Consider the following 113310-nt stretch of genomic DNA (forward strand, 5'->3'; position numbering starts at 1 on the left):
CGATGTCGTCGACGCCGGGCGCGAAACCGCCCACGCTGCGCGCCCAGTTCCGCGTGGTCTCGAAGCGCGGCGCGAATCCCGGCGTGCCGTGGGCTGCCCACATGCCGCGTGCCACTTGCATCAGTTGCGCATAAGGGACGAGCACCACGGTGCGCGCGGCGTGGAGTCGTCGCTCGGACAGGACTTGGGCAATGCGCCTGACAATGCCATGGGCCGGGTCGCACCAAAGCGCGTGCGCCGGATGGCGCTCAGATGAATGCATGGGGTGTAGTTGGGGGGCTTTGGCTATCGGGGCCATAGCTTGCGCGTCGGCCACGCCGACACTTGGTTTCTGTCACAATGACCCGCACTTTAGCTGCACCGAAACTCTCCGCGCAGAAGGACACATCCATGGCCAGCGACCTCATCAAACACATCTCCGACTCTTCTTTCGAAGCCGACGTGCTCCAGTCCGGCAAGCCTGTCCTGGTGGACTACTGGGCCGAATGGTGCGGTCCTTGCAAGATGATCGCCCCGATCCTCGACGAGGTCTCCAACACCTACGAAGGCAAGCTGCAGATCGCCAAGATGAACGTCGACGAGAACCGCGACATCCCCGCCAAGTTCGGTATCCGGGGCATCCCGACCTTGATGCTGTTCAAGGACGGCCAACTGGCCGCCACCAAGGTCGGTGCGATGAGCAAGGCTCAGCTCACCGCCTTCATCGACCAGCAGCTCGCCTGAGCACCCCCTTGCTGCCTGCGCGCAACGCGCCGGCAGCTTTTCCCTTTTTCCTGTCATAATTCCCCGCAGATCACCGGCCCATTCAGGTACCCGGTTCGAGTTCCCCGGTTTGTGAGGCATCTCTCGCCTCTTCCCAAACCTCCCCCTCCTGGTTTTTCGACAGATTTCCCCGCAAGGGGTCATTCCATGCACTTAAACGAACTCAAGGCACTCCACGTGTCCGAAGTCCTCAAGCAGGCCGAAGCCCTTGAGATCGAAAACGTCGGCCGCATGCGCAAGCAGGAGCTGATGTTCGCGATCATCAAGAAGCGCGCAAAGGCCGGTGAACAGGTTTTCGCCGACGGCGTGCTCGAGATCCTGCCGGACGGCTTCGGCTTCCTGCGCAGCCCCGACACCAGCTTCACGGCGAGCACGGACGACATCTACATCTCGCCGAGCCAGGTGCGCCGCTTCAACCTGCACACCGGCGACATGATCGAAGGCGAAGTGCGAACGCCCAAGGATGGCGAGCGCTACTTCGCGCTGACCAAGCTCGACAAGGTCAACGACGGCCTGCCCGAAGCGAACAAGCACAAGGTGATGTTCGAGAACCTGACGCCGCTGTTCCCCAAGGAACTGATGCGTCTGGAGCGCGACAACTTCAAGGGCGACGAGAACATCACCGGCCGCATCATCGACATCATCGCGCCGATCGGCAAAGGCCAGCGAGCCCTGCTGGTGGCCCCGCCCAAGAGCGGCAAGACGGTGATGATGCAGCACATCGCCCACGCGATCAGCGCCAACTACCCCGAAGTGCACATGATGGTGCTGCTGGTGGACGAGCGGCCCGAAGAAGTGACCGAAATGCAGCGCACGGTGAAGGGCGAGGTCATCGCATCGACCTTCGACGAACCCGCCGCGCGCCACGTGCATGTCGCCGAAATGGTGATCGAGCGCGCCAAGCGCCTGGTCGAGCTCAAGAAGGACGTGGTGATCCTGCTGGACTCGATCACCCGCCTCGCCCGCGCCTACAACAACGTCGTGCCTTCGTCGGGCAAGGTGCTGACCGGCGGCGTGGACTCCAACGCCCTGCAGCGCCCCAAGCGCTTCCTCGGCGCCGCGCGCAATGTGGAAGAAGGCGGCTCGCTCACCATCATCGGCACCGCGCTGATCGACACCGGCAGCCGCATGGACGAAGTGATCTTCGAAGAGTTCAAGGGCACCGGCAACTCCGAAATCCACCTCGACCGCCGCCTCTACGAGAAGCGCGTGTTCCCCTCGATCCAGCTCAACCGCAGCGGCACGCGCCGCGAAGAACTGCTGTTGCCGCCCGAGATCCTGCAGAAGACCCGCATCCTTCGCCAGCTCATGTACAACATGGACGAGATCGAGGCGATGGAGCTCATGCTCAAGAACATGAAGGCGACCAAGACCAATGTCGAGTTCTTCGACATGATGCGTCGCGGAGGCTGATCGCCTCCTTGCGCTGGCGTGAAGTCAGCGCACCGCCAGGGCCCGGCCTTCGGTCGCGCTCTGGCGTCCCAGGTCGAGCAATTCCATCAGTTCGACCGCCTGGTCCGGCGTCACCGGATTCGGCCCTTCTCCGTGGATCGCATCGCGAATCGCCGCGTAGTAGCCAACGTAGTTGCCTGCCAGGGTGGGCACGCCCCGCACCTGGACCCGGCCATCGTCGCGCATGATCGTGAGCTCGCCTTCGATCGGATCGACACCCCACCCCGCATCGCCTGGTCGGCCTCCTGCACGCAGCGCGTCCTCCTGTGGATCCACTCCCCGCTTGATATAGCTCCCGCGTGTGCCATGCACGATGTAGCGCGGCGCCGCGTACGCGGCCAGCGTCGTCGCGTGCAACACCACGCGCAGGGGTGCATGGGTGCCCTTGTCGTAGCGGAGCACGGCGTGGAAATAGTCTTCGACCAAGGCCCCGTCGCGCAGCGCGGCCGTGTCGAGCTGCAACGTGTCGGGCCGGCCGAACAATTGAACGGCCTGGTCGACCAGGTGGCGTTCGCGCACCTGCGGCCGGTAGCGGTCGAAATGCGACTCCAGATACACCGGCCGCCCCAAATCGCTACTGGCCAGCAGATTCCGCAGCGTCTGGAAATCCGAGTCGAAGCGGCGGTTCTGGTACACGGACAGCAGCCGGCCCTTCTGCTGGGCCAGGTCGGACAACTCGCGCGCCTGCACGGCGTCCAGCGTGAAGGGTTTGTCGACGATCACGTGCTTGCCGGCGGCGAGCGCAGCCTTGGCCAACGGGTGGTGCTGGGCGTTCGGCGCGGCGATCACGACGAGGTCGATGTCGGTTCGGCGCAACAATGCCTCGACGTCCGGGACCACATCAACGCCGGGCCAGTCCGTGTGGACCCTGTGCGGCTGCGAACTCGCCACGGCCCCCAGTTCCAGGCCCTCGACGGCCGACAGCACGGGGGCATGGAAGGTCTGGCCCGCGAATCCGTAGCCGACGAGGCCCGCGCGCAAGGTGCGCAAGGTGCGAAAAGGCATGATGAGGAGGCCTCTGGCGCTGAAAAGGCCCAGTATGCGATAATTGCGGGCTTAGCGAAAAGTGCAACACGGCGCCGTGCCGTGTCATCCCCACCAGGAGACTCCGGCCAACACCATGGCTTTCGGGATTCGTGGCGGGTTTGTGGCTCTCGCATCGACCAAAGGAAAGACCATGAAAGAAGGCATTCACCCGAACTACCGCGAAGTTCTGTTCGTCGACCTGTCGAACGGCTTCAAGTTCGTGACCCGTTCGTGCGCGAACACCAAGGAAATGGGCAAGACCGACGACGGTCGTGAACTGCCTCTGTACAAGCTCGATACCTCGAGCGAATCCCACCCGTTCTACACCGGCACGCAGAAGTCGGTCGACAACATGGGCGGTCGCGTCGAGAAGTTCCGCAACCGTTTCGGCAAGACCACCGGCGCTGCCTCCAAGTAAGGAAGGCGCTTCCGAGTCGAGGGCAGCCCGGTTTACCGCGCTGCCCTTTTTCTTTCCGACCTGACCACACGACCCTCTTCCGTTGAACCAGCCGACGCCCGCAATCGTTGCCCAGAGCGCCGTGCGCCGCCTGCCGCGCATCGCATTGCTGCTGCTGTGCGCGGCCTACCTCATGCCCGGACTGCTGGGTCGAGGGCCCTGGAAGAGCGCTGACATCGCAGCGTTCGGCTACATGGCCGAACTCGCAAAGGGCACCGGCGGCATCGCGCGATGGCTCGATCCGATGCTGTTCGGGCTACGGCCCGAGACACCAGCGCTCATCCCCTACTGGATCGGCGCCTGGGCGATCAAGATCGCGCCCGCATGGATCAACCCCGATCTCGCGGTTCGAATCGCCTTCGCGCTGCTGTTGTGGGGCACCTTCACCGCCACGTGGTACGCCGTGTACTACCTGGCCCGCACCCCTCGCGCACAGCCTGTGGCCTTCGCCTTCGGCGGCGAGGCGCGGCCTACCGACTACGCGCGTGCCATCGCCGATGGCGCACTGTTGGCGCTCATCGCCTGCCTTGGCCTGGCGCAGCTAGGCCACGAGACGACCCCGGCGCTCGCACAACTGTTCTTTACATCCCAATTGTTCTTCGGCGTCGCCGCGCTGCCCTATCGGCGCACCGGCGCGTTCATTGCATTGGCGATCGGCGCCATCGGACTCGCGCTGAGCGGCGGGCCGACCGTCGCGCTGATGCTCGGCTTCGGCTGCGTGGCGATCCTGTTCGCGGAACTCCGGCGCGCCGGCACCGAGGACACGTCGGAGACCGAGCCGACCTACGGCAAGGGCGCCATTGCGGCAGTCCTGGGCATCACAGTGCTGGCCGGCGCCTTGGCCATCGGGCTCGGCCTCCTGCAGTGGAAGATCGAACTGCCGGGCAGCCGTCCCGGCATCCGGCTGATCTCCGATCTGCGCAGCCAGGCCAAATTGCTGCTGTGGTTCACCTGGCCGGCCTGGCCGCTCACGGTGTGGACGATCTGGCGCTGGCGACGCCAGCTCACGGCACGGCACGTCGCGCTGCCGCTGTGGTTCGCGCTCGTCCCGCTGTTCGCCACCTGGACCACCAGCTTCTCCGAGCGTTCGTTGCTGCTCGCGCTCCCAGCGTTCGCGACGATGGCCGCCTTTGCGCTACCGACCTTGCGGCGCAGCGTCTCCGCGCTGATCGACTGGTTCACGCTGCTGTTCTTCACCAGTACCGCGGTGATGATCTGGGGCTACTGGATCGCCCTGCAGACCGGCTTTCCGCCCAAGATGGCCACCAGCGTCACCCGCCTGGTGCCGGGCTTCGTGCCTTCGTTCTCCTGGCTCACGCTGACCTTCGCAGTCGCCGCGACGATTGCCTGGGGCTGGCTCGTGCGCTGGCGGACCGGTCGCCACCGGGCCGCACTCTGGAAAACGCTGGTGTTGCCGGCCGGCGGCGCCGCGTTGTGCTGGTTGCTCGGCACCACGCTCTGGCTGCCGGCGCTGGACCACGCGCTGAGCTACGCGCCGCAAGTCCGCGTCATTTCCGAGCGCGTGGGCCAGCCCTCCTGCCTTTCGACGCTCGCGCTCAGCCGGCCGCACATCGCGGCGCTGCGGCACCATGGGCATTTCAACCTGCAGCACTTGTCGGCGGAGGGCGCCAACTGTCCCTGGCTGGTCGTCGGCCCCGACGGCGTCGGCTACCTGCACAAGATCGTGAACCTCGAAGGCTGGCGCCTCATCGGCACCTTCCGCCGCCCGACCAGCGCGAGCGACGACCTGCTGCTCTTCCAACGGACTGCACCGGCCGGTGGCTAGCGAAAGGCGTGTGATCGCGCGCCACGCCGCGACGGTGCTCGTCGGCCAGTTGGCCGTGATGGCCTTTGGCGTCACCGACACGATCGTGGCGGGGCGCTATGCCGAAGGCGCGCTGGCCGCGCTTTCGGTCGGCTCGGCGATCTTCATCAGCGTCTTTGTGTCCCTGATGGGCGTCCTGCAGGCGCTGCTGCCCGTGTGGGCCGAGCTCCATGGCGCCGACCGCACGTCAGAGGTTGGCCGATCGGTACGGCAATCGCTCTATCTGTGCGGCATCACGATCGTGCTCGGCATGGCGGTGCTGCTCTTTCCGGCGCCGATGCTGGGATGGACCGAGGTGCCGCAGAGCATGCGGGCCGACGTCGAAGCCTACCTGCGCGTCCTCGCCTTCGCGCTGCCGGCCGCGCTGCTGTTCCGATTGTTCAGCACGCTCAACCAGAGCCTCGGCAAGCCGCAACTCGTGACCTGGCTGCAGCTGGCCTCGCTCGGCGTGAAGCTGCCGCTGTCGATCTGGCTCACCTTCGGCGGCGCGGGCGTGCCGGCGATGGGGCTGGTGGGCTGCGCGTGGGCGACGCTGGTCGTCAACTACTCGATGCTCGCGGCCGCGATCTGGCTCTTGCGCGCGGAGCCCTTCTATCGCGAGTACCGCTTCTGGCGGCGCATCGAGGCGCCCGATTGGGGCCAGATCCGGCAGTTCGCCCGGCTGGGCGTTCCCGCCGGCCTCGCGGTGCTGGTGGAGGTCACGTCGTTCACGCTGATGGCCCTCTTCATCGCGCGCCTGGGCACCGCCGCCTCGGCAGCGCACCAGATCGCGTCGAACCTCACAGCGGTGGCCTACATGATGCCGTTGTCGCTGGCCATCGCCACCAGCGCGCGGGTCAGCTTCTGGCTCGGCGCCGGCGAAGATGTCCACGCACGCCTGGCCTGCCGGCGCGGCTTCGAGCTGACGATCTTCTTCGCCCTGCTCTTCGCGGCCTTGATGGCCCTGCTTCGCTGGCAGCTCGCAGGCATCTACTCCGGCAATTCGACGGTGATCGCCCTGGGCGCGACGCTGTTGCTGGCAACCGCCCTCTATCACCTCGCAGACGCCGTGCAGACGCTGTGCGTCTTCGTCCTGCGCTGCTACCGCGTCACGGTGATGCCCCTGATCCTCTATTGCACCCTGCTCTGGGGCGTGGGACTGGGAGGAAGCTACCTGCTGGCCTATCGCGGCCTCGGCCCCTGGCCGGCGATGCAATCGCCACTCGCGTTCTGGCTCATGAGCGCCCTGGCACTGGCGACCACGGCCGCCCTGTTCCTCGCGCTGCTGGTGTCGACCGTCAGGCGACGGCGCTGAGCGCGGACGCCTGCCGCAGCCGTGTGAGCGGGAACACCAGCGCGAAGCGCGAGCCCTTGCCCACCGTGCTCACGATGCGAAGCTCGCCTCCATGCCGCTGCGCGATGTGCTTCACGATCGCCAGCCCCAGCCCCGTGCCTCCCGTTTCGCGTGAGCGGCTTCGATCGATGCGATAGAAGCGCTCCGTCAGCCGCGGAATGTGCTCGGCGGCAATGCCCGGGCCGCTGTCCTGCACCGCAAACTCGCCGCGGCCGTCGGGCAGCAGACGCCAGGTCACCGCGACCTCGCCGCCACCGGGCGTGTAGCGAATGGCGTTGCTCACGAGGTTGGACATCGCACTCTGCAATTCGGTCGGTGCGCCGGCGATTTCCGAATCGCCCTCCATCGAGAAAGAAAGTCGATGGCCTTGCGTCGACAGCCGGTTCGACAAGCCCCGGCCTTCGTCCTCGCACTGCGCCATGAGCGCGCGCATGCGCGTCCACCGGTTCGGTGGCGGCGCGGCGCTGCCCTCCAGCCGCGAGAGGGTCAGCAGGTCGTTGACCAGCGTCTCCATGCGGTGCGACTGCTGCGCCATGAGAGCGAGATAGCGCGAACGCTCCTCCGCGTCGAGAGGCAAGTTCTGCAGGGTCTCGACAAAGCCCGCGAGCACCGTGAGCGGCGTGCGAATCTCGTGCGAGACGTTCGCGACGAAATCCCGCCGCATCGCTTCGGCCTGCTCCAGCGACGTGATGTCGCGCGTCAGGAGCATGCGCCGGTTGCCCGCATACGGATGCACCTGGACCGACAGCCTCGCCGGGTGGCTGCGATGGCCCTGCGCCTGTGAAGGCGCATCGATCACCACGTCGCGGCTGTAGTTCCATGAGGCGAGGTAGGCCACGAAGGCCGGATCGCGCACCAGGTTGGCGAGATGCTGAAGCAGGTCGCGCTCTGCATCGATGCCGAATTGGCCGGCGGCCGTCTGGTTGCACCATTCGATGCGGCCCTGCTCGTCGAGCAGGACCACGCCGTTGGGCGATGCCTGGATGGCCGCCAGGAACTCCTGCAGCCTGTCTTCGGCTTGCCGGGCCTGCTGCTCCCTCGCGCGCAGCAGCTTGCGGATGCGCTCAGCGAGTTCGCCCCACACGCCGGGTCCGCGTGACGGCAGCCCCGCGGCATCGACGCGCAGCACCTCCAGCAGCCGCCGTGCGCGCCACGCGTCGAGCAGGAGCCACGCCACGGCGCCCAGCCATGCACCGAGCCATGCGAAACGCCAGCCGGCAATCGCCGCGGCGCAGGCGCCTCCGAGGAAGGAGGCCATCAGGAAAGTTGCGATACGAAACGGCATGCCGGACCATTATCCCGCCCGGTCTTCTCAGCCGGTGCGGTCTCTCAAACCGTGGCCTGGGCCGTCAGCCGGTAGCCGGCACCGCGCACCGTCTCCACCATCGCCGCGGCGGGGCCGAGCGATTCGCGCAGGCGCTTGACGTGCACATCGACCGTGCGTTCCTCGATGTAGACGTGGTCGCCCCAGACCTTGTCCAGCAGTTGCGCACGGCTGTGCACGCGCTCGGCATGCTGCATCAGGAAGCCCAGCAGCTTGAACTCGGTCGGTCCGACCTTGAGCGGGGCACCATGCCAGGTGACGCGGTGCGTCGCCGTATCGAGCGCCAGTTCGCCGATCTCGACGCGCTCGGTCACAGCCTCCGGCGCACGCCGGCGCAATACCGCCCGGATGCGCGCCAGCATTTCCTGCGTGGAGAACGGCTTCGTGATGTAGTCGTCGGCACCGGCGTCGAGGCCCGCCACCTTGTCTGGCTCGTCGCCACGGGCCGTCAACATCAGGATCGGCATCGCCTTGGTGCGCGAATCCTTGCGCCACTGGCGCGCCAGCTGCAGGCCACTCTGCCCCGGGAGCATCCAGTCCAGCAACACCAGGTCGGGCAGGAAGGCATCGATCTCGCGTTGCGCGGCGGCGCCATCTTCGGCCCAGATCGGCTCGAACCCGTTGTGGCGAAGATTGACGGCGATCAGCTCGGCGATCGAGGACTCGTCTTCAACGATCAGGATGCGGGGTTTCTTCATGAATTTTCAGATTCTCATTCGATTCCGTTGTCGGCGCACAGCCTGGGGTCGCGTCACTGGAGCTGCGCTTCGATGTCATTCATCGAAGCGTGCCGCACGTCCGCACCCTTGACGATGTAGATGATGAACTCGGCGATGTTCTTCGCGTGGTCGCCGATGCGCTCGATGGCCTTCGCCAGGAACAGCAGGTCGAGGCTGGCGGAGATCGTGCGCGGGTCTTCCATCATGTAGGTGACCAGCTTGCGCACGAAACCATCGAACTCCTTGTCGATCAGGTCGTCGTCCTTCAGGATCGACAGCGCCGCCGCCGTGTCCAGCCGCGCGAACGCATCGAGTGCCTTGCGCAGCAGGCCCGAGGCCAGGTCGGCGGCAATGCGCAGTTCCATCGAAGGGAGCGCACGGGCCGAACCGCTCTCGATGATCGACTTGACCATGCGCGCGATCTTGTTGGCCTCGTCGCCCACGCGCTCCAGGTTGGCGGTGGTCTTGGAGATGGCGATCAGCAGGCGCAGGTCACGGGCCGTCGGTTGTCGGCGCGCGATGATCGACGACAGCTCTCGGTCGATCTCGATCTCCATCGCGTTGACGCGGTTCTCGGTTTCCATCACGCGCTCGGCGGCTTCGGAGTCGAACTGCTGGAGGGCGTACACGGCCTGGTGGATCTGGGCCTCGACCATGCCGCCGAGTTCCATCACCCGCGACGAGACGGTGTTGAGTTCGCTGTCGAACTGGCTGGAAAGATGTTTTTCGGTCACTGTATTTGCTCCTTGGGTCAGCGCGCGTCTTTTCCGGAAACACCGGAGATCCGGCTTCGCCGGGCCGCTGGTGTTGCCCCCTCGCAGGGGGTTGGCGTAGCGACACGAAGTGCGCGAGGCCTGGGGGTGATCAACCGAACCTCCCCGTGATGTAGTCCTCGGTCTCTTTGCGCTTCGGCTTGAAGAAGAGTTCTTCGGTGGCACCGAATTCGATCAGGTCGCCCAGGTACATGTAGGCCGTGTAGTCGCTGCAGCGTGCCGCTTGCTGCATGTTGTGGGTCACGATGACCACGGTGTACTCGCTTTTCAGCTCCGCGATCAGCTCTTCGATCTTGGCCGTGGAGATCGGGTCCAGCGCCGAGCAAGGTTCGTCCAGCAGAAGCACTTCAGGCTTGATCGCGATGCCGCGTGCAATGCACAGGCGCTGCTGCTGGCCGCCGGAAAGGCCCGAGCCGCTCTGCTGCAGCTTGTCGCGCACTTCGGTCCAGAGGGCGGCTTTCTTGAGCGCCCATTCGACGCGGTCGTCCATCTCCGAAGCACTGAGGTTCTCGAACAGCTTCACGCCGAAGGCGATGTTGTCGTAGATCGACATCGGGAACGGCGTCGGCTTCTGGAACACCATGCCGACCTTGGCGCGGATCAGCGCCACGTCCTGCTTCGAGGTCAGCAGGTTCTCGCCGTCCAGGGCGATGGTGCCTTCGGCGCGCTGCTCGGGATACAACTCGAACATGCGGTTGAAGGTGCGCAGCAGGGTCGACTTGCCGCAACCCGACGGACCGATGAAGGCCGTCACCTTGTTCTCGGGGATCTCGAGATTGATGCCCTTGAGCGCGTGGAACTTGCCGTAGTAGAAGTTCAGGTCCTTGACCGAGATCTTCGAGCGCGTCGGCTGAGCGAGTGTGGTTGCCATGTTGTTCAGAGTTTGTTGCGCGTGAGGACCCGCGCGAGGATGTTGAGCGCCAGCACCGCGACGGTGATCAGGAACACGCCGGCCCAGGCCAGCTGCTGCCAGTTCTCGTACGGGCTCATCGCGAACTTGAAGATCGTCACCGGCAGGCTGGCCATCGGCTGCGACATGTCCGAGGTCCAGAACTGGTTGCTGAGCGCGGTGAAGAGCAGCGGCGCGGTCTCGCCGGCGATGCGCGCCACGGCCAGCAGCACACCGGTGACCACCCCTGCACGCGCGGCGCGCAGCGTGATGCTCAGGATGACCTTCCACTTCGGCGTGCCCAGGGCATAGGCCGCTTCGCGCAGGCCGGCGGGCACCAGTTGCAGCATGTTCTCGGTCGTGCGGATCACGACCGGGATCACGATCAGCGCCAGCGCCATCGCACCAGCCAGGCCCGAGAAAGACTTGAAGTACGCCACCACCACCGCGTAGACGAACAGGCCGATCACGATCGACGGTGCAGACAGCAGGATGTCGTTGACGAAGCGGACGATGTTCGAGAGCCAGCCCTTGGGGTTGTACTCGGCCAGGTAGATGCCGGCCATGATGCCGATCGGCGTGCCGACGAAGGTGGCGAGCAGCACCATCGCCAGCGAGCCGAAGATCGCATTCGCGATGCCTCCGGCCTCGTTCGGCGGCGGCGTCATTTCGGTGAGCGTGGCGATCGTCAGGCCGCCGATGCCCAGGCGCAGCGTTTCCCACAGGATCCAGATCAGCCAGAACACGCCGAAGGCCATCGCGGCCATCGACAGCGTCAGGGCAATGATGTTGAGGCGCTTGCGCCCCGCGAACTTGGATGCGCGGGTCTCGTCGAGCGCCTTGGCGTTCAGGAGTCGTTCGGCGGTGCTCACGATTTCGTCCCTTCGCTCTTGCGCATCTGCATCAGCAGCACCTTCGACAGCGACAGCACCACGAAGGTGATGAAGAACAGCACGAGGCCCAGGTACATCAGCGAGGCCTGGTGCAGCCCCGCCCCGGCTTCGGCGAACTCGTTGGCCAGCACCGAGGTGATGCTGTTGGCCGCCTCGAAAACCGAGAGTGAATTGAGCTGGTTGGTGTTGCCGATCACGAAGGTGACGGCCATCGTCTCGCCCAGTGCGCGGCCGAGGCCGAGCATGATGCCGCCGATCACGCCGGCCTTGGTGTAGGGCAGCACGACCTTCGAGACCACTTCCCAGGTGGTGGAGCCGAGCCCGTAGGCCGATTCCTTGAGCAACGGCGGAGTCACCTCGAACACGTCGCGCATCACCGAGGCGATGAACGGAATGATCATGATCGCGAGGATGATGCCCGCCGACAGGATGCCGATGCCCACGGGAGGCCCCGACACCAGCGCACCCAGGTAAGGCACGCCGGCAAACAGTTTCTGCAGCGGCTGCTGCACGTAGGTGGACAGGATCGGCCCGAACACCAGCAAGCCCCACATGCCGTAGACGATGGACGGCACGGCCGCCAGCAGTTCGATCGCCGTGCCGAGCGGGCGCTTGAGCCATGCCGGCGACATCTCGGTGAGGAAGAGCGCGATGCCGAAGCTCACCGGCACGGCGATCACCAGTGCGATGAGCGAGGTGGCCAGAGTGCCGTAGATCATCACCAGGCCGCCGTACTCGTTCTGCACCGGATCCCACACGCTGCTGGTGAGGAAGCCGAGGCCGAACTTCGAGATGGCGGGCCAGGCGCCGACCAGCAGGGACAGGAGGATGCCGATGAGCATCGCCAGCGTCAGCAACGCCGCGCCCTTGGCGGCCCAGCCGAAGAGGCGGTCGGTGGTGGCGCCGGTGCGCGGCCGCTTGGCCGGCGGCGGGCTCGCGGTGGCGCGGGCGCGCTCGGCAGCGAGGTCGAGCGGATTGGCACTTGCAGGGAAAGTGGATGACACAGGTCGCTCCGAAAGCGGCGCGCGATCAAGCGGAGTGCTCATGGCCGCGCGCCGTTCTTGTTGGCTTACTTGAGCGCGGCGACGGGCTTGCCCGACGCGTCCTTGATATCGCCCCAGGCGACGACGATCACGCTCTTGACCTTGTCGGGCATCGGCACGTAGTCGAGCTCGGCGGCGGTCTTGTCGCCGTTCTTGTAGGCCCAGTCGAAGAAGCGGAGCGTCGTGGCGGCTTGCGCGGGCTTGTCCTGCGCCTTGTGCATCAGGATGAAGGTCGCGCCGGTGATGGGCCACGAATCCTTGCCCGGCTGGTCGGTCAGCACCTGATAGAAGGTCTTCGACCAGTCGGCACCTGCAGCGGCGGCCTTGAAGGCCGAGTCGTCCGGAGACACGAAGCTGCCGTCCTTGTTCTGCATTTGCGCGTACGTCATCTTGTTCTGCTTGACGTAGGCGTATTCGACGTAGCCGATCGAGTTCGGCAGGCGGTTCACGAAGGCCGCGACGCCTTCATTGCCCTTGCCGCCGGCGCCGTTGGGCCAGTTGACGGCCGTGCCGTCCCCGACCTTGGTCTTCCACTCCGGATTGGCCTTGCTCAGGTAGTTCGTGAACAGGAAGGTGGTGCCCGAACCATCGGCGCGACGCACCGTGGCGATGGCGGCGTCGGGAAGCGCGAGCGAGGCGTTGAGGGCCTTGATCGCAGGGTCGTTCCACTTCGTGATCTTGCCCAGGTAGATGTCGCCGAGAACCGCGCCGCTCAACTTCAGCTCGCCGGGCTTGATGCCCTGGATGTTGACCACGGGAACCACGCCGCCGATGACAGTGGGAAACTGCATCAGGCCCTTGGTTTTCAGCTCATCGTCGGTCAGGGGCATGTCGGAAGCGCCGAAATCGACCGTCTTCGCGTCGATCTGCTTGATGCCTGCGCCGGAACCGACGGACTGGTAGTTGATCTTGGCGCCAGTGGCCTTGTTGAAGTCGGAGGCCCACTTCGAGTAGAGCGGCGCCGGGAAGCTGGCACCGGCGCCGGTGGCTGCATCCTGGGCAAAGGCCGGAGCGTGGGCGAAAGCCATGGCCAGGAGGCCGGCGGCTGCGAATTTGAACGTCGTTTTCATGATGCTTCCTTTGAACTGCACAAGGTCCCCCTGCGGGGCTTGGCACGGACTCTAGAAAGCTTGTGTGACAGCCCGATGACACTCGCCCACAGAGGGAAAACCAACGTTTTCCGTGCACTCCCCCGTGACGCTGTCACACAACCGTCATGCGCCGCCTCTAGCCTTGTCTCCCTGCCGGGATACCGGTTGACGCAGGCGCCCGCGGCCAGGGCGCTACGATCAGGCCCCGCCCTTCCCACTTCAACATGCAAAACGGAACCCGTCTCGCCGCGGTCGATCTCGGCTCGAACAGCTATCGCCTGGAGATCGGCCAGGTCGACCATGGCCAGATCCACCGCACCGAGTACCTCAAGGAGACCGTTCGCCAAGGCAATGGCCTCGACGAAGCACGCAACCTGACCCCCGAAGCCATGCAGCGCGGCTGGGACGCGCTCGCCCGCTTCGGCGAGCGGCTTGCCGGTTTCAAGCGCTCCCAGGTCCGCGCCGTGGCGACCCAGACCTTGCGCGAGGCCCGCAACCGCGATGAATTCCTGTTGCGCGCGCGCACCATTCTGGGTTTCGGCATCGACGTCATCACCGGCCGCGAGGAAGCCCGCCTGATCTACCAGGGCGTCGCGCACACCCTGCCCCAGACCGATGCCTCCAACCGCGAGCGCAGGCTGGTGGTCGACATCGGCGGACGTTCCACCGAATTGATCATCGGCCGGGCGCTCGAAGCCGAGGCGATGGAGTCCTACCGGGTCGGCAGCGTCGCCTGGTCGATGAAGCACTTTCCGCAGGGCATGTTCACGACCTCGGCGTTCCGCGCGGCCGAAGTCGCCGCCAAGGCGGTGCTCGACGATGCGCTCGGTACCTATGTGCCCGATCGCTGGGACGTGGTCTACGGCGCCTCGGGCACCATCGGCGCCGTGGGCGATGTGCTGACGCTGGCCGGCGGCGAGCCGGGACTGATCACCCGCGACGGGCTGGACTGGCTGGTCGACCGCCTGCTCAAGGCCGGCAGCGCCGACCGCCTGCGCATCGAAGGCATGCGCGAGGACCGCAAAGCGGTGATCGGCGGCGGCGTGAGCGTGCTGCGCGCCGTGTTCGACCTGCTCGAGATCGAAGAGATGAAGGTCGCTCAGGGCGCGCTTCGCCACGGTGTGCTGTACGAGTTGCTGGAGCGCGACGACATCGTCGCCGACCTGCGCACCACGACCGTGGCGCGCCTCGCCAACCGCTTCGCCGTCGACGCCGCACAGGCCAAGCGGGTCGGCGAAACGGCGGCCGCGCTGTTTGTGCAGCTCGACCCTGCCGCGCGTGGCGGCAGCACGACCAGCCGGGCCGGACGATCCCTGCGCAAGCTCGGCTGGTCCGCGCAACTGCATGAGATCGGCGCGCAGATCTCTCACAGCGAGTATCACAAGCACGGCGCCTACATCCTGGACAACGCGGACGCGCCGGGTTTCGCGGTGAACGAGATGCACCTGCTGAGCCAGCTGGTGCTGGGCCACCGGGGCAAACTTCGAAAGCTGGAGACCTCGCTGGACGACGAGGCCTTCGTCTCGCAACTGCTGGCGTTGCGGCTCGCCGTGCTGCTGTGCCATGCACGGCGCGATCCCGACCTGGAAGGCCTGCGGCTTGCACGGCCGGGCGGCGGCAGGGTCTTCACCGTGGCCTGCCGGCCGGGATGGTCCGACCTGTACCCCCAATCGGCCCACCTCCTGCGCGAAGAAGTGCTGGCCTGGCAGAAGACCAGCTGGCGCGTCGGCCTCTCGGGCTGCTGAGCGCAGCCGGCTCCTACAGCAGTTCCGGCGCCTGCACCGTGACGACCACGGTCTGCACGTCGCCATCGCGCTCGCGGGTGCGAATCCACCAGACCGCGCCCTTGCGCACCGGGCAACTGTCCTGCTGAAGGCCCAGCAGCAGCGAGATGGCCTGGCCGAGCGATGGCTGGTGGCCGATCATGAGCACCACCGACTTGCCGTTCGGCCAACCCGCCGCACCGAGCAATGCATCCGGCGTGGTGTCGGGCGCGAGTTCGCCGCGCAGCTTGTACTTGCGGCCGAGCGCCAGGGCGGTCTGCTCGCAACGGCGGGCCGGGCTGCAGATGATCCGCGTGCCATCAGGCAGTTGGCGATCGAGCCACGCCGCCATCCGCTTGGCCTGCTTTTCGCCGCGCGATGTCAGCGAACGCTGCATGTCGTCGCAGCCTTCGGTCCAGTCCTCGGCCTCGGCGTGGCGCCAGAAAATCAAATCCATGTGAGTCAATCCCGTGATGCGGCGCGGCGAAGCCCGCGCGACGCGTAGCGGTTCATGAGGGCGGTCTGCGCGCCGTGGGCTTCGATGGCGCGCGAAGCGCCCTCCTCCCCTGCGTGCGTGTCCTGGTAGACGCGGTGGTAGGCGCCATCCGGCCCGAGGTCCCATGCGTCGCGCCCGTCGTGCAGATAGGCCACCAGGCATTCGTCGATGAGCCTCTGGCGCAGCACCGGATCGGTCACCGGCCAGGCCAGCTCGATGCGCCGCATCATGTTGCGGTTCATCCAGTCGGCGCTGGAAAGATAGAGCGATTCGTCCTGCGCCTGGCGGAAATAGAAGACGCGCGAATGCTCGAGGAAGCGGCCGATCACCGAACGAACCCGGATGTTGTCCGTGAGACCCGGCACGCGGGCGGGCAGAGTACAGGCACCGCGCACGATCAGGTCGATCTTCACGCCCTTCTGACCTGCCCTGACCAACGCGGCGATCAGGTCCTCGTCGGTGAGGGCGTTCATCTTCGCGACGATGCGCGCAGGCTCGCCGGCTGCCGCCGCCGCGCCGAGCGCGTCGATGCGGGCCAAGAGGTTGCGGTGCAGGTCGAAAGGCGCGAGCCACATGCGATTCAGCTTGGGCAGCCGGCTCTGTCCCGCCATGTGAACGAACACGGCCTCCATGTCGGACGTGAGCAGTGGATCGGCCGTCAGATGGCTGATGTCGGTGTAGAGCGCCGCCGTGCGCGGGTTGTAGTTGCCGGTGGACAGGTGCCCGTACCGCCGCATCTGCTTGCCCTCGCGGCGCGTGACGAGCAGCATCTTCGCGTGCGTCTTCAGGCCCACCACGCCGTAGACGACCTGCGCGCCGATCGATTCGAGCATCTCGGCCCAGTTGATGTTGGCCTCTTCGTCGAAACGCGCCTTCAGCTCCACCACCACCGTCACTTCCTTGCCGCGGCGCACGGCCTCGCGAAGCAGGTCCATCATCTCGGAGTCGGTGCCGGTGCGGTAGATGGTCTGCTTGATCGCCAGCACATCCGGGTCTTGCACCGCTTCCCGCAGAAAGGCCAGCACGCCTTCGAAGCTTTCGAAGGGCTGGTGGATCAGTGCGTCGCCCCGCTGCAGCCTGTCGAAGAAGGACTGGCCTGGCGACAGGGTGACCGGATAGGAAGCCTGGTACGGCGGAAAACGAAGCTGCGGCTCGTCGAGCAGGTCGATCAGTTGCGTCAGGCGGGCCAGGTTGACCGGCCCGTGCACCCGATACAGCGCCTGTGGCGGCAGGTTGAACTGCGCCAGCAGGAAGTTCGACAGCGACTCGGCGCAACTCGCCGAGACCTCCAGCCGCACGGCCTGCCCGTAGTGGCGGTGCTGCAGGCCCTGCCGAAGCGCCGTGCGCAGGTTCTTCACGTCTTCCTCATCCACCGCCAGGTCGGAATGCCGCGTCACCCGGAACTGCGAGAACTCGCCCACCTCGCGCCCCGGGAACATGCTCGACAGGTGCGCCCGCACGATGCTCGACAGTGCGATGAACAGGGTCTTGCCGCCCGACACCTTGGCCGGCATGCGGATCACCCGCGGCAGCACGCGCGGCACCTTCACGATGGCGATGGGGTTCTCGCGGCCGAAGGCGTCCTTGCCGCTGAGGCGCACGATGAAATTGAGCGACTTGTTGGCAACCTGCGGAAAGGGGTGCGCCGGGTCCAGTCCGACCGGAATCAGCAATGGCCGCACTTCACGCTCGAAATACTCATGCACCCACTTGCGCTGCGCCGGATTGCGCTCGCCGTGCGAGATGACCTGGATGCCCTTGCTCGCAAAGGTCGGGATGAGTTCGTCGTTGTAGAGCGCGTATTGCCGCGCCACCAGCGAATGCGCCGCTTCGGCCAGCCGCTCGAAGGATTCGACCGTGTAGTTGCCCTTGCGGTCGCCCGCCACGCTCGCACCCAGGTGCGGGGCGGCGCGAACCTCGAAGAACTCGTCCAGGTTCGACGAGACGATGCACAGATAGCGCAGCCGCTCGATCAGGGGCACTTCCGGCCGGTACGCCCAGTCGAGCACGCGCTCGTTGAACGCGAGGATGCTGTGATCGCGGTCGAGCAGCGTCACGACCGGCTCGACGGCAACAGTCAACCTGTCGCTGATGGCAGGCGGCATGGAAAAGAATTCTGGGTCAGCCGGCACGGAAACACTCAAAAACCAAAGCATGACAGTGTCTGCCGCCGATGTGACATTTACATGACAAAAGCGTGACGGCTTTCCGGCACTGTCTCAATGGCCGAGGAAGTGCTTCCGGTAGCGCGCCGGCAGGTCTTCGATGCGCATGAGCATCGGCAGGTCGGCGCTGTTGAAGTCCGGGTCCCAGGCCGGCGGCCCCAGCACCTTGGCGCCCAGGCGCAGGTAGCCCTTGATGAGCGCGGGCGGCTCCACGTCGAGTTCGTTGTCCAGGCGATGCACCGGCAGGGGCAGGCGCGGCTGCACGTGGTATTGAATAGGCGCCATGTGCGTGGCCGAAAGCTGCCGCCAGATGCTGGCTGCCGCATCGCCGCTGGTCACGCCGTTGTGCGACATCGGGATGCTGGCGCAGCCGATCATCGTGTCGAGCTTGTTGCGGTTCATGAAACCGGCCAGCGCACCCCAGAGGGCCAGGATCACCCCACCCTGGCGGTGGTCGACGTGCACGCAGCTCCGGCCGAGTTCGACCATGCGCTCGCGCAGGTCGCGCAGGCGCGTCAGGTCGAATTCGGTGTCGCTGTAGGTGCTGCCGACGCGCCGGGCCTGCGCCGGCGTCAGCACGCGATAGGTGCCGATGACCCGCTGCGTGGACACTTCGCGGACCAGCAGGTGTTCGCAGAAGTCGTCGAACAGGTCGATGTCGTGGCCTTCCACCGGCGTCGCCAGGCGCGCACCCATCTCGTCTGCGAACACTTCGTAACGCAAACGTTGCGCGGCGCGGACGTCATCCTGATGACGCGCCCAACTCACGCTGATGCCGCCGGTGGTGTCGCCGGCCGGCTCCGCCGCTTGAGGCACGGGTATTGCTGAAGGGTCCTGCACCGGATGAGGCGCAGGCCACAAGGCAGCGCGCAGGCCCAATTGCGAAAACGGAAACGTGGGCGTGGGTAGTTCTTTCATGCGAGACCCTTTCTGCCGACGGAGTCTCGGGACCTGCGGTGAAACAAGCGTGTCGTTTCGATGGCAAATGGATGACGCGCACGAACCGGCGCCGCATCAGCTTTAATTCCGGAGATTCGTCCACTGGAGTTTTCTTGATGGCTACCGAAAGAATCGAGGTCGAGACCCGCCGCCACCAGATGTTCCCGGTGCTGAGCGCCGCCGACATCGGCCGGATCCGGCGCTTTGGCACCGTGCGGCGCTACAGCCGCGGCGACTGCCTCTTCACGGCCGGCGAGCCCGGCCCCGGGATGTTCGTCGTGCTGCAAGGCACCGTGACAATCACGCAGCGCGACGGGCTCGGCCATGTGGTTCCCATCGAACAGCAGGGGCCGGGCCATTTCCTCGCCGAGATCGCGCAGCTTTCAGGGCGTCCCGCGCTGGTCGACGGCCATGCGGAGGACGACGTCGAGACGCTTCTGGTGCCGCCCGACCAGTTGCGCGCCCTGATCATCGCGGAAGCCGACCTCGGCGAGCGCCTGGTCCGCGCCATGATCCTGCGGCGCGTGGCGCTGATCGAATCCGGCGCCAGCGGCCCGGTGCTGATCGGTCCGCCGCAATCGGCCGCGGTGCTGCGGCTGGAGAATTTCCTCGGACGCAATGGCTACCCCTATCACGTGGTCGACGCCACGCAGGACAGCGACGCCGCTGCCCTGCTCGAGCAATACGGCGAATCCGAGCTGCTGGCGGTATGCCCCGACGGCTCGGTCATGCCCAACCCGACCGAGCATGCGCTGGCACGCTGCCTCGGCATGGTCGACAGCATCGAGCACGAAGACCTGTTCGACGTGCTCGTGGTCGGCGCCGGCCCCGCCGGGCTGGCAACTGCCGTGTATGCGGCCTCGGAAGGCTTGCGCGTCATCGTGGTCGACTGCCGCTCCTTCGGCGGACAGGCCGGCGCCAGCGCGCGGATCGAGAACTACCTCGGCTTCCCCACCGGCATTTCCGGAGGCGCCCTGGCTGGCCGGGCCTATGTGCAGGCGCAGAAGTTCGGCGTCGAGATGCTGATCCCGGCACAGGTCTTGTCGCTGGACTGCAGCCTTGCCGAATCGCAGGGCGAAGTCTCGGTCCAGCTCGTCGATGGACGGAAGCTCCGTTCGAAGACCCTCGTGATCGCCAGCGGCGCACGCTACCGCCGCCCCGAGGTGCCGCGCCTCGCGGAGTTCGAAGGCCGCGGCATCTGGTACTGGGCCTCCGCGCTGGAAGCCAAGCTGTGCACGCAGCAGGAGGTTGCCCTGGTCGGCGGCGGCAACTCGGCCGGGCAGGCGGCGGTGTTCCTGTCGCAGCACGCCGCCAAGGTCAACGTGCTGGTGCGCGGGCCTTCGCTGGCGGCGACGATGTCGCGCTACCTCATCGACCGCATCGAGGCCACGCCCAACATCTCGCTGCGCCCGCACACCGAACTCGTTCACCTGCACGGCGAACCGACCAGCGGGCTGAACGGCGCCACCTGGCGCGACCGCCTCAGCGGCAGCGAGGAGGATTGCCCTGCCCGCAACATCTTTCTCTTCATCGGCGCCGTCCCTGAAACGGACTGGCTCGAAGGCTGCGGCGTCGCCCTCGACAAGCATGGCTTCGTGCTCACGGGCCAGGAGGCCCGCGGCGGATTTCCGGCGAAAACCGCCGCCGCGCTCGAATCCAGCGTGCCCGGCGTCTTCGCGGTCGGCGACGTGCGCTCCGGGTCGGTCAAGCGCGTCGGCGGCGCCATCGGCGAAGGCGCCGCAGTGGTTGCGCTCATTCACCAGCACCTGGCATCGGCGGCGACCACGGCCTGATCCGCTTCACGAAGTCACCAAGGAGTCTCCATGCCCGTGTACCCCTGCTCCCACGTACCGAACGTGATCGTCCCGCCGACCTCGGCCGGCTGCGAGGAATGCCTGGCCGCTGGCGACGAGTGGGTGCACCTGCGCCTGTGCGTCCATTGCGGCCACGTGGGCTGCTGCGACTCGTCGAAGAACAGGCATGCCAGCCGGCACTATGCAGCCACGGGACACGCCGTCATCGCATCCCTGGAACGGGACGAGGACTGGATGTGGTGCTTCGCGCACAGGAGCCAGGTCGGTTAGTCCGTCCCCTGCACGGAAGACCCGCGAGGGCTATGCTGGCCGGCCTTGTCATCACCCATGGATCCAGACACATGCCCCAAGCACCCATCGACGTCTACTCCTGGCCCACGCCCAACGGCCACAAGATTCACATCATGCTGGAGGAATGCGGCCTCCCCTATCGCGCTCACCCGGTCAACATCGGCAAGGGCGACCAGTTCGAGCCGGCCTTCCTGGAGATCAGCCCCAACAACAAGATTCCCGCCATCACCGACCCCGAGGGGCCGGACGGCAAGCCGATCTCGCTCTTCGAGTCCGGCGCGATCCTCGTGTACCTGGCCGGCAAGACCGGCAAGTTCCTCCCGGCCGGCGACAGGGCACGCTACGAAGTCCTTCAGTGGCTCATGTTCCAGATGGGCGGCGTCGGCCCGATGCTTGGCCAGACCCATCATTTCCGCAACTACGCGCCCGAGAAGATCGCCTACGCGATCGACCGCTATTCGAACGAGGCCAAGCGCCTCTACGGCGTGATCGACAAGCAGCTTTCGACCCACAAGTTCATCGCCGGCAAGACCTATTCGATCGCCGACATCGCCATCTTTCCCTGGCTGCGAAGCCACGAGAACCAGGGCATCGTTCTCGCGGACTATCCGTACCTGAAGCAGTGGTTCGACGGCATCGCCGCGCGCCCCGCGGTGCAACGCGGCGTCAAGGTACTGGCCGAGCTGCGCACACCGATCACCGGCGATAAGGAACGCGAAATCCTGTTCGGCAAGACGCAATATCAGCGTCGCTGAGCAGTCGGTCGGAAAAGGGCTCGCCAAAAAGGTTAGAATCGAAGGCTCGTCGGGGTGTAGCGCAGCCTGGTAGCGCATCTGGTTTGGGACCAGAGGGTCGAAGGTTCGAATCCTTTCGCCCCGACCATCAGTTGATAAAGAGGCCGTCAGGATGAATTTCCTGGCGGCCTTTTTCATTGGGGAATCAACCCCCGCACAAGCGCTTTCGCGGCTTGGCACGTACGTGCATTACGTGACCGCCCGGATTGCGGGCTCGGACGCCTTGTTTCGACAATCCCTGGCACGTGGCCGCCGTGGCGGAGTCTCGACAGTACCCGTCCAGTCCCGGTGACACCCGATGCGTCGGAATTCGGGCCGCGCGTTCTCGATCAGCTTTCACGTCATTTTCCGTCTTTCAAGATCGGATCAGAAGCATGAAAAAGATCCTCGTCGTTGCAGGCGTGCTCGTTGCGGCAGGCGCGGCCATCGCAGGGCTGCTCTACGTCAAGTTTCCGGTGCAGATGACGACCTACGGCGGCATGGGACTCAACGCGCTCAAGACGCTGTCCACGCCGGCAGGCGCACTGACCATCGAACAGAACCCCGCCTACAAGGCACCCGCGGCGGCGGGGTCCTCCCCGCCTCTCGCCGACGCGGCGTGGCCCAACGCGGCGGCTGGGGACTGGCCAAGCTACAACAGGACTCCGACGTCGCAGCGCTACTCGCCGCTCGACCAGATCAACGCGAAGAACGTTGCAAACCTGAAGGTCCAGTGCACCTACGACCTCGGCATGTTCACCGCCTTCGAATCCGGCCTGATCATGGTGAACAACGCACTGATCGGCACCGCCGAGTTCGATATCTTTTCCATCAACCCCGCCACGTGCGCCGAGAACTGGCGCACCCACCTCGACTATCCCGGCGCGCTCCTTCCTGCCAACCGCGGCGCGGCCTACATGGACGGCCTGCTGTTTCGCGGCACCCAGGACTGTCGGGTGCTGGCCTTCGATTTCAAGACCGGCACGCAAGTGTGGGAGACGACGATCTGCGATCGCCAACGCGGCGAGTCGGTCCCGTCGGCGCCGATCGCATGGGATGGCCTCGTCTTCGTCGGCAATGCCGGCGGCGACTACAAGGGCGGCAGAGGCAAGGTCTACGCACTCGATGGAAAGACCGGCAAGGTCGTCTGGCAGTTCTTCCTCGTGCCTCAGGTCGAGGGCGACGTCGTCCGTGGTCCCGTGGGCAAGTCGCCGCTCGACACGACGACCTGGAACAACGCGCCAGGCATCCCCATCAGCGGCGGCGGGACGTGGACCTCGTACACGCTGGACATCAAGAACGGCTTGCTGTACGTCCCCGGAGGCAATCCGGCCCCCGACTTCGCCTCGGGCGCACGCGAAGGCACGAATCTCTTCACCGACTCGGTCGTGGTGCTAGACGCCAAGACGGGCGACTTCAAGAACAACTTCAAGGTCGTGAAAAAAGACTGGCACGACTGGGACGTGTCCGCTCCGCCCATCCTGCATCAGACCATGGGCGGAAAACAGCTCATGACGGTCGCGCCGAAGGACGGGCACCTCTATGGCTACGACCTCGCCACCAACAACCTGCTCTACCGCGTGCCGGTCACCACGGTCGAGAATGTGGAGGGCGCGTTCGCCGTCGGCCAGAAGGTTCATTTCTGTCCGGGGCCGGTGGGAGGCACCGAATGGAACACCCCGGGATTCGACCCCACCACGAACCTCGTGATCACCGGTACCGTCGATTGGTGCGACACGGTGACGATCAAGACCGACGAGAAACTGCGCTCCGCGCCCGCAGGGCAGCCCTGGACCGGCATGGCGACGTACAACCCGATCAACATGTTCGGCAAGGAGGACCCCACCGACGGACACTGGGCCGGGTGGATCTATGCCAGCGACGCCGACACCGGGGTCTGGAAATGGCGCGTCAAGTCCAACTATCCGATCGTTGCCGCCATCACGCCGACGGCCGGCGGAATCGTGTTCTTCGCTGATCTCGGTGGCAACTTCTACGCGCTGGACTCCTCCACCGGCCAGAAACTCTGGGGCGGGCCGCTCGAAACAGGCGGCGGTATCGCAGGCGGCGTGATCACATACGCCGTGGATGGCGTCCAGAAGGTGGCCGTGGCCGATGGCTTCACGATGGTCGCCTGGCCGACGAAGCCCAGGCGCGCGAAGGTGGTCATCCTGGGCCTCGACAGCGCCGCGGCAAAGAAGTGAAACGGGACATCGCCCATGGACCTCGACCCGGTGATGCTGTCGCGAATCCAGTTCGGGTTCGTCATCAGCTTTCACATCATCTTCCCCGCGTTCACGATCGGGCTCGCAGCGTGGCTGGCCACGATCGAGGGGGCGAGGTTGGCGACGGGCAACGCCCTCTACCGAAGGGTTTTCGATTTCTGGCTGCCGATCTTCGCGGTCTCCTTCGGCATGGGCGTGGTCACGGGCATCGTGATGGCCTTCCAGTTCGGCACCAACTGGGGCGTGCTGGCCGTGAAGACAGGGCCGATACAGGGCCCCCTGCTCGGCTACGAAGCCTTTACCGCCTTCATGCTGGAGGCGACCTTCTTCGGCGTGATGCTGCTCGGGCGCGACCGGGTGTCGCCGCGCCTCTATTTTTTCTCGTGCTGCATGGTGTCCCTGGGCACGATGTTCTCGTCCTTCTGGATCCTGGCCAACAACAGCTGGATGCAAGTGCCGCTGGGCCATGCGATCGTGAACGACAAGATCGTTCCCACCGACTGGATGCAGATCGTGCTCGGCCCGGTCCAGATGGTGCGCTGGCCGCACATGCTGCTCGCCGCCTTGTTGACGAGCGCGATGTGCGTGTCGTCGACCGGTGCGTGGTACCTGCTCCGCCGGGTGCACTTCGACGAAGGCCGGATGATGCTGCACTGGGGCCTGGGGCTCGCTGCGGTGCTGATCCCCGTGCAGATGTTCTTCGGCCACCTGGCGGGCGAATACGTGCTGAAGCACCAGCCCGCCAAGTTCGCCGCAATCGAGGCACGCTGGAAGAACGAGCAGCCCGCGAGCGAAGTGCTGATCGCCTTTCCCGATGAGGCGAACGAGCGCAATCTCTACGCCATTTCGATTCCGAAGCTCGGCAGCTTCATCGCATCCGGCAACTTCACTTCCGCCGAGAGAGGACTGGAGTCCTTCCCCCGCGAAGACCGGCCGCCGGTGCTCATTCCTTTCTTCGCCTTCCGGCTGATGGTCGGCATGGGGCTCGTCATGCTGGCCGTTTCCTGGCTCGGCAACTACCTGCGCTGGCGCGGCAGGCTGGAATCGTCGCGCTGGTTCCTGTGGTGCACCTTCGCATCGTTTCCAACCGGCTTCGTCGCCATCCTGACAGGCTGGTACACCGCGGAGGTCGGGCGCCAGCCCTGGGTGGTCTACGGGCTGCTGCGGACCAAGGACGCCATCACCCCCAGCCTGACCGCCGGCGATGTGCTGACCTCGCTGATCGTCTACGTCGTCGTGTACTGGCTTTTTGTTTCCTTCGGCATCTACTACATCTACAAGCTGCTGCGCGAGGGACCGCATGCGAAGACGCAGGCCACGGGCAACGTGACGGGCAGCCGTCCGCTGGCCGTGGCCGCCCGCACGGACGTGATGGGCCCTGCGGGACCCGGAGCCAAGCGATGAACGCGGCCCAACCCAGCGACCTGGCGCTCTTCTGGGCAGCGGTCATCGCCCTCTCCATCCTGGTCTACGTGATCCTGGACGGGTTCGACCTCGGGGTCGGGATCCTCTTCGGCACCACGCGCGACGAGGACCACCGCCTGCACATGACGGACGCCATCGCCCCGTTCTGGGATGGCAACGAGACCTGGCTGGTGATCGTGGGCGCCGGCTTGTTCGCGACCTTTCCGGTGGTCTATGCCGTGTTCATGGGAGCGTTCTACCTGCCGGTCCTGCTGCTGCTCGTCGGCCTGATCTTTCGCGGGATCGCCTTCGAGTTCCGATACCGCAGCGTGAAGACGCGCTGGCTGTGGGACACGGGTTTCTTCCTCGGATCGACCGTGGTCGCTTTTGTCCAGGGCGCTGCGGTCGGCGCACTGATGCGCGGCCTGCCGGTGGCAAACGATCAATTCGCGGGCACCTCGTTCGAATGGCTGCATCCGTTCTCGGTGATGACGGGCATCGGCCTCGTCTTCGGTTATGCCCTGCTGGGCGCAGGCTGGATCGTGCTCAAGAGCGAGGGCGACCTGCGCGCCTGGGCCTATCGTCGCATTCCCTGGCTTGCCGCTGCCGTGTTCCTGATCCTCGGCCTGGCCTTCGCCGCGTCGCTGACCATCGACGCAGGAGCGATAGCGCAGGGCCACCTGAGCGACCGGCCCTGGGGGTGGGCGTTTGCCGTGCTGGCGTTCGCCGCCCTGCTTGGCGTCGTGGCGGGGGCCCGGGCGCGCCGCGACGGCCTTGCGTACGCGCTCACCGTCCTGTTCATCACGGCGTCCTACCTGACGCTCGGCGTCATGTTCTGGCCCTACATGGTGCCGTACGCGGTCACCGTCGCCAGCGCGGCGGCGCCGGAGGAATCGCTCCGGTTCCTGTTCTATGGCGCCGTGGTGGTGCTGCCGGTGGTGGCGCTCTACACGATGGGCGTGTATTGGGTGTTCCGCGGAAAAGGCCGCAGCGGCTACCGATGATCACGGTGGCGAGCCCCACGCCGCACAACGGACCTTCGACGTAGGACGGCGGCCACGCCCGATTGGGCGCAATGCTGCACTGCCGCATCGCTTGCACGACGCACAGTTCGCCATCGGCCATCGGTCGAAGCGAAGGTTCTATGAGCAATCCCTGGACAAAGAAAAATCCGCTGATGAGCATGTGGCTCAGCGCAGCCAACAAGTCGATCAGCGCAGCCCGCGGCCAGGCCACCGGAGCCGCTAGGCGCCAGATTGCGGCGACACAAGCCGAAGCAGCGCGGCAGATCGTCGATTTCTGGAGCGGCAGGTCCGCCAGGCCGGCAACGAAGCGCAAGACGCGCCGCTGATGGCGCGACGGCGCAAGGCCGGCGGATGGGCCGGCATCTTTGCTCGAAGCATGGAGGCGATCACGCGCAGCACCATGCGCGCGAGCACCAAGGCCGTGGAGCGCGCCGTCAAGCCGGTCATTGAAAAGCGCCGGCCGCCCGCCGGCGCGGGCCAGTGGATCACCGGCGTCGCCATGGGCGCGGCAGGCGCGCGCCGCTTCAGGCTCTACCGCCCACCGGACGTCAAGTTCGGCGAGCGCCTGCCGCTCATGGTCATGCTGCACGGCTGCGGCCAGGACGCGAAGACCTTCGCGACCAGCACGCGGATGAATCGGGTCGCGGCGCGCGAGCGATTCCTCGTCCTGTATCCGGAGCAGGACCGGGTGTCGAATCCGCAAGGTTGCTGGAACTGGTTCGACACCTCGTCGGGGCGCGCGTACGGCGAGGCTGCGCTCATCATGAAGGCGATCGACCAGGTCTGCCTGATGTACGCCGTGGACCGCACGCGCATCGCGGTGGCCGGACTGTCGGCGGGAGCCAGCATGGCCGCCCTGCTGGTCACGCGGCATCCGGAGCGATTCGGCGCGGTCGTGATGCACTCCGGCATACCGCCCGGAACCGCCCACTCGACCCTTTCGGCGCTGGGCGCGATGCACGGGCGTCGCGCCACCAGGCCCCTGCCGGCCACGCCCGGAGCGATGGCGGCCTCATGGCCACCCTTGATGGTGATCCATGGCGCCCTCGACAGGGTGGTGGCAGCCTCGAACGGCCATGCCGCCGCGCAGGCGTGGGCGGACGCGGCAGGCGCCACGGCAAGCAAGGAACGCAGCGTGCAGCGTGGCAATCGGTACTCGACCACCGTGACGGACTTCAAGCGCCGGGGCAACACGGTGGCGACCCTGGTGGAAGTGGACCGCCTCGGCCACGCCTGGAGCGGCGGCGCGGCCCGGGAGCCCTACAGCGACGGGTCGGGACCGGATGCCTCACGCATGGCCTGGGCGTTTGCAGCCAGGCAGTTCCGCAACTGAGCGAGATCGCAGCCGACGCGACTCAATCGAAAACAATCACCCCCCGCGCATTCCGCCCCTTGGCCAGATCCTCGAAGGCCTGCGGCGCATCCTCGATGCGATAGCGATGCGTGATGAGTTCGTCGAGCTTGAGCTTGCCGGCCTGATACAGCCCGAGCAGCCGCGGGAAGTCGTGCCGCGGCCGCGTCGAGCCGTAGTAGCTTCCCTTGATGCCCTTTTCTTCCAGGGCGAAGCTGGCGGTCTTGAGGGTGGTCGTGTTGGCGGGCCCGGCCAGGCCCACGACGATGGCCAAGCCACCCTTGCGCAGGCAGCCGTAGGCTTGCGCCACGATCTCGCCGTGGCCCACGCATTCGAAGGCATAGTCCGCGCCGCCGCCGGTGAGCTTGCGCAATTCCTTCACGACGTTCTCCGACTTCGAAGCGTCGATGACGTCGGTGGCGCCGAAGACCTTGGCCAGTTCCAGCTTGCTGGCCAGCATGTCGACCGCGACGATCATGGTCGCGCCCGCGATCTGGCAGCCCTGCAGCGTGCTCAGGCCGACGCCACCGGCGCCGAACACGACGCAGATCGAACCCGGCTCGACCTTGGCTGTATTGCAAGCCGCGCCCCAGCCCGTCATCACGCCGCAACCGACCAGCGCGCACCGGTCCAGCGGCACGTCCGGCGTGACCTTGACCACGTTGTTCTCGTGCAGGGTCGCATACTCGGCCATGACGCCGCAGCCGCCCATGACGTTGAGCGGCTGGCCGTCCGCGTCATGGGTGCGCGGCTTCGCGCCGGGCAGCGTGTAGGGCGTGGTGTTGCCCATGTCGCAGAGGTTGGGCTTGCCGCTCGTGCAATAGCGGCAGCGTCCGCAGGTGTTGACGAAGCTGCTGATGACATGGTCGCCCACCTTCAAGTCGGTGACGCCCTCGCCCACCTGGCAGACCACACCCGCGCCCTCGTGGCCGAGGATCACCGGCGCGGGCAGCGGCAGCGTGCCGTTGGTCACCGACAGGTCGCTGTGGCAGACGCCGCAGGCGCCCACCTTGATCATCACCTCGTGCGGGCCGGGTGGATCGACCAGGATGTCCTCGACGTGGACGGTGACGCCGTCAGCGCGGAAGACGACGGCTTTGGAGCGCATTTGCATGGTTTGAATCTCTTGGTTTCTGAAATTGATTGAGGCGGCTTCAGCCGACCATGGTCTGCGTAGTCGTGAATTCGAGCAAGCCCTCGATGCCGTTCTCGACACCGATGCCCGATTGCTTGCGGCCCGCGAAGGGCGACTGCGGGTCCAGCAGATGCACGCTGTTGATCCACACCGTGCCCACTTCCAGGCGCGCGCCGATGGCCCTTGCCTGCGCGACATCGCTGGACCAGACCGAGCCTCCCAGGCCGAACTCGGAGTCGTTGGCGCGACGCACCACCTCGTCCACATCCGAGAAGCGCAGCAGCGGCACGATGGGACCGAAGGGCTCCTCGACCACGACCCGCGCATCGTCGGGCGGGTTGTCCACGACAGCGGGCGGGATGAAGTAGCCGGGCCCGTCAGGCACTTCGCCGCCGGCGAGGAAACGGTGGCCAGCGTCGCGCGTGGCAGCGATGAGCTCCTTCACTCGCTCGTACTGCGGGCGGTTCTGCACCGGCCCGAGCATCACGCCCTCCTTCGTTCCGGGGCCCATGGGCGTCGCCTTGGCCGCCGCAGCGAAAGTCTGCGCGAAGGCGTCGTAGATCGCGTCGTGCACGTAGATGCGCTTGGACGCGATGCAGACCTGTCCCGAGTTGAGGAAGGCGCCCATGAACAGCTTGCGTGCCACTTTCGGCACGTCGACATCGGGCATCACGATCGCGGCGTCGTTGCCGCCCAGCTCCAGCGTGATGTGCTTGAGCGTGGGCGCGGCGGAGGCCATCACGCGCCGGCCGGTCGCGGTCGAGCCGGTGAAGGCGACCTTCGCGATGCCGGGATGCGCAGTCATCCAGGGCCCAAGCGCGTCGCCGCCGCAAAGCACGTTGAGCACGCCGGCCGGGAACAGATCGGCCGCGAGTTCGCCCATGCGCAGCGTCGCCAGCGGCGTGAAGGGCGAGGGCTTGAGGATCACCGTGTTGCCCGCGAGCAGCGCAGGTGCGAGCTTCCATACCGCGAGCGTGAGCGGAAAATTCCACGGCGCGATGGCCGCGACCACGCCGAGCGGCACGCGACGCGTCGACCAGCTCAGCCCTGCCGGGTCGGTGCGCTCCGCTATGGGCAGCGACATCTTCGCGGCGCTGCGCAACCAGTGGACGCAGCCCAGCACCTCCGCCCTGGCCATGGCGAGCGGCCTGCCCTGCTCGCGCGTCAGCAGCAGGGTGAGTTCATCGGCGTGTTCCTTCATGCGCGCACCGAGCGCTTCGAGCCGCTCGCGTCGATGCTCGATGGACGTGAGGCTCCATGTGTCGAATGCCGCGCGCGCGGACCGCACAGTGGCGTCGAGCAGTTCCCGGGTGCAGTCGGGCACGTGGGTGATGACCTCCTCGGTCGCCGGGTCGAGCACCGGCAAGGTCGCGGGCAGGTCGAGGAGTTGGCCGTTGGAAAGCGGCCTGAAAGTCGATGTCATGTTTCCTGGGTTCTCTCTGATGCAATTCGTTGGGGTGCGGTGAGGCCGAAGCGTCCTACGGTTCGACGACGTTGAACATCGCGTCGAACTCTTCCAGCATGCGCAACAGGCGCACCACGCTGGCGGCATCGCCGTCGACTTCGATCCGGCCTTCCGCCACCAGGCGCTCGAAGGCGGCCGGCATGCCGGCCCTGTCGGACTGCAACGCGGCGAGCGCCGCGCGCTTCAGGCTCACGCGCGCTGTCGCCCCGCCCCGCACGGCGCCGGGGAGGTAGGTCATCGTCGCGTTCTCCAGGCGCATCGCCCAGCATTCGCCCGTCTCGGGGTTGGCCCACTCGATGGCCATTTCCACCCCTTCGGCCCGTTCGGCATCGAGGCGCACGGCCATGTGGTCGAGCAGCAGTTCGATGGGCAGCACCGAGACGAGGTCCCGGCTCACGTTGCGGCGTCGCACCTGCGGCACGCCGTGGCGGAGCTCCTGCGCTCCCAGCAGGAAGGCGTTGCGCCAGGTGGCGGACTCGGCCGCGAAGCCGAGCTGCTCCAGCGCATCGGCGCACAGCGCGCGCGCCTCGACGTTGTCCGGCTGCGCGAAGATCAGGTGGTTCGTGACCTCGGCCACCCAGCGGTATTCGCCGCGCCGGTAGTCGCTGCGGGCGCGCTCCAGCAGCGCCTTCGCGCCACCCATGTACTCGACGTAGAGCGGGCCCGACTGCTCGGGCGGCAGCCCATGCAGGTGCGCGGGGTTGCCGTCGTACCAGCCGAGGTAGTGCTGGACGATCGACTTCACGTTGTGCGAGACCGTGCCGTAGAAGCCATGGTTGGCCCAGGGCGCGGCGAGCGACGCCGGCAGCTTCATCGCCTCGGCCACCTCGATGCCGGTGAGGCCGCGGTTCATCAGCCGCACGCTCTGGTCGTGCAGGTGCTTGTACAGGTCGCGCTGGTGGCGAAGATACCCGCGGATCTTCTCGTTGCCCCAGGTCGGCCAGTTGTGCTGCGCGAACACGACGTCGGCCGTCGGTGCGTAGCGATCCAGCGCCTGGTCGAGATAGCGCGACCACAGCCGCGCATCGCGGACCTGGGCACCGCGCAAGGGGCACAGGTTGTGCATCGCCTGCGTGCCGATCTCCGCCGTGTTGAGCGCGCGCAGCCCGGGAAAGTGCATGAACATCTCCGAGGGCGCTTCGCTCTCCAGCGCGAGGTGGAAGATGATCTCGACGCCGTCGATCACGTGCGTCTCGGTCTCGCGCTCGATCGTGCGTGTCGGCGGAATCAGCGTCGTCGTGCCCATCGGCACCGCCTTGCCCATGCCGCAATCGACCTGACCGCAGGCATTGCGCGGCAATGTCACGCCGAACTGGAACATCGCACGCCGGCCCATCGCGTTGCCGGCCAGCACGTTCTCCGAGACCGTGTGCCACATGAAGCCCCGCGGTGCGACGATGGGCACGCGCCGCGCGATGGCGTCGGACTCGTCGAGCACACCGCGCGCGCCGCCGAAATGATCGGCGTGGCTGTGCGTGTAGATCAGCCCCGTCACCGGCCGGTTGCCACGATGGGCCCGATAAAGCGCGAGCGCAGCCTCCGCCGTCTCCGACACCGTCAGCGGATCGATGACGATCACGCCGCTGTCGCCTTCGATGAAGCTCACGTTCGACACGTCGAACCCCCGCACCTGGTAGACGCGCTCAGTCACCTCGAACAGGCCGTGCAAGTTGTTGAGCCGTGCATGCTTCCACAGGTTCGGATGCACGGTCGAGGCGGGCTCGTCCTCCTCCAGGAAGCGGTAGTCGCGCAGGCTCCACGCCACGCGGCCCCGGGCGTCGACGATGTGGGCGTCCGGGATCGTGGCGATGAAGCCACGGTGGGCGTTCTCGAAGTTCTCTTCGGCGTCCGGAAGCCGTGCCGGCGGATCGGTGATGTTCATGGAGATGGGTCTTTCGATGCGCGCAGTCGCCGCAGGTGACATGGAGTGAATCAGGCTCCCGCACCGCCACATCCACCCGGATCGGGGGGTCGGGGAAACCCTCCGGCCTTGCAACCCCTTTCCACCCGCGCGGGGTGGGGCCGTTCGGACGGCAGCGCCCGATCATTCATCCCGTACGCAGACTTCGCCCGGCTGGAGACAACGGCATCGAGACGTGGTTGCGTCCCTCCCTCGCAACCATCCATCCCAGCAGGATTCCACATGAAGAAGCCATTTCGCCTCGCATCTGCCGCTCTCGCGGTCGCAACACTCGCCGCCGTGCCGGCTCACGCGGCCAGCGCCCTCAGCCAGGCGCACAACCCCTATCTCGCGCAGTCGTACAACAACCAGACGCACTGGGACGACGCCGCATCCGACAGCACCGACATCGCCGTGCCGCGCGGCTTCTTCGAGGTCACGCCCGAGTCGGTGCAGTTGATCCCGAACGAATCGGTCGGCCTGCCCTCGATGAGCGACACCGTCGCCGGCCAGGAGATCCAGTGGTGGTGGTCGGGCTTCGGCCTGCGCAAGGTCAAGAACGAAGGCGGCAAGCTGGTCGAGATCGCGCGCAGCGATATCCCGGTGAAGCTGCCAAACTTCACGCCGGTGAGCGCCGAGGAGCGCCGCGCGCAAGCCGCCGCCATCCAGAAGTTCATCGAAGCCAAGGACGAGAAGGGCCTGCTCGACTACCTGAAGTCGCAGCCCAACCGCGTGGCGACGGCCTCGTCCGACCAGGTGGCCAATGGCGCCGTGTACGCGGTGCTGACGCGCGACGATGCCTTCATCGGCTGCAACGGCCGCCAGGTGTTCCGCATCGACCAGCAGGACCCGAAGAACCCCGCATCCGGCATGAAGCCAGCGCGCTTCACCAACCTGCCCGCCTCGCTCTTCGACAACGAACGCGCCCGCGCCAAGACCCATCTGCCCGGTGACATGTCCTTCGGCATGGGCATGAGCTTCAATGGCTACCTGGTCATCAACACGCTCGGCGGCAAGGTCATCACGCTGAACCGCGACACGCTCGAGATCGTCGACACCTACACCACCGCCGGCGCCGACGAGTCGTTCATGAACAGTTTTGCCACCGGACCGGAGGCCAATGGCGGCGCCGTGTACGTGGCCTCGAACATGACCATGTACCGCCTGGTGGTCGATGCCAAGGGCAAGATCCATGACGACGAGGCCAGCGGCGCCTGGGCCGCGAAATACGACCGCGGCATCCAGATGCCTCCGCCGAAGATCGGCGACGGCACCGGCTCGACGCCGACGCTGATGGGCTTCGGCCCCAACGACGACAAGCTGGTCGTCATCACCGACGGGGCGAAGAAGATGCGCCTGGTGTCGTTCTGGCGCGACGGCATTCCCGCTGGCTGGAAGCAGAAGCCCGGCACGCAGTCGCCGCGCATCGCCGACCAGATCGAGGTCGACATGGGCCCGGGGCTGGAGATCGTGCAATCGGAGCAATCGGTGTCTGTCTACGGCGACCAGGCTTTCGTGGTCAACAACATCCTGACCAAGGAGGAGCCCCAACTCAGCCGCGACAGTTTCTACGTCAACCTGGTCAACGGCGCCACGCGCCCAGGCCCGGTCGGCGCGGCCGGTTTCAAGTGGGACAACGGCAAGCACGCCTGGACCCAGCAGTGGGCGCGCAACGACGTGTCGTCGATCTCGATCGTTCCGATGATCAGCGGCGGAAGCCGCATGGCCATCATCGACGGCTACTTCGCCGGACGCTGGGGTGAGCGCCACCACATCGGCATGGACCTGGACACGGGCAAGACGGTGATGAGCATCCGCACCGGCACCCATCCGATGTTCAACGGCATGTACGCCCCGATCAAGGTCGATGCCGACGGGCACCTGCTCTACGGCATGGCCTTCGGCATGGTGCGCATGGACACGTCGAAGATGAAGCGCATCGAGCCCTGAGCCGTCGAGGCCTGTGAACCGGGATTTGCCCGCCCCCCGTACTGGGGGGTGAGCCGCGGCGCGGCCCTGCGCATCCTGCGTGCATGAAGACCTCCTCTACATCCAAGGCGTCCTATTCCATGAACAACGAATCGAATCGCGTTGCCACGCGCGGCATGCCGCTGACCTTGCGCTCGCCACGGCCGGACCGCGATGTCCGCGCCTTCCTGCGTTGGTTCAATCTGGCGCCGGGTCGCATCGAGAACCGGTCCGTGCCAACGCAGCGCAAGCTGTGGCGGCTCATGGCGCTGGCCCTGGGGCGTCGGCCCCAGGTGGCTTCGGTCACACACCGGACGATCGCCGGGCCCGGCGGCCCGATCGAACTGCGGATCTTCTCCGCAGGACCGTCGAAGCAGCCGCGACCCGCCTTCCTGTGGTGCCACGGCGGCGGCTTCATCGTGGGCGGCCTGGACTCCGGGGATTCGATCTGCCGCAGCATTGCGCTGGCCGCGGATTGCGTCGTCATCGCCGTGCGCTACCGGCTCGCGCCCGAGCATCCCTTGACGGCCGGACGCGAGGACTTTCTCGAGGCCCTCCAATGGGTCGCGCAGTTCGGCGCCACCCTGGGCGTCGACACGCGCCGTCTCGCCATCGGCGGCGACTCGGCCGGCGGCAACATCTGCGCGGCGGTCGCGCAGCACACGGCGCGCCACGACGGGCCCCGGCTGAGCCTGCAGGTGCTCGCCTATCCGGCCACCGACCTGGTGGCGGAGTTTCCCTCGCTCGAAGAGAACGCCAGCGGCTACCTGATCAGCGAGCGCATGCTGCGCGGAGTCCTGGCGCACATCGGCCAGATCCCCGATGCGGACGACCCCTGGCTCTCGCCGCGCCGCCAGGCCGACCTGCGGGGCCTCGCGCCCGCCATGGTCATCAGCGCCGGATTCGATCCGATCCGCGACGACGGCCTGGACTACGCCACGCGGCTGCGCGCCGCCGAGGTGCCCGTGGACCTGCTGCACTACCCCGGGCAGATCCACGGCTTTCTCAATTTCGACTCGGTGATCGACGCGGGACGCGATGCGCTGAACCGCATTGCCGCGGCGCTCGACAAGGCCTTCGGCGGCGACGCCGCGCCGGACCGCACCATCGAGGTCGCCGATGCGGCCCCCACCCCGACAGCCTGGCCTTTGCGACCCGTGACCGAATTGCTGATGACTTCGCTGACCGGCTGGGCCACGGCCGAGCGTGTCTGGCTGGCGCTGGTCGGCCGCCTCTCGACGACCACCGACCGCGCCACGCGCAAGTTGCTCGAATCGCGTCTCGTGCCCGGCGCCTTCCTGCGCCGTAGCGCAGCGGCGCAAGTCCATGCGCTCGAAGCGCGCCAGACCTGGCCCCATGCCACGAGCCTGCAATGCATGCAGGCCCGAAAGCCCCATGAATCCTCTCCGCCATCCACTGGGGCGCACGCCATGCATGGCCGTGACACACGGAAGCGGTCTCCCAAGGAAAGATCCACATGATTCCCAAGCAGATCCTCGACCCACTGGCGATGTGGCGCGATGCCGTCGATCGCCTCGAAGGCGGCGTCAACAGCTTCACCACGAGCAACATGGAGTCGGAACAGTTCTCGCAGGCGCTCGCGATCGTGCTGCGCGCATCGCTCGGCACGCACCACCTGTTCGACAAGAACATGGCGCGCCTCTACGAGCGCATGGGCTTGCCGAGCCGCAGCGAGGTGCAGGCCATCGCCGCCAGCCTTCGCCGCATCGAGGACAAGCTCGACATGCTGCTGCCGCAGCCCGCGCCGGCGCATCGGCCTGCCCGCACCCGGCGAGCGCCGGCAGTTGCAGCCGAGCCGGTGCCGAAGAGGCTGCCCCCTGCGGCGGCCCCTGCCGATACCGCAGGCGCAACGCTGCCGAAGGCTGCGCGCGCGGCAGTTCCCGCCGGCGCCCGTGCGCCGAAGCGCAAGGGGTGATCCATGAACGCACCCGTCAAGGCTGAAGAGGCCTCCCTGACGCAGCGCCTGCGCTCCGAAGTCGACCGCGCGATCCAGCGCAGCTTCAAGGGCCTCGAATACCTCAGCTCACCCGCCCCTGCCGTCGGCACCACGCCGCGCAGCCTGCTCCACCGCCGGGGCACGCTGGGCCTGTATCACTACCATCCGCAAAGCGCCGAGGTCTACCGCGTACCGCTGTTGCTGGTGATGGCCACCACCAACAAGAGCTACATCTTCGACCTGGCACCCGGCCAGAGTCTCATCGAATTCCTGCTCCAGCGCGGCTACGACGTCTACGTGATGGACTGGCATGCGCCCACCGCCGACGAGAAGCGCCTGAAGATCGAGGACTACACGCTCGACTTCATCCCCGACTGCATCCGCCGCGTGCAGGCGCACTCCGGGGAGCAGGAGGTCACGCTGGTCGGCTACTGCATGGGCGGCGTGCTGTCGACCATCTACGCCGCGCTCCACCCCGAAGGCCCGCTGAAGAACCTGGTGTGCTTCACCACGCCGATCGACATGACGAAGATGACTGTCTTCCAGTCGATGGCCGACAAGCGTCACTTCGACGTGGACCGCCTGGTGGACACGCTCGGCAACGTGCCCTCGCAGGTGGTGATGGGCGCGTTCGAGGCACATCGCCCGGCAGGCCGCATCGCTGCCCAGGTGCGCCTCTGGGACAACATGTGGAACGACCAGTACGTCAAGGGCTACCGCATGATGGACCGCTTCGGCGCCGAGACGCTGCCGCTCGCGGGCGAATACCTGCGCCAGACGGTGAAGGAACTGATCTGGAAGAACCGCCTGTACGACAACAGCCTGCGCATCGGCGGGCGCGTCGTCGACATCCACCGCATCACCGTGCCGCTGCTGCACGTGACCGCGCAATACGACCACCTCGTGCCCCCCGAATGCGCCGCCCCGCTCGTGGCGCAGGCCGGCTCGCGCGACAAGGAAGAACTCACGCTGCCCGGCGGACACGTCAGCCTGGTGGCAGGCCCCAATGCGGTCAAGCGCATGTGGCCGGCACTCGATCAATGGCTTGCAAAGAGATCCGAATGAACGACACCACCACCCCCCGCGCCTGGCCGCGAAAGCACCTCGTTGCCAATGCAACCATCCAGGTCGACCTGTTGAGCCCGAGGGATGGCGTCGACGTCGCCCGCTTCGTACAGAAACTGCCCACGCACGACCTGCTCTTCGTGCGCCGCGACGTCAGCCACCCCAAGGTGGTCACCGCGTGGCTCGACGCGATCGCGCAGGGCAGCATCACCAGCCTTGCCGCGCGCTGCAACGGCGAACTGGTCGGCTGCACCGCCATCGTCACCGACCCGCGCTCCTGGTCGCGCCACGTGGCCGAACTGCGCGTGATGGTCTCGCCCGCGTGGCGTGGCCGCGGTCTCGGCCGCCTGCTGACCCAGGAATGCTTTGCGCTCGCGCTCGGCCTGGGCCTGGAGAAGCTGTACGTGCAGATGACGGTCGACCAGCGGTCCGCCATCGCCGTGTTCGAAGAGCTCGGCTTCCGTGCCGAGGCCGTACTGCGCGACCACGTGAAAGACCGCGACGGCACGTCCTACGACCTGGCCATTCTCAGTCATCACGTCGCCGAAGTGCAGTCGCGCTTCGAGGTCTACGGCGTGGCCGACGCACTGGGCGGCTGAACGCCCCATCCATTTTCACAACGACGGAGACAAACCATGCAACTCACACAAACGCTGCGCCGCACCGCGCAGATCTTCCCCCGCCGTACCGCCACGGTGTTCGGCGAACGGCGCCGCACCTGGTCCGAAACGGCCAACCGCGTCGCACGCCTCGCAGGCGGCATTGCGGCCATGGGCGTTGCGCCCGGCGAGCGCGTGATGGTCCTGGCCTCGAACAGCGACCGCTACGTCGAAACCGTTTTCGCGATCCTGTGGGCAGGCGGCGTGGTGGTACCCGCCAACAGGCGCTGGGCACCGGCCGAGCATGCCTACGCGCTGCAGGACTGCACGCCGGCGCTCTTCATGGTCGACCAGGACTTCGTCGAGATGGCGCGCAAGTTGCCCGGCGTCGATGCGCGCCACACCATCTACATGGGGGACGATGCACAGGCCGGCCTCGCCTCGTACGAGGCCCTGATTGCCGACAACGCGCCCCTGCCCGACCGCGCCGGACAGGGCCACGACATGGCCTGCATCATGTACACCGGCGGCACCACCGGCTTCCCCAAGGGGGTGATGCTCTCGCACGACAACCTGACGATGGCCACGATGAGCTTCGCGCTCGAATGCCCCTACGAGCAGGACACGGTGTTCCTGCACGTGGCCCCCATGTTCCACCTGGCAGCGATGAGCTCGATGCTGAGCTACACGGCGGCCGGCGCCACGCAGGTGATCGCGCCACGCTTCGACCCCGCGCTCATCTGCAACCTGATCGCGGCGGAGCACGTGAACATGACGCTGATGGTGCCGACGATGATCGACTTCGTCGACCGCTACCTTCAGGCCGTGCCGACCGACGTGAGCTCGCTGCGCAAGATGATCTACGGCGCCGCCCCCATCTCCGAGGCGCTGCTGCAGCGCGTCATGAAAAGCCTTCCGGGCGTCAAGCTCTACCAGGGCTACGGCCAGACGGAGATGGCCGGTGGCGTGGTCGTGCTGCGGCCCGAGTTCCACGCCCTCGAAGGACCGAACGCGCGCCTGCTGCGTGCAGCAGGCCGCTGCAGCCCCGCCACGGAAGTACGCATCGTCGACGGCGAGATGAACGAAGTGCCGCGCGGCACCGTCGGCGAGATCGCCGCGCGCGGCCCGACCGTGATGCTGGGCTACTGGAACAAGCCGGAGCAGACGCGCGCCGCCATCGAGGACGGTTGGCTGCGCAGCGGCGACGCCGCCTACATGGACGAGGACGGCTTCATCTTCATCGTCGATCGCGTGAAGGACATGATCGTCTCGGGCGGCGAGAACGTGTATTCAGCCGAGGTGGAGAACGCCCTCTCGCGCCACCCGGCGGTTCTGGAGTGTGCAGTGATCGGCATCCCGCACGAGCAGTGGGGCGAGGCCGTGCACGCAGAACTGCGCCTGCGCGACGGCGTGGAGGTCGACGAGGAAGCGCTCAACGCCCATTGCGCCGAGCTGATTGCCAACTACAAGCGCCCCCGCTCGTACAACTTCCGCAAGGAGCCGATGCCGCTGTCGGCAGCCGGCAAGGTCCTCAAGAACGAGCTGCGCAAGCCGTATTGGGAAGGGCGCCAGCGCAGCATTGCGTGAGCGCTCAGAACACCCTGCTCATGGAACCGGTCGCCTTGGAATCCTGCCGGATGCCGAAGCGGTTGTCGCCGCCGATGACCCGGGCCAGGTTCCAGGTCATCGGCGTCTGCGGGATCGGACGCGACAAGGCCAGCATCCTCGGGTAGGGTGAAACAAGAAAGCCTGGGAGCGGCGCGGTCATTCGATCGCGTCCATCTCCCGGGCTTCTGTCCCGCCGTGTCACCCTTACCGAGGTCGACAGCTCTCGGACCCGCGTTCGCCTGGTCAGCGAACCGGAACCCTAGCCATCCATTGCAAATGGTGCGTAGCAAACCGGCTTGTCGCCGGCTCCCGCCATCAGTGCAGCGGAAGTCGTGCCAGCCCGATTTGAAGCTTGACGCGGGGCTCGCGTTCCAGTTGCGCCGACTTGGGCCCCGAACTGGTGATCCGTTCGTGCGGCAGCCGCAGGAATGGTGCAGGACGTTTGCGAAGCGCGCGCCGCGGCCGCCGCGCGGACTTCGAGAAGGCATTGCCGAAGGAGCGCCATGGTTGGCTTCGCGCGTCGCCTACAGGGCGCCCGCGAGTTCGGGCACGGCGCTGAACAGATCGGCTTCCAGGCCGTAGTCCGCGACCGAGAAGATCGGCGCTTCGGGGTCCTTGTTGATCGCCACGATCACCTTGGAGTCCTTCATGCCGGCCAGGTGCTGGATCGCGCCCGAGATGCCCGCTGCGATGTAGAGCTGCGGCGCCACGATCTTGCCCGTCTGCCCCACCTGCCAGTCGTTCGGGGCGTAGCCCGCGTCCACGGCGGCGCGGCTCGCGCCCAGGCCCGCGTTGAGCTTGTCCGCGAGAGGCGCCATCACCTCGGTGAACTTCTCCGCGCTGCCCAGGGCCCGGCCGCCCGAGACGATGATCTTGGCGGCGGTCAGCTCGGGGCGCTCGCTCTTGGTGACTTCACGGCCCACGAAGCTGCTCTTGCCGCTGTCGGCCACGCCGTCCACGGTCTCGATGGCTGCGCTGCCGCCGGTGGCTGCTGCCGCATCGAAGCCCGTCGTGCGCACGGTCGCGACCTTGATGGAGTCGGAACTTTGCACGATGGCAATGGCGTTGCCGGCATAGATCGGACGCTCGAAGGTGTCCGGGCTGTCCACCTTGGTGATGTCGCTGATCTGGGCGACGTCCAGCTTGGCGGCAACCCGAGGCGCCACGTTCTTGCCGTTGGCCGTGGCCGGGAACAGGATGTGGCTGTAGTTCTTGGCAATGGCGAGAACTTGCGCTGCAACGTTCTCCGCGAGGTTCTCGGCCAGGCTCGGGCTGTCGGCCACGATCACCTTGGCAACGCCGGCCACCTGGGCAGCGGCCTTGCCGGCTTCGGCGGCGTTGGCACCGGCCACCAGCACGTGGACATCGCCGCTGGCACAGGCAATCCCTGCGGTCACGGTGTTCAGGGTCGCCGGCTTGAGCGTGGCGTGGTCGTGTTCGGCAATAACAAGTACGGTCATATCATTTCTCCTGGCCGCAAAACAGTGCGCAGCCTCCAAACGTTTGTTCCAGGGATACCGCGGAACCGGCTTTGCCGGGCCGCCGGTGTCGCCCCCTGAAAGGGGGTGGGCGAAGCGACACGAAGTGCGCGAAGCCTGGGGGTCAGATTACTTTTGCTTCGTTCTTCAGCTTGTCCACCAGCGTGGCGACATCGGGCACCTTGATGCCGGCGCCGCGCTTCGGGGGCTCCGAGACCTTGAGCGTCTTCAGGCGCGGCTTGACGTCCACGCCGAGGTCCTCGGGCTTCACCGTGTCGAGCTGCTTCTTCTTGGCCTTCATGATGTTGGGCAAGGTCACGTAGCGCGGCTCGTTCAGGCGCAGGTCGGTGGTGATGACCGCGGGCAACGACAGGGAGATGGTCTCCAGGCCGCCGTCGACTTCACGGGTCACGTTGACCTTGTCGGCCGAGACTTCGACCTTGGAGGCAAAAGTCGCTTGCGGCAGGTCGGCCAGCGCCGCCAGCATCTGGCCGGTCTGGTTGGCGTCGTCATCGATGGCCTGCTTGCCCAGGATGACCAACTGGGGCTGTTCCTTGTCGACCAGCGCCTTGAGGATCTTCGCGACTGCGAGCGGTTGAAGTTCGTCGTCGGTCTGCACGAGGATGCCGCGATCCGCACCGATGGCCATCGCGGTGCGCAACGTCTCCTGGCATTGCGCGACTCCGCAGGACACGGCGATCACCTCGGTCACCACGCCCTGCTCCTTCAGCCGGACGGCCTCCTCGACGGCGATCTCGTCGAAGGGGTTCATGCTCATCTTCACGCTGGCAATGTTCACGCCGGTGCCGTCGGCCTTCACTTGCGCCTTCACGTTCGCGTCGAGGACGCGCTTGACTGCCACCAAAACCTTCACTTGTCTTTCTCCATCTGATTGCTGTTGGAACGCACGCCCAGGCCCTGCTCTTGCAGGCGGACGATGGCGGTGTGATCGAAGCCCCAGTCGCGCAGGGCTGCTTCGCCGTGCTCGCCGCGCGACGGCGCACGCCGGGGCAGCGCCGACGGCGTCGCCGAGAAGCGCGGCGCCGGCCCCGGCTGGATGACGCCGTCCACTTCCACGAAGCTGGCGCGGGCGCGGTGCTGGGCGTGGTTCGGGGCCTCCGAGAAGCCCAGGACGGGTGCGACGCAAGCGTCGCTGCCGTCGAACACGGCACACCATTCGGCCCGCGTGCGGCTCGCGAACGCTCGCTCGAAGGCTTCACGCAGGCGCGGCCAGCCGCTTCGGTCATGCTGGGAAGGCAGGCCTGCGTCTGCCAGGCCGAGTTTCTCGACCAACTCCGCGTAGAAGCGCGATTCGACTGCACCGACGGCCATGCAGTGTCCGTCGCTCGTGCGGTAGGTGTCGTACCAGGGGGCGCCGCTGTCGAGCCAGTTGCTCCCGCGCTCCTCCTTCCAGTTGCCTGACGCGATCAGCCCCCAGAACACGGCGCCCAGTTGGGCCGCGCCTTCGATCATCGCGGCGTCGACCACCTGCCCGGCGCCGCCGCGCTGCACGTTGAGCAAGGCCGCGAGAACGCCCATCGCGAGCAGCATGCCGCCACCGCCGTAGTCGCCGACGAGATTGAGCGGCGGCACCGGCTTGCCTCCCGTCGGACCGATGCCGGAGAGCACGCCGGAGAGCGCGATGTAGTTCAGGTCGTGGCCGGCGCGTTCGGCCAGGGGACCGGTCTGGCCCCAGCCGGTCATGCGGCCGTAGACCAGCTTCGGATTGCGCGCGAGCGCCACCTCGGGGCCCAGGCCCAGGCGCTCCATCGTGCCGGGCCGAAAGCCTTCGATGACCACGTCGGCCCGCTCGATGAGTTCGAGCGCGGCCGCGACGGCGTCCGGCTGCTTCAGGTCGAGCGTGACCGACCGGCGGCCCCGTCCGGTGATGTCGATGCGCGGCCCGCTGGTCTTGGGGCCGAGGTCCGAATGCGCCACCGGCCGATCGATGCGGATCACGTCGGCGCCCATGTCGGCGAGGAGCATCGTGCCGAAGGGCCCGGGGCCGATGGCCTCGAATTCCACCACCCGAATGCCAGACAAAACACCCATTGAAAACTCCAGGTTGCTTCAGAAATTGAGCGATGGGACAAGTAGATCAGCGTGTCGCGCGGCAACCCCTACCCGCAATGGGTAGCGCCCGAAGGCCGGCCGCGCCGGGACGCGTTGCTGCTGCACAATGCCCCGGCGGCGTCGGCCCCTGGCGGCGCGGCCCGAGAACATGCCGTCGAATCCTCCCGCTTCCAGCTCACCGCACGCACAGCCCGAAGCGCCGGCAGCGCCGCGCTCGGGCGTCGGCGTGGTCGGGCGCGATCGCCTGCTGGTCCGGCTGCTCGAAGCGCGGCGGCTGCGCTGCATCGCGGTCAGCGGCCCGGCGGGCTCCGGAAAGTCCACCCTTGTCGCGGCCTGGCGGCAGGCCCTCGTTCCGCTGGGCTTCGACGTCGCGTGGTTCACGCCCGCCGCTGCCGACGACGAGCCCGCGCGTTTTCTCGACGGTCTGATGGCACGCCTGTCGCAGGTCGACCCGACACTGGTGAGCGAAACGGCGCCATTGCGTGGCGGCATCGTCGATGCCGATGCCGTCGAGCGCCTCGCGATCGCGCTCGTGCGCGGCATCGCCGCGTATCCGCGCGAACTCCTGCTGGTGCTCGACGACCTGCATCATCTCCGGCACGAGGCGGTCCATGACGCGTTGCAGTGGCTCCTCGACTACGCCCCGCCGAACCTTCACCTCGTGCTGGTCTCGCGCGGAGCGCCGCACCTGTCGCTGGACAGGCTGCGCAGCCAGTCGCAGACGCTCGAACTCGATCTGCGCGACCTGCGCTTTACACGGGCCGAAACGGAGCAGTTCCTGAAGGCGCAGATCGGCGACGTGGACGCGCGCACGATCAGGACCCTGCACGAATGGAGCGACGGCTGGATCGCCGGCCTCAGGATCTTCGCGCTCGACTGGAAGAAGAAGCAACTCGAGCCCGGCCGCGCAGCCCCGGGCGAGCCTTTTGCGCGCATGCCGGCGCGCGATGCGAGCGCCCTGGCCGACTATTTCGAGCACGAGGTGCTCTCGCTGCTCTCGCCCGAAGACTTGTCGATCCTCGTGCGCGTGGCGCCCTGCAGCCGCTTCTGTGCACCCCTGTGCGCCGCACTTCTCGACACGCCCGACGCGGTCGGCCCATCGGCCGCCCTGCTCGGCCGGCTCGAAAGCGACGACCTTTTCGCCGCGCCCGTCGAAGGCCGCGGGCCCGAAGCCTGGGTGCGGCTCCATCCGCTGCTGCGCGACACGCTGCTCGCCCGCTTTGCCGCACTCGACGAGGCCACGCGGCATGCCGTCCATGGGCGCGCGTTCGCCTGGTTCCGCGACAGGGGCATGCTGGAAGACGCCGTGCGCCATGCGGTGCAGGCGGGCGAACCGGCGCAGGCCGCCGAACTGGTCGAGCAATGCGCGCAATCGCTGCTCGTGCGCGGCGAGCGGCGCGAACTGATCGCGCTGCTGCAACAGCTTCCGGCCGAGCAGATCGCACGCAGTTTCAGGATGCGCTTGTGGATGGCCCGCACGCTGCTTCACCAGCGCGACTTGCGGGCCTGCGAGGAGATCCTCGACGGCCTGACCCGGGACTTGCCCGCCAGCGACACCGGAGCGCGCTTCCTGACCGCCACCTTGCGGGCCGCGCTGGCGGTACGGAGAGACGACACCGACGCCGCCCTGGCGATCCTGCCGCAGTTGCTGGAGGCACCGCCAGATGCCGATGCCATCTCGATCGGCGGACGCAACAACGTCCTCTCGTGGCTCTACAACCAGCAAGGCGAGTACGAAAAGGCGCGCAGCGTGCAGCTCGACGCCCCGGCGCTGACGATCGACGGCATGCCATTGCTCGCCACCGCCGCCGGCAGCCTCCATGGGCGTTGCCTGATCGGGCTGAGCTACGCCCTCGAAGGGCGCATGACGCAAGCCGAGCGCATCTACCGCGCCGTGGCCGCCGAGGCGCGCGAAGGCGGCAAGGGCTGCGTCGACTCCTATTACCTCGCGATCGGCCTGCTCGGCGACGTGCTCTACGAGGTCAACGACGTCCGGCAGGCGCTCGAACTGCTCGAAGACAAGGTCGACATGCTGGAGCGCATCGCGATCCCTGACGCGGTGATGCGCGCATTCCGGCTGCTGGCGGGCGCCGAGTGGCATGCGGGCCACCGCGCCGAGGCCTTTGCCCACGTCCAGAGACTGGAAGACTACGCCGTCCGGCACGGACTGGACCGGGTGCTGGCCCACAGCCTCGGAGACAAGGCCAATCTGCACTTGCTGCTCGGCGAAGTGACGGCGGCCGAAGCCGCGCTCGCCCGGCTCGAGGTCATCGAGGTGCGCCATGCGGCGGCAACGTCGAGCGCGACTGGCGAGATCAGCGAGCAGGCACAGCGCACGCGCATCCGGCTCGCGGCGTCCCTGGGTGATTTCGATGGCGCCGCCGCGCAGCTTGCGGCCCTCGTCGCCCAGTGCGAGGCCCGAGGACGCCAGCGCACCGTCGCGCACCTGCTGGTGAAAAGCGCGGTGGTGGATGCGCGCCGTGGCCGGCCTGAAGCGGCGAGGCAGAAGTTGCTGGACGCACTGCGCCGCGGGCACCGGCTCGGCCTCCTGCGCAGCCTGCTGGACGCTGACCCCATGGCCCCCCAGTTGATCGGCGAACTCGCACGAACCGAGCAGCTCGACCCGGTGCTCGCCTTCTATGTCGAGCGCCTGCAGGCCGTGCGGACACGCTCGAAGCCTCGCCCGTCAGAGGCCGCGACGAAGACCGGCGCGCATGGTCCGGCGTCGGGCGAGCTGGAGGAGTTCAGCGAGCGCGAGATCGAGGTCCTGCGCCTTCTGGCCCAGGCCATGCCGAACAAGAAGATCGCCCGCGCGCTGGGCCTCTCGCCCGAGACGGTCAAGTGGTACCTCAGCCGCATCTACGGCAAGCTGCGCGTGTCTGGCCGAGACGAGGCCGTGGCTCGCGTGCGGGACCTCGGCTGGGATGCCGAGGGTTTGCCCCCACCCGGCTGAGGCACGCCGCCACCCACTCCGGGTGGCCCCTCCGACCTGGGTGCGTCCGATCATGGGCCACCCCCACGGAACGAGGACCCCCATGCCGAGCGACATCATCCCGCTGCGCGAGTCGCAACTCTCGATCGAGGACGGCGTGGCCCTGTTCACGCACCAGCGCCCTGCCGCACGCAATGCGCTGTCGATGGAACTGCGCGCGGACTACCGCGACATGCTCACGCACGTGGAGAACGACCGCAGCGTGCGCGCGCTGGTTCTCACCGGCTCGGGCGGCAGCTTCTGCGCCGGCGGCGACCTGAAGGCGGTGAAGGAGCGGCAGGCCGGCAACGACCCCGAGCAGCGTTCGGCCGATGCGATGCGCCGCCGGCTCCAGTCTCTCCACGCATGGGTGGAAAGACTCCGCTCGCTGGAGGTGCCGGTGATCGCCGCGGTCGACGGGCCGGCCGTCGGCGCCGGCTTCTCGATCGCGCTGGCGGCGGATTTCATCCTCGCCTCCACGCGCGCCGTGTTCTGCATGTCCTTCGCGAAGATCGGCCTGATCCCCGACCTCGGGGCCTTTCACTTCCTGCCGCGCGCCGTGGGCCTGCCGATGGCGAAGGAACTGGCGCTCACGGCGCGGCGCGTCGGCGCCGCGGAGGGCAGGCAACTGGGCTTCGTCCACGCGCTGCACGAGCCGGAGACCCTCCTGCCCGAGGCGATGCGCTTCGCCCGGCGCTTCATCGCGGGCCCGCGCGAAGCCATGGGCCTCACCAAGTCCCTGATGAACAAGAGCTTCGAGACGTCCTACGCCACCCTCGCCGAGCTGGAATGCAACGCGCAGGCCGTGGCGGCGGACGCGCCCTACCACGGCGCGGCCGTCGAGGCTTTCCTGCGCGGCGAGCCACTCGCCTACGACTGGGACCGTACGACGGGTTGAGCCTGCCCCCCATCCGGAGTGGGGGCGGACCGCCCCCTTGGCAATTAACTTAGAGCCCAGAGCCAAGACCTGTAGGAGACAAACCAGTGAACGTGACCCGCAACGTCTTCCGAGACGACCACGAGATGTACCGCGAGACGGTACGCCGCTTCATCGAGCGCGAATGCCTGCCGCGCCAGCACGCCTGGGACCTGGCGGGCCAGGTCGATCGCGAGACCTGGCTGAAGGCCGGCCGCGAAGGCCTGCTGTGCGCGTCGCTGCCCGAGGAATACGGCGGCGGCGGCGGAGACTTCGGCCATGCGGCCGTATTCGGCGAGGAGTTCGCGCGCTCCGGCGTCAGCGGCCCGGCCTTCGGCATGCACTCGGACATCATCGCGCCCTACATCCTGCGCGCCGGCACCGAGGACCAGAAGCGCAAGTGGCTGCCCGGAGCAGCCTCCGGCGAGATCATCCTGGCCATCGCGATGACCGAACCCGGCACCGGCAGCGACCTGAAAGCCGTGCGAACCACCGCCGTTCGCGAAGGCGACGAATACGTCATCAACGGCAGCAAGACCTTCATCAGCAACGGCCTCACCGCCGACCTGATCATCGTGGTCTGCAAGACCGACCCTGCCGCCGGCGCCAAGGGCATCAGCCTGATCGCGGTCGAGGCGACGCGTGCGGGCTTCCGCCGCGGCCGCAAGCTCGACAAGGTGGGCCAGTACGCGCAGGACACGGCCGAGCTCTTCTTCGACGACGTGCGCGTGCCGGTCGGCAACCGCCTCGGCGAAGAGGGCAAGGGCTTCAGCTACCTGATGGGCGAGCTGCCGCAGGAGCGCTTCACCATCGCGATCGCCGCTGCCGCCCGCCTGGAGCGCGCGCTGCAGACCACGATCGACTACGTGAAGGACCGCCGAGCCTTCGACCAGACCGTGTGGGACTTCCAGAACACGAAGTTCAAGCTGGCCGACATCAAGGCGCAGGCCGTGGCCGTGCGCACCATGATCGACTACTACCTGACCGAACACATGCGACGCCGCCTCACGCTCGAAGAGGCCGCGATTGCCAAGCTGTTCGCGACCGAGACGCTCGGCAAGGCCCTCGACGAGATGGTGCAACTGCATGGCGGCTACGGCTACATGCTGGAGTACCCCATCGCGCGCGACTTCGTCGACTCGCGCGTGACACGCATCTACGGCGGCACGAGCGAAGTGATGCGCGAGCTGATAGCTAGAAAGCTTTGATTCAACCACCCCAAGGAACAACATGACAAACAAGGTTTTCGTCGCCGGCGTCGGGATGATCCCGTTCAAGAAGCCCGGCACCAGCGAGCCCTATGACGTGATGGGCGAGCAGGCCATCCGAGCGGCGCTGGCCGATGCCGGCCTGGACTTCGGCGACGTCCAGCAAGCCTACGCCGGCTATGTGTACGGGGACTCCACCTGCGGCCAGAAGGCGCTGTACCGCGTCGGCATGACCGGCATCCCGGTGCTCAACGTCAACAACAACTGCGCCACCGGCTCGTCGGCGCTGTTCCTCGCGCGCCAGGCGGTGCAGAGCGGCGCGGTCGACTGCGCGCTCGCCTTCGGCTTCGAGCAGATGAATCCGGGTGCGCTGAAATCCCGCTGGGACGACCGCGCACCGGCGCTGGAGCGCGCGCAGAAGGTGGTCGACGAACTGGTTGGCCGGCCCGAGATCCCGTCGGCCATCCGCCAGTTCGCCGGGGCGGGCCGCGCGCACATGCAGAAGTACGGCACCAGGCTGGAGACCTTCGCGAAGATCCGCGCCAAGGCCAGCCAGCATGCCGCGCGCAACCCGCTCGCCGTGTTCCGCAATGTCGTGTCGACCGAGGACGTGATGGCCTCTCCCATGCTGTGGGACGGCGTGATCACCCGCCTCATGGCCTGCCCGCCGACCTGCGGCGGCGCCGCGGCGATCGTCGTGTCCGAGGCGTTCGCCCGCAAGCGCGGCCTGCGTACCGACGTGCTCATCGCCGGCCAGTCCCTCGCGACCGATCTGCCCAGCACCTACGACGCGAAGGACATGATCCGCGTCGTCGGCTTCGACATGACGCGCCTGGCCGCGCAGCAGGCCTATGCCCAGGCCGGTGTGGGCCCCGAGGACATCGACGTGATCGAGCTGCACGATTGCTTCGCGCAGAACGAACTGCTGACCTACGAAGGCCTGGGCCTGTGCCGCGAAGGCGAAGCCGAAAAGCTGGTCAACGACGGCGACAACACCTACGGCGGCCGCTGGGTCACCAACCCCTCGGGCGGCCTGCTTTCCAAGGGCCACCCGCTCGGCGCGACCGGCCTGGCGCAGTGCTACGAACTCACGCACCAGCTGCGCGGCACGGCAGACCAGCGCCAGGTCGACAACGCGAAGGTTGCGCTGCAGCACAACCTGGGCCTCGGCGGCGCCGGCGTGGTCACGATCTACAAGAAGGTGTCCGCATGATCGACAAGAAGCACATCGGCATGAAGCTGCCGGTCTACAAGGCGGCGGCCGAGGCGGGGCAGCTCCGCTTCTTCGCCAAGTCGATCGGCGAGACGAACCCGGTCTACATCGACGAGTCCGCCGCGCGCGACGCGGGACACCCGGGGCTGCCGCTGCCGCCGACCTTCCTGTTCTCGCTGGAGTTCCAGACCCCCTCGAACGCCTGGCGCGACGAACTGGGCATCGTGACCTCGCGCATCCTGCACGGCGAGGAATCCTTCAAGTACCACCGCATGGCGTATGCGGGCGACACGCTGCAGTTCGAGACGCGCATCGCCGACATCTACGACAAGAAGGGCGGCGCCCTGAGCTTCGTGGTGCGCGAGTCCCGCGTGACCAACCAGCGCGGCGAACACGTCGCGGACCTCCGCAGCGTGCTCGTGCACAAGAACGCCTGAAGACGGGAGCACCTCCATGAGCCAACTGAAATTTGAAGCCGTCAATGTCGGCGACACCCTGCCCCCGCTGGAGCTTGCGCCGATCACGCGCACCACGCTGGCGCTGTTCGCGGGCGCCTCGGGCGACCACAACCAGATCCACATCGACATCGACTACGCACGCCGGGCCGGCATGCCGGACGTGTTCGCGCACGGCATGTTGTCGATGGCCTACCTGGGACGCCTGCTCACGCAATGGGTCGACCAGCGCCAGCTGCGCGAGTTCGGCGTGCGCTTCACCGGTATCACGCACCTCGGCCACCGCATCACCTGCACCGGCAAGGTGGTCGAGAAGTTCGAGGCCGGGGGCGAGCAACGCGCCAAGGTCGAGATCCAGACCACCAACCAGTACGGCGAAACAAAAATCATCGGCGACGCCGTGATCGCCTTCTGAACCTCAACTTTCAACTCGGAGATACAGACATGGGAAAACTCGACGGCAAGGTGGCACTGGTCACCGGTTCGGGCCGCGGCATCGGCCAGGCCATCGCAATGAAGCTCGCCAGCGAAGGGGCGCGCATCGTCATCAATGACCTCGACGCCGATCCGGCGCACGAGACGGTGGAGCTTCTCAAGAAGAGCGGCGCCGAGGCGGTGGCCTGCGTCGGCAGCGTCAGCGCGCCCGACTTCGCCGAGCGCTACATCAAGACGGCGGTCGACAACTTCAAGGGCATCGACATCATCGTCAACAACGCCGGCTTCACCTGGGACGACGTGATCCAGCGCATGACCGATGAGCAGTGGTATGCCATCATGGATTGCCACCTGACCGCACCCTTCCGCATCCTGCGCGCGGCCTATCCGGTCATCAAGGCGCAAGCCCAGGCCGAGGCCGAAAAGGGCATCGAGGTGCATCGCAAGGTCGTGAATATCTCCTCGACCTCCGCATTGAACGGCAATGCCGGCCAGATGAACTACTCCTCGGCCAAGGCCGGCGTGATCGGCATGACGCGCGCGCTCAGCCGCGAATGGGGCCGCTTCAAGGTCAACGTCAACGCGGTGGCGTTCGGCCTGATCCACACCCGCATGACGAGCGCGGACGCCAAGGCCGGAGCGACCATCAACATCGAGGGCAAGGACATCCGCGTCGGCCTCAATCCCGAACTGCTCAAGTCGCACGCGCAGCGCAACCCGCTCGGCCGCGGCGGCACGCCCGAGGAAGCCGCCGGCGCGGTCTATCTGTTCTGCACGCCCGAATCCAACTACATCACCGGACAGGTCATCGCGGTGGCGGGCTCGCCGCAGTAGACGGCGCGGAGCCGGCGAATGCAGCGGCGCCTTGAAATTGACTGCAGCGAGCCGATCAGAACAATGGAGACAAATCGATGACCACTCTTGCAATCGCGGCCGTCGCACCGCCGCCCGTGCGCTACCGGGCCGTGCCCTACGCGGCACGGCAGACGCTGTGTGAGCGGCGCGCCGACGGCACGCTGATCCTGCGTTCACCCCAAGCGCCAAGGGCTCCGGACTGCACCGGATTCGCCGGCGCCATCGCCCGGTGGGCCGCGCGGCGCGGTGACGTTCCCGCCTTCTGCGAGCGCGATGCGCAGGGCGAATGGCGGCGCATCACCTGGGCCCGGATGTGGGAGCAGGTTCAGGCAGTGGGCGCGGGCCTGCTCGAGATGGGCCTGGGGCAAGCGCGCCCGCTGGTCGTGCTGTCGGCCAACTCGCTGGAGCAACTCGTGCTCCTGCTGGCAGCCGAATACGTGGGCGTGCCGGTCGCGCCGGTGTCGCCCGCCTACTCGCTGCTGAGCCAGGACTTTGCCCGCCTGAAGGGTGTGTGCGAGCTTGTTCCCCCGGCGGCTTTGTTCGTGCAGGACGCAGCCACGTTCGAACGCGCGATCGCGGCCATTGGCGGTGTCGACGTCCCGCTGATCGCCGTGCGCGGCGCGAAGCCCGGCCAGGTGTCGTGGGAGATGCTGTCCGCCGCCGAGTTGTCGCCCGAGCGCCGCGAGAAAGCGGCCGCGGCGCACGCGGCCATACGGCCCGACGATGTCGCGAAGATCCTCTTCACCTCGGGCTCCACCGGCGTGCCCAAGGGCGTTCCGAGCAGCTACCGCAATCTCCAGGCCGCCGCATCCAACCTGCTCGACATGTTCGCGAGCCTGGCCGCGGCCGATGAGCCGCCCGTTTTCCTCGACTGGCTGCCCTGGCACCACGCGCTGGGCGGCGTTCTCAACCTGGGCCGCTCGGTGCTGCTGGGCGCGACCCACTACATCGACGACGGCAAGCCGCTGCCGGGCCTGTTCGAGCGCACGGTCCGCAACCTGCGCGAAATCTCCCCCACCTTGCTGACCAGCGTGCCTTCGGCATGGACGATGCTGGCCGCCGAACTGGAGCGCGACCCGCAGCTTGCGAAGAGCGTGTTCGCGAGAGTCATCAATTTCGGCTATGGCGGCGCGAGCCTGCCGAAGGACGTCAACGAGCGCATCCAGCGCGTGGCCGAGCGCACGGTCGGTGAACGCATCGTGTTCGCCACCGGCTTGGCGTCCACCGAAACCACGGGCGTCGGCACCTACCGCACCTGGGCCAGCGACGACCTCGGCAACATCGGCGCGCCTGCACCCGGCACCGAGATCAAGCTGGTGCCGCTGGAGGGCGACCGCTACGAGATCCGCGTGCGCGGGGCGCACAACTTCGCGGGCTATGTCGCGCGTCCCGACCTCACCGAGGCTGCGTTCGATGACGAGCGCTTCTTCAAGCTCGGCGACGCGGTCCGGCTGGTCGACCCCGCAGACCCCACGCAGGGAATGCGCTTCGACGGCCGTGTGGCCGAGGACTTCAAGCTGGTCAACGGCACCTGGGTGCGCACGGGCTCTGTGCGGCTCGGCCTCATCGAGCGCTGTGCGCCGCTCGTTACCGATGCGGTCATCTGCGGGCACGACCAGGACTACGTGGCTGCGCTGGCTTGGCCCAATGTGGCAGCGTGCCAGCGCCTGGCACCGGAACTCGCGGGCCTCGGCGCGGCCGAACTGGCGACACATCCGCTTGTCGTCGCCACGCTGCGCCAGCGGCTTCAGAAGGATGCAGGGAGCGCGAGCCTGCGCGTCGAGCGCCTGCTGCTGATGGCCGAGCTGCCCTCGATGGATGCGAACGAGATCGCCGACAAGGGCTACGTGAACCAGGCCACCACGCGAGCACGCCGTGCGCACCTCGTCGACGAAGTCTTTCGCGACCCGCCGGCCGCTCACGTCGCCTGCGCGCACTGAGCGCCACGCCCCGGCCCGCTGCGGCGGGCGCCGAATTCATGAGAACCAGGAGACTTTCCATGCAGATCAAGGCATTCATTGCCGTGGCCGCCCTCGCCTTCGCCACCGTCGGCTTCGCCCAGGAGTACCCGAGCCGCCCGATCACCCTCGTCGTGCCCGCACCGCCGGCCGGTGCCACCGACGTGCTCGCACGCGTGCTCGCCGAGGAGATGGGCAAGAGCCTCAAGCAGACCATCATCGTGGACAACAAGCCCGGCGCCTCCGGCATGCTCGGCGCATCGGCCGTGGCCCGTGCCGCGCCCGACGGCTACACGCTGTTCCTCTCCCATGCGGCGCCGATCTACTACGCCCCCTACATGTTCTCGAAGGTGCCCTATGACGTCCGGCGCGACTTCGCCTTCATCACCGAGATCTGCTCGGCGAGCCTTGTGCTCGCGGTCAACAAGGAAGTGCCTGTACGCACGATGAAGGAATTCGTCGCCTGGGCGCAGATGAACAAGGGCAAGGTGGCCTACGGCTCCTACGGCGTCGGTTCGTCGAGCCACCTGCTCAATGCCCACCTGAGCGAATCGCGCCACCTGGATATGACGCACGTCGCCTACAAGGGCGAGGCGCCGATGATCCAGGACATGATCGGCGGCCAGATCCCCGTGGCGATCGGCACCCTCGGCACCATGGCGCCGCACATCGCGAGCGGCAGCCTGCGCCCCTTGGCCATCATCGGCGAGCAGCGGCTGTCGGACGTGCCCAACGTGCCGACGATGGCCGAGGCCGGCTTTCCGGACGAGGAGTTCAAGCCCGTCGGCGGCGTGCTGCTGACGGCACCGGCCAAGACCCCGCCGGCCGTTCTCGCCCGCATCGAGAAGGAGGCCCGTGCGGCCGTGCAGACGGCTGCGATGAAGGCGCGTTTCCAGGCCTTCGGGCTGGTGGGCATGGGCAACACCTCGGCGGAGTTCCGGCGCAACTTCGAGGCCAGCGGGCCTGTGATCCAGAAGCTGGTGCAGGTGTCCGGCGCAAAGGTGGATTGACGTCTACCCGGCGCCCCGCATCCAGGCCACGGCTTCGTCCCTCCCCGCCACGCCGAGCTTGCCGTAGATGTTCTTCAGGTGCCACTTGACGGTATCGATGGAGAGCCCGAGTGCCAGTGCAATCTTCTTGTTGGGCATGGCCTGCGCGAGCAGCGCGAGCACATCGCGCTCCCGTTCGCTCAACGGCTCGACAGGCCGCTTTGCAGCGCCGGGCGCCGCATCGGCGGGTACGGCCGCCGCAGCCACGCCTTCGGGTGGGCGCGCGGCACGGCCCAGCCGCTCGGCATAGAAGGCCAGCACCGGATCCAGCGACGCATCCTTCGCGATCTCGGCGACGAGATCGAGCACCGAAGGGTCCGCATCGAGCAGGCTGCGCACCAGGCCGAGCCGGTGCCCGCTTCGCAGTGCCGCCAGTGTGCTTTCGCGGACGGCATCGGGACGACCGCGCCGGCGCTCGATGACGGCTCGCATGAGCTTCAATTGGGCGACCAGGCGCTGGCGGCCGAGGGTTTCGATGCGCGCGATCAGGGCCTCTATGCGGCGGGCCGCGTCGTCGAGGTCGCCACGCGCCAGCGACCAGCGGATGCGCGCGCGCTCGGCCACGACGGCGATCTCGCCGAGCGCGCTCCGCCCGGCGTCGGCATGCCGCGCGTCGATCTCGTCGATCCGTGCGAGCGCGGTTTCGGCGGCGGCCGGGTCGCCCATCTGCAGGCGGCAATGCACCTGCATCGTCAGGCTGTGGACGAGCAGGCGATCGAGACCCAGGGACGCGCTGTAGTCCTCCAGCCGCTCCAGGTAGGCGAGGCCTTCGAGCCGCCTTCCCGCCGCCCAATGCGCGGCGGCGAGGGTGCGATGCACGCGCAGCACCGAGTCGGGTATCGACACGCGCTCCAGCGCATCCACGCGATCTTCCAGCAGTTGCAGAACGGCCTCGGTCTCGTCATGCTCGTAGAGCACCTCGCCGAGCAGCGCCGTCGCGAGGTAGGCCGGATCGACGCAGGCGCTGCCTCCTTCGTTCGCCTCGCGCAGCACCTCGCGGTAGATGCGCTCGGCCTGCGTCATGCGGCCTTCCAGCGCATAGCTCAGGCCGACGAGGCATCGCCCCTGCAGCGTGCCCGAAGGCGTTCCGCGCAAAGGCACGCCGTCGACCAGGCGGATCGGGTTGTCCTGCTGGACGCGCCGCGCGCGCTCGAAATCGCCGCGATGCATGAAGAGCCATGACAGGATGTTGTCGCGCCCGCCGCTCGCCATGGCATCCGCCCCTTCGGGCAGCGCGAGCAGGCGCGGCAGGAGCGCCATGGCGGCGTCGGTGTCGTCACGCTGCAGCGCGAGACTTGCCTCCTGCATGGTGAGCGCGAAATGGCTGATCGCGTCGTCCGGCGGAATGTCCGGACGCAAGCGCTCGACGTGCGCGGAAAACGCATCGAACTGGCGTGCGAACAGCTCCATGCGGAGCATCCACAGCCGCAGGCCGACGCGGGCTTCGACTTGCGCCGGCGGAAGCTGGCGCACCAGGCCGATCAGCTTGCGCAACTCGCCGCGCACGGCCAGGCCATTGGCGGACTTCTCCACCAGCGCCGCGGCCGCCGCGCACTCACCCGCCGCCACGGCCTGACGGACGGCTTCGTCGATCAGGCCGTGGTCGCGAAACCACTGCCAGGCGATGCGGTGCACGCGCACCCGGTCCGCCTCGCTGCGCTGGCCAAGCCGCTCGCGCAGGGTCTCGCGCAAGAGCGGATGCAGGCGGTACCAGGTCTCGCGCTCGGTGCTCTCCACCGGCACGATGAAAAGGTTCTCGGCCTCCAGCCGCGCCAGCAACGGCGCCATGGTGGGATCACCCGCGGGCCGGCCGAGCAGCGCAGCGCACAGCGGTGCGCAGAAACGGCTGCAGGCGGACGCGCAGATCAGCAGGTCGAGTTCGAGCGGCGACAGGCGCGACAGCACCTCCTTCTCGAAGTAGGCCGAGAAGGCTTGCGGATCCTGCACGTGGGTGCGCACGAAGTCGCCCGGCGCCTTGGCCTCGCCGCCTGCGAGCTCCTGCCGGCGCTTCTTCCAGTTGATGGCGAGGAGCTGCAGCCCGGCCGCCCAGCCGTCGGACAACTCGTGCAGGAGCACGGCATCGCGGTGGTCGATGCTGCCGAGCTGCGACTGAAGGAAGCGCGCTGACTCGGCCGGCGAGAAGCGCAGGTCGCGCACATCGAGTTCCAAAACCTGGCCTTCCGTGCGCAGGCGCTCCAGCGACAGGGGGACGGCGCCGCGCGAAGCCAGCACCAGGTGCAGGTTCGACGGCGCGTAGTCGATCAGCCATTGCAAGGCCTCGTGGATGCGCGAGTCGTCCAGATGGTGCAGGTCGTCGAGCACCAGCACCAGATCGCGCGGGTGCGCGGCGATGGAGCGCACGAGGGCGATCAGCGTGCGTTCGACCGCCTCGCTGTCGATGCCGCGGCCCGCGAAATCGGCCGCCTCCTGCGTCACGGCCGGCGCAACCTGCCCGAGGCTGGCCAGCAGATAGTCGAGCAGGCGCGTGAGTTCGTTGTCCTCGGGCGTCAGTGTGAGCCAGGCGACGTCGAAGCCCAGCGGCAGCAGCGCCTGGCGCCAGGCGACCAGCGTGGTGGTCTTGCCGCAGCCGGCCGGGCCCTGCAGCACCAGGCAGCGGCGGCGGCGCGCCTCCATCAGCCGCGCGAGCAGCGCATCGCGCGCGACGATGCGGCCCGCGCTGCGGGGCGGGACCATCTTGGTGGTGACGAGCGCTTTCAGCGCGGACGCATCGGGCGAACGTTCACGGGAATGCGGCTTGGTGGACATGGGTGGGCAGCCATTGTGGCGCGACCCGGGCATGGGTGTCCTCCCCCCGCCACCCGATCGGGGTAGTGGGGTTGCGGCGCGCGGCTTCCAGAATCCATTCACACCCGAAAGCCGGCCAATTCCGGCATCGGTCGATTCCCAAGGAGACCCCGTGAACATCCACCGTACCGTCTATCGCGACGACCACGAAATGCTGCGCGAGACGGCGCGCCGCTTCTTCGAACGCGAATGCCTGCCGCGCCAGGCCGAATGGGACAAGGCCGGCCGCACCGACCGCGAGACCTGGCTCAAGGCCGGCCGCGAAGGCCTGCTCTGCGTGACCGTGCCGGCCGAATACGGCGGCGGCGGCGGCGACTTCGGCCACTCCTGCGTGCTGGCCGAGGAACTGCACCGCTCGGGCGTCTCGGGCATGAGCCTCTCGGTGCACTCCGACATCACCGCGCCCTACATCGTGCGCTTCGGTACCGAGGAGCAGAAACAGCGCTGGCTGCCGAAGATCTGCCGCGGCGAAACCATCATGGCGATCGCGATGACCGAGCCCGGCACCGGCAGCGACCTCAAGTCGGTGCGGACCAGCGCCGTGCGCGACGGCGACGAATACGTCATCAACGGCAGCAAGACCTTCATCAGCAACGGACTGAACTGCGACATGGTGCTGGTCGCCTGCAAGACCGACCCCGCAGCGGGCGCCAAGGGCGTGAGCCTGATCATGGTCGAGACCGACCGCGCGGGCTTCCGCCGCGGGCGCAAGCTCGACAAGGTCGGCCAGCCGGCCGCCGACACCACCGAGCTCTTCTTCGACAACGTGCGCGTGCCGGTCGACAACCTGCTCGGCGAGGAAAACAAGGGCTTCATCTGCCTGATGCAGGAACTGGCGCAGGAGCGCTTGATCATCGCGGTGTACTCGGCGGCCAAGCTCGAACGCCTGCTGGAACAGACGCTGGAATACGTGAAGGCCCGCAAGGCCTTCGACCAGACGGTGTGGGACTTCCAGAACACCAAGTTCAAGCTGGCCGACATCAAGGCGCAGGCCGTGGCCGTCCGCACGATGGTCGACTACTACATCGGCGAACACATGCGGCGCCGCATCTCGGTACAGGAAGCGGCGATCGCGAAGCTGTTCGCGACCGAGACGCTCTGGAAGTGCATCGACGAGATGGTGCAACTGCATGGCGGGTACGGCTACATGCTGGAGTACCCCATCGCGCGTGCGTTCACGGACTACCGCATCACGCGCGTCTTCGGCGGCACGAGCGAAGTCCAGCGCGACCTCATCTCCAGAAAACTTTGAATCGAAACGGAGCAATGAAATGACCGAGAAAGTACTTGTCGCCGGTGTCGGCATGATCCCCTTCGCCAAGCCGGGCGCGAGCCTGAGCTACACGCAGATGGGCGCGGAGGCCACGCGCCGCGCGCTGGCCGATGCGGGAATCGGCTACGAGGCCGTGCAGGAAGCGTACGTGGGCTACGTATACGGCGATTCCACTTCGGGCCAGACGGCGCTGTACGAAGTCGGCATGACGGGCATCCCGGTCGTCAACGTCAACAACAACTGCTCCACCGGCTCGACCGCGCTCTACCTCGCACGCAAGGCCATTGCCTCGGGCGATGCCGACTGCGTGCTCGCGCTCGGCTTCGAGCAGATGCAGGCGGGCGCGCTCAAATCGCACTGGGACGATCGACCGCCGACGCGTGAACGCTTCCTGCCCGTGCTGCGCGGCCTGACCGCCGACATGGGCGACATGCCGCAGGCGCTGCGCACCTTCGGCGGCGCGGGCCGCGAATACATGGAGCGCTACGGCTGCACCATGGAGACCTTCGCCGCCGTGCGCGCCAAGGCCAGCCGCCATGCGGCCAACAATCCGCTCGCCCTCTTCCGCAAGATCGTGACGACCGAGGACGTGATGGCCGACACGGTGCTGCTGCCCGGTGTCATGACCCGCCTGATGGCCTGCCCGCCCACCTGCGGCGGCGCCGCCGCGTTGCTGGTGTCCGAACGATTCGCGAAGAAACACGGGCTGCGCACCGACGTGCAGATCCTCGCGCAGGCGATGACCACCGACCCGGTCCGATCCTTCGAGCCGCCCTCGATGCTGAGCTGGGTGGGCACGCACATGACGCATTCGGCCGTGGCCAAGGTCTACGAGAGCGCCGGCGTCGGCCCCGAGGACATCGACGTGTGCGAGCTGCACGACTGCTTCGCGCAGAACGAGGTGATCAGCTACGAGTCGCTCGGCTTCTGCCCCGAAGGTGGCGCCGAGAAGTTCGTGCGCGACGGCGACAACACCTATGGCGGCAAGGTCGTGGTCAATCCCTCGGGCGGGCTGCTGTCCAAGGGCCACCCGCTGGGCGCCACGGGCCTGGCGCAGTGCTACGAGCTCACGCACCAGCTGCGCGGCAGCGCGGATCAGCGCCAGGTCGAGGGTGCGCGCCTCGGGCTCCAGCACAACCTGGGCCTGGGCGGCGCCTGCGTCATCACGCTCTACGGCAAGAACTGAGTCCGCCATGGACCTCCGACTCAGCCCGAGCGAGACCGCCTTTCGCGACGATGTGCGTGCCTTCATCCGGGAGCGACTGCCCGTGGAAATCCGCAACCGCCTGCGCCAGGGACATGCGCCCCGCAAGCAGGACACCGTGGCCTGGCAGCGCGTCCTGCACGAGCGTGGATGGGCCGCGCCGCACTGGCCGGCGGAATACGGCGGCGCCGGCCTCGGCACTGCGGAGCGGCTGATCCTGCTGGAAGAACTCCAGCGTGCATCGGCGCCGCTGCCCCTTCCCTTCAACATCGCGATGCTCGGCCCGGTGCTGCTTCGCTTCGGTACCCCGGAACAGAAGCGCTTCTTCCTGCCGAAGCTCGCCAACCTCGACCTGTGGTTCTGCCAGGGCTTCTCGGAACCGGATTCGGGCTCGGACCTCGCCTCGCTGCGCACCCGTGCGGTCCGCGATGGCGACCACTACGTCGTCGACGGCCAGAAGATCTGGACCACCTCCGCGCACCACGCCGACTGGATCTTCGCGCTGGTGCGCACCGAGCAGGCCGCACGCAAGCAGGATGGCATCTCCTTCCTGCTGATCGACCTGAAGACGCCGGGCGTGTCGATCCGACCGATCGTCTCCATCGACGGGCAGCACCACCTGAACGAAGTCTTCTTCGACCGCGCGCGCGTGCCGGTCGCCCATCTCGTCGGCGAGGAAGGCCGCGGTTGGGACTGCGCGAAGTACCTGCTGGCGAGCGAGCGCACCAACATCGCCAACATCGGGCTGTGCTGGGAGCGCCTGGGCTACGCGCGCGAAATCGCATCGCAGGTCCGCCAGGGCGCATCGCGCCTGATGGACGACCCGAAGCTCGGCGCCGAACTCGCCGTGCTGGGCGCGGAAGTTCGCGCGCTGGAGCTGACCAACTGGCGCTTCCTGCTCGACCCCGACATCGCCCGCAAAAACCCGGGCTTCGCGTCCGTGCTCAAGCTCAAGGGCTCCGAACTGATGCAGGAGCTGACCACGCTGCTCGCGCGCCTGGCCGGGCCTTCGGGCCTGGAACGGCGCCCCGACGAGGGAGCATCCGCGCAGCATCCACTCGCCGCCACCGCATCACGCTACTTCTTCTATCGCGCAGCCACCATCTACGGCGGTTCGAGCGAAGTGCAGAAGGACATCCTCGCCAAGACGCTTCTGGGATAAGCCATGCAATTCGAACTGAACGAAGAACAGCAGGCTCTCTCGGAGAGCCTCACGCGCCTGCTCGACGACCGCTACGGCTTCGAGAAGCGCCGCGCCATCGCGGCATCCGATGCGGGCTGGAGCGAGGTTGCCTGGGCGCAGCTCGCGGAGCTCGGGGTCACGGCACTGGGCATTCCCGAAGCCTTCGGCGGCGTTGGCGGCGGCGCCACCGACCGCCTTCCGGTGATGCAGGCCTTCGGCCGCACCCTCCTGCTCGAACCCTGTCTCGCATCGAGCGTGCTGGCCGCCACCGCCGTGCGCGAAGCCGCGAGCGACGCACAGAAGGACAGCCTGCTGCCGGCCTTGGCCAGCGGCGGGTTGCGCCTGGCCTGGGCGCACGACGAGACGGCCGCGCGCCATGAAACGCCGTGGGTCGAGACGCGCGCGCGTCGCGATGGAGAGCAATGGCGCGTCGACGGCATCAAGTCGCTCGTGCTGCATGCCGGCGCGGCGAGCCGCTTCGTCGTGAGCGCACGGCTGCATGGACAGCCCGGCGACGCCGACGGACTCGCGCTCTTCCTCGTCGATGCGGGCAGCCCGGGGGCCAGCCTGCGCCTCTTCCGGCTGATCGACGACACGCCGGCCGGCGAACTCACGCTGGATGGCGCCGTGGCGCAGCCGCTGGGCGATGCCGCCGACCACGCACGCGCCGTCGGCGCGATCCGCGCAACCGTCGCCGCCGGCGCGGCTGCCGTCTGTGCGGACATGGTCGGCACGATGGAAACCGCTTTCGCGCTCACCACCGCCTACGTCAACACGCGCAAGCAGTTCGGCCGTCTCATCGGCGAGTACCAGGCGCTGCGCCACCGCGTTGCCGAGATGGCGGTCTCGCTCGAAATGGCGCGCAGCATGGCCATCGCCGCCGCCGTGGCAGCGGACGATGCAGAGTCTCCCAGCGCCGCGACCGACCTGCCGCGCGCCAAGCTCGCCATCGGCCGTCATGCCCGGGCGCTGTGCCAGGCCGCCATCCAGTCGCACGGCGGCATCGGCATGACCGAGGAATACGCCGTGGGCCATTGCCTGCGCCGCATCCATGTGCTCGACCACCTGTTCGGCGACGTCGATGCCCAGGCGGCGCGGCTCGCCCGCATGTAGATCCAATCAGAACCAGGAGACAAGCTTGAAACACCTCACGACCGCTCGCCTTCTCGGCATGGCACTGTCCGCGCTCATGGCTCTGGCCCTGCCCGCGCAGCACGCGCAGGCCGAGACCTTCCCGTCGCGCCCGGTGCGCTTCATCGTGCCGCTCGGCCCGGGCAGCGGCTCCGACACCGTCACGCGGCTGGTAGGCAAACTGGCTGCTCCCGAGTTCGGACAGTCCACATTTGTCGAGAACAAGCCAGGCGGTGACGCCGTGCTGGCGGTGCAGACCCTGCTGGCGTCGCCGGCGGACGGCTACAGCCTGCTGATGCTCTCGCCCTCGTCGGTGGTGATCAACCCGCTCATCAACGAGAGCCTGCCTTACGACGCGCAGCGCGACCTGCGTCCGCTCGCCACCATGCTGCGCAGTGCGGCGGTCCTGGTCACGGGCGCCTCGTCACCCTACAAGACCTATGCCGAGGCCATGACTGCGGCTCGCAAGGCCCCCAGGACGGTGAGCATGGCCAGCTACAGCAACCACTACCGCATCGGCGCTCTGATGCTGCAGCAGGCGGCGGGGATCGAGTTCAACTACATCCCCTACAAGACCCCCGGCCAGGTGCAGACCGACCTGATGGGTGGCCAGGTGGACCTGGCCCTGCTCGACATCGGCGGTGCGCTGCCGCTGATCGCCGCGGGCAAGGTGCGGCCCCTGGCGGTCACGGGCAAGGAGCGCCATCCGAAGCTCGCCGCCGTGCCGACGGTCCGGGAGAGCGGCCTGCCCAACTACGACCTGTACGTGTGGATCGGCCTGGGCGTCGCGGCGAAGACGCCCGAGCCCGCGGTCAAGACACTCGAGGCCGCCTTGCTCAAGGCCATGGCCCAGCCGGAGTTCCGCAACTACGTCACCGAGACGGCCGGCGCGGAAGTGTTCACCGTCGGCAGCAAGGAGATGGCCGAAATGATTGCCTCCGAGACCGCCCGCTATCGCGCCCTGTCGAAGCAGGTCGACATCTCGCAAAAGTGAAAGAGGAACAGAAGATGAATCAGCTCTGCAAGGACCGCGTCGTCGTGGTCACCGGCGCCGGCCGCGGCCTGGGACGCGAATACGCCCTGGAGTTCGCACGCCAGGGCGCCAAGGTCGTCGTCAACGACCTCGGCGGCCGTGGCGATGGCGCCCCCGGCTCCGCCACCGGCCCGGCGCTCGAAGTCGTGGCCGAGATCGAGGCCATGGGCGGCCAGGCCATCGCCAACGCCGACGACGTGGCGGAATGGAACGGCGCGAGGCGCCTGATCGACACCGCCATCGACACCTTCGGCGGCCTCGATGTGCTGGTCAACAACGCGGGCATCCTGCGCGACCGCACGCTCGTCAACATGGAAGAGGAAGACTGGGACGCCGTGATCCGCGTGCACATGCGCGGCACCTTCGCTCCCTCGCGGCATGCGGCCGCCTACTGGCGCAACGAGTCGAAGGCCGGGCGCCAGCGCGTGGCCCGGCTCATCAACACCAGTTCGTCGTCGGGCCTCTACTGCAACGCCGGGCAGTCCAACTACGGCGCGGCCAAGGCCGGCATCGCCGCGCTGTCGGTGATTGCCTCGCGCGAACTGGACCGCTACGGAGTGACGGTGAACGCCATCTACCCCACCGCCATGAGCCGCCTGACCGAGGACATCTTCGCCAGCCCCAAGTGGCAGGCGATCCGCAACGAGGCGCCCGGCTTCGATCCGCTCGATCCGTCGAACGTGGCGCCGCTGGTGGCCTGGCTCGGCAGCGCCGAATCCAGCGGCATCACCGGGCGCGTGTTCGGCGCGCGCGGCGGCCGCATCACGGTGGCCGAAGGCTGGCATGCGGGCCCGCGCATCGAGAAGCAGGGGCGCTGGACGGTCGAGGAACTGGGCGGCCTGATTCCCGACCTCGTGAAGAAGGCTGCGCCCAACGCACTGACGACCGGCGAGATTCCCGAGGTGTCGGCATGACCCAGCTCCTCGATGCCTTCCGCCTCGCGAAGCTGCCACCGGAAGCCGAAGCCTTCCGCACGGAGGTGCGCGAATTTCTCTCGACGCACCTGGAGCCCGCGGCGCCCGCGGTGCGAGCGCGCACCTGGATGGGCTTCGACGCGGCCTTCAGCCGCCGCCTGGCCGAGCGAGGCTGGGTCGGGTTGACACTGCCCGGCAGCTACGGCGGCGCGGGCCTCGATGCGTTTCGCCGCTTCGTGCTGGTCGAGGAGTTGCTTTCGGCCGGCGCGCCCGTGGCTGCGCACTGGATCGCCGACCGCCAGAGCGGCCCGCTGCTCAACAAGTTCGGCACCGAGGCGCAAAAGGACTTCTACCTGCCGCGCATCTGCCGCGGCGAAGCCTTCTTCTGCATCGGCATGAGCGAGCCCAACTCGGGCTCCGACCTCGCCAGCGTGCGCACCCGCGCAACGCGATGCGAAGGCGGCTGGCGCCTGTCGGGCCGCAAGATCTGGACGACCAACGCCCACCGCTCGCACTACATGATCGCGCTCGTGCGAACCTCCGGCGCGCCGGAGGACCGGCAGGCGGGCCTGTCGCAGTTCATCGTCGACCTCTCGCGGCCGGGCATCAGCGTGCGGCCCATCGTCGACCTGACGGGCGACGCGCACTTCTCGGAAGTGACCTTCGACGACGTGCTGCTCGCCGACGACACGCTGGTCGGCGAGGAAGGCAGCGGCTGGGCGCAGGTCAATGCCGAGCTGGCCTTCGAGCGCAGCGGCCCCGAGCGCCTGTATTCGAGCGTGGTGCTGCTCGACACCTGGATCGCGAGTTTGCGCAAGACCGGCTTCTCTGCCTCCGATGCCACGTTGGTCGGCAACTTCACAACCCAACTCGCGACGCTGCGCAGCCTGTCGGTGGCCGTCACCACCAAGCTCGCGCGCGGCGAGAGCCCGGTGGTCGAAGCAGCGCTCGTGAAGGACATCGGCACCGAGTTCGAGCAGGCGATTCCCGCGGCCATCGAGGCGGCCGTCGCCGCGGACCCGGCACGCGCCGTCGATGCCGACCTGCATCGCACCCTGGCCTACCTGAGCCAGATCTCGCCCACCTTCTCGCTGCGCGGCGGCACGCGCGAGATCCTGCGCGGCATGATCGCCCGCGGCCTGGGCCTGCGCTGACGCAGGCAAGACAAGGAGACACACATGTTCACGGAAGCCATCGAGAGCATCCTCAACGACCAGTGCACGCCATCTGCGATCCGCGCCATCGAGAACGGCGGCCCGGCCACCGCGCTCTGGAGCGCCCTGGCCGACAACGGATTCCTGGAGCTGATGGCCAGCGAATCCGCAGGCGGCGCAGACCTCGACCTCGACGCCATCTTCCCGATCTTCGTGGCCTTCGGCCGCCATGCGGTGCCGGTGCCCGCGGCGCAGAGCATCGCGGCGCGCGCCCTGCTGCGCGACACCGCCGCACCCGCCGGCATGGTGACGCTGGCTGGACATGCCCGACGCGAGCACGACGGCTCGGTCGTCGCTTCGAACATCGCGTTCGGCTCGATCGCCGACTTCGTGCTCGCCGATCTCGACGGTCAGCTCGTGCTGCTCGATGCCGCGCAGGCCGGGCGCACGACCAGCGGCGTGCGCGGCAGCCAGGCCGCGTCGCTGCGCTGGCCGACAGCCTCCGTTCCCGCGCCCATCGGCGACAACGGCCGCGAGGTCGCGGTCTTCAGCGCCGCGCTGCATGCCGCCGCGATCGCCGGCGCGATGGAACGCATGTTTGCCATGACGCTCGGCTACTGCAACGACCGCGTGCAGTTCGGCAAGGCCATCGGCAAGTTCCAGGCTGTTCAGCACCAGCTCAGCGTGATGGCGGAGCATGTGGCCTGTGCCTGTGTGGCGGCCGAGCTGGCCTTCGCGGCCGGCGCCAAGGTCCCTGCCCCGCTCGCCGCAGCCACGGCCAAGGCGCGCACCAGCGCGTCCGTGCCGCTCGTGGCCTCGACCGCGCATGCGCTGCATGGCGCGATCGGCGTGACCGAGGAATTCGACCTCCAGCTCTACAGCCGGCGCCTGCATGAATGGCGCATGGCCGACGGCTCGGAGGCCTGGTGGAACCGCATCGTCGGCGAGGCCGTGCTCGCGCACTCCGCGACGTCGATCCTGCAATTCGCGATGGAGGACATCCTGTGAGCCAATTCCTGAACTACGAGCAGGAGGGCCACATCGTCACCCTGACGATGAACGACCCCGAGCGCCGCAACGCGCTCACCGGCAACAACGCCGTGCCGGAATTCCTCGCGGCCATCGACCGCATCCATGCCGACCATTCGGTGCGGGCCGTGATCCTCACCGGGTCGGGCACGGCCTTCTCGTCGGGCGGCAACGTGCGCGACATGGGCCGCTACAGCGCCATGCCGGCGATGGAGCTGCGGCGTGAATACCGGCTGGGCATCCAGAAGCTGCCTCTTGCGCTCTTCAACCTGGAGGTGCCCGTGGTCGCGGCGGTCAATGGCGCGGCCATCGGCGCGGGCCTCGACCTCGCCTGCATGTGCGACATCCGTGTCGCCGCCGAGGAGGCGAAGTTCGCCGAAAGCTTCGTCAAGCTCGGGATCATTCCGGGCGACGGCGGCGCCTGGCTGCTGCCGCGCATCATCGGCCTGTCGCGCGCGACCGAGCTCACGCTGACGGGGCAGACGATCGACGCGCGCCAGGCGCTCGAATGGAACCTGGTGTCGCGCGTGGTGCCGGCCGACCAGCTCCTGCCGACCGCGCGCGAGATCGCCGGCGCGATCGCCGCGAATCCGCCGCACGCGGTGCGCCTCGCCAAGCGCCTGCTGCGCGAAGCGCTGCACAGCCGGCTCGACACGCTGCTGGAGATGTCCGCGGCCTTCCAGGTGATGTCGCACCAGACGGCGGACCATCAGGAGGCGGTGGCGGCCTTCATCGAGAAGCGAAAGCCGGAGTTCCGCGGATAGGCGTACTGCGCACGCCAACGAAAACGCCGGCAACCAGCCGGCGTTTTCGTTTCGGAGTTTCGGCGTTCCGGCGTTTCGGCTCCCAGGTTCAGCTCGCGTCGAGCTCCGAAGCCTCGCGGATGACCCGCGTGAAGGCGCCGGCAGCCTGGACGGCATCGCCGACGAGGCGGGCAATGATGCGCGCCGCCGGCTCGATCCCGTCGGCGAACCCGCCGGCAGGCCCCAGCGACACGATGCCGCCGTCCACGTCGCCCTCGGCATACACGCGCTGCCGCGTCCGCGAGGACAGGATCAGGTCGCCGAACTCCCCATGGCTGCGCGCACCTGCCGCTTCGAGCCGGCGCACCTCGCGCGCGGCCTCGTTGTGCAGCACGCGCCAGGTGTCGCCGATCGATCCGAGGATCGCGGTGGAGCAATGTTCGTCGGCCTCGACGATGCGTTGCTTGAGCGCCTGGTGCGCGCGAATCTCGCGGGCCACCATGAAGCGGCTGCCCATCACGACGCCATCGGCGCCCAGCGCCAGGGCGGCAGCGATCTGGCGCCCGCTGCCGATGCCGCCACCGAGGACCAGCGGCAACCCGATGCGTTCGAGTGCGAAGGCGCCGTTGACGAAGGCAGACAGCTGGTTCGCACCCGGGTGGCCGCCCTCCTCGCAGCCCACCAGCGCGAGCACATCGACGCCGAGGCGTGCCGCGCTCTGCGCATGGCGCACGCTGGGGCACTTGTGCATCAGCAGCCCGCCACCGCGGTGGATCGACGCAACCAGGTGCTCGGGCGAATCGCCCGCGCTTTCAAAATGGCGAACGCCTTCGCCGAGGGCGATGTCGATCCATTCGGGCACGCACGCGTTGGCACCGGGCCGGCGCGAGAGGGTGAGGTTCACGCCAAAGGGCCGACCCTGCGTCAGTTCGCGGCAGCGCCGCAGATCGGCGCGAAAGTCGTCGGGCGATTCGAAGGACCGGGCCGTGATGAACCCCATCGCGCCGGCATTGACCACGGCCGCGACGATGTCCGACTGGCCGAGGTGGTGCATGCCGCCGAGAAGGATCGGATGGCGGATGCCGAACAGTTCCGTGAGCCGTGTGCGGAAGCCTGTCATGAGATGCGGCTGTCAGTGCACCTGCCGCAACTGCCCGGCCCAGTGCGGCTCGCGCAGTTCGCGCTTGAGCACCTTGCCTGCCGCCGACAGCGGGAGCGCCTCCCGGAATTCGATGGTCTTCGGGCACTTGTAGCCCGCGATGTGGCGGCGGCAGTGGTCGTGCAGGCCGGCGTCGTCCACATCCGCGCCGGGCTTGCGCACCACCACCGCATGCACGGCCTCTCCCCACTGCACATGCGGCACGGCGATGACGGCGCAGGCCTGCACGGCCGGATGCCGTGCGATCACGTTCTCGACCTCGGCCGAATACACGTTCTCGCCGCCGCTGACGATCATGTCCTTGAGCCGGTCGACGATGAAGACGTGGCCCTCCTCGTCCATCCTGGCGCCGTCGCCGGTGCAGAGCCAGCCGTCACGGACGGCACGCGCCGTCTCCTCGGGCTTGTTCCAATAGCCGCGCATCACGTTCGGCCCGCGCACGATGAGTTCGCCCACCTCGCCGCGGGGCACCTCGCGGCCCTCGCCGTCGACCACCTTCACGGCGACGCCGGGGGTTGCACGGCCGGCGGAGCGCGACAGGCCCGAGGCCCGTCCGGACTCGCCGTGGTTTTCCGGTGGGTTCGAGGTGACGCCGCCCGCCTCGGTCAGTCCGTAGGAATGGGTGAACTCCACGCCGGGCCACAGGGTCATGGCGCGCTCCAGCACCGACTCCGCGATGGGCGATGCGCCATAGACCATGCGCCGCAGGCTGTCGAGCCGGAAGCAGTCGAACTCGGGGTGGGTGATGAGCGCCTGCAGCATCGTCGGCACGAGCAGCACATCGGTCACGCCCTCGCGCTCGATCGTCTGCAGCACCTCGCGCGCATCGAAGCCCGGCACCAGCACATGGCTCTCGCCCGCCACGAACTGCACCAGCGCGCGGCCGATGCCGCCGATGTGGAACAGCGGCGCGACGTGCAGCGCCATGCTGGGCCCCGACGTCAGCGGCGTCTGCACGAGCCGCTGCATGCAGATGGCCCACAGGCTCCAGTGGCTGTGCATCACGCCCTTGGGAAAGCCGGTGGTCCCGCCCGTGTAGAGGATGCAGGCCAGGTCGTCGCCGGCACAGCCCGCGTCCTCGACCGCGGCCGCGGCCTCGATCAGCGCGTCGTAGCGCAGCATGCCCTCGGGCGTCGTGCCTTCGCCCGCGTGGATGAAGAGGGGCACTCGCCGGGCGCTCGCGCGGATGCCCTCGACCCGTCCCAGGAAGTGGTCGTCGACCAGCAGGATGCCGGTGGCGCAGTCGTCGAGCGAATACACCATCTCCGGCGCGCTCCACCGCGTGTTGACCGGGTTGAGCACGCCGCCGGCCCACCACACGGCCATCATCTGTTCGAGCCAGCGGTCGGAGTTGAGGCCCAGCACGCCGACGCGGTCGCCCTGCTTCATGCCGAGGGCCTTCAATGCGCCGGCCAGGCGCGCCACGCGATCGCCGAAGGTGCGAAAGCTCTGGCGCCTTCCGTGGAACACGGTGGCGATGCGCTCGGGCGTGGACTGGATCGAGCGCTGGAGCGCAAGCGTCATGGACATCGGGTTGGCCTTCAGCGGGCGAGAGACGTTTCTTCGGCGGACGATGCGGCGCGCGCTTCCTGCTCCTGCAGTTCGCGCCATGCGATCTTCCCGGTGGGGGACTTGGGCAGCTCGTCGACGATCTGCACGATGCGCGGCGCCTTGTAGGTCGCCATGTGCTCGCGGCACCAGGCCAGCAGGCTGGCGCTGTCGTCGCCGCTGCCGCGCCGGAGCGTCACGATTGCCTTGACCGTTTCGCCGCGGCGCGCATCGGGCGCGGCGATCACGCAGGCTTCGAGGATCGACGGGTGCGCGTGCAGCGCCGCTTCCACCTCGGCGGGCCAGACCTTGAAGCCCGACGCATTGATCATCCGCTTGAGACGGTCGCGCATGAACACATAGCCTTCCTCGTCCACGCTCGCGAGATCGCCGGTGCGGAAGAAGCGCTTGCCCTCCATCGCGATGAAGCTCTGCGCGTTGGCCTGTGGATGGTTCCAGTAGCCGAGCATGGTTTGCGCCGCGTGCACGACGATCTCGCCGACCTCGCCCCGGGGCACCGCCTGCAAGGTCTCGGGATCGACGATGCGCAGTTCCACGCCGAAGGTGGGAACGCCCAGGCAGCCCTTCTTCGGCTTGTGAACCGGGTTGGCGCAAAGGAAGCTGGCGCTCTCGGTCAGCCCGTAGCCCTCGATGTAGTCCAGGCCGTAGCGGGACTTGAGCAACTCGTTCACGTGCTGCGGCGTCGCAGCGCCACCGCCGGTCACCATCGACAGGCTGCCCAGGTCGCGCGACTCGATGCCGGGCTGCGCGAAGAAGTCGACCAGCATCGCCGGTAGCGCGGCCCAGAAGGTCACGCGATGCCGCTCGATCAGCGTCGCCGCGGCCTCCCGGTCCCAGCGCGGCATGAGCACGATGGTGCCGCCCCAGAAGATGGCGGAGTTGACGTTGTTCTGCAGCCCCAGCAGGTGGAAGAGCGGCGCAACGGCGAGATAGACAGACGACGGGTTGGTGCGCCGCCACAGCGACGAGCCCACGCACGAGGTCATCACCGTGCGGTGCGTGTGCACGCAGGCCTTGGGCTTCCCGGTGGTGCCCGAGGTGTAGGGCAGCATGCAGAGGTCGTCCGGGCCGGCGCGATGCGGCGCGGGCTCGTGCGCCAGCGCGAGGGCGGCGTTCCAGGACTCGGCCGCCTGCGGCAGCCGGATGTCGCCGGTGCGCGTGCGCAGCCAGTCCGGCGTGGGCAGGCCGGCGGCGTCGTCGCCGAGCGCATCGCCGTAGGCATGCACGACCACCTTGCGCAACGCGCCCTGGCCCAGCAGCGGCATGACGCGGTCGAGCAGTTCGCTGGCCACGAAAGCCACCACCGCGCCGCTGTCGCTCACGATGTGTTCGAGTTCGTCGCGCAGCAGCATGGCGTTGACCGGCACGAAGACCGCATCGGCACGCAGGATGGCGAAGTAGGCCGCGATGAACTGCGGGCAGTTCTGGCTGAACACGATCACGCGGTCGCCCGGCGCAACGCCGCAGGCACGCTGCAGGTAGCCGGCCATCGCCTCGGCCTGGGCCAGCAGTTCGGCGTAGCTGAGCGAGCTTCCGTGGAACTGGATCGCCGTCTTCGCCGGGTAGCGCTGCGCGGAAGTTTCGAGATTGCGAAACAGGCTCGTCTCGGGGATGTGAACGGCAAGCGGCAGCCCTGCGCGGGCATGCGCCGCATCGAGGCGAAGCGCGCCGCCGGGGCGCTCGACCACACCCTGGGGTGGAGGGCACGGATGTGCCGGTTTCCGGGTTGCGCTGGATGCATCCATGGGGTTCCGTCCGAAGTTGCGTTGTCTCTCTGATCGGAATCGAGTAGACCAGCGGGCCCGGCAGGGGCGGCCACCCCGAACGGGTGGTCGATCGCGGGCATTCGAAGCGGCAACCACCCGCCAGGGGTAGTGCAGGCCCGGCCAGTCCGGGCCGACCATCGTGTTCATGGAATCACCGACGCTCCCCCCAGCCACCCGAAGACTGCTCCACACGCGCGAGATCGTCTGCCGCGGATACCTGCGCGAAGACGGCCTGCTCGATGTGGAAAGCACCATGAAGGACGTGACGCCCGAGGGCTCGGATCTCTTCTTCAAGCGCCTCGGCGCCGGGGAGCACCTGCATCGCATGCGCATCACCATGACGGTGGACACCGACCTCGTGATCCGGCAACTGCAGGTGCACACGGAGGCTGCGCCCACGCCGTACTGCGCAGACAGCAATCCGGCCTATCGCGGACTGGAAGGCATGAAGATCGGCCCCGGCTTCACCCGAAAGGCCAGGGCCCTCGTGGGAGGCACCAAGGGATGCACGCACCTGACGGAGCTGCTCGGCCCGCTGGCGACGACGGCCATGCAGGCACTGTTCGCGCTGCGTCGCGAAACCGGGAGCCTGCGCTCCGCCCATCAGGCCGGCGGTCCGCTGCCCAAGCCTTCGCTCGCCGGCATGTGCCAGGCCTACCGCGAGGATGGCGAGGCGCTCAAGATCATCTGGCCGATGCACCGGCGGCCGGAGCCGTCATCCTGATCGCCTAGGTGGAATCCCTTCCACCCTGCACGGGGGGATGGCGAAAGGGAGATGCGCACTACCTTTGGTTGCGTTTCAACCCTTTCGCTTACACATGACAAAAACTCTCGTCGCCCTGGCTGCCATGGCCGTAGCCGGCATCGCCTCGGCGCAATCGACGGTCACCCTCTTCGGCGTCGTCGACGCCGGCATCAGCTACTACGAGACGACCAGCAAGTACCAGAACTATCCACCCCGCTCGATCCCGCAGCCCGACGTCAAGCAGAGCCAGTGGGCGCTGTCCAACAGCGGCAATGCATCGTCGCGGCTGGGCTTTCGCGGGCAGGAGGACCTGGGCGGTGGGTATGCCGCTTCCTTCTGGCTCGAATCGACCCTGTGGAACGATGTCGGCACGATCGGCCGCGCCGGCGTCTTCTTCGATCGCCGCTCGACGGTGAGCCTGCTGGGGCCTTTCGGCGAAGTGCGCCTCGGCCGCGACTACACGCCGACCTTCTGGGACGATGCCGTCTTCGATCCCTTCGGCGTCGTCGGTTCCGGCACCAGCCTCATCGCCCAGATGCTGGGCGGCGCATTGCCGACGCTGACGCTCAACCGGGGCTACTACGCCCGCAAGGCCAACTCCATCGGCTACTTCCTGCCGCCCAACCTGGGCGGCTTCTATGGCCAGGCGATGTACGGCTTCAACGAGAACGTCTCATCACTGCCGATCGAGGACGACCCCAAGGTGGCCAACATCTCGCGCGTGGGCCGCTACGTCGGCGCCCGCGTCGGCTATTCCACGGGCCCCTTCGACGTCGCGCTCGCCTACGGCAGCAGCACCCTCGCCGACAACTACCACTTCGGCTCGACCACCAACGCGAACACGGCCAACCTCGGCGCCTCGTACGACTTCGGCGTGGTGAAGCTCTACGGCGAATACTCGCGCGTCGACGTCAAGACGGACTTCGCGGACATCGCCACCTTCCCGTTCACGCCGGCGCTGACCCCGCCGCTCGACGTGAACACCCGCAACTTCCTCGTCGGCCTGAGCATCCCGGTGGGCGCGAGCCAGATCAAGATGTCGTATGCGCAGGTGAAGGGCGAGTTCTTCAACTTCACGCGCTTCGGCCCGGTGCCGATGAACACGCCCGATCCGAAGGCCGACAAGGTCGCAATCGGCTACGTGTACAACCTCTCGAAGCGGACCGCGCTGTACGCGACTTTCGCGGTCACGAAGAACGAGAACGGCGCGGCCGTGGGCGTGGTCAACGTCGCCTCGGCAGACGTGGCGCCCGGCTACTTCAACACCGTCAACTCGAACGCGCCGGGCTACCGTGCGGATCGAGGCTACGGCTACGACTTCGGCATCCGCCACGCCTTCTGATTCAGGCTCCGAAGGTGTAGCGCAATCCGATCCACGCCGTGCGGGGCGCACCGGGCGAGTAGAAGGTCGCGCGGGGGATCGGAAAGTCGCCGTTCGCGTTCGCCGGCAGCGGCCGGGCGACGAAGTTGCCGTTCACGGTGAAGCCATTGGCGCCAAGCAGGCCGCCGGTCGTGTACTTGCGATCGAACAGGTTGGTGATCTGGACGAAGATCTTGACTCCCGGCTTCGGCTTGTAGTCCACGCCAAGGTTGAACACCGCGTAGCCCCCGCTGCGCCCCGGCCCGGTGTAGTAGATGCCGTCGGGCGTGTGCAGGCCGTTCTCGTTGCCGCGCAGGCTCGTGCCGCTCACCGCATTCATGTCCGCGCCGACGCGCCAGTACGCGTTCGGCTCCCAGTCCGCGAAGAGCTTCAGGATCTGGCGCGGCAGTTGCGGTATGCGGTCGCCGGGGTTGATCACGATGGTCCCTTCGGTGCCGGGGAAGCCGTCCACAGCCGCGCTGTTGCTGCTGTTGCCGGAGCCGTCGATCGTCTCCGTGCTGCGGTAGGTCGCGTCCAGCAGGCTCAGGTTGCCGCCCACCGTCCAGCTGCTGGCGGGCTTGGCCTGCAGGCCCATCTCGATCCCTTGGCGCCGCGTCTTGCCGAAGTTCTTGAAGTAGCCGAAGCCGCTCGAGTTGTCCGCAACGAAGAGGATGTCATCGCGGTTGTCGGAGCGGAACACTCCCAGGTTCCAGGCAACCTTGCCGGCCACTGTGCCGCGAATGCCGGTTTCGAAGGTGGTGGTGACGACCTGCTTGAGTGGTGGGTCTCCCGCGAAGGAGTTCGGCAGCCTGCACGGGCTCTCCGGATCGGCGCAGCCCAGTTCGATCGACGTGGGCGCGCGGCTGCCCTGGTTCGCGCCTGCATAGAAGGTGACCATCTCGTTCGCCGCGAAGGTCAGTCCGATGGCCGGATTGAAGCGGCTGAAGGTATGGTCGCCATCCAGCGAACCGGGTCCGCCGCCGGGCGTGAGGCCGTCTTCGTTCTTGATCGAGGTGTAGTTGTAGCGCCCGGACAGCGTCAGGTGCGTCTGCGTGTTGAGCGCCATCGTGTCGGTGGCATAGACACTGCTGGTACGCGAGCGGCTCGACAGATCGACCCGGGCGTCGAAGGCGTCCTCGGACGACTGGGTGCCGTCGGCAAATGCGCCCGGGCCGAACACCGGCGTGATCGTGCGATCCGGGTTGATGTATCCGAACTGCGCGCCTTGCGTGAAGCTCACGCGGCTGGCGTCGTAGGCGGCGCCCACGACGAATTGGTGCCCGATGCTGCCCGTCGTCGCTTGCGCGGACAACTGGCCCGCGAGCCCGTAGTTGGTCTGACGGGCCTCGGTCTGGTTGAGCAGCCCGTTGCACTTCTCGTTCGGCTCGTCGTTCAGCAGCGCGTTCGCAATGCAGCGCCACTTGGGAAAGGGCGTGTTCGATGCGTTCTCGCCACTGGTCGGGAATCCCGTGTAGCCCGCGGCCGTCAGTGCCGCCCGCTCGGCGGCGTTGGGCTGGTAGACCGCCTGGTCGAGGGAGTCGTCGTTGATGTCGCCGTTGAAGGTCCTGGCCCTGATGTTTCGGTAGTAGACGTTGCCCGAGAAGGTCATCGTCTCGCTCAGGGCCTGCACGGTGGCGAGGTTGACGAAGGCGGACCGGTTCTGGGTGTTGTCGGGGATGGTGCGAACGCTGGCCCAGTCACGCTGCAACGCGCCCCGCTCCTGCACGCCGTTGCCGGTCAGGTCGTTGTCGGCCAGCGCGACGGTCAGCGACACATCGCCGTCGCGCGTCTTGCGGCCGACCTTGGCGAACAGTTGACGCAGGTCGGAAGGCGATTCGGTGCGCCAGCCGTCTTCGTGGAAAACGTTGCCGGTGACATACCAATGCATGCCGTTGTCCGCATTCAGGCCGCCGGTCTCGAACTCCGCGGCAGCCCGTCCGTACGAGCCACCCAGCACCTGGACCGAGGTGCCTGGGTAGTGGATGCCATCCTTGGTCTGGATCGACAGCGCGCCCCCCAGGGTGTTGAGGCCGAACAGTGGGTTGCTGCCCGGCATCAGGGCGATCGACGCGATGGCGGTGCGCGAGAACAGGTCCCAGCTCACGACGTCACCGAAGGGCTGGTTCAGGCGCACCCCGTCCAGGAACACAGAGAGTCCCTGCGGCGTGCCGAGCAGCGGCGACGCCGTGAACCCGCGGTAGTTGATGTCGGGCTGGAAGGGATTGCCCTGGGTCTCGTTGACTGTCACGCCGCCGATGGCGCGGGCGAGGAAGTTCGACAGGTCGAGCGAATGGAAGCGCTCCATCTCTGCGCCTGTCGCGGTTTGCACATTCGATGGCACCTGGTCGCGCGGCACGTCGATGCCCGGCAGCGGGGTGACGCCGATCACGTTGATGGTGGGCAACTCGGGCGTGGCCTGCACGGCCCCGGCGGGTTCCCCGGCCGGCTGCACCTGTGCATGGGCCGCCAGGCCATGGCACAGCAGCAGGGCTGCTGCGGCCACAGGCGCTGACGAAAAAACAACCGCGCGCGCGTTGCCGGACATGGAGTCCCCTCGGGTGAGTGAAGTTGTTATCGCGCATGCCTGCGCGTCCCCTCCCCAACTTATCCCACCGCGTTCGAACGCGACAGGGAAGATTTCCCGCCGTGTATCAGGCGTTGTCGGCAGGAATGAGTCCGTGGCGCAGCGCCAGGTGCGCCATCGCGGCCGTGGTCTGGATGCCCAGCTTTTCCCTGATCAGGGTCTGGATGTTCGAGACGGTCTTCTGGCTGAGATGCAAAGCCTGGGCACAGTCGGCAACGGACTCGCCGCGCGACAGCAGCCGGAAGATCTCGAATTCGCGCTGGGTCAGCGAATCGAAGGCCAACGACTCCACCGTGCCGGCCAGGAGTCGCTGGGCCACCGCCGGGCTGAGGTAGCGGCGCCCGTCGCGCACGCTGTGGATCGCATCGATCAGGCACTCGGGTGCACTGCTCTTGGAGACGAAGCCGAGCGCTCCGAGTTCGAGTGCGCGGTGCACCAGCATGTTGGTGTCGTGCATGCTGAAGACCAGCGTGCGCGCCCGCGCGTCGCGTTCGCGCAAGCGTCGGATCAGCTCGAGCCCGCTGCAGCCGGGCATCGCAAGATCGGTGACGGTGATGTCCGGCTCGTGGATCGCGAACAGCGCACAGGCTTCGTCCACGCCAGCCGCCTGCGCAACGACCGCCATGTCGCCATCCTGTTCCAGCAGGTGGCGGTAGCCCGTCCGCACCACGGGGTGGTCGTCGACCAGCAAGAGCCGGATCACGCCGCCTCCGCTCGAACGGGCTGCCCCACGGGCAAGCACATGCGGATCCGCGTACCGGCACCCGGCGCGCTCTCGGCCTCGAAGCTGCCGCCGAGTGCCGCGGCGCGCTCGGTCGCGCCGAGCAGCCCGAAGCCGCGCTTCGGTGACGCGACGGTGAAGCCGTGGCCGTCGTCTTCCACGCTCAGGCTCAGGTGTTGCGAAGTCGCCGCGAGCTCGATCTGCACGCGCGTGGCATTCGCGTGACGCACGACGTTGGCGAGCGCTTCCTGGGTCACGCGATAGATGGTGGTGTCGACGGCTTCGCCGCGCTCGCGCAGATCGCCCCGGGCCTGGAACACGCATGGCACGCCGCTGCGCGTCGTCCACGCTTCGCACAGCGACTGCATCGCGGCGACCAGGCCGAGTTGATCGAGCTCCGCCGGGCGCAACCGCCGCACCAGGCGCCGCACGCCATCCTGCAGCCGCTCGGCCGACGCGGAGGCGCGGCGCGCGGCTTCGCCGATCTGTTCAAGCGAGGACGAGCGCTGGATGTACGTGGCCTCGATGCGAATGGCGGTGCAATGCTGGCCGAATTCGTCGTGCAGTTCGCGCGCCAGCGCCAGGCGCTCGCTGTCCTGGAGCGCGATCAGCTTCTGCGCGAGTTCGCGGTTCTGGGCCAGCAGGCGAGCGGCTTCCTGGCGACGTCGCATGGCGTACCAGGCCAGGCCCAACGCCAGCGCCAGCAACGTGAGCGGGATCTCGTCGACCTGCCATGCCTCGGCGTGATCGAGGATCGCGGCCAGCCGCTCCCGCACCTCGAACGCGCTCGACAGCACGAAGGTCAGCACCGTTGCGCCGAGCACCCAGGCGAGATCCCATCGCCCAGGGAAGCAGGCGCGCGATCGCGACAGCCGCAACACAGCTCTCATCTGCCATCCCTCCAGTTCGGGCACTCGCACGGCCGGCGTCGGGGCTCGCCGGCCGCGGGCATCCGTACAATCGATTTTGCCTCCAGCCGCCTCTTGACGCGGCCCCCATTCACCCGAGGTATCCCCATGCCCCATCCGACTGCGGCGCCCTTCGGCACCTGGTTGTCGCCCATCACGTCCGAGCTCGTGGCGAGTGCGGCGATCAACCTCGTCGATGTGCTGCTGGACGGCGACGACGTGTACTGGATCGAAGGCCGGCCGCAGGAAGGCGGGCGCCTTGTGCTCGTTCGGCGCGACGACGCGGCGGCGAAGATCGATCTCACGCCGCAGCCTTTCTCCGCGCGCACGCGGGTGCACGAATACGGCGGTGCCGCAGCACTCGTTGCGGACGGCGTCTGCTACTTCAGCGACTTCCGGGATCAGCGCCTGTACCGCGCCAAAGGCAGCGAACCTCCCGAGCCTCTCACTCCGGCCCCTGCCCCTGGCGATCCCGCTGCCGCACTTCGATACGCCGACGGGCAGATCGACAGGACACGCCGCCTGTGGATCGGCGTTCGCGAGGATCACCGGCAGGCAGGCCAGGAAGCCATCAATGCGATCGTGGCGCTCGATGCGGCCTCGGAAGGCGCCGGTACGGTGCTGGTCCAGGGCAACGACTTTTACGCCTCGCCGCGCCTCAGCCCGGACGGTCGCCGCCTTGCCTGGATCGCGTGGGACCACCCGCAGATGCCGTGGGTGGGCACCGAACTCTGGGTCGCGGACTTCGACGGCGCCGCGGTGGAGAACCCGACCCGCGTCGCCGGCGGTCCGGGCGAGTCGGTCTTCCAGCCGGAATGGTCGCCCGATGGGGTCCTCCATTTCGTGTCGGACCGGTCCGGGTGGTGGAACCTCCATCGCGCGGAAGCGAACGGAGACGCCGTCAACGTGTGCCCGAAGGCGGCGGAGTTCGGCCGGCCGCAATGGAACCTGGGGATGTCGACCTACGCTTTCCTTTCGGCGAAGCGGGTGGTGTGCTCGTACATCGAGGGCGGCCTCGGCAAGCTCGCTCTGCTGGAACTCGACAGCGGCGAACTGACGGCGTTCGACCTGCCCTACAGCGACTTTTCGTCGGTGCGCGCCCAAGGAGGAAAGATCGCCTTCAAGGCCGGCGGGCCGACGCTCGCGAGCGCCGTCGTGCTGCTCGATGCACGCACCGGCGAAGCCACGGCGATCCGCAAGGCCAGCGCCCTCCCCGACGATCCCGCGATCCACCGACACCTTGCCGCACCGCAAGCGATCGAGTTTCCGACGTCGCGCGGCCAGACTGCATTCGCCCTTTTCTATCCGCCGCGGAATGCCGACCATCTCGCGCCGGACGCGGAACTGCCCCCGCTCCTGGTCAGATGCCACGGCGGACCGACCTCCTCGGCGTCGATCGCGCTCGACCTGCGCACGCAGTTCTGGACCAGCCGCGGCATCGCGGTGGTCGATGTCGACTACGGCGGAAGCAGCGGCTACGGCCGCGCCTACCGCGATCGCCTGCACCGCATGTGGGGCGTCGTCGATGTCGAGGACTGCGCCGCCGCCGCGCGCTACCTGGTCGACGAGGGACGGGTCGATGCCGATCGCATCGTGATCACCGGCAGCAGTGCCGGCGGTTTCACGACGCTCAGTTGCCTCACTTCCGGCGATCCCGCCGTGCGCCGGATGTTCCGTGCCGGCGGGAGCCACTACGGGGTCAGCGATCCCGAGGCCCTGGCGCGGGACACGCACAAGTTCGAGTCCCGCTATCTGGACTGGCTGATCGCACCGTACACCGACGCCGACGGCCATCGCGAGACCTACCGCGAGCGCTCCCCCGTCCGCCACGCCGATCGGCTCGCGGCACCGGTCGCGTTCTTCCAGGGCGCGGAGGACAGGATCGTTCCGCCCAGCCAGACCGAGCTGATGGTCGCGGCGCTTCGCGAGAAGGACATCACGGCGCAGTACTTGCTCTTCGCGGGAGAACAGCACGGCTTTCGTCACTCTTCGAACATCCGGTGGGCGCTGGACGCGGAGTTCTACTTCTTCAGCACCGTCGTCTTCCGCAGCCACGGCGCCACGTAGCACGCCAGGAGCACGCAGAAGGCCAACCCCGCGAGAAGCGTACGCGCGCCGGTGCGAACCGCCACCGGCTTCGCCAGCGCGGGCGATGTCAACGCCTCCACCAGCCGCTCCCGCGATTGCAGGCGAAGAAACGCCAGTCCCTGCTCGCCCGCCAGCAGGCGCAGATAGCCTTCGCGCAGCGACGACAGGTGTTCGAGTCCCGGTGTGGCGCCGAGCATCGGCGCGGCCGAGCCCGCGTGCTCGTCCACCAGCGTTTCGCCACGGACGCTGGCACCTCGCCCCTGGCTGCGCAGATCCGTCTGCATGACCTCGTCGGCACGCCAGAAGCCGAGCGGCTGTCCTTCGGGATCAGTCTTTGGGATCGGCGACGGAAGCAGATCGCCCACACACACGATCAGCCCCGCGACCTCGCCCGGCTTGTCATCGAAGGACGGACGGTAGTTCGGGTTCAGCGGCGGCGCCTCCTGTCCGTCGGTGACGAACACCAGCGACGGCTTGTCCGGCAACTGCTTGGCGATGCCGATCGCACTGTGCAATCCCTTCGCGATCTCGCTGTTGCCGGACCAGGCCATGCGCACGTCGATCTGCGCCAAGGTCGAACGCAACTCGCTCAGGTTGGCGCAGACCTCGATCGGCGCGAGCAGCAGCAGCGCGCGGTACTCGGTGAAGATCGCCCAGCCCACCTTCGAGCCGCACGGCAGTTGCAGCAGCGATTGACGCAGCGCGTGCTTGGCGAAGGCAAGGCGCGAGACTGGCTGGCCGTCGATCTGCTCGTCGGTGACGTTCATGCTCTGGGTCACGTCGAGCACGATCACGTGGTCGAAGAGCGAATGCTCCATCATCAACCCCGGATCGAGCAGGCCGGCCGCCAGCGCCAGGGCCGCCAACGCAAGCAGCCAACGGTCGGTGCCGCGCCGCCACGAGGTGCGCCATCGTTGCCAGAGCGTCATGGCAGGCCCGGCGAGTATCCGCGCATGGTGGTGGCCGCACGTTCGGCGTCGCGTCGGGTCTCGGGTGGCGCGACGTCCATCTCGTCGGGATCGGGGAGCAGGCGCTGGGCGCGCTCCAGGTTGTAGCGCGCGTCCCAGTGCGACGGATCGACGCGCAACACGTCGCGGTAGATTTCCTTGGCGAGTTCGATCAGGGCGATCGCCTTGCCGGGCTCGGCGCCCGCCTGCACCACCACCGCCTGTCGCATCAGCAGGTTGGCGCTGTTGTAGCGGGCCGCCTGGCCCAGCGGCGAATCGCCTTCCAGGCTGCGATAGAGGCGCAGGGCCGCGTCGTCCGCTCCACTGTCTGCCTGCGCATGGGCCTCTGCGAAGCGCACCTGCACCGGCACTTCCTTGTCCTCGGCCGGCGGCAACGGGCCCGAGACGATCGATTCGTTCCAAAGATGCTGCCGCCAGGCGTATGCGCCATCGATCGCCGCCGCGACGGCAACCACCGCGAGCAGGCCGAGCACCGCGCGCGTGCGTCGCTGCGAACTCATGCCCATCGCCGGATCTCCGCCAGCTTCGCTGCCAGCAGCAGCAGGATGCAACCCAGAGCGACACCCAGCACCGGTGCGGACACGTCGCGCCTCGGCATGGTGTCGAGGTAGGTGATGGGCAGGTTCTCCAGTCGGTTCACCGCGTCGATGGCCTTCTTCAGCGCCTCGGGATCGCTGGCCTCGTAGGCGCGATAGGACGTGCCGAGCGATTCGAAGAAGCGATGCAGCGCGTACTCCGGCACCGACTCCACGCTCTCCGGCGCTTCGCCTTTTTCCAGGACCAGCCCTGGGCTGTTGGTGGAACGAAGGTAGATCCAGTAGATCGCGACGCGGTGCTTGCGCGCCATGTAGGCAATGCGCTCGCGGGCGTCGGTGTCCAGCCGGTCGCCGCCGTCGGACACCAGCATGACGATGCGCGAGCCGGTGTAGGGCCGATCGTCGAAGGACGACAGCGCCGATTGCAGCGCGAGGCCGATGTTGGTTTCCGAGAGGCCGCGGCCCACGTCGCCCGCCGCGATGGCAGCCTGGATCGCATCGTTTTTCTGCGTGAACTCCAGGATGCGGATCGGCAAGGTGCTGAAGACGATCATGCCGAAGCGGTCGTCCTGCCGCTTGGCGATGAACTCCGATAGCAACTGCCGGGCGACCTTTCCCTTGGAGTCGCGCATCCGGCTCGCCTGCTTCATGTAGTAGTCGATCGCCTCGGGGCTGGTGCCCTTCAACGCCCCGCCGGAGGGTCGCGCGCCGGCGAAGCCCTGGTCCATGCTGCGGCTGCGATCGAGCACCAGCACGATCTCGGCGCCCTTGCCGATGCGTTCGACCTCGTACTCCGGCCAGTAGGGCCCGGCCATGCCGACATTGAGCGCGGCGAGCGCCACGACGCCGACGAGGCGCAGCGCCCACCCCAGCAGGCCGGACAGCCGGTCCCGGGGCATCAGCGCCGCCCACGCGTTGTCGAGCGCCCTGCCCGGCCGTGCGAACAAGGGCAGCGCGGCCAGCGGCAGGAGCCACAGCAGCCAGGGATGCTCGAAGCTCATGCGGCACCTCGCTCGGCATCGCGGCAACGCCGGCAGAACCCGATCAGCCAGCTTCGGTCGTCACGGGCCTGCGCATCGCGCGCATCCTTGCCGAAGAACTCCACACGCGACTGCCGGAAGAACCGCGCGAGGTCGTCGCGCAGATGCGCGAACTGCGGCTTCGCCCTGACGAAGCGATCGATCCCCTCCTCGAAGACGACTTCCCCCATCGTCCGGTTCAAGGCTCCGTGAAGGTTCTGAAACGCCTCGCGCCATTGCGGCTCGGGGCTCGCCGGCGTCAGTCCACGCAGCGCCCGCCATGCCTGCGTGAACGGCCGATGCGCGCGCGTCCACCACGGCAGGCCGATGTACACGTGGGCGAGGTAGGCCAACAGCACCAGCGCGACAAGGGCGTAGGCAATGAGGCGCCAGCGCGCGAAACGGGTGTCGATCAGCGGCGGCGCCGCGTCAGGCTGCAGTTCGCCGAGTCCACGCCGGGGCGAGACCTCGACCGGAACCAGCGGCGACACCGTCACAGGCCAGGCTTCGATGCGAACCTCCTGCGCCCGCGGCTGGCCCTTGAAACGCAAGGTGAATCCGGGCATCTCGAGCGTGCGCGGCTGCGGCGGCGAAAGAAACACCTGGTACGCCAGCGTCAGTTCGTGGCGCCGCCCGCCCGGCTCGGCACTGCTGCGCCGGGAGACGCTGCGCAACTCGAGCGCGTTCCCACGCGCACCGGGCTGCGGCACGCTCGACTCGTCGAGCATGAGGCCGTCCGCAACGTCGACCATGACGGTGCGCGACACCATGTCGCCAACCTGATAGCCGAAGGCCCTCGGCTCGCTTCCGGTGGCATCCACCTGTCCAGGGAGCACCGCCGCGCAAGCCGCCGATGCCACCCACCCCAGCAGCACGCTGCAGAGCCTGCGTCGAGCCAGGTCCATGTGCAGGATCGTCATCGCGCATCTCTCACGGCTGGCTCACGAGTGGAAATGCCGCGTGACTGCGTCGGCGTCGAAGCGGCCTTCGATGAACAACGGCTTGACGCGGTTCACCTGGAAGATTCGCAGCAGGGCATCGCGGCGCTGCTGGTGGGCCATCAGCCACTTTTCGCGCAGGGCCGGACGCCACCACAGCAGCCGCGTGACGCCGCTTTCCGGGTCCGTCACTTGCACCAGGCCGCGCCGTGCGCTCAGGCCGAACTCCAGTGGGTCCCACAGCACCACCGGCACCAGGTCGTGGTGCGCCATCGTGGCCAACGTGGCCTCGACCTCCGGCAGCGGCAGGTGGAAGTCCGAGACCAGGAACACCAGCGATCGCTGCCGGCCCAGGTAGCGGTGGGCCGCCAGCAGCCCATGAGCCGATCGGCCCTGGAGATGCAACGACCGAAGCGACTGGGCCAGTTCGCGCCCCATGCCGCGCACGCGCGTCGACGGCAACAGCACATCCTCGCGCACCACGCTGTCGCAGCCGACGAAGCCGAAGCTGTCGCCGGTGCGCCAGGCCGACCAGGCCAGGCTGTCGACGAAGTCCGCCAGCACATCGAGCTTGCGGCGCGTGCCGTCGAACCCCATCGAGGCCGACAGGTCCGCCACCATGACGACCGGAATCGCCTTGCGCTGGCTGTAGACCCGCACGATCCAGTTGCCGAACGGATCGCGCAGGCTCGCGTGCAGGTCGAGCCGGCGCGGGTCAGGCGCGTCGAGCAATGCCGCATGGCCGCGAAACTCGAAGCCGCTGTCGCCGCGCGAACTGCGGTGATGGCCCGGGAAATGGCCCAGCGCCGGCGACTCGATCCGGTAGTGCAGTTCCTGCACGGTGCGAAGACTGGGGGCGAGTTCCATCTACGGTGCCGCTACGCTGGACAGGATGCCGCTCATCAGCCGCGCCGAGATCTCGTGGCGGCGCATCTCGTACACCGGCTGGTAGCACAGCCGGTGCGCGATGGTCTCGACGAAGACGGCCTGGACATCCTTGGGCGTCACGTACTCGCGGCCGTCGAGCCAGGCCGCCACGCGAGCCGCGCGCAGCAACAGGCTCATGCCGCGCGGACTGGCACCGGCAAGCATCAGGTGGGCGGTGTCCAGGTCCGACAGCCGCACGCCGTAGTCGGCGGGCGCAGCGGTCGCGCGCCACAGGTCCATCGCATAGGCCTGCAAGGCTTCGGACGCCTGCACGCCGCGCTGGATCAGTTCCGACACCTGGTTCAGCTCCTGGTAGGCCACCAGCCCGCCGGCCAGCGCGCCGACCAGCCGATCCGTATCGTGAAAGCGCGGGTCGGTCATCAACTCGCGTCGTTCGGCATCGGTCGCGGGCGCGTCGATGGTCACTTCGAGCATGAAGCGATCGCGCGCCGCCGCCGAGATCTCGAAAGTCTCTTCGCGCTCCACCCTGTTGCGGTCGGCAAACACGACGAGATGCGGGAAGCGGAACTCGCGATTGAACGCCGCCACGCTGCGCTCCGCCATCACGCGCAGCAGCAGCGAATGCACCTGCGGGCGCGCGCGGTTGATCTCGTTGAAGAAGAAGACCGCCAGGCTCTCGCCGTGCTGGATCAGGGGCCCGCGCTCGACCGCCGGCTTGCCCTCGGCGCTGATGTAGGTGTAATAGATGAGGTCGTTGGGCATCAGGTCGATGGTCCCTTCGATGCGCCCGAAGTCGCCGCCCAGCACCTGCGCGAAGGCCCGCAGGAGCGTCGTCTTGCCGACCCCTACATCGCCCTGCAGCAGCACGTGGCCGCGCGCGAAGACGGCCGTGTTGATGAGGCGGATCGTCCGCGCCTGGCCGATCACCGCCTTGGCGACCTCGCCCTCGAGCATCAACGCCCGCTGGCGCCAGTCGCTCATCACCCCATCGTCTCGATTCATCCGGAACCTCCGTGTCAGGGCTTCAGCCGCCCGCGCCCCGCGAACCCTTCATCCGCTCGACCGACGCACGCTCCTTGGCGTACTCCTCCCGGCAGGCCCGCGCGTAGTCCTCCGGGCCGAGGTAGGTGACCTCCTGGTCGTACCTCGCCAGGTCCTCGACGAAGCGCGGGTCGAACAGCGCCTTCTTGAAGGCGTCGTGCAGCACGGCCAGCACGTCCGGCGGCAAGCCGCGCGGACCGGCCAGCCCGTAGGGCGACATCGCCACGATGTCGAAGCCCGACTCGCGCAAGGTCGGCACCTTCGGCCAGCGCGGCGAGCGCTGCGCCCCGAAGGTCGCGAGCAGCCGCAATCGGCCCGCATCGACCTCCGGCGCGAAGCCCGAGGAATTGACGCCCGCCATCACCTGGCCCGACTCGACCGCCAGGGTCAGCTCGGAGGTGCCTTTGTAAGGCACGTGGATGTAGCGCAGCCCGCGCTCGGTGAACAGCGCTTCGAGCACGAGATGCGGCGTGGTGCCGACGCCATTGGTGGCGATGCTCAGTTCGCCCGGCCGCGCGCGTGCGAAGTCGAACAACTGGCCGAGCGCGCGCATCGGGCTGGCCGCACGCACCAGCACCCCGAAGGTGACGCCCGAGATCTGGATGATCGGCGTGACGTCCCGCACCGGGTCCCACAGCACCTTCTGCATGAAGGGAGCGCGAAACACCGGCTGCGGCATCTGTGCGATCGTGTAGCCATTGGGCTCGGCCTGCTGCAGCACGGGCATCGCCAGCGTGCCGCCCGCGCCGGGGCGGTTCGCGACGATCACGGGCTGGCCCAGCGCGGGTGCCGCCAGCTCGGCCAGGAGCCGCAACGACAGGTCGGTCGCGCCGCCGGCCGCCCAGGGCACCCACATCATGATCGGCCGGGTGGGAAAAGCGTCGCTCGCCAACGCGCGCGGAACGTGCGCCAGAGGCCCCGCCGTCAGCGCCAGCGCGGCGGCGCGTTCCAGCCAACGTCGGCGCCCGGCGTTCATGGCGGGCCTCCGCCACGCTTCGTCAACCCGCCGAAGCCGCGCTGCGGGTCGTAGCCCCAGCAGGCCAGCACGAAGAACACCACCAGGCACCCCAGCACGATCCAGGGCGCCTCTCCCGGGTCCTTGCCATACAGCGCGAACCGGATCCATTCGACGGCGTGCGTGAACGGGTTGAAGCGGGCCAGTTGATAGACCCACTCGGCGCCCGACTCCCTCAGCTTCCACAGCGGATAAAGCGCAGTGGACATGAAGTACATCGGGAAGATCACGAAGTTCATCGTGCCCGCAAAGTTCTCGAGCTGCTTGATGTGCACCGACAGCAGCAGTCCCAGCGCTCCGAGCATCAGCGCCCCGCAGACCAGCGCCAGCAAGGCATGCAGCGCGCCCAGCGAGAGCAGCGGCAGGTCGGTGCCGATGAGGGTCGCCACGATCACGAAAGCCAGCGCCTGCAGCACCGACAGCAGCGCAGTCGCGCAGAGCTTGCAGAACAGCAGCCATGCGCGCGGCAGGGGCGCGGTGAGCAGAAGCCGCATCAGGCCCATCTCGCGGTCGTAGACCATCGCCAGCGACGACTGCATGCCGTTGAACAGCAGCACCATTCCCACCAGCCCCGGGGCGATGTAGACGTCGTAGGGGATGTAGGTGTCGTAAGGCTCCACGATCGCGACGCCGAACACGTTGCGAAAGCCGGCCGCGAACACCGCCAGCCACAGCAGCGGACGCACCAGCGCCGACACCAGCCGGCCAGTCTGCTGCGAGAACTTGAGCAGTTCGCGCATGACGATCGCCTGCATGGCCTGCAGCGCGTGCGTGACCCCGCGGCGCGGTGCGAGTTCAGCCGTGCCGGTGTCGACGGGAATCAACGCGTCGTCTTGCATCGCTTCTCCGGGGCGTCCGCGCCCAGTGTGTCCAGCACGTTGGTCGGGTGCAGCAGGCCCTCCACCGGCGCCTGCGAGATCACGCCCTGCCCGTCGGTAAGCAGCAGGGTCTGGCGCAACTGCCCGTCCCAGGGACGAAAGCTCAGGCTCGTCCCCTTGGAGCCGTCGAGCGGCGTCTTGGCGAGCGCCTGCGCCCACGCTGCGGCGGGCCCCTTCGGTGCCGCGATGGCGGCCGCGACCAGCGCCTTGCCCGCCATCCACGCCGCCCAGTCGCTGGCGGTCATGGGCCGGCCGGCCGCCTTGGCGAAGCGGCGCGCCACCTGCGGCGCGCCGTAGCGCTCGAACTGCGCATGCCACGCCACCGCCACCAGCCCCGCATCCCCCACCACCGGACGAGGCAACACGGTCCGGTACGGCAGGCTGCGTGCGAACTCGCCGTCGCTGTCGACCACCCAGACCGCGTCGTAGGTGGTGCCCGCCGTCAGCAGCAGCGGATTGGCCAGGTCGCGCTCGCGCGGATCGCCAGAGAGCTTGAAGGGCTTGCTGGCCACCACCTGCAAGCCGTAGCGCTTGATCGAGGCCTGCGCCGTCGCGGCCCGCGCCTGGTCCTCCGCACTCGGGCCGATCAGCAGGAGCAGCTTGCTCCATTTGCGCGACACCAGCGTCTGCGCCAGTGCGTCGGAGCGCATGCGCTCGCTCGGGATGATGTGGAACAGGCGCGCCCGGCAGTCCTGCTCTCGCAGCCGGTCGGCCGCATCGCCGATGTTGATCACCGGCAGCTTCACGGCATCGGCCACGGCCAGCGTCCAATCGGCAGGAAGGTCCGTGACCAGCACGGCGGCGCCCGCCTTCTCGGCCGCCTGCGCGGCGGCACGCGCCGTCTCCGGCGAGGCGGCCGATTGCTTCGTCAGCGCCACGGCCGCATCGACCGCCTGCAGCTCGAACTGCCCTTCGTCCAGCGCGACGTCCAGCCCGTCGCTCGCCGGGCCGCCTGGGTGGCCGAGGAACTGGCGCTCGAGGCGCGAGCGCTCCAGCCGGGCGTCGGGGTCGGGGACCATCAGGGTCGCCTTCAATGGGGTGGTTGCGCCCGCCACCTGTCCGGTCGACGTCGACGCCGCCAGCAGCAGCGAAACGCCGGCGAGGCAGGTGGCTCCCTTCATTCGACCACCACCAGGCCGTAGGGCACCCGGCCGACCGGGATGCTCTTGATCGGCTTGGCCGCCGCGACATCGACCACGGTGACGTCGTCGCTCAAGCCGTTGACCACGTAGAGCCGTGCCTCGGCCTTGTCGAGCGTGACGTTCCACGCGCGCTTGCCCACCAGCACGAGATTCGTGACCTTGCGTTGCGGCACGTCCACGAAAGCGACGTGATTGGCCCGGCCCAGCGCCACGAAGGCGCGCTTGCCGTCGCGCGACATCTGGATGCCGACCGGCGTGATGTCCTCGCTGCGCGCGCCCTTCACCTCGAACTTCAGGCTGCCGACAACGGCACGCGTGGCGGTGTCGATGATGCTCACGGTGGCGTCGAGTTCGTTGGTGACCCACAGCTCCTTGCCATCGGGCGTGAAGGCCATGCGACGTGGCCGCTTGCCAACTTTCACGTTCTTGACGATGGAAGCGCTGGCGACGTCGATCACGTGCACGAGGCTTGCAACCTCGGAGGTCACGTACAGCGTCTTGCCGTCCGCGCTGACCTTCACACCTTCGGGTTCTTTGCCGACCTTGATCGACTTGAGCACCTTGCCGTTCGACGCGTCGATGAAGCTGACCGCGCCTTCGTCCTCGTTGGACACATAGATGGTCTTGCCGTCCGGCGACAGGTCGAAGGCCTCGGGCTCGTCGCCCAGCGGAACGCGACGCACCGACTTGCCCGTCGCCGGGTCGATCACGTCGGCGGCGTTCGACTCGGTGCAGGCGAGCATGATGAGGCGATCCGGCATGAGCTGGATGTGGCGCCCCCGCTTGCACGTTGGGATGGTGCCCTTGACGCTGAGCGTAGCCAGGTCGATCAGCGTGACCGACGGGTCCTTCTCGCTCGATACATAGGCGGTGCCCTGCGCCAACGCAGCCGCACCGAGGCACATGCCCAGCACGGCCGCGACCGAGCACGCGGCGCCCTTCAGGACCCTGGCAACTTCACTCATCTCGTTGTCTCCTTCTTGGTTTGATTCAGCATTGCGGTTCAACTCGTGCGCGCGATGAAGCCCTCCTCCAGCGTGGGTTGTCCCAGCGCTTGCGTCACCTGGGCCGGCGTGCCGTCGGCCAGCAGCTCGCCGTGGTGCAGCACGAGGACGCGATCGGCGCCTTCGGCTTCTTCCACCCGGTGCGTGGCCCACAGCACGCAGACGCCGCGCTCCTTCACGTTCGCATGCAGCGCGCGCATCAGGTCCTGGCGCGACCGGGGGTCCAGGCCCACCGTCGCTTCATCCATCAGCAGCACGGAGGGTCGATGCAGCAAGGCGCGCACAAGTTCCACCTTGCGCCGATTGCCGCCGGACAGCTCGCGCACCCTGCGGTCGAGGTCGGCGTCGATGCCGAGCTGGGCGCATCCAGCTTCGATGCGCTGTGCCGCCAGGCGCCGCGGCAGGCCGTGCAGGTCGGCCTGGAACAGCAGGTTGCGACGGATGCTGAGATCCAGGTCGAGTGACACCTGCTGGAACACGACGCCGATATGGCGCAACGCGGCTGTCGCGGAACGGTACAGCGAATGGCCCGCGACCTCGACTTCGCCTTCGTCAGCGGCGAACAGGCCGGTGAGCACCTGGAACAGGGTCGACTTTCCCGCGCCATTGGGCCCCAGCAGTGCCACGAACTGACCTGACGCCAAGGTCAGCGAGAGGCTCTTCAATGCGGCCCGCGTACCGTAGCGCTTCGTCAGGCCGGTGGTCCGCAGCATTGTCGATGGGAGCGTCTCTGGTGGCATGAATGCATTCGAGCAAGCAATACCCGCGCCCATCGGTTCATGCATGTGGTGGCCCTGCGTGCGTCATTGGTTTGATGGGGTCCCTCTGTCGGTGAAACACTCTGTGTCGAAAGTGGTTGCCACAATTTCGGCGCAGCACGCTTCGGAGGAATGCTCCGGTCTCCCTCGCGCCGGCGGCGACTCGAAGACATGCGTGCAATTGCCCTGCGCAAGCTCGAAATTCATTCCTTCCATGCAATCGCTCAATAGGGTTTCCCCTTAACGCAATACCGAAACCGGAGCACTCCAAGACGCGTTGGAAGTGTTGCCGCGACTCGCGATTTCAGGGTGTTCGAGCAGGCGCGCATCTTGCATTTAGTGCATTTGCCGGCTTCATTGCGTTGCGCGGCAGTCGCCCTTTCGGCGGGTCCGTGCGGGCGGCCTCTGATGAATCAGAACAAGGAGACTTCGATGCGAATTTCCGGGCATTTTCACGGGCGCCTCTGGCGTTATTCGGCTGCGGCGCTCCTCGCGATGCCAGCGTTGGCATTGGCCAATGCCGACGTCGAGAAGAATATCGCCAACTCGAAGAATTGGGCGATGCAGGCTGGGGACATGTACAACCAGCGCTACAGCAAGCTCAAGCAGATCAACACCGGCAACGTCGGCAAGATGCAGGTCGCGTGGACCTTCTCCACCGGCGTGCTGCGTGGGCATGAGGGCTCGCCGCTGGTCATCGACGGCAAGATGTACCTGCACTCGCCGTTCCCCAACAAGGTCTTCGCGCTCGATCTCGACACGCAGAAGATCCTGTGGAAGTACGAGCCCAAGCAGGACCCGGCGGTGATCCCGCAGATGTGCTGCGACACGGTGTACCGCGGCCTCGCGTATGCCGAGGGCAAGGTCTTCCTGCAGCAGGCTGACAGCAACCTCGTCGCGCTCGATGCCAAGACCGGCAAGGTCGTCTGGACCGTGAAGAACGGGGACCCGAAGCTGGGCGCCGTCAACACCAATGCGCCGCACGTCTTCAAGGACAAGGTCATCACCGGCATCAGCGGCGGCGAGTGGGGCGTGCGCGGCTTCCTCGCGGCCTACGACATCAACACCGGCAAGCCGGTCTGGAAGGCCTTCAGCACCGGGCCGGACGAAGAAATGCTGATGGACCCGGAAAAGACGATGACCTGGACCGACGGCAAGATGGCCCCCGTCGGCAAGGACTCTTCCCTGAAGACTTGGAAGGGTGACCAGTGGAAGCTCGGCGGCGGCACCACCTGGGGCTGGTACAGCTACGACAAGAACCTGAACCTGCTCTACTACGGCACGGGCAACCCGTCGACCTGGAACCCGTCGCAACGCCCCGGCGACAACAAGTGGTCCATGACCATCTTCGCGCGCGACGTCGACACCGGCATGGCCAAGTGGGCCTACCAGATGACCCCCTTCGACGAGTGGGACTTCGACGGCATCAACGAGATGATCCTGGCCGACATCGACGTCAAGGGCAAGCCCACCAAGGCGCTCGTGCATTTCGACCGCAACGGCTTCGGCTACACGCTGGACCGCGTGACCGGCGCGCTGCTGGTCGCCGAGAAGTACGACCCCAAGGTGAACTGGGCCACGAACGTCGACATGAAGACCGGCCGTCCGCAAGTAGTGTCGAAGTACTCCACCGCGCAGAACGGACCCGACGTCAACAGCAAGGGCATCTGCCCGGCAGCTCTGGGCTCCAAGGACCAGCAGCCGGCGTCCTTCGATCCGGAGACCAAGCTCTTCTACGTGCCGACCAACCACGTCTGCATGGACTATGAGCCGTTCAAGGTCGAATACACCGCCGGCCAACCCTACGTAGGCGCCACGCTCTCCATGTACCCGGCACCGGGCAGCCATGGCGGCATGGGCAACTACATCACCTGGAACGCCGGCACCGGCAAGATCGTGCAGAGCCATCCCGAGAAGTTCTCGGTCTGGAGCGGCGCGCTCAACACGGCGGGTGGCCTGTCCTGCTACGGCACGCTCGAGGGCTACATGAAGTGCGTGGACAAGAAGAACATCAACAAGGAACTCTTCAAGTTCAAGACGCCCTCCGGCATCATCGGCAACGTGTTCACCTACGAGCACAAGGGCAAGCAGTACATCGGCGTGTTCTCGGGCATCGGCGGCTGGGCTGGCATCGGCATGGCGGCGGGTCTCGAAAAGGACCAGGATGGCCTGGGCGCCGTGGGCGGCTACAAAGAGCTCAACCAGTACACCGAACTCGGGGGCTCCCTGACCGTGTTCGCGCTGCCGGGCAACTGAGCTTGAGGCCTCTGGCCAGATCCGGAGATGGCAGCCCAGCCAGGGGCTGCCATCTCTTCATGCTGACGACAACAAGGATCTCGACATCATGCGTTTGAGGAATGCCCTGCTCACCGCCGGCGCGCTGTTGTGCATTGCCAGTGCGGTTCATTCGGACGACAAGCCCCTCTACAAGGTGGTGGATGGCTACAAGGTAGACGGCGAGACGATCAAGGGCTTCCGGGCCTGGCGCGCCGCCGCCTGCGACCGCTGCCATGGCGCCAACCAGGAAGGACTGGTCGGCCCGTCGCTGATCGTCAGCATGAAGACACTCTCGAAGGAGGACTTCATCAAGACCGTCTCCAACGGCCGGCTGGACAAGGGCATGCAGAGCTTCGGCAACAGCCCGATGGTCATGGACAACATCAACCAGCTCTACGCCTATCTGAAGGGCCGCTCCGACGGCGCCATCACGCGCGCGAAGGTCGAAGAAATCTCCAAATGACGCACGCCGGCCTTCATCGATGCATGCTCGCGGCAGCCGGCATCGCGCTGGCCACGCTGGCACCCGGCGCGGCCGCCCAGGACCCGCCTGCCAAGCGCACCGCGCTGCGCGTCTGCCAGGACCCGAACAACCTGCCGTTCTCGAACGTCAAGGGCGAAGGGATCGAGAACAAGATCGCGGAAGTGTTCGGCAAATCGCTGGGCCTGCCGGTGGTCTACTACTCCTTCCCGCAGCGCCTGGCCTTCATCCGCAACACGCTGAGGTTCAAGCTGCCGGGCCAGGACTACCCGTGCGACATCGTGATCGGCGTGCCCGCGGGCTACGACCAGGTGTCGGTCACCAAGCCGTACTACCGCTCGACCTACGCGCTGGTCTTCGCGAAGGGCAAGGGCCTGGACAAGGTGACTTCCGGCGAGGACTTCCTGAAGCTCGATCCGGCCCAGCTGGCCAAGCTGCGCATCGGCATCTACGACCGTTCGCCCGCATCGGCATGGCTCGGCAAGCACAACCTCGTCGAGCAGGGCGTGCCCTACCAGGTCATGAACGCCGACCCGGCACAGTACCCCGGCGAGATCATCGAAAAAGACCTCGCGGCCGGCAAGATCGACGTCGCCATCGTCTGGGGCCCGATCGCCGGCTACTACGCGCAGCGCGTCAAGACGCCGGCGCTGGCGGTGGTGCCGCTGAAATCGGAGCCGGGCGTGCAGTTCGACTACCAGATCGCCATGGGCGTGCGCTACGGCGAGCGCGAATGGAAGCAGCAGGTCGAAGGCCTGATCGAATCCAACCGACCGCAGATCGAGGCGATCCTGAAGGAGTACGGCGTGCCCCTCGTCGACGCCTCGTACGCGGCCCCGAAGCAATAGCGCTCCCTGCTCCCGATGAAAGCCATCCCCATCCTCAGGCTGGCCCTCGCGCTGATCTGGTGGATGTCCTGGCCGGCCGTCGCGGCGACCGACTTCTCGGTCGCCGAGCGGGCGCTCTTCATGGACAACCATCTGGCGAAACTGCGGCCTCCGACCACGCTGCAGTACGCCTTTCACAAGACCGGCACGCTGGAAGAGCCCTTCGACGACACGGTGAAGCTGATCCTGACGGCGCAACCCGACGGCAAGTGCTGCGCCGTTCGCGCCGATTTCTTCAGCGGCGCGCGCGCCATGACCCAGCCCGAGATCGAAAGCGCCGAAGGCAACCCGGCCATCCTCTACTTCCTCGAACGTGACATCCGCGAGATGCAGCGCCTCACGAAAGGCCAGGCCAATTACTTCCGCAAGCGCATCCGCATGGCGGTGTACCAGGGCGCCACGGTGCGAAGCGTCACCCTGCCCTATCGCGGCCGGCCAGTCGCGGTACGGGAGATCAGCATCTCGCCCTATCTCGACGATCCGAATCGTGGGCGCTTCGAGAAGATGGCCAACAAGACCTACGTCTTCCTGCTGTCGGACGCAGTCCCGGGCGGCCTCTATGGCATCCGCACCCGAATCGAAGGAGAATCCGCCGCCTCGGCACCGTTGATGGCCGAGGAGATGCTTCTCGACGGCGCCGGCGGGCGCCAACCCTGACGGACCTCCCATGCAACGATCGCCCCTCTCGACCTTCCTCCTGTCGGGCCTGTGCGCCCTGCCGATGGCCGCAAGCCCGGCCCAGGCGAACGACTTCCCGACGGCGGACCGCGTGCTCTACGTGCAGGAATGCATGCGCGCGCACCCCGGTCCGCAGTTCGAGATGATCAACAAGTGCTCGTGCGCGCTCGACGCGCTGGCCACCAGCGTGAAGTACAAGGACTACGTCACGATGAGCACCATCACCAAGGCCATGTCCATCGGCGGCGAGCGCGGCGGCGCGATTCGCGACGTGCCTTCGCTGGAGCCGCAGGCCAAGCGCTACCGCGAGCTCCAGGCCAAGGCCGAGAAGGGGTGCTTCATCACCCCCGAGGGCAAGTAGTCATCAGGCGCGCAACTGGTCCTTGATCGGCAGGTTGCGGATGCGCTTGCCCGTGGCCGCAAAGATCGCGTTGGCCAGCGCCGGCGCGATCGGCGGCACGCCGGGTTCGCCCGCGCCGCCGAGCGGCGCGTCGTAGTCGCCCGGTATGAGGTGCACCATGATCACCTTCGGCGCCGCGTTCATTCGCAGCACCTCGAACTGGTGGAAGTTGTCCTGCTGCACCCGGCCATCCTTGAACGAGATCTCGCCGGACAGCGCGTTGCCGATGCCCATCGCACACGCGCCTTCCATCTGCGAGCGCACCCGCTCCGGGTTGACGATGGCGCCGCAGTCGATCGCGATGTCCACGCGCGGGATGGTCAGCTCGCCCTTGCCATCCACCGCGACCTCGACCACCGCCGCGACGTAGGTCGTGAAGCTGTAGTGCGCCGCGATGCCCAGGCCGCGCCCCTTGCCCATCGGCCGGCCCCAGTTGGCCTCCTTGGCCGCCGTCGTGGTGACACGGCGCAGCCGCCCGATATCCACCTGGTAGACCGCGGGATCCTCGCCGTGGTTCCAGGTGTCGTTGATGTCGCGCGGGTCGATCCTGCGCGGCGGGCCGAGCAGTTCGAGCAGGAAATCCTTCGGATCGCGTTTCGCCGCGTGTGCCATCTCGTCGACGAAGGACTGGATGGCGAAGGCGTGCGGAATGTTCGAGACCGCGCGATACCAGCCGACGCGCGTGTGCGCCGCGGCCTCCGGGTTCTCCACCCGCAGGTTCGGGATCGCGAAGGGCACATTGGTCAGGCCCATGCCCAGCTCGATCGGCGACTCGGTCTTCGGGTCCGCCACGAACAGCGCCATCAAGGTCGGCCCCACGCTGCGGTGCAGCCATGCGACGGGCTTGCCCTTTGCATCCAGCCCGGCTTCGAGATGCTCGACCGAGACCGTGTGATAGAACGAATGATGAAGGTCGTCCTCTCGCGTCCACACCACCTTCACCGGCTTGCCGCCGGTCTCGCGCGCGAGCAGCGCCGCTTCGGTCGCGTAGTCGCCCTTGCTCTTGCGGCCGAAGCCGCCACCGAGCAATGTGACGTTGACCGTCACCTTGTCAGGCGTCATGTCCAGCCGCTTGGCGACGTCGGTGCGCACCGCCTGCGGGCTCTGGAAGGGGCCCCACAATTCGCAGCGCCCGTCCTTGATGCGCGCGGTCGCGGTCGGCGGCTCCATCGGCGCCTGCGTCAGGTGCGGCATGTAGTACTGCGCCTTCACCACCTTGGCCGCTGATTTCATCGCGGCATCGAAGTCGCCCGCGTTGCGGATCACCTTGCCCGGCTTGGCGGCGGCGGCTTCCATCTCGGCGCGGTAGCTGTCCGAGGAATAGCTGCCGTTCGGGCCGCCATCCCAGTCGAGCTTGAGCGCCTTGCGTCCGTTCATCGCCGCCCAGGTGTTCGTGGCGATCACGGCGACCCCTGGCAGCGGCTGGTAGGCGGCCGGCACCGGCGATCCCTTGATCTCGACCACCTTCACCACGCCCGGGACCTTCATCGCCTCGGCGGCATCGAAGCCGCGCAGGGTTCCGCCGTAGGCCGGGCTGCGCGCCACGACGGCGTAGAGCATGTCGGGCATCACCACGTCGATGCCGTAGATGGCCCGGCCGGTCGTCATGTCGAAACCGTCGATGATCGGTAGCGTGCCCTTGCCGATGTAGCGGAACTCGGCCGGCTTCTTCAGGCGCAGATCGGCGCCGGCGGGCACGGGCAAGGCCGCGGCATCGCGCGCCACCGCGCCGAAGTCGAGCGTGCGTCCGGTCGGGCGGTGCAGGAGCTGGCCGTTCCTCGCGCTCACCTCGGCCGCCGGCACGCCCCAGCGCGCCGCAGCCGCGGATTCGAGCATCTGGCGCGCGGAGGCGCCGCAGCGGCGCATCGGCATGAAGAAATGGCGCGTCGTGCGCGACCCGTCGGTATCCTGGTTGCCGTAGCGCACCTCGTCGCCGGGCGCCTGCGCGACACGCACTTTCGACCAGTCCGCCTCCATCTCGTCGGCGACGATCATCGGCACGCCGGTGCGCACGCCCTGCCCCATCTCGGCCCGGTGGCAGGTGATCGTGACGATGCCGTCGTCGGCGATCGAAACGAACACCAGCGGGTTCTCGACCACGCCGTTGGGCATGCCGTAGGCGCCGAACTTCTTGGGCGCATCCTGTGCCTCGGCAGGCTCGGGCCAGCCGAGCGCGAGCACGAATCCGCCTGCGGCACCGCCGAGCAGGCTGCGGCGAGAGAGCTTGCCGACTTGCAGCCGCGGCGTGGCTTGAAGGGTGTTTTCCATGTCACGCTCCCTTCATCGTGGAGGCCTGCTTGATCGCGGCCTTGATGCGCGTGTAGGTGCCGCATCGACAGATGTTGCCCGACATGGCGGCCTCGATCTCGGCATCGGTCGGCCGCGGACTGTTCTTGAGCAGCGCGGCCGCCTGCATGAGCTGGCCCGACTGGCAGTAGCCGCATTGCGGCACGCCCTGTTCGCGCCAGGCGACCTGAAGCGGGTGCTGCCCATTGGCATCCAGCCCCTCGATGGTGGTGACGCGTTTGCCGACCACCGCGCTCATCGGCGTGCTGCAGGCGCGTACCGGGTTGCCGTCCAGATGGACGGTGCAGGCGCCGCACAGCGCCATGCCGCATCCGAACTTGGTTCCCGTCATCTGCAGCTCGTCGCGCAGATACCAGAGCAGGGGCATCGAGGCGTCGCCGTCGAAGTTGCGCGACGCGCCATTCACAGTCAGTGAAGCCATGGCGTTGTCTCCATCGTGGTCAGCGCAATCTATTCCTCGCGCCACGCCATGACAAGCACTTTAGGATTCGACGACCACCCCGCCGAGCCGCCGCGAATTCTCCGGCGCGCGGAACACCAGGGGATGCTCCACCGCATGCGCCGGCGACAGGCTGCCCGCGCGCTCGACGGCCTCTTTCACCAGGTGGTGGTGCGGGCTCTTCACGCAGGCCGGGTCGGCGACGGCCGGGTCGTTGGCCAGCATGTAGGCCTGGCAGCGGCACCCGCCCAGGTCCTGCTCGCGGAATTCGCAACTCGCGCACGGCTCCTTCATCCAGCCGGTGCCGCGGTAGCGGTTGAAGCCCTCGGAATCGAACCAGATCTCGCGCAGGCCCTGGTCGCGAACGTTCGGAAAGCTCAGGCCTGGCAGCATCTTCGCGGTGTGGCACGGCAAGGCCGTGCCGTCGGGCGTCACGTTGAGGAAGGTGCTGCCCCAGCCGTTGACGCAGCGCTTGGGCGTGCCTTCGTGGTAGTCGGGCGCGACGAAGAAGATGCGCATGCGCTCGCCCATCCGCGCTCGCCAGGCGTCGGTCGTGCGCTCGGCCTGCTGCAGTTGGGCATGCGTCGGCAGCAGGTAGTCGCGGTTCAGGAAGGCCCACGAGTAGTACTGCGTGTTCGCGAGCTCCAGGTACTCGGCACCGAGCTCGGCCGCCATGCCGATGATGCGGTCGATGTGGTCGATGTTCATGCGGTGGATCACCACGTTCATCACCATCGGCCAGCCCTGGTCCTTGATGATCTTCGCGACCCGGCTTTTCAGCTCGAAGGTCTTGGTGTGCGAAAGGAAGTCGTTCATCTCCTTCGTGGAATCCTGGAAGGACAACTGGACGTGGTCGAGCCCGGCGGCCTTCAATGCCGCAGCGCGCGCCGCCGTCAGGCCGACGCCGGAGGTCAGCAGGTTGGTGTAGTAGCCCAGCCGATGCGCTTCGGCGGTGATCGCCTCCAGGTCGTCGCGCACCAGCGGTTCGCCGCCGGACAGGCCGAGTTGCACGGCGCCCAGTTCGCGGCCTTGCCGCAGCACCCGCAGCCAGTCCTCCGTCGAGAGTTCCGCTTCCTGCCGCGCGAAGTCGATCGGGTTGTAGCAAAACACGCAGTGCAGCGGACAGCGGTAGGTCAGCTCCGCCAGCAGCCAGAGTGGAGGCCCGGGAGACCCCGGCGATGGGTGTTGCATCAGTCCCATGCCAGCCACCGCTGCTTGCCGGCCATCTCGACGAAGGCCAGCACATCGTCACCCAGCCCCTGGGTCGAAAACGCCTGTTCCAGCTCGCCGACGATGGCCGCGACGCTGCGCTCTCCGTCGCAGCGCTTCAGGATCTCGCCGCCACTCTGGTTGAGCTTGACCATTCCCTCCGGGTAGAGCAGCACATGGCAGTTCTGCGCGGGCTCCCACTGCAGGCGGAAGCCGGTGCCGACGCGTGGCCGCGTCGAGATGCTCGCCGGCGTCATGGCGTCACCCCGTACTTGAGCGCCATCGCATCGCTCATCGCCCACAGGATGTCGAGCTTGAACTGCAGCACCTCCAGCGCCCGCTCCTGCAAGGGCCGCGTCGTGAAATGCCCGAGCGTGATCGCCAACCCCTGCTCCACGTCGCGGCGCGCCTGGCTCACCCGGTTGCGGAAGTACGCCATGCCTTCCGGCTCGATCCACGGGTAGTGCTCGGGCCAGTTCGCCAGCCGCTGCTTGTGGATCTCGGGCGCGAAGAGTTCGGTCAGCGACGAGCAGACCGCCTCCTGCCACGGCGCGCGCCGAGCGAAGTTCACGTAGGCATCGACCGCGAAGCGCATTGCCGGCGCGACGTGGCGCAGGTCGAGCACTTCCTCGCGCGTGAGGCCCACGGCCGTCGCGAGACGCAGCCAGGCTTCGATGCCGCCTTCATCGCGCACGCCATTCAGCTCGAAGCCGTCGTGGTCGAGGATGCGTTGCACCCAGCCTCGCCGGACCTCCTGGTCGGGGCAGTTGGACAGCACCGCGGCGTCCTTGATCGGGATCGCGATCTGGTAGTAGAAGCGATTGGCCACCCAGCCGCGCACCTGCTCCTGCGTGGCACGGCCGCTGTTGAGCATGAGGTTGAACGGGTGGTGGATGTGATAGGCGCGGCCGCGCTCGCGCAGCTGCGCCTCGAATTCATCCCTCGTCCAGGCCTGGATGGTCTCAGTCATACGTCGATCTGCATGTCGTCCTCGCAGACCTCGATGCCGGCGCGCGTCAGCGTCGCACGCTCATCTGAGTCTTCGTCGAGGATCGGATTGGTGTTGTTGACATGGATGAGCATGCGCCGCGTGCGTTGCGGCAGCTTGGCCATCCACTCGATCATTCCGCCAGGGCCCGACTGCGGCAGGTGCCCGATATCGCGGGCCGTCTTGGCGCCAAGGCCGAGGCGCGGCATCTCGTCATCGGTCCAGAACGTGCCGTCGACCATGACGCAGTCGGCGAGCGCCATGGCATCGAACACCTCCGGCGTGATCCGGCCGAGCCCGGGCGCATAGAACACCCGCCTGCCGCTGCGGCCGTCCGAAATGAGCATGCCGATGTTGTCGCCGTCGACTGGCCGATCCCGGTGCGGAGAGTAAGGCGCCGCCTTGCTCGACAGCGGCAACGCGCGAAAGCCCAGGTCCGCGACGCCTGCCACGGCAAACGTGCTGCCGTCCAGCGCGATGCGATGCCGGTCCACCCCGCAGTAGTGGCCGAGAACACGCAGCACCGGGTTCCCCTGGCTCAGATCCTCTTCGACCGGGTCGGTGCACCACAAGGGCAGCGGGCCCTTGCGCTCGCGCAGCATGAAGAGCCCTGTCGCGTGATCGACCTGGCCATCCATCAGCACGACGCCCGCAATGGCCGAATCGCGCAGGGCGCGCGCCGGTTGCAGCGCAGCCTTGCTGCGGATCTGTTCGAGGATGTCGGGGGATGCATTGAACAGCACGCCGTCCACGCCGCCGTCAGGCTGCACGAAGATGGACGACTGCGTCCGTGCCTTGGCTTTCAACGTGCCCGCGCGCAGGCCCGCGCAGTTGCGGCAATTGCAGTTCCACTGCGGAAAGCCTCCGCCGGCAGCCGAACCGAGGACGGTGATGCGCATCGGCGGGGATGGAGGGCGCCCCACCGGGTGCAGACAAGCCGGCACACCGAAGGCCATGCCCCCGGAGTGCCGGACCTGCCGCAACCGGCGTCAGCGGGCAGCCACGTACATCGTGATTTCGAAGCCGAGGCGCACGTCAGTCGCGGTCGGGGTTTCCCATTTCATAAAGGTCTCCTTTGAAATGACACGGACACCGTATGGTGCCGCGGGGATCCAACGATCCCTTGATGCATGGTCCCCCTGCGCGCGCGATCCGCACAGCCCGCGAATCATGATTCAGGGCTCATGATTTTCATGAATCGAGGCCCACGCCGCGCCTGCCGACCCGCTACCATGGCCCGCGTCCGTTCCAACCCGGGCCTCCTCCACCATGAGCCTTCGGCTGAAGATCAACCTCATCGTCGTTTCGCTGACCTTCTTCTTCGCTGCGACCGTGCTGGCGCTGGAGTTGCGCAGCATGCGCGAGTCCGTGCATGAGGAAGTGGTGGCCGCCAACCGTGTCGCCGCGCTGTTGCTGCAGGGCACCGCCCTGCGCTACGCGGCGCAAGGCACGCCCGCGATGCTGGCCTTCCTGCAGAGCATCGGGCGGGTCCGCTCCAACGACCTGACGCTGTTCGATTCGGAAGGACGCGAGCTGTACCGTTCCCCCCCGCCCACCTACAAGGCTGGCCGTGACGCGCCGGACTGGTTCAGCGCGCTCATCACACCGACCCCCTCGGTGCAGGCCATCGAGTTCCCCGACGGCAAGCTGGTCGTGCGGGCGAACGCCTCGCGCGCTGAAGTCGATGCCTGGGACTATGTGGTGACGCTCGCCGCCGGTGCGCTCGGGTTCCTGCTCGTGGTCAACGCGATGGTGTTCTGGCTGGTGGGCCGCGCGGTGCGGCCCTTCGGCCGGATCGTCCAGGCGCTGAACCAGCTCCAGGCCGGGCAGTTCAACGTCGCGCTGCCGCCGCTGGCAGGCACCGAGGCGGCAGCCATCGGAGCGGCCTTCAACCGCATGGTGGGCGAGCTGCAAGGCCATATCGAGACCGAGCGCCGCGCGGTACGCGCCGAGATGCAGCTCTCCGACAGCCGCGATCTTGCCCAGTGGATCGACAAGCACATCGAAGCCGAGCGCCGCATGATCGCTCGCGAACTGCACGACGAACTCGGCCAGTCGGTGACGGCGATGCGCAGCATGGCGCTGTCGATCGCCACGCGCGTGCACTCCTTCGACCCGCAGGCCGAACAGGCGGCGCGCCTGATCGCCGACGAATCCTCGCGCCTGTACGACGCGATGCACGGCATCATCCCGCGCCTGACCCCCCTGGTGCTGGACAACTTCGGCCTGGCCGAGGCGCTGAACGATCTGGTCGAGCGCACGCAACGCACCCATGCCGACGTTCAGATCGCGCTGAAGGTCAACCTGGCCGACGCGGAGCCGGGCGCCGACGCCTCGCTCGCCCTGTACCGCGCAGCACAGGAAGGGCTTACCAATGCGCTGCGCCACGGCCAGGCCCGCCACTTGCAGCTCACCCTCCAGAGCCACGCCGGCGAACTGGCGCTGGAACTCGTCGACGACGGCAGCGGCATGCCGCCCGCGGACCCGCAGCGCAGCGGCCACTACGGACTGCGCTGGCTCGCCGAGCGGGTGGAGGCGTTGGGCGGCACCCTGGAGATCGGGAGCGCATCGCCCCATGGCGTGCGGCTGCGCGTGCGCGTGCCCCTTCCGGCCACCGAGGGCGTCGCATGATCCGCGTGCTGCTGGTCGACGACCACGCCCTGGTGCGGGTGGGCTTTCGCATGCTGCTGGCCGACGCCGAGGTCGAAGTGGTGGCGGAGGCCGAAAGCGGCGAGCAAGCCTGCATCGACTATCCGCGCGTCAAGCCGGACGTCGTGGTCATGGACATCTCGATGCCCGGCATCGGTGGGCTGGAAGCGGTCCGTCGCCTGCTGGCGCAAGACCCGAAGGCGCGCGTGCTGGCCCTGTCGGCCCATGAAGACACGGCCCATCCAAGGCGCGTGCTGCGAGCCGGAGCGCTCGGCTACCTGACCAAGCGCAGCGCGCCCGATGCGCTGATCGCCGCGGTCACGGCGGTGGCGCGCGGCGAGCGCTATGTCGATGCACGCACGGCACAGGCCCTGGCGCTGACGCAGCTCGAAGGCGATACCAGTCCGGCCGATGCGCTGAGCGAGCGCGAGTTCTCGGTCTTCATCCAGCTCGCGCGCGGCCAGACCGTGGCGCAGATCGCCGAGACCCTGAACCTGTCGCCGAGCACGGTGGGCACGCACCTGTATCACGTCAAGCAGAAGCTCGGTGCGAGCAACCAGTCGGAATTGACGCTGGTTGCGCTGCGCTGGGGCCTGATTCAAGCCTAGGGATGGGCTCTCCCCCCAGGCTCGCGCACTTCGTGTCACTCTCCACCCCCTTCCGGGGGCAATCCCTGTGGTCCGGCGAAGCCGGTTCCACGGGATTCCTGGCGACCGCAAGGAGCGTAGCGGCGGCGTCAGGCGGGGTACAGGATGGGCCATCCCGATCGCAGCGCGTGTGCGTGCAGTCGCTCGTCCGGGCAGACCACGACAGGGTGCGAGACGGCGCTGAGCAAGGGCAGGTCGCCCATGGCGTCGGAGTAGAACCATGACTGCTCGAACTCGGCCAGGCTGCGGCCTGATCCTTGGAGCCGCGACGCCAGCCAGGCATTGACGCGCGTCACCTTGTGCTGCCGATAGCAGGGCTCGCCATCGATCTCGCCGGTGAACGGGGCGCCCGCCAAGCCGTCCACGGTCGCGGGGCGCGTGGCCAGCAAGTGGTCGATGCCGAACAGGCGCGCGATCGGCTCGGAGATCAGTTCCGTCGTCGCAGTGACGATGGCGCACAGGTCACCGCTCTCCTGATGACGCTTGACCAGCGCCAGGCTCCATGCCGGCATGCGGGGCGCCATCTCCGCTTCGAAGTCGTGCTGCCATTGCGCCAGCGTCGCCCGCGAATACGGCAGCAGCGGCCGCATGTTGGTGCGGTGCATGGCATGGATGTCGAGCGTGCCCGCGATGTACTCATGGCAGTAGGCCAGGTAGCGCGGCTCGGCTTCGGCCGGCAGGATGCCCCGGCCGATCAGGAACTGCGTCCAGGCCATGCCGCTGTCGAACGGGATCAGCGTGAGGTCCAGATCGAACAGCGCGAGCCTGCCGGAGCCCATGTCACTCGACCTGTTCGTGCACGGGGTGCAACAGCCGCGCCGGCAACGCGCCGCGCAGCGCATTGCAGACGACGATCGCCTCGGCGCGCTGAAGATCGTCCCATCCGAGACTGCGCTCGACGGCTCCCCACGCGGGATCTTCGAGCAGGCAGCCGCGCATCACACCGGGCAGCGCGCCATCGGCCAGTGGCGGCGTGGCCCATCGGCCGTCGAGCTTCAGGAACACCGACGTGCGGCCGCCTTCGACCAGGCGGCCATCGGCCGTGAAGAACAGGCTGTCGAAGGCGCCGGCACGCTCGGCCGCGCGCACGCCCTCGTCGTACACCTGCCGCAGCGTGGTCTTGTGGGCGGCCAACGGGTTGACATCGGGCAGGCGCTCGTCGGCCACGCGCAGCGCGACCGAGTCGCCCTCCAGGGGCGCGAGGGGCGCGTGCTGGAGTTTCAGGCTCCCGTCGTGGGCCAGCGCCAGCCGCACGCGCCAGCGCATCCCGGGAGCCAATGCCCGGTCGAGCGCCGCCACGGCGTCCAGCGCCGAGGCATGGTCGAAGCGGAAGCCCAGCGTGCGGGCGCTGCGCGCCATCCGCGCCAGATGCCGATCGAGGTGGCGAAGCACGGGCCGGCCACCCTGCTGCGCCGGCGCCGGTGTCGCGAGCATCGTCTCGAACAGTTCGAAGCCCGGGTCCAGGCCGGTCAGGAAGCGTGCCTTCAGGTGGCTCTCCCTGAATTCGTCGCCGGCATGGCTGTCCGCCACGATGCCGGCGCCGATGCCCAGGCGGGCGGGCCGCAGGCCTCGCGCTTCGTGCCCGAGCGTGAGGGTGCGGATCGCCACCGACAGGCAGAAGTCACCCACCCGTGCCGTGCCCCCGGGCGCATCCATCCAGCCGATGGCGCCGCAATAGAGGCCGCGGGGCGTGGTCTCCAGGCCGGAGATCAACTGCATCGTGTGGTGCTTGGGCGCCCCGGTGATCGAACCGCAGGGGAACACCGCGCGCAGCACGTCGGGGAACCCGACCTCCGGCTTCAGGCGGGCCTGCACGGTGGAGGTCATCTGGAACAGCGTGTTGTAGGGCTCGATCGCGAACAGGTCCGCCACCTTCACGCTGCCGATCTGCGCCAGGCGGCCCAGGTCGTTGCGCAGCAGGTCGACGATCATCACGTTCTCGGCGCGGTTCTTGACGTCGATCGACAGCAGTCGCGCGGTCTCGCTGTCGCCTTCCACGCCTTGCGCGCGGGAGGCCGTGCCTTTCATGGGCCGGGCGGTGAGCAAGCCATCCTCATGGCGCACGAAAAGCTCTGGCGAGCAGGACAGCACATGCGTCACCGCATCCACGGAGCCGCACCGTGCGGGCAAGGCGATCAGCGCGCCATACGAAACCGGCTGGCGCTCGCGCAGCCGCCGGTACAGCGCCACCGGCGATCCGTAGGCCTGCCCCAGCAAACGGAAGGTGTAGTTGACCTGGTAGGTCTCGCCGGCAGCGATGGCCTCGTGAATCCGTGCAATCGCTTCGGAGAATGCCGGCTCGTCCACGCTGGTCGCCAACTCCATCACGCCGGCCGCGGGCACCGGCCCCGGATCGAGCCCCGCAAGCCAGTCACCCGCCTCGGCCGCCGAGAGTCGCGAAAGGTCGCGGAACATCAGCAGACGCAGGGCCGATGCGTCATCGGGCGCGAGCCGCTCGTGGCCCGCCTTCAGGAGCTTGGCGCCCCATTCGTAGTCGATCAGCAGGACGGCATGCAGCCCCTCGCGCAGGTCGGCTTCCACCGGTGCCCACATCGCATCGAGTCCCGCCGGGTCGGTGCAGTGGTGCTCGCGCACGAATCCCCGGTACAGGCGGCTGGTCGGCCGCTCGCGGGTCGCGGCGCAGTCGTCGAGCAACGCGAAGCTATGGGCGGTCAGGTTCATCAGGATGCGGCTCGGTTGCTAACGCGCAATGATAATTTCGCCCCTGCCGTCCACGGCCAGATCCCCCAGGTGACGTTCGATGCGCCGGGTGCCCAGCGTCGCGAAAGGTCCGCCATGTCGCGCCAGATCGCGCGCCAACAGTTGCCAGAACACATCAGCCGCAGCCAGCGCCGGAACAAAGGTCGCTGCAACATCCAACGCCGCAGGCCCGGTGGCAAACACCACGCTCCCGCGCCGCATGCCCCACCCCGCATGCGCTCCGGCGCGCCCGCCGACCGCGATGGTGCCGGCCACCAGGCGCGACGCCAGGAAGTCGCCGGCATCGCCGTGCACGATCGCGCTGCCGCGCCGCATCCGATCGCCGAAGCGCGCGCCCGCATTGCCCTTGACGACGAAAGTGCCGCCGCGCATGCCGTCCATGCTGCCCGGCAGGGTGCTGGCCGCGAAATCGTCCACGTCGCCTTGCACGGTGAAGCTCCCGCCTGCCATCTCGCAGGCCGCCAGCAGACCGGCGCGGCCATCGACGAGCAACTCGCCGGCGCTCATGCAGCCCCCGGCATGGTGGCCGACATTGCCGTGGACATGGATGCGGCCTCCCGCCAACTGCCAGCCCACCCGATCGAAGCGCGACAGGTCGCCGTCGAAAATGAGCGCATCGCTGTCGTGCGGCGCCAGCTTGAAGAACTCGGCCAGCGGGGCCCATGCATTGCCGTAGCCCACGGGCCAGCGCTCGACCTCGGCGAGCGCCAGATCCGCCAACGCCGCCGGCGTCACGCCGCGCAGGTCCACCCGGAGCGCAGGCGATGCCTTGAGCGTCAATTGCCAGCCACTCATGAGCCCCCCTCCCCCAGCAGCTTGCGCAGATGGAAGTGGAAAGGGCCGAGCTTGCCGCCGTAGTTGCCCGCCGAAATGCGCAGCAGCCCACAGGCCGCACCGCAAGCGATGCCGGCCTGCATGCCCGCGCGCATCGCGGCGCCGACATCGGCTTCGGTCAGGCCGTCGATCACGATCTCCATGACGCAGCGTGTTCGGGGCGTCAACTCGCTGTGGGCGACCAGGCCGTAGAGGCTCGGACAGAAGGCGTCGTTGGTCGATGCGTTCAGCGCCGCGTACTTGCTGCCCACCTTGGAGCCGGAACGCACCACCCCGCCGGGAAAGGGCAGGATCACGTTGGGCAGCGCCCTCATTGCGCTGACCGCGGCCTCGGAAACGGCCAGCGCACTGTCGGCGTCGCTGCACAGCAGCAGCAGGTTGCCGCCGCCCACGCCCTTCACCACGGCGGTACTCTCCTGCGCGACGAACTCGCCGTCCATCACCGGCACCCGCCAATATCGGATGCCGCCGATCACCTTGGAAACCTGCCAGCCATCTCCGAAGAAGCGCAGGTTCTGTCCCAGTGCGATCGGCTCCCCTTCGGCGATGCCGGCATACACGGCCGTCGTCGGGCAGGTCAGCACGCATTGGCCGACGCGCCGCTCCACCTGCTTGGCCAGTTCCTTGCCCGACATCGAGAAGATCAGCACGCTCAGGCCGGGGCGTCCATCGGGCGTCTCGTCGGCGCCAAGCTCGCGTTCGATGCCGGCCTCGCAACCGCAGGCGATCACCGAAGTCGCAAAGCCGGTCGCCGACACCGCCGCATGGCGCGCCCAGGTGGCGTTGTGCGCGGTGATCACGATGCGCGTGGCCTTCATCGGGAAGGCCTCGGCAAAGCCGTCGTCGATCTGCACGCCGTTCCGGACCAACGGATCGCTCATGACTCGCCCTTGAAACACGCCGCCGGCAGCAGGCGCCCGCCGTTGCAGCAGCTGCACAGCTCATCGTGGCCGATGGCGATGCGGTCGAAGTTCACCGAGCCGCGGGCCGCAAGGTGCTTGCGCAAGGTCTTCTCGATGCCGCGGTCGTATTCCGGCTCGACGAAGTGCGTCCCGCCTGTTGGCACAGCTGCAATGCGCCCTCCTCGCGCCACCAGCGCGCCGTCCTTGAAGACGAATTCGGGCGTGGAGAACATGGCCTCGCGGTCGGCCTGCTCGCGGTACACCGCAATGTCCGCCGCAGCACCCTGGCCCAAGTGGCCCCGGTCGCTCAGGCCCAGCAGCCGTGCGGGCGCAGCGCGCGTCATGATCGCGATCTCCCGCAGGCTCAGCTCGCGCGTGATCGAGCGCAGCGCGCAATTCGCCGATACGTCGGGGTGCAGCTTCGCCAGTTGCTCCTCGCGAAAGCTGCGGTCCATCAGCAGGCGGATCAGGTGCGGGTAGCTGGTGAACGGTCCGCCGTTGGGGTGGTCGGTGGTCAGCACCACACGCCACGGGTCCGTGACGAGCAGGAAGATCTCCAGGCCGATGACCCACTGCAAGGCATTCACATAGCTCTGCTCGCGGTACCTGAACGGAACGACGCCGCAACCGGCCTCGCACTCGATGTCGCTTCCGGCCCACTTGCGCGGACTGGCGAGCCCGGATTGGGCATGCTGGCGCATCGTGTCGCCCGAGGCGGTGACCGTCTGGCCGAACATGATCTGTCCGACATCGACGCTGATGTTCGGATTGGCATTGACGGCTTCGGCAAGCTGCAGCGCCGCCGACGAGAACTTCTTCGACCCCTCGGTGCCATAGGCGTGGAACTGCACGTGCGTCAGGTGCGCAGGCAATCCTTCCAGGGCGTCGATGGTCTGCAGCGTCGATTCGATGTTGCCGGCCACGCCCAGGTTGCTGCCATGGATGTGCAGCGGATGCGGCACGCCGAGTTCGCGCAGGGCCCGGGCCAGCGTATGCACCACCTGCCGCGGCGTCACCTGCCAGTGGACATGGCGCTCGTCGACATCGAGCTTGCGCTGGTTGAACTTGAAGGCCGAAATGCCGGCGGGATTGACCACCTTGACGCCCATCGCCTTGGTGGCATGAATCGTCCAGCCCATGTAGTCGCGCAGGGTCTCGAAGTTGTGGCCGCCCTCGCCGCCCTTGGAGAGCAGTTCGAGAAACAACTCGTCGTTGCCGAGCATCACGTAGGCGCCGTGGTCGAGGATCGGCGTATCGCCCATTTCCATGTGCGCGTGGCGGGCGTTGCTCGCGACCATGGCCGGCTCGAAGGCCGCGGTGTAGCCCATCTCCACGTAGCGGTAGCCCGTGGCCAGCGTGCCGGGCGCACAACCGCCGCACGAAGCCAGTTCGAGCGGATTGGCCGGGAGCCCGATCGGATTGCCGTTGGCGCGGTGCAGCTCGGGCATCAGCAGTCGCGCGAGGTTGACCTTGCCGCCGCCGATGTGCGTGTGCATGTCGATGCCGCCCGCCATCACGACGCAGCCGCTCGCGTCGATCTCGACGTCGGCCGGATGGTTCGGGTCGAGCGCTGCGATGCGGCCGTCCTGCACGCACAGGTCCCGCACGGTATCGCTGGGCTGCGTCGGATCGACGATGCGACCGCCGCGAAGGCGCATGCTGCTCATGGGACGGCCGCCTTGGCGCGTGACGCCGACACGCCCTGCGCGATGCTGCCGAGCACGTCGGCCAGCGACGGCAAGTTGTCGCGATAGACCGGGACCAGCGGTAGGACCGTGCCGCCGTCGGCTCGGAAGAGGTGACCGGCCGAACCGATCCCCGGTGTCGACACCGGAATGAACACGCTCCCTGCACGCGCCGCCGACGACGCCAGCTCGGGATGCCCCAGCAGAACGAGCGGCACAGGCGACTCGGGCGGCCCACACGTGGGGTCGAAGCTCGAGATCCACAGCAGGCCATCCACGGCTGCATCGGCCAGAAGGCGCGAGGCGTCGAAACACAGCGGTTCATGCTCCAGCCCGGCGGGGCCGGCACGGGAGCGCAACGGCAAGCCCGAGAGCCAGGTGAAGACCTCGTTGACCGTGCCCGCGCCGTCGCCGCCACCCAGCCACAATGCGCCGGCGCGTGTGGTGGCGTTGAGCGTACCGACGATGCGGTGGACGCCTTCGATGATCAAGGCGCCTTGTGCCGGCAGCCGGCTCGTCTGGCCGACGATCACCGCGTAGCGCGCGGCGCGCAAGCGCTCGACCAGCGAAGCGAGCGGTGAAGGCACGTCGCGCGCGGCGCGCTTCGCCAGCAGCGCCGAAAGCAACGCCACCGTAGAGAACAAGTCGCCGTGCAGCGGGACCACCTCGGTCGAGATGCCCCGGTGGCGGGCCAGCACCGCCAGGCCGGCCTGCGCGGCGATCGTGTCGCCGAGCACCACCACGTGTCGCTGCGCGACCAGGCCATCCTCCTCCAACCCGCAACGTGGAAGGAACTCGGCAGCCTCGCCGCAGGGCAGTTCGCCCAGGCAGACGATGAGGTCGGCGCGGGTGCGCACCTCGGCCAGCGTGGTGGTGAAGCCGCCCCGATCCTGCAGCGATCGCACCGCCTGCATCAGCGCGGCGCCGCCCGCGGCATCGCAGATCGCGCCGGTTTTGCAGGCCAGGCGGTACACGGCGCGGGCGCCCGCCACGTCGGTGCCCAGCCCGCCGAACAGCGGCTGCCGGCACGCGGCCAGGATACGGGCCGCGACGGCGACTGCATCCGCCAGATCAGCGGGACGCCCGTCGATCAGCGGCGCGGCCGTCGAGGGCGTGCCCGAAAAGTGTGCGAGGCCGATGCGCGCACTGGCGCAGTCCCCGTCGGCCAGTTCCAGCGACGCGCCGGACGCGCTGACCCGGACGCTCAGGTCGTCGCAAAGCAACGCGCAAAAAGGACAGGTCCAGCGCGCCGCAGCGCCTTCCGTCGCCAGCAGGGATTCGTTCATCGCGCAGCTTCACGCAAGCGATATGCCCACCGGGTGTCACAGGCGCGCTCGCGCACGCGCCAAGGGCACGCCTTCAGAAGTGAAACACTGTGTGGCGCCCCCGTGTTGCAGTTCTGGCCCGGGCGCCCCTCTCGGTTTCCTGCCACGCCAACGCGAAACCCGCACGCATGACCCCAACCAACCCCCATCCCGGAAATACCGCGTAACCGGCTACGGCGGGCCGCAGGTGTTGCCCCCGGCAGGGGGTGGGCGGCTACACGAAGTGAGCAAGCCTGGGGCCGAGCCTAGGTAAGACCGCAGAACCGGCTACGTCGGGCCGCAGGTATTGCCCCCGGCAGAGGGTGGGCGGCCACGCGCTTCTCTTGGCACGAAACGTGATGCGGGTAAACCCATGATGCGAACCACCATCGGCTTTTGTCAGCCGCGCACCCGGGGCAGTCCGCCGTCGTGCAGCGCGCTGGCCACCAGCCAGGCGCCGGCCCCTGCGTCGCTGGCGGCGTCCAGATCGCCTTGGTTGCGGATGCCCCCGGCACCGACGAAGAAGGTCGCAGGCGATCGGCGACGCACGTCGGCCAGGGTCTCCAGGTCGGGACCGGCGCCCGCGCCGACGCGTTCGAGCGTCATGACGATCACGCGCCGAGGCCACAGGGCGGGCGCGTCCCAGCAGCCTGCGGCGTCCAGGTGCTGGCCATCGCGGCGGTCCAGCGACAGCACGCCGTCGCTGTTGCTGCCGCCGAAGCAGCGCTCGAGCGCCTCTCTCGACGCCAGCGACTCGCTGCCGAAGACCGGGACGACCTGCCGTGCCGCGGCGCCCAGCGCCAGCAAGAGCGCATCGGCCGAGCCTGCGTTCGCAAATCCGGCGTCGAGCCACAGCTCCAGGCCCGGCATGGCTTGCAGCAGCGTGCGCAAGACTTCGGTCTGGCCGGAGCGGCCCAGCAAGGCGTCAAGGTCGGCCACGTACAACTGCCGCGTGGCGCAGTGGTCGCAGAGGATCTTCGCCACCGTCACCGGGTCGCTGCCGTGGCAGAGCCGCGACTCGATGGGCCGGTAGGCCTGGCGGTTGCCGCGCACGGCGCGCACCACCTGGCCCTGCATGAGGTCGATGACGGGAATGAGGTTCATGTCGAGCGAACGAAGCGGTTGACGGGTGGAGCGATGAAGCGGATCTTTGTCTACGAATACCTGAGCGGCGGCGGAGAGATGGCCCCCGGCGAGCTGCTGGCCATGGGCCAGTCCATGCGCGATGCCATCATGGCCGACTTGCTTCGGCTTGAAAACCTCGCGCTGTCGGTCGCCACCTGCAAGCTGGCGTCGCCCGTTCCGGAGCCTGCTCGCCCGGTCACGCCGCGGGATGGCGAGTCGGCCTTCGATTTCGTCGCACGCCAGGCCGACGCGCACGACCTTGCCTGGGTGGTCGCGCCGGAGACCGACGGCCTGCTGGCGCGCCTGCACCGATGCGTCGACCCGGGCCGCTGGCTGGGCTGCGAGGGGCCGGCGATCGAACTGGCGACACGCAAGCGCATGACCTTGATGACGCTGGCCGAGGCGGGAATCGCCACGCCATTGGCGTTCGAGCACGAGCCGGACACCACGCGCTGGGTGGTCAAGCCGGACGACGGCGCCGGGGCTGTCGCGACCCGCCTGCACCATGACGCGGCAGCGGCGGTGGACGACTGGTCGGCACGCTCGCGCGCCGGCAACCCGATGGCGATCGAGCCATGGGTCGAGGGCGCCGCGCTCAGCCTCTCCCTGCTGTGCGGCAGGAAGCGATGCGAACTGCTGAGCATCAACCGCCAGCACCTGGACATCGACGAGCAAGGCCTCCTGTCGTTTCGCAGCGTCGAAGTGAACGTGATGCCGCTGAACGATCCGCGCGCCGCGGCGCTGGGCGGCCTGGCCGCGCGGGTGCACCAGACGGTTCAGGGCCTGCGCGGCTTCGTCGGCATCGACCTCGTCTGGCATGAACGGCGCGGCCCCGTGGTGATCGAGATCAATCCGCGCGTGACCAGTGCCTATGTCGGCCTGTCGCGCTCGCTGGGCCGCAACCTGGCGGCCGAGGTGATCGCAACCCGGGATGGCGAGCGGGCTGCGAAGACGAAAGCGGCGCACAGCCATGCCTGAGCGCACCGTGATCGGCTGGGACATTGGCGGCGCACACGCCAAGGCTTGCCTGCTGCAAGACGGCGAAGTGCGCGACGTGGCGCAATGGCCCTGCGCGCTATGGATGGGCATGGACCGTCTGGATGCCGTGCTGCAGGCAGCGCGCCAGCGATGGACCGGCCTGGGTGCCGCGCAGCACGCGGTCACGATGACCGGCGAAATGGTCGACCTGTTCGCGGACCGCGAAGACGGCGTGCGGAAGATCGCGGCCGAACTGGAGCGAACCCTTCCTGCATCGGGCTCGCCGCGCCCTGGCGCTGTCCATTTCTTCGCCGGCGACGAAGGCTGGTGCCGCGACGCCGAGGTACCGGCGCTGTGGAATGCCATCGCCTCGGCCAACTGGCTCGCGACGGCGCGTCATGCGGCGCAGTGCATCGGCACCGGCCTGCTGGTGGACATCGGCAGCACGACCACCGACCTGATCGCATTCCGGAACGGGCGCATCCTGACCCGCAGCCGCACCGATGCGCAGCGCCTTGCGAGCGGCGAGTTGGTCTATCACGGCGTGGTCCGCACGCCGCTGTGCGCGGTCGCGCAGCGCATCGATTGGCGCGGGACGCCGCACAACGTGATGAACGAGTTTTTCGCGACCACGGCCGACGCGTACCGCGTGACCGGTGAGCTGAACCCCGCCCACGATCTGCACCCGAGCGCCGACAACGCCGCCAAGGACCTCGAAGCCACCCAGCAGCGGCTGGCCCGCATGATCGGGCTCGACCGCCGCGACGGCTCGCCCGGCGATTGGCTGGACTTCGCACGGTCCTGGCGGGCGGTGCAGATTGGTGTCCTGGGCGGCGAGATGCGCCGCGTGATGGAAGCGCACCGACTCACGCATGACGCGGTGATCGTCAGTGCCGGTTGCGGCGACTTCCTGGTGCGCGACGTGGTGGCGAGTGCCATGGCTGGCCAGCCTGAGCCCCGGCCTGCGCACCGTCACGCCACCTACGGCCGCGACGTGGTGCGCGCGCATGCGAGCACCGGCCACGCCGTGGTGCAGGACTGGGCGCAGGTATGCGCGCCGTGCGTGGCCGTCGCGACGCTCTTCGACATGGACCCCTCGGTA

At 67.7% G+C, this 113310-nt stretch carries 102 protein-coding genes, 1 tRNA gene and 1 riboswitch (3 of these 104 cut by a window edge); of the genes, 52 read left to right on the top strand and 51 right to left on the bottom strand.

Annotated elements, in window-relative coordinates:
* On the bottom strand, positions 1-262 hold the beginning of the coding sequence (locus QTH97_RS00555) for a PD-(D/E)XK nuclease family protein (protein WP_286566018.1). Its footprint begins 2291 nt before the window's first position; the window shows 262 of its 2553 coding nt (coding positions 1-262); the start codon lies at positions 260-262; its stop codon lies off the left edge, out of view.
* Positions 263-390: 128 nt separating this feature from the next.
* On the opposite strand from QTH97_RS00555, the gene trxA reads away from it, so the two are divergent.
* Positions 391-723: a thioredoxin TrxA gene (trxA, locus tag QTH97_RS00560; protein WP_286566019.1), complete on the top strand. Its 333-nt coding sequence runs from the start codon at positions 391-393 to the stop codon at positions 721-723.
* A 186-nt stretch (positions 724-909) separates the two neighbouring features.
* Positions 910-2175 carry a transcription termination factor Rho gene (gene rho, locus QTH97_RS00565; RefSeq protein WP_286566020.1) on the top strand — a complete coding sequence of 422 codons (1266 nt, stop codon included), beginning with the start codon at positions 910-912 and terminating at the stop codon, positions 2173-2175.
* A gap of 24 nt (positions 2176-2199) precedes the next feature.
* Here rho and QTH97_RS00570 read toward each other — a convergent pair whose 3' ends face one another.
* Positions 2200-3219 carry an oxidoreductase gene (locus QTH97_RS00570; RefSeq protein ID WP_286566022.1) on the bottom strand — a complete coding sequence of 340 codons (1020 nt, stop codon included), beginning with the start codon at positions 3217-3219 and terminating at the stop codon, positions 2200-2202.
* Between the two features lie 172 nt (positions 3220-3391).
* Here QTH97_RS00570 and QTH97_RS00575 point away from each other — a divergent pair, with 172 nt between their 5' ends.
* The 3 genes from QTH97_RS00575 to QTH97_RS00585 all read left to right on the top strand — a co-directional run bounded on the left by QTH97_RS00575 (position 3392) and on the right by QTH97_RS00585 (position 6816).
* Positions 3392-3658, top strand: a complete 267-nt coding sequence (locus QTH97_RS00575; protein WP_286566023.1) for a type B 50S ribosomal protein L31 — start codon at positions 3392-3394, stop codon at positions 3656-3658.
* Positions 3659-3740: 82 nt separating this feature from the next.
* Positions 3741-5483 (top strand): hypothetical protein, encoded by a 1743-nt coding sequence (locus QTH97_RS00580; protein WP_286566024.1) that lies wholly within the window; start codon positions 3741-3743, stop codon positions 5481-5483.
* A gap of 10 nt (positions 5484-5493) precedes the next feature.
* Positions 5494-6816, top strand: a complete 1323-nt coding sequence (locus QTH97_RS00585; protein ID WP_444813353.1) for an MATE family efflux transporter — start codon at positions 5494-5496, stop codon at positions 6814-6816.
* Here QTH97_RS00585 and phoR read toward each other — a convergent pair.
* The 7 genes from phoR to pstS form a co-directional block, all read right to left on the bottom strand.
* Positions 6800-8140, bottom strand: a complete 1341-nt coding sequence (gene phoR, locus QTH97_RS00590) for a phosphate regulon sensor histidine kinase PhoR (protein ID WP_286566026.1) — start codon at positions 8138-8140, stop codon at positions 6800-6802. The two genes, QTH97_RS00585 and phoR, sit on opposite strands and share 17 nt — an antisense overlap.
* 44 nt (positions 8141-8184) lie before the next feature.
* Positions 8185-8877, bottom strand: a complete 693-nt coding sequence (phoB, locus tag QTH97_RS00595) for a phosphate regulon transcriptional regulator PhoB (protein ID WP_286566027.1) — start codon at positions 8875-8877, stop codon at positions 8185-8187.
* Positions 8878-8930: 53 nt separating this feature from the next.
* Positions 8931-9632: a phosphate signaling complex protein PhoU gene (gene phoU / locus QTH97_RS00600; protein WP_286566028.1), complete on the bottom strand. Its 702-nt coding sequence runs from the start codon at positions 9630-9632 to the stop codon at positions 8931-8933.
* Positions 9633-9762: 130 nt separating this feature from the next.
* The gene (pstB, locus tag QTH97_RS00605) at positions 9763-10542 is read right to left on the bottom strand and encodes a phosphate ABC transporter ATP-binding protein PstB (RefSeq protein WP_286566030.1); all 780 of its coding nucleotides are present in this window, start codon (positions 10540-10542) and stop codon (positions 9763-9765) included.
* 5 nt (positions 10543-10547) lie between these two features.
* Positions 10548-11432, bottom strand: a complete 885-nt coding sequence (gene pstA / locus QTH97_RS00610; protein WP_286566031.1) for a phosphate ABC transporter permease PstA — start codon at positions 11430-11432, stop codon at positions 10548-10550.
* Complete coding sequence (pstC, locus tag QTH97_RS00615) at positions 11429-12499, bottom strand: phosphate ABC transporter permease subunit PstC (protein WP_286566032.1); 1071 nt, start codon at positions 12497-12499, stop codon at positions 11429-11431. Before pstC ends, pstA begins: the two co-directional genes overlap by 4 nt.
* Positions 12500-12522: 23 nt before the next feature.
* Complete coding sequence (pstS, locus tag QTH97_RS00620; RefSeq protein ID WP_286566033.1) at positions 12523-13566, bottom strand: phosphate ABC transporter substrate-binding protein PstS; 1044 nt, start codon at positions 13564-13566, stop codon at positions 12523-12525.
* 245 nt (positions 13567-13811) lie between these two features.
* Here pstS and QTH97_RS00625 point away from each other — a divergent pair, with 245 nt between their 5' ends.
* Complete coding sequence (locus tag QTH97_RS00625) at positions 13812-15332, top strand: Ppx/GppA phosphatase family protein (protein WP_286566034.1); 1521 nt, start codon at positions 13812-13814, stop codon at positions 15330-15332.
* A 13-nt stretch (positions 15333-15345) separates the two neighbouring features.
* On the opposite strand, the gene QTH97_RS00630 is transcribed toward QTH97_RS00625, so the two are convergent.
* The 3 genes from QTH97_RS00630 to QTH97_RS00640 all read right to left on the bottom strand — a co-directional run bounded on the left by QTH97_RS00630 (position 15346) and on the right by QTH97_RS00640 (position 18929).
* Positions 15346-15807, bottom strand: coding sequence for a SixA phosphatase family protein (locus QTH97_RS00630; RefSeq protein ID WP_286566035.1), 462 nt, complete (start codon positions 15805-15807; stop codon positions 15346-15348).
* A gap of 5 nt (positions 15808-15812) precedes the next feature.
* Positions 15813-17951, bottom strand: a complete 2139-nt coding sequence (gene ppk1, locus QTH97_RS00635; protein WP_286566036.1) for a polyphosphate kinase 1 — start codon at positions 17949-17951, stop codon at positions 15813-15815.
* Between the two features lie 114 nt (positions 17952-18065).
* Entirely contained in the window at positions 18066-18929 is an 864-nt protein-coding gene (locus QTH97_RS00640; protein WP_286566037.1) for a GNAT family N-acetyltransferase, read from the bottom strand.
* A 137-nt stretch (positions 18930-19066) separates the two neighbouring features.
* Between QTH97_RS00640 and QTH97_RS00645 the strand changes: the two genes are divergently transcribed.
* The 9 genes from QTH97_RS00645 (at position 19067) to QTH97_RS00685 (ending at position 27815) form a co-directional block, all read left to right on the top strand.
* Positions 19067-20743 carry an FAD-dependent oxidoreductase gene (locus QTH97_RS00645; RefSeq protein ID WP_286566038.1) on the top strand — a complete coding sequence of 559 codons (1677 nt, stop codon included), beginning with the start codon at positions 19067-19069 and terminating at the stop codon, positions 20741-20743.
* A 30-nt stretch (positions 20744-20773) separates the two neighbouring features.
* Entirely contained in the window at positions 20774-21034 is a 261-nt protein-coding gene (locus QTH97_RS00650; RefSeq protein ID WP_286566039.1) for a UBP-type zinc finger domain-containing protein, read from the top strand.
* A gap of 71 nt (positions 21035-21105) precedes the next feature.
* Positions 21106-21810: a glutathione binding-like protein gene (locus QTH97_RS00655; RefSeq protein ID WP_286566040.1), complete on the top strand. Its 705-nt coding sequence runs from the start codon at positions 21106-21108 to the stop codon at positions 21808-21810.
* Positions 21811-21860: 50 nt separating this feature from the next.
* A tRNA-Pro gene (locus tag QTH97_RS00660) sits at positions 21861-21937 on the top strand.
* A 286-nt stretch (positions 21938-22223) separates the two neighbouring features.
* Entirely contained in the window at positions 22224-24032 is a 1809-nt protein-coding gene (locus QTH97_RS00665; protein ID WP_286566041.1) for an outer membrane protein assembly factor BamB family protein, read from the top strand.
* A 15-nt stretch (positions 24033-24047) separates the two neighbouring features.
* Positions 24048-25457 (top strand): cytochrome ubiquinol oxidase subunit I, encoded by a 1410-nt coding sequence (locus tag QTH97_RS00670; protein ID WP_286566042.1) that lies wholly within the window; start codon positions 24048-24050, stop codon positions 25455-25457.
* Positions 25454-26461, top strand: coding sequence for a cytochrome d ubiquinol oxidase subunit II (cydB, locus tag QTH97_RS00675; protein ID WP_286566043.1), 1008 nt, complete (start codon positions 25454-25456; stop codon positions 26459-26461). The genes QTH97_RS00670 and cydB overlap by 4 nt, the downstream gene beginning before the upstream one ends.
* Positions 26462-26634: 173 nt before the next feature.
* Positions 26635-26808: a hypothetical protein gene (locus tag QTH97_RS00680; RefSeq protein ID WP_286566044.1), complete on the top strand. Its 174-nt coding sequence runs from the start codon at positions 26635-26637 to the stop codon at positions 26806-26808.
* Complete coding sequence (locus QTH97_RS00685; RefSeq protein WP_286566045.1) at positions 26808-27815, top strand: extracellular catalytic domain type 1 short-chain-length polyhydroxyalkanoate depolymerase; 1008 nt, start codon at positions 26808-26810, stop codon at positions 27813-27815. Before QTH97_RS00680 ends, QTH97_RS00685 begins: the two co-directional genes overlap by 1 nt.
* Before the next feature lie 22 nt (positions 27816-27837).
* On the opposite strand, the gene QTH97_RS00690 is transcribed toward QTH97_RS00685, so the two are convergent.
* Genes QTH97_RS00690 through QTH97_RS00700 form a run of 3 tightly spaced genes read right to left on the bottom strand, consistent with a single transcriptional unit; the run spans position 27838 to position 32315 of the window.
* Positions 27838-28947 (bottom strand): Zn-dependent alcohol dehydrogenase, encoded by a 1110-nt coding sequence (locus QTH97_RS00690; protein WP_286566046.1) that lies wholly within the window; start codon positions 28945-28947, stop codon positions 27838-27840.
* A 40-nt stretch (positions 28948-28987) separates the two neighbouring features.
* Positions 28988-30391, bottom strand: a complete 1404-nt coding sequence (locus tag QTH97_RS00695) for an aldehyde dehydrogenase family protein (RefSeq protein ID WP_286566047.1) — start codon at positions 30389-30391, stop codon at positions 28988-28990.
* A 55-nt stretch (positions 30392-30446) separates the two neighbouring features.
* Positions 30447-32315 carry an alkyl/aryl-sulfatase gene (locus tag QTH97_RS00700; protein ID WP_286566048.1) on the bottom strand — a complete coding sequence of 623 codons (1869 nt, stop codon included), beginning with the start codon at positions 32313-32315 and terminating at the stop codon, positions 30447-30449.
* 261 nt (positions 32316-32576) lie between these two features.
* Between QTH97_RS00700 and QTH97_RS00705 the strand changes: the two genes are divergently transcribed.
* The 6 genes from QTH97_RS00705 to QTH97_RS00730 all read left to right on the top strand — a co-directional run bounded on the left by QTH97_RS00705 (position 32577) and on the right by QTH97_RS00730 (position 39509).
* Entirely contained in the window at positions 32577-34283 is a 1707-nt protein-coding gene (locus QTH97_RS00705) for a hypothetical protein (RefSeq protein WP_286566049.1), read from the top strand.
* Between the two features lie 119 nt (positions 34284-34402).
* Positions 34403-35782 (top strand): alpha/beta hydrolase, encoded by a 1380-nt coding sequence (locus QTH97_RS00710; RefSeq protein ID WP_286566050.1) that lies wholly within the window; start codon positions 34403-34405, stop codon positions 35780-35782.
* On the top strand, positions 35779-36237 hold the full coding sequence (locus QTH97_RS00715; RefSeq protein ID WP_286566051.1) for a hypothetical protein: 459 nt from the start codon (positions 35779-35781) through the stop codon (positions 36235-36237). The genes QTH97_RS00710 and QTH97_RS00715 overlap by 4 nt, the downstream gene beginning before the upstream one ends.
* A gap of 3 nt (positions 36238-36240) precedes the next feature.
* A complete protein-coding gene (locus QTH97_RS00720; RefSeq protein WP_286566052.1) occupies positions 36241-37323 on the top strand; it encodes an alpha/beta fold hydrolase in 1083 nt (360 codons plus the stop codon).
* Complete coding sequence (locus QTH97_RS00725) at positions 37320-37922, top strand: GNAT family N-acetyltransferase (protein WP_286566053.1); 603 nt, start codon at positions 37320-37322, stop codon at positions 37920-37922. Before QTH97_RS00720 ends, QTH97_RS00725 begins: the two co-directional genes overlap by 4 nt.
* Before the next feature lie 36 nt (positions 37923-37958).
* Complete coding sequence (locus tag QTH97_RS00730; RefSeq protein ID WP_286566054.1) at positions 37959-39509, top strand: long-chain-fatty-acid--CoA ligase; 1551 nt, start codon at positions 37959-37961, stop codon at positions 39507-39509.
* Positions 39510-39513: 4 nt separating this feature from the next.
* Here the strand turns inward: QTH97_RS00730 and QTH97_RS00735 are convergent, their stop codons facing one another.
* The 4 genes from QTH97_RS00735 to QTH97_RS00750 all read right to left on the bottom strand — a co-directional run bounded on the left by QTH97_RS00735 (position 39514) and on the right by QTH97_RS00750 (position 43060).
* Positions 39514-39690: a hypothetical protein gene (locus QTH97_RS00735; protein ID WP_286566055.1), complete on the bottom strand. Its 177-nt coding sequence runs from the start codon at positions 39688-39690 to the stop codon at positions 39514-39516.
* A gap of 12 nt (positions 39691-39702) precedes the next feature.
* Positions 39703-39804, bottom strand: a riboswitch (guanidine-I (ykkC/yxkD leader).
* A 250-nt stretch (positions 39805-40054) separates the two neighbouring features.
* Positions 40055-40990, bottom strand: coding sequence for an electron transfer flavoprotein subunit alpha/FixB family protein (locus tag QTH97_RS00740; protein ID WP_286566056.1), 936 nt, complete (start codon positions 40988-40990; stop codon positions 40055-40057).
* 142 nt (positions 40991-41132) lie between these two features.
* Positions 41133-41882, bottom strand: coding sequence for an electron transfer flavoprotein subunit beta/FixA family protein (locus QTH97_RS00745; protein ID WP_286566057.1), 750 nt, complete (start codon positions 41880-41882; stop codon positions 41133-41135).
* A complete protein-coding gene (locus QTH97_RS00750) occupies positions 41879-43060 on the bottom strand; it encodes a CaiB/BaiF CoA transferase family protein (RefSeq protein WP_286566058.1) in 1182 nt (393 codons plus the stop codon). The genes QTH97_RS00745 and QTH97_RS00750 overlap by 4 nt, the downstream gene beginning before the upstream one ends.
* Before the next feature lie 169 nt (positions 43061-43229).
* Here QTH97_RS00750 and QTH97_RS00755 point away from each other — a divergent pair, with 169 nt between their 5' ends.
* From QTH97_RS00755 to QTH97_RS00795, 9 genes are all read left to right on the top strand, one after another.
* Entirely contained in the window at positions 43230-46034 is a 2805-nt protein-coding gene (locus QTH97_RS00755) for a LuxR C-terminal-related transcriptional regulator (RefSeq protein WP_286566059.1), read from the top strand.
* Between the two features lie 82 nt (positions 46035-46116).
* Positions 46117-46950, top strand: a complete 834-nt coding sequence (locus QTH97_RS00760; RefSeq protein ID WP_286566060.1) for an enoyl-CoA hydratase/isomerase family protein — start codon at positions 46117-46119, stop codon at positions 46948-46950.
* An 86-nt stretch (positions 46951-47036) separates the two neighbouring features.
* Complete coding sequence (locus QTH97_RS00765) at positions 47037-48176, top strand: acyl-CoA dehydrogenase family protein (RefSeq protein WP_286566062.1); 1140 nt, start codon at positions 47037-47039, stop codon at positions 48174-48176.
* 22 nt (positions 48177-48198) lie between these two features.
* A complete protein-coding gene (locus QTH97_RS00770) occupies positions 48199-49389 on the top strand; it encodes a lipid-transfer protein (RefSeq protein WP_286566063.1) in 1191 nt (396 codons plus the stop codon).
* Entirely contained in the window at positions 49386-49826 is a 441-nt protein-coding gene (locus QTH97_RS00775) for a MaoC family dehydratase N-terminal domain-containing protein (RefSeq protein ID WP_286566064.1), read from the top strand. Before QTH97_RS00770 ends, QTH97_RS00775 begins: the two co-directional genes overlap by 4 nt.
* 16 nt (positions 49827-49842) lie before the next feature.
* The gene (locus QTH97_RS00780) at positions 49843-50259 is read left to right on the top strand and encodes a MaoC family dehydratase (protein ID WP_286566065.1); all 417 of its coding nucleotides are present in this window, start codon (positions 49843-49845) and stop codon (positions 50257-50259) included.
* Between the two features lie 29 nt (positions 50260-50288).
* Positions 50289-51113: an SDR family NAD(P)-dependent oxidoreductase gene (locus QTH97_RS00785; protein WP_286566067.1), complete on the top strand. Its 825-nt coding sequence runs from the start codon at positions 50289-50291 to the stop codon at positions 51111-51113.
* A 77-nt stretch (positions 51114-51190) separates the two neighbouring features.
* Positions 51191-53074 (top strand): feruloyl-CoA synthase, encoded by a 1884-nt coding sequence (locus QTH97_RS00790; RefSeq protein WP_286566068.1) that lies wholly within the window; start codon positions 51191-51193, stop codon positions 53072-53074.
* A gap of 59 nt (positions 53075-53133) precedes the next feature.
* A complete protein-coding gene (locus QTH97_RS00795; RefSeq protein ID WP_286566069.1) occupies positions 53134-54102 on the top strand; it encodes a Bug family tripartite tricarboxylate transporter substrate binding protein in 969 nt (322 codons plus the stop codon).
* Positions 54103-54105: 3 nt separating this feature from the next.
* On the opposite strand, the gene QTH97_RS00800 is transcribed toward QTH97_RS00795, so the two are convergent.
* Positions 54106-56907, bottom strand: coding sequence for a winged helix-turn-helix domain-containing protein (locus QTH97_RS00800; protein ID WP_286566070.1), 2802 nt, complete (start codon positions 56905-56907; stop codon positions 54106-54108).
* A 151-nt stretch (positions 56908-57058) separates the two neighbouring features.
* Here QTH97_RS00800 and QTH97_RS00805 point away from each other — a divergent pair, with 151 nt between their 5' ends.
* Genes QTH97_RS00805 through QTH97_RS00845 form a run of 9 tightly spaced genes read left to right on the top strand, consistent with a single transcriptional unit; the run spans position 57059 to position 66631 of the window.
* Positions 57059-58198, top strand: a complete 1140-nt coding sequence (locus QTH97_RS00805) for an acyl-CoA dehydrogenase family protein (RefSeq protein WP_286566071.1) — start codon at positions 57059-57061, stop codon at positions 58196-58198.
* Positions 58199-58217: 19 nt separating this feature from the next.
* Entirely contained in the window at positions 58218-59405 is a 1188-nt protein-coding gene (locus tag QTH97_RS00810; protein ID WP_286566072.1) for a lipid-transfer protein, read from the top strand.
* Positions 59406-59412: 7 nt separating this feature from the next.
* Positions 59413-60585, top strand: coding sequence for an acyl-CoA dehydrogenase family protein (locus QTH97_RS00815; protein WP_286566073.1), 1173 nt, complete (start codon positions 59413-59415; stop codon positions 60583-60585).
* Between the two features lie 3 nt (positions 60586-60588).
* Entirely contained in the window at positions 60589-61719 is a 1131-nt protein-coding gene (locus QTH97_RS00820) for an acyl-CoA dehydrogenase family protein (protein WP_286566074.1), read from the top strand.
* Positions 61720-61744: 25 nt separating this feature from the next.
* Positions 61745-62731: a Bug family tripartite tricarboxylate transporter substrate binding protein gene (locus QTH97_RS00825; RefSeq protein ID WP_286566075.1), complete on the top strand. Its 987-nt coding sequence runs from the start codon at positions 61745-61747 to the stop codon at positions 62729-62731.
* A gap of 14 nt (positions 62732-62745) precedes the next feature.
* Positions 62746-63684 (top strand): SDR family oxidoreductase, encoded by a 939-nt coding sequence (locus QTH97_RS00830; protein WP_286566076.1) that lies wholly within the window; start codon positions 62746-62748, stop codon positions 63682-63684.
* Complete coding sequence (locus QTH97_RS00835) at positions 63681-64838, top strand: acyl-CoA dehydrogenase family protein (RefSeq protein ID WP_286566077.1); 1158 nt, start codon at positions 63681-63683, stop codon at positions 64836-64838. Before QTH97_RS00830 ends, QTH97_RS00835 begins: the two co-directional genes overlap by 4 nt.
* Positions 64839-64862: 24 nt before the next feature.
* Positions 64863-65846: an acyl-CoA dehydrogenase family protein gene (locus QTH97_RS00840; protein ID WP_286566078.1), complete on the top strand. Its 984-nt coding sequence runs from the start codon at positions 64863-64865 to the stop codon at positions 65844-65846.
* A complete protein-coding gene (locus QTH97_RS00845; RefSeq protein ID WP_286566079.1) occupies positions 65843-66631 on the top strand; it encodes a crotonase/enoyl-CoA hydratase family protein in 789 nt (262 codons plus the stop codon). The genes QTH97_RS00840 and QTH97_RS00845 overlap by 4 nt, the downstream gene beginning before the upstream one ends.
* Positions 66632-66719: 88 nt before the next feature.
* Here QTH97_RS00845 and QTH97_RS00850 read toward each other — a convergent pair whose 3' ends face one another.
* From QTH97_RS00850 to QTH97_RS00860, 3 genes are read right to left on the bottom strand one after another with little or no spacing between them, the layout of a single operon-like run.
* Positions 66720-67730 (bottom strand): NAD(P)H-dependent flavin oxidoreductase, encoded by a 1011-nt coding sequence (locus QTH97_RS00850; RefSeq protein WP_286566081.1) that lies wholly within the window; start codon positions 67728-67730, stop codon positions 66720-66722.
* A gap of 12 nt (positions 67731-67742) precedes the next feature.
* Positions 67743-69299 (bottom strand): long-chain-fatty-acid--CoA ligase, encoded by a 1557-nt coding sequence (locus QTH97_RS00855; RefSeq protein WP_286566082.1) that lies wholly within the window; start codon positions 69297-69299, stop codon positions 67743-67745.
* A gap of 11 nt (positions 69300-69310) precedes the next feature.
* Positions 69311-71083 carry a long-chain-fatty-acid--CoA ligase gene (locus tag QTH97_RS00860; protein WP_286566083.1) on the bottom strand — a complete coding sequence of 591 codons (1773 nt, stop codon included), beginning with the start codon at positions 71081-71083 and terminating at the stop codon, positions 69311-69313.
* A gap of 166 nt (positions 71084-71249) precedes the next feature.
* Between QTH97_RS00860 and QTH97_RS00865 the strand changes: the two genes are divergently transcribed.
* Both QTH97_RS00865 and QTH97_RS00870 read left to right on the top strand, forming a co-directional pair.
* Entirely contained in the window at positions 71250-71828 is a 579-nt protein-coding gene (locus QTH97_RS00865) for a DUF2889 domain-containing protein (RefSeq protein WP_286566084.1), read from the top strand.
* A gap of 94 nt (positions 71829-71922) precedes the next feature.
* Positions 71923-73191, top strand: a complete 1269-nt coding sequence (locus QTH97_RS00870) for a porin (RefSeq protein WP_286566085.1) — start codon at positions 71923-71925, stop codon at positions 73189-73191.
* Position 73192: 1 nt separating this feature from the next.
* Here the strand turns inward: QTH97_RS00870 and QTH97_RS00875 are convergent, their stop codons facing one another.
* The 3 genes from QTH97_RS00875 to QTH97_RS00885 form a co-directional block, all read right to left on the bottom strand.
* Complete coding sequence (locus QTH97_RS00875; protein WP_286566087.1) at positions 73193-75754, bottom strand: TonB-dependent receptor; 2562 nt, start codon at positions 75752-75754, stop codon at positions 73193-73195.
* A gap of 106 nt (positions 75755-75860) precedes the next feature.
* Entirely contained in the window at positions 75861-76496 is a 636-nt protein-coding gene (locus QTH97_RS00880) for a response regulator (RefSeq protein WP_286566088.1), read from the bottom strand.
* Positions 76493-77404, bottom strand: coding sequence for an ATP-binding protein (locus tag QTH97_RS00885; RefSeq protein ID WP_286566089.1), 912 nt, complete (start codon positions 77402-77404; stop codon positions 76493-76495). The genes QTH97_RS00880 and QTH97_RS00885 overlap by 4 nt, the downstream gene beginning before the upstream one ends.
* A gap of 126 nt (positions 77405-77530) precedes the next feature.
* On the opposite strand from QTH97_RS00885, the gene QTH97_RS00890 reads away from it, so the two are divergent.
* Positions 77531-79489 carry a S9 family peptidase gene (locus tag QTH97_RS00890; protein ID WP_286566090.1) on the top strand — a complete coding sequence of 653 codons (1959 nt, stop codon included), beginning with the start codon at positions 77531-77533 and terminating at the stop codon, positions 79487-79489.
* Here the strand turns inward: QTH97_RS00890 and QTH97_RS00895 are convergent.
* The 11 genes from QTH97_RS00895 to pedB are packed head-to-tail and all read right to left on the bottom strand — an operon-like array spanning position 79444 to position 89652.
* Positions 79444-80439 (bottom strand): vWA domain-containing protein, encoded by a 996-nt coding sequence (locus tag QTH97_RS00895; RefSeq protein WP_286566092.1) that lies wholly within the window; start codon positions 80437-80439, stop codon positions 79444-79446. The genes QTH97_RS00890 and QTH97_RS00895 overlap by 46 nt on opposite strands.
* The gene (locus QTH97_RS00900) at positions 80436-80978 is read right to left on the bottom strand and encodes an MxaK protein (RefSeq protein WP_286566093.1); all 543 of its coding nucleotides are present in this window, start codon (positions 80976-80978) and stop codon (positions 80436-80438) included. Before QTH97_RS00900 ends, QTH97_RS00895 begins: the two co-directional genes overlap by 4 nt.
* On the bottom strand, positions 80975-82015 hold the full coding sequence (locus QTH97_RS00905; protein WP_286566094.1) for a vWA domain-containing protein: 1041 nt from the start codon (positions 82013-82015) through the stop codon (positions 80975-80977). The genes QTH97_RS00900 and QTH97_RS00905 overlap by 4 nt, the downstream gene beginning before the upstream one ends.
* Positions 82012-82953 carry a hypothetical protein gene (locus tag QTH97_RS00910; protein ID WP_286566095.1) on the bottom strand — a complete coding sequence of 314 codons (942 nt, stop codon included), beginning with the start codon at positions 82951-82953 and terminating at the stop codon, positions 82012-82014. Before QTH97_RS00910 ends, QTH97_RS00905 begins: the two co-directional genes overlap by 4 nt.
* A gap of 21 nt (positions 82954-82974) precedes the next feature.
* Positions 82975-83838: a DUF58 domain-containing protein gene (locus QTH97_RS00915; protein ID WP_286566096.1), complete on the bottom strand. Its 864-nt coding sequence runs from the start codon at positions 83836-83838 to the stop codon at positions 82975-82977.
* The gene (locus tag QTH97_RS00920) at positions 83839-84861 is read right to left on the bottom strand and encodes an AAA family ATPase (RefSeq protein WP_286566097.1); all 1023 of its coding nucleotides are present in this window, start codon (positions 84859-84861) and stop codon (positions 83839-83841) included. It abuts the gene before it with no gap.
* Between the two features lie 22 nt (positions 84862-84883).
* Positions 84884-85876 (bottom strand): Bug family tripartite tricarboxylate transporter substrate binding protein, encoded by a 993-nt coding sequence (locus tag QTH97_RS00925; RefSeq protein ID WP_286566098.1) that lies wholly within the window; start codon positions 85874-85876, stop codon positions 84884-84886.
* The gene (gene pedC, locus QTH97_RS00930) at positions 85873-86754 is read right to left on the bottom strand and encodes a lanthanide ABC transporter permease protein PedC (protein ID WP_444813354.1); all 882 of its coding nucleotides are present in this window, start codon (positions 86752-86754) and stop codon (positions 85873-85875) included. The genes QTH97_RS00925 and pedC overlap by 4 nt, the downstream gene beginning before the upstream one ends.
* Positions 86736-87914, bottom strand: a complete 1179-nt coding sequence (locus QTH97_RS00935; protein WP_286566099.1) for a type 1 periplasmic-binding domain-containing protein — start codon at positions 87912-87914, stop codon at positions 86736-86738. Before QTH97_RS00935 ends, pedC begins: the two co-directional genes overlap by 19 nt.
* A complete protein-coding gene (locus QTH97_RS00940) occupies positions 87911-88900 on the bottom strand; it encodes a PQQ-dependent catabolism-associated beta-propeller protein (RefSeq protein ID WP_286566100.1) in 990 nt (329 codons plus the stop codon). Before QTH97_RS00940 ends, QTH97_RS00935 begins: the two co-directional genes overlap by 4 nt.
* Before the next feature lie 38 nt (positions 88901-88938).
* Positions 88939-89652: a lanthanide ABC transporter ATP-binding protein PedB/LutE gene (gene pedB / locus QTH97_RS00945; RefSeq protein WP_286566101.1), complete on the bottom strand. Its 714-nt coding sequence runs from the start codon at positions 89650-89652 to the stop codon at positions 88939-88941.
* A 540-nt stretch (positions 89653-90192) separates the two neighbouring features.
* Between pedB and xoxF the strand changes: the two genes are divergently transcribed.
* The 5 genes from xoxF (at position 90193) to QTH97_RS00970 (ending at position 94381) form a co-directional block, all read left to right on the top strand.
* A complete protein-coding gene (gene xoxF, locus QTH97_RS00950; RefSeq protein ID WP_444813378.1) occupies positions 90193-91953 on the top strand; it encodes a PQQ-dependent ethylene glycol dehydrogenase XoxF in 1761 nt (586 codons plus the stop codon).
* An 88-nt stretch (positions 91954-92041) separates the two neighbouring features.
* The gene (locus QTH97_RS00955) at positions 92042-92437 is read left to right on the top strand and encodes a c-type cytochrome (RefSeq protein WP_286566103.1); all 396 of its coding nucleotides are present in this window, start codon (positions 92042-92044) and stop codon (positions 92435-92437) included.
* Positions 92434-93303 carry a substrate-binding domain-containing protein gene (locus QTH97_RS00960; RefSeq protein ID WP_286566104.1) on the top strand — a complete coding sequence of 290 codons (870 nt, stop codon included), beginning with the start codon at positions 92434-92436 and terminating at the stop codon, positions 93301-93303. Before QTH97_RS00955 ends, QTH97_RS00960 begins: the two co-directional genes overlap by 4 nt.
* Positions 93304-93318: 15 nt before the next feature.
* A complete protein-coding gene (locus QTH97_RS00965; RefSeq protein ID WP_286566105.1) occupies positions 93319-93999 on the top strand; it encodes a hypothetical protein in 681 nt (226 codons plus the stop codon).
* Between the two features lie 10 nt (positions 94000-94009).
* Positions 94010-94381 (top strand): hypothetical protein, encoded by a 372-nt coding sequence (locus QTH97_RS00970; RefSeq protein ID WP_286566106.1) that lies wholly within the window; start codon positions 94010-94012, stop codon positions 94379-94381.
* A gap of 3 nt (positions 94382-94384) precedes the next feature.
* Here the strand turns inward: QTH97_RS00970 and QTH97_RS00975 are convergent, their stop codons facing one another.
* From QTH97_RS00975 to pqqA, 7 genes are all read right to left on the bottom strand, one after another.
* Entirely contained in the window at positions 94385-96688 is a 2304-nt protein-coding gene (locus QTH97_RS00975; RefSeq protein ID WP_286566107.1) for a xanthine dehydrogenase family protein molybdopterin-binding subunit, read from the bottom strand.
* 1 nt (position 96689) lies between these two features.
* Complete coding sequence (locus QTH97_RS00980) at positions 96690-97148, bottom strand: (2Fe-2S)-binding protein (protein WP_286566108.1); 459 nt, start codon at positions 97146-97148, stop codon at positions 96690-96692.
* 60 nt (positions 97149-97208) lie between these two features.
* Entirely contained in the window at positions 97209-98366 is a 1158-nt protein-coding gene (gene pqqE / locus QTH97_RS00985) for a pyrroloquinoline quinone biosynthesis protein PqqE (protein WP_286566109.1), read from the bottom strand.
* On the bottom strand, positions 98357-98632 hold the full coding sequence (gene pqqD / locus QTH97_RS00990; protein ID WP_286566110.1) for a pyrroloquinoline quinone biosynthesis peptide chaperone PqqD: 276 nt from the start codon (positions 98630-98632) through the stop codon (positions 98357-98359). The genes pqqE and pqqD overlap by 10 nt, the downstream gene beginning before the upstream one ends.
* Positions 98629-99345, bottom strand: a complete 717-nt coding sequence (pqqC, locus tag QTH97_RS00995; protein WP_286566111.1) for a pyrroloquinoline-quinone synthase PqqC — start codon at positions 99343-99345, stop codon at positions 98629-98631. Before pqqC ends, pqqD begins: the two co-directional genes overlap by 4 nt.
* Entirely contained in the window at positions 99342-100262 is a 921-nt protein-coding gene (gene pqqB / locus QTH97_RS01000) for a pyrroloquinoline quinone biosynthesis protein PqqB (protein WP_286566112.1), read from the bottom strand. Before pqqB ends, pqqC begins: the two co-directional genes overlap by 4 nt.
* Before the next feature lie 90 nt (positions 100263-100352).
* Positions 100353-100427: a pyrroloquinoline quinone precursor peptide PqqA gene (gene pqqA / locus QTH97_RS01005; RefSeq protein ID WP_286567061.1), complete on the bottom strand. Its 75-nt coding sequence runs from the start codon at positions 100425-100427 to the stop codon at positions 100353-100355.
* Positions 100428-100632: 205 nt separating this feature from the next.
* On the opposite strand from pqqA, the gene QTH97_RS01010 reads away from it, so the two are divergent.
* Complete coding sequence (locus QTH97_RS01010) at positions 100633-101994, top strand: ATP-binding protein (protein ID WP_286566114.1); 1362 nt, start codon at positions 100633-100635, stop codon at positions 101992-101994.
* The gene (locus QTH97_RS01015) at positions 101991-102620 is read left to right on the top strand and encodes a response regulator (RefSeq protein WP_286566115.1); all 630 of its coding nucleotides are present in this window, start codon (positions 101991-101993) and stop codon (positions 102618-102620) included. The genes QTH97_RS01010 and QTH97_RS01015 overlap by 4 nt, the downstream gene beginning before the upstream one ends.
* 128 nt (positions 102621-102748) lie before the next feature.
* Here the strand turns inward: QTH97_RS01015 and QTH97_RS01020 are convergent, their stop codons facing one another.
* The 7 genes from QTH97_RS01020 to QTH97_RS01050 all read right to left on the bottom strand — a co-directional run bounded on the left by QTH97_RS01020 (position 102749) and on the right by QTH97_RS01050 (position 111209).
* Positions 102749-103438 carry an HAD family hydrolase gene (locus QTH97_RS01020; protein ID WP_286566116.1) on the bottom strand — a complete coding sequence of 230 codons (690 nt, stop codon included), beginning with the start codon at positions 103436-103438 and terminating at the stop codon, positions 102749-102751.
* A 1-nt stretch (position 103439) separates the two neighbouring features.
* Positions 103440-105341, bottom strand: coding sequence for a chorismate-binding protein (locus tag QTH97_RS01025; RefSeq protein ID WP_286566117.1), 1902 nt, complete (start codon positions 105339-105341; stop codon positions 103440-103442).
* An 18-nt stretch (positions 105342-105359) separates the two neighbouring features.
* Positions 105360-106175, bottom strand: coding sequence for a formylmethanofuran dehydrogenase subunit C (locus QTH97_RS01030; protein WP_286566118.1), 816 nt, complete (start codon positions 106173-106175; stop codon positions 105360-105362).
* Complete coding sequence (fhcD, locus tag QTH97_RS01035) at positions 106172-107095, bottom strand: formylmethanofuran--tetrahydromethanopterin N-formyltransferase (RefSeq protein ID WP_286566119.1); 924 nt, start codon at positions 107093-107095, stop codon at positions 106172-106174. Before fhcD ends, QTH97_RS01030 begins: the two co-directional genes overlap by 4 nt.
* Positions 107092-108783 carry a formylmethanofuran dehydrogenase subunit A gene (locus tag QTH97_RS01040; RefSeq protein WP_286566120.1) on the bottom strand — a complete coding sequence of 564 codons (1692 nt, stop codon included), beginning with the start codon at positions 108781-108783 and terminating at the stop codon, positions 107092-107094. Before QTH97_RS01040 ends, fhcD begins: the two co-directional genes overlap by 4 nt.
* Positions 108780-110087: a molybdopterin-binding domain-containing protein gene (locus tag QTH97_RS01045; RefSeq protein WP_286566121.1), complete on the bottom strand. Its 1308-nt coding sequence runs from the start codon at positions 110085-110087 to the stop codon at positions 108780-108782. The genes QTH97_RS01040 and QTH97_RS01045 overlap by 4 nt, the downstream gene beginning before the upstream one ends.
* A 417-nt stretch (positions 110088-110504) precedes the next feature.
* On the bottom strand, positions 110505-111209 hold the full coding sequence (locus QTH97_RS01050; RefSeq protein ID WP_286566122.1) for a HisA/HisF-related TIM barrel protein: 705 nt from the start codon (positions 111207-111209) through the stop codon (positions 110505-110507).
* A gap of 33 nt (positions 111210-111242) precedes the next feature.
* On the opposite strand from QTH97_RS01050, the gene QTH97_RS01055 reads away from it, so the two are divergent.
* Positions 111243-112208, top strand: a complete 966-nt coding sequence (locus tag QTH97_RS01055) for an ATP-grasp domain-containing protein (protein ID WP_286566123.1) — start codon at positions 111243-111245, stop codon at positions 112206-112208.
* A protein-coding gene (locus QTH97_RS01060; RefSeq protein ID WP_286566124.1) for a hydantoinase/oxoprolinase family protein crosses the window boundary here: on the top strand, positions 112201-113310 show its 5' portion. It continues 12 nt past the right edge of the window; 1110 of the gene's 1122 nt are visible here — the first part of the coding sequence; the start codon lies at positions 112201-112203; its stop codon lies beyond the right edge, outside the window. Before QTH97_RS01055 ends, QTH97_RS01060 begins: the two co-directional genes overlap by 8 nt.
* Position 113310, top strand: partial view of an amino acid kinase family protein gene (locus tag QTH97_RS01065; RefSeq protein ID WP_286566125.1) — a 1-nt sliver only. Its footprint extends 599 nt past the window's final position; just 1 of its 600 coding nucleotides falls inside the window; its start codon straddles the right edge of the window (only 1 of its three bases is visible, at position 113310); the stop codon falls past the right edge of the window. The genes QTH97_RS01060 and QTH97_RS01065 overlap by 13 nt, the downstream gene beginning before the upstream one ends.

Origin of the sequence: Variovorax gracilis (assembly GCF_030317115.1) — a bacterium.
GTDB classification, from domain to species: domain Bacteria; phylum Pseudomonadota; class Gammaproteobacteria; order Burkholderiales; family Burkholderiaceae_C; genus Variovorax; species Variovorax gracilis.

What these genes read in the sequence shown, in the direction of transcription:
- trxA (WP_286566019.1), top strand. Translation starts at nt 391, where the DNA reads ATGGCCAGCGACCTCATCAAACACATCTCCGACTCTTCTTTCGAAGCC.
- rho (WP_286566020.1), top strand. Translation starts at nt 910, where the DNA reads ATGCACTTAAACGAACTCAAGGCACTCCACGTGTCCGAAGTCCTCAAG.
- QTH97_RS00570 (WP_286566022.1), bottom strand. Translation starts at nt 3,219, where the DNA reads ATGCCTTTTCGCACCTTGCGCACCTTGCGCGCGGGCCTCGTCGGCTAC.
- QTH97_RS00575 (WP_286566023.1), top strand. Translation starts at nt 3,392, where the DNA reads ATGAAAGAAGGCATTCACCCGAACTACCGCGAAGTTCTGTTCGTCGAC.
- phoR (WP_286566026.1), bottom strand. Translation starts at nt 8,140, where the DNA reads ATGCCGTTTCGTATCGCAACTTTCCTGATGGCCTCCTTCCTCGGAGGC.
- phoB (WP_286566027.1), bottom strand. Translation starts at nt 8,877, where the DNA reads ATGAAGAAACCCCGCATCCTGATCGTTGAAGACGAGTCCTCGATCGCC.
- pstB (WP_286566030.1), bottom strand. Translation starts at nt 10,542, where the DNA reads ATGGCAACCACACTCGCTCAGCCGACGCGCTCGAAGATCTCGGTCAAG.
- pstC (WP_286566032.1), bottom strand. Translation starts at nt 12,499, where the DNA reads ATGAGCACTCCGCTTGATCGCGCGCCGCTTTCGGAGCGACCTGTGTCA.
- pstS (WP_286566033.1), bottom strand. Translation starts at nt 13,566, where the DNA reads ATGAAAACGACGTTCAAATTCGCAGCCGCCGGCCTCCTGGCCATGGCT.
- QTH97_RS00625 (WP_286566034.1), top strand. Translation starts at nt 13,812, where the DNA reads ATGCAAAACGGAACCCGTCTCGCCGCGGTCGATCTCGGCTCGAACAGC.
- QTH97_RS00630 (WP_286566035.1), bottom strand. Translation starts at nt 15,807, where the DNA reads ATGGATTTGATTTTCTGGCGCCACGCCGAGGCCGAGGACTGGACCGAA.
- ppk1 (WP_286566036.1), bottom strand. Translation starts at nt 17,951, where the DNA reads ATGCCGCCTGCCATCAGCGACAGGTTGACTGTTGCCGTCGAGCCGGTC.
- QTH97_RS00640 (WP_286566037.1), bottom strand. Translation starts at nt 18,929, where the DNA reads ATGAAAGAACTACCCACGCCCACGTTTCCGTTTTCGCAATTGGGCCTG.
- QTH97_RS00645 (WP_286566038.1), top strand. Translation starts at nt 19,067, where the DNA reads ATGGCTACCGAAAGAATCGAGGTCGAGACCCGCCGCCACCAGATGTTC.
- QTH97_RS00650 (WP_286566039.1), top strand. Translation starts at nt 20,774, where the DNA reads ATGCCCGTGTACCCCTGCTCCCACGTACCGAACGTGATCGTCCCGCCG.
- QTH97_RS00655 (WP_286566040.1), top strand. Translation starts at nt 21,106, where the DNA reads ATGCCCCAAGCACCCATCGACGTCTACTCCTGGCCCACGCCCAACGGC.
- QTH97_RS00665 (WP_286566041.1), top strand. Translation starts at nt 22,224, where the DNA reads ATGAAAAAGATCCTCGTCGTTGCAGGCGTGCTCGTTGCGGCAGGCGCG.
- QTH97_RS00670 (WP_286566042.1), top strand. Translation starts at nt 24,048, where the DNA reads ATGGACCTCGACCCGGTGATGCTGTCGCGAATCCAGTTCGGGTTCGTC.
- cydB (WP_286566043.1), top strand. Translation starts at nt 25,454, where the DNA reads ATGAACGCGGCCCAACCCAGCGACCTGGCGCTCTTCTGGGCAGCGGTC.
- QTH97_RS00680 (WP_286566044.1), top strand. Translation starts at nt 26,635, where the DNA reads ATGAGCATGTGGCTCAGCGCAGCCAACAAGTCGATCAGCGCAGCCCGC.
- QTH97_RS00685 (WP_286566045.1), top strand. Translation starts at nt 26,808, where the DNA reads ATGGCGCGACGGCGCAAGGCCGGCGGATGGGCCGGCATCTTTGCTCGA.
- QTH97_RS00690 (WP_286566046.1), bottom strand. Translation starts at nt 28,947, where the DNA reads ATGCAAATGCGCTCCAAAGCCGTCGTCTTCCGCGCTGACGGCGTCACC.
- QTH97_RS00695 (WP_286566047.1), bottom strand. Translation starts at nt 30,391, where the DNA reads ATGACATCGACTTTCAGGCCGCTTTCCAACGGCCAACTCCTCGACCTG.
- QTH97_RS00700 (WP_286566048.1), bottom strand. Translation starts at nt 32,315, where the DNA reads ATGAACATCACCGATCCGCCGGCACGGCTTCCGGACGCCGAAGAGAAC.
- QTH97_RS00705 (WP_286566049.1), top strand. Translation starts at nt 32,577, where the DNA reads ATGAAGAAGCCATTTCGCCTCGCATCTGCCGCTCTCGCGGTCGCAACA.
- QTH97_RS00710 (WP_286566050.1), top strand. Translation starts at nt 34,403, where the DNA reads ATGAACAACGAATCGAATCGCGTTGCCACGCGCGGCATGCCGCTGACC.
- QTH97_RS00715 (WP_286566051.1), top strand. Translation starts at nt 35,779, where the DNA reads ATGATTCCCAAGCAGATCCTCGACCCACTGGCGATGTGGCGCGATGCC.
- QTH97_RS00720 (WP_286566052.1), top strand. Translation starts at nt 36,241, where the DNA reads ATGAACGCACCCGTCAAGGCTGAAGAGGCCTCCCTGACGCAGCGCCTG.
- QTH97_RS00725 (WP_286566053.1), top strand. Translation starts at nt 37,320, where the DNA reads ATGAACGACACCACCACCCCCCGCGCCTGGCCGCGAAAGCACCTCGTT.
- QTH97_RS00730 (WP_286566054.1), top strand. Translation starts at nt 37,959, where the DNA reads ATGCAACTCACACAAACGCTGCGCCGCACCGCGCAGATCTTCCCCCGC.
- QTH97_RS00735 (WP_286566055.1), bottom strand. Translation starts at nt 39,690, where the DNA reads ATGACCGCGCCGCTCCCAGGCTTTCTTGTTTCACCCTACCCGAGGATG.
- QTH97_RS00740 (WP_286566056.1), bottom strand. Translation starts at nt 40,990, where the DNA reads ATGACCGTACTTGTTATTGCCGAACACGACCACGCCACGCTCAAGCCG.
- QTH97_RS00750 (WP_286566058.1), bottom strand. Translation starts at nt 43,060, where the DNA reads ATGGGTGTTTTGTCTGGCATTCGGGTGGTGGAATTCGAGGCCATCGGC.
- QTH97_RS00755 (WP_286566059.1), top strand. Translation starts at nt 43,230, where the DNA reads ATGCCGTCGAATCCTCCCGCTTCCAGCTCACCGCACGCACAGCCCGAA.
- QTH97_RS00760 (WP_286566060.1), top strand. Translation starts at nt 46,117, where the DNA reads ATGCCGAGCGACATCATCCCGCTGCGCGAGTCGCAACTCTCGATCGAG.
- QTH97_RS00770 (WP_286566063.1), top strand. Translation starts at nt 48,199, where the DNA reads ATGACAAACAAGGTTTTCGTCGCCGGCGTCGGGATGATCCCGTTCAAG.
- QTH97_RS00775 (WP_286566064.1), top strand. Translation starts at nt 49,386, where the DNA reads ATGATCGACAAGAAGCACATCGGCATGAAGCTGCCGGTCTACAAGGCG.
- QTH97_RS00780 (WP_286566065.1), top strand. Translation starts at nt 49,843, where the DNA reads ATGAGCCAACTGAAATTTGAAGCCGTCAATGTCGGCGACACCCTGCCC.
- QTH97_RS00785 (WP_286566067.1), top strand. Translation starts at nt 50,289, where the DNA reads ATGGGAAAACTCGACGGCAAGGTGGCACTGGTCACCGGTTCGGGCCGC.
- QTH97_RS00790 (WP_286566068.1), top strand. Translation starts at nt 51,191, where the DNA reads ATGACCACTCTTGCAATCGCGGCCGTCGCACCGCCGCCCGTGCGCTAC.
- QTH97_RS00795 (WP_286566069.1), top strand. Translation starts at nt 53,134, where the DNA reads ATGCAGATCAAGGCATTCATTGCCGTGGCCGCCCTCGCCTTCGCCACC.
- QTH97_RS00800 (WP_286566070.1), bottom strand. Translation starts at nt 56,907, where the DNA reads ATGTCCACCAAGCCGCATTCCCGTGAACGTTCGCCCGATGCGTCCGCG.
- QTH97_RS00810 (WP_286566072.1), top strand. Translation starts at nt 58,218, where the DNA reads ATGACCGAGAAAGTACTTGTCGCCGGTGTCGGCATGATCCCCTTCGCC.
- QTH97_RS00815 (WP_286566073.1), top strand. Translation starts at nt 59,413, where the DNA reads ATGGACCTCCGACTCAGCCCGAGCGAGACCGCCTTTCGCGACGATGTG.
- QTH97_RS00820 (WP_286566074.1), top strand. Translation starts at nt 60,589, where the DNA reads ATGCAATTCGAACTGAACGAAGAACAGCAGGCTCTCTCGGAGAGCCTC.
- QTH97_RS00830 (WP_286566076.1), top strand. Translation starts at nt 62,746, where the DNA reads ATGAATCAGCTCTGCAAGGACCGCGTCGTCGTGGTCACCGGCGCCGGC.
- QTH97_RS00835 (WP_286566077.1), top strand. Translation starts at nt 63,681, where the DNA reads ATGACCCAGCTCCTCGATGCCTTCCGCCTCGCGAAGCTGCCACCGGAA.
- QTH97_RS00840 (WP_286566078.1), top strand. Translation starts at nt 64,863, where the DNA reads ATGTTCACGGAAGCCATCGAGAGCATCCTCAACGACCAGTGCACGCCA.
- QTH97_RS00850 (WP_286566081.1), bottom strand. Translation starts at nt 67,730, where the DNA reads ATGACAGGCTTCCGCACACGGCTCACGGAACTGTTCGGCATCCGCCAT.
- QTH97_RS00855 (WP_286566082.1), bottom strand. Translation starts at nt 69,299, where the DNA reads ATGTCCATGACGCTTGCGCTCCAGCGCTCGATCCAGTCCACGCCCGAG.
- QTH97_RS00860 (WP_286566083.1), bottom strand. Translation starts at nt 71,083, where the DNA reads ATGGATGCATCCAGCGCAACCCGGAAACCGGCACATCCGTGCCCTCCA.
- QTH97_RS00865 (WP_286566084.1), top strand. Translation starts at nt 71,250, where the DNA reads ATGGAATCACCGACGCTCCCCCCAGCCACCCGAAGACTGCTCCACACG.
- QTH97_RS00870 (WP_286566085.1), top strand. Translation starts at nt 71,923, where the DNA reads ATGACAAAAACTCTCGTCGCCCTGGCTGCCATGGCCGTAGCCGGCATC.
- QTH97_RS00875 (WP_286566087.1), bottom strand. Translation starts at nt 75,754, where the DNA reads ATGTCCGGCAACGCGCGCGCGGTTGTTTTTTCGTCAGCGCCTGTGGCC.
- QTH97_RS00885 (WP_286566089.1), bottom strand. Translation starts at nt 77,404, where the DNA reads ATGAGAGCTGTGTTGCGGCTGTCGCGATCGCGCGCCTGCTTCCCTGGG.
- QTH97_RS00890 (WP_286566090.1), top strand. Translation starts at nt 77,531, where the DNA reads ATGCCCCATCCGACTGCGGCGCCCTTCGGCACCTGGTTGTCGCCCATC.
- QTH97_RS00895 (WP_286566092.1), bottom strand. Translation starts at nt 80,439, where the DNA reads ATGACGCTCTGGCAACGATGGCGCACCTCGTGGCGGCGCGGCACCGAC.
- QTH97_RS00900 (WP_286566093.1), bottom strand. Translation starts at nt 80,978, where the DNA reads ATGAGTTCGCAGCGACGCACGCGCGCGGTGCTCGGCCTGCTCGCGGTG.
- QTH97_RS00905 (WP_286566094.1), bottom strand. Translation starts at nt 82,015, where the DNA reads ATGAGCTTCGAGCATCCCTGGCTGCTGTGGCTCCTGCCGCTGGCCGCG.
- QTH97_RS00910 (WP_286566095.1), bottom strand. Translation starts at nt 82,953, where the DNA reads ATGACGATCCTGCACATGGACCTGGCTCGACGCAGGCTCTGCAGCGTG.
- QTH97_RS00915 (WP_286566096.1), bottom strand. Translation starts at nt 83,838, where the DNA reads ATGGAACTCGCCCCCAGTCTTCGCACCGTGCAGGAACTGCACTACCGG.
- QTH97_RS00920 (WP_286566097.1), bottom strand. Translation starts at nt 84,861, where the DNA reads ATGAATCGAGACGATGGGGTGATGAGCGACTGGCGCCAGCGGGCGTTG.
- QTH97_RS00925 (WP_286566098.1), bottom strand. Translation starts at nt 85,876, where the DNA reads ATGAACGCCGGGCGCCGACGTTGGCTGGAACGCGCCGCCGCGCTGGCG.
- pedC (WP_444813354.1), bottom strand. Translation starts at nt 86,754, where the DNA reads ATGCAAGACGACGCGTTGATTCCCGTCGACACCGGCACGGCTGAACTC.
- QTH97_RS00935 (WP_286566099.1), bottom strand. Translation starts at nt 87,914, where the DNA reads ATGAAGGGAGCCACCTGCCTCGCCGGCGTTTCGCTGCTGCTGGCGGCG.
- QTH97_RS00940 (WP_286566100.1), bottom strand. Translation starts at nt 88,900, where the DNA reads ATGAGTGAAGTTGCCAGGGTCCTGAAGGGCGCCGCGTGCTCGGTCGCG.
- pedB (WP_286566101.1), bottom strand. Translation starts at nt 89,652, where the DNA reads ATGCTGCGGACCACCGGCCTGACGAAGCGCTACGGTACGCGGGCCGCA.
- xoxF (WP_444813378.1), top strand. Translation starts at nt 90,193, where the DNA reads ATGCCAGCGTTGGCATTGGCCAATGCCGACGTCGAGAAGAATATCGCC.
- QTH97_RS00955 (WP_286566103.1), top strand. Translation starts at nt 92,042, where the DNA reads ATGCGTTTGAGGAATGCCCTGCTCACCGCCGGCGCGCTGTTGTGCATT.
- QTH97_RS00960 (WP_286566104.1), top strand. Translation starts at nt 92,434, where the DNA reads ATGACGCACGCCGGCCTTCATCGATGCATGCTCGCGGCAGCCGGCATC.
- QTH97_RS00965 (WP_286566105.1), top strand. Translation starts at nt 93,319, where the DNA reads ATGAAAGCCATCCCCATCCTCAGGCTGGCCCTCGCGCTGATCTGGTGG.
- QTH97_RS00970 (WP_286566106.1), top strand. Translation starts at nt 94,010, where the DNA reads ATGCAACGATCGCCCCTCTCGACCTTCCTCCTGTCGGGCCTGTGCGCC.
- QTH97_RS00975 (WP_286566107.1), bottom strand. Translation starts at nt 96,688, where the DNA reads ATGGAAAACACCCTTCAAGCCACGCCGCGGCTGCAAGTCGGCAAGCTC.
- QTH97_RS00980 (WP_286566108.1), bottom strand. Translation starts at nt 97,148, where the DNA reads ATGGCTTCACTGACTGTGAATGGCGCGTCGCGCAACTTCGACGGCGAC.
- pqqE (WP_286566109.1), bottom strand. Translation starts at nt 98,366, where the DNA reads ATGGGACTGATGCAACACCCATCGCCGGGGTCTCCCGGGCCTCCACTC.
- pqqD (WP_286566110.1), bottom strand. Translation starts at nt 98,632, where the DNA reads ATGACGCCGGCGAGCATCTCGACGCGGCCACGCGTCGGCACCGGCTTC.
- pqqC (WP_286566111.1), bottom strand. Translation starts at nt 99,345, where the DNA reads ATGACTGAGACCATCCAGGCCTGGACGAGGGATGAATTCGAGGCGCAG.
- pqqB (WP_286566112.1), bottom strand. Translation starts at nt 100,262, where the DNA reads ATGCGCATCACCGTCCTCGGTTCGGCTGCCGGCGGAGGCTTTCCGCAG.
- QTH97_RS01010 (WP_286566114.1), top strand. Translation starts at nt 100,633, where the DNA reads ATGAGCCTTCGGCTGAAGATCAACCTCATCGTCGTTTCGCTGACCTTC.
- QTH97_RS01015 (WP_286566115.1), top strand. Translation starts at nt 101,991, where the DNA reads ATGATCCGCGTGCTGCTGGTCGACGACCACGCCCTGGTGCGGGTGGGC.
- QTH97_RS01020 (WP_286566116.1), bottom strand. Translation starts at nt 103,438, where the DNA reads ATGGGCTCCGGCAGGCTCGCGCTGTTCGATCTGGACCTCACGCTGATC.
- QTH97_RS01025 (WP_286566117.1), bottom strand. Translation starts at nt 105,341, where the DNA reads ATGAACCTGACCGCCCATAGCTTCGCGTTGCTCGACGACTGCGCCGCG.
- QTH97_RS01030 (WP_286566118.1), bottom strand. Translation starts at nt 106,175, where the DNA reads ATGAGTGGCTGGCAATTGACGCTCAAGGCATCGCCTGCGCTCCGGGTG.
- fhcD (WP_286566119.1), bottom strand. Translation starts at nt 107,095, where the DNA reads ATGAGCGATCCGTTGGTCCGGAACGGCGTGCAGATCGACGACGGCTTT.
- QTH97_RS01040 (WP_286566120.1), bottom strand. Translation starts at nt 108,783, where the DNA reads ATGAGCAGCATGCGCCTTCGCGGCGGTCGCATCGTCGATCCGACGCAG.
- QTH97_RS01045 (WP_286566121.1), bottom strand. Translation starts at nt 110,087, where the DNA reads ATGAACGAATCCCTGCTGGCGACGGAAGGCGCTGCGGCGCGCTGGACC.
- QTH97_RS01050 (WP_286566122.1), bottom strand. Translation starts at nt 111,209, where the DNA reads ATGAACCTCATTCCCGTCATCGACCTCATGCAGGGCCAGGTGGTGCGC.
- QTH97_RS01055 (WP_286566123.1), top strand. Translation starts at nt 111,243, where the DNA reads ATGAAGCGGATCTTTGTCTACGAATACCTGAGCGGCGGCGGAGAGATG.